Origin of the sequence: Halorubrum sp. AS12 (assembly GCF_051122765.1) — an archaeon.
In the GTDB taxonomy this organism is placed as follows: domain Archaea; phylum Halobacteriota; class Halobacteria; order Halobacteriales; family Haloferacaceae; genus Halorubrum; species Halorubrum trapanicum.
Genome location: NZ_CP185386.1, coordinates 57,672 through 171,872, shown reverse-complemented (window position 1 = coordinate 171,872; position 114,201 = coordinate 57,672). Strand labels below are relative to the sequence as shown.

Genomic DNA, 114,201 nt, shown 5'->3' with positions numbered 1-114,201 from the left:
CAGGGTCGAACCTACCGCGTGTATCCGAGTGATGACCTGCAGAACTAACAGACGTAGAAATTCATACTAACACTACCCATCATGTCACAAGCAACACTCGAAACTGATCGCATTAGCCGGGTTCTCAAGTCAAGCACGTGGCTCAATCTCCTCCTCGCCGCACAGTTGATCGCCGGGTTGGTGTACGCATATTTCACAGGAGATATGGGGAGCCGGTGGACCCATTTCGTCCTTCCATTTATTTGGTTCACCGCCTCAGTCTGGGTGATCTGGCACACTCGACCTGTAACGAAACGTCGAGTGTATCGTATTGGTGCCGCACTTGTCGTTGCTCTATATCTCATCGTGATGTTTTATTTTTCAGGATTACTTGGACCGAGCACCTCTCATTTCGGGCAGCTCACTGGACCAAGCGGCTTCGGAATAACGTGGGGTCGATCTTTGGGATGGAGTCCGGTCTTCGTCTATACAGGTGACCTGATCACGGTCTCGCTCATTCCTTACCAAGCGGTTGGCCTGTTCGCGCTGGCGTATCTCGTCTATGATGCGATTGCTTGATTTCTCGCAGTCGGCAGTCGGAGGAATAGTCGGGATTGTGGCGTGCCCTGCCTGCGTTAGCCCGTTGTTTGCCGTACTACTTGCAGGCGGACTGAGTGGTTCTTCAACGATGTTATTGCTTGGTGCGTATGGCTACGAAATTGCGACCGTTCTGTTCCTCATGACAATTGGAATCCTCTACCATCGTCAGGCACTCACGAGGCAGTATCACCAGTTCCGAGGGAACTGATCCATCTCGTTCGTGGTCAGCAATACCCGAGCCTCCCTCGCCGCCTGAACCGTGGTTATTGTCTGGATCGCCGCAATGAGGTGAACAGTCTCGACGGATCCCCTTTGCTCTCACCATTCCTCTGATCCTTTCGAATTCGGCAGGTATGAACGATCCCGTCAGTAGAAAACGTTTAGATGGCGTTATAGACGTTCTTGAACGCTCTCCTGTTTGAGTTCACTCCCACGAAGATAACTCCGAACCCACCGTATGACTACTTGAGGCGAAAAACAATGACCAACCGAAACCTCGGACGATGGCTGCTCGTGGTGCTCGCGATTGTCGGACTCGCGTTTGCCGCCCCGGTAGTTAGCGCACACGGTGACGAACCGATCCAGGGGAACGAGACGGCAGCTGAAGGGACGCCAGCCGATGGTAGTGCAGCAGACTGGGCGGCCTGGATGGAAGGTCACATGACCGACTACATGGGCCCGAATGCCGTTGACGAGATGGAAGCGCACATGGGCGTGACCGTCGACGAGATGGCCCAAGATATGGCGGACGACAATCACACCGCGACGGGGATGAACGGACAGGGGTACGGCTGCTAACGATCCCTGTTCGGATCCTCGTCTGACACGATAGATATTCGACTTACTGACTCAACGATCACAATGACACACTACACCAACACTCTCGGGCGGACGACTCGTCGAATCGCAATACTAGCGGTTCCGCTGTTGATTGTAGCAACGGGCACCGCAGCGGCTCACGGTGGTGGAGGCTACGGCGGCGGTATGATGGGTAGCGGCGGTTGGGGGGTCTTCAGCGGTGGAATGGGCCTCTGGAGCTTCCTTTGGATGGGGCTCCTAATCGTCGTCCCGCTCTATCTCGTCTACTCACTCCTCAACAGAGATTCTGAGAGGAGTGATAGTCGGCCGCTTTCGGTTCTTCGTGAGCGTTACGCTCGCGGTGAACTCTCCGATGAAGAGTTCGAACGTCGACGAAAGCAACTCGAGTAGTGCCCATGACCGAAATAGAAGGAGCATCGTCGAGAAAAAATTCTCGTCTGCCAGTTGGGGCGACGGGAGCTTAAGTGCGTAAACAGGATACAGTATTACATGAGTTACACAATACAAACCAAGATTGATGGAGAGTTCGACGATGTCGTCGACGCAACGAATGCCGCGCTCAAAGACGAGGGATTCGGTGTTCTCTGTGACATCGACATTCAGGCGACGCTCAAGGAGAAACTCGGTGAGGAGTTCCGCCAGTATCGCATCCTCGGTGCGTGCAATCCTCCGCTGGCATACGAAGGGTTGAGTGTAGAAACTGAACTCGGTGCGCTCTTGCCCTGTAACGTCATCGTCTACGAGAACGATGACGGCGTCATCGTGGTGAGTGCGGTCGACCCGGAACAGTTAGTCGGGATCGCTGATAACGACGCGCTTGACTCCGTCGCGACCGAGGTCAGCGAACGATTCGACCGCGTACTGGCAGCCGTAACTGACGAGTTCGGATCCGCATCGGAGGCCTGATCTCTGATGGCATCATCGGATCAACTGGATACGACGACGATACTGCTCATCGTCCTCGGAGCGTTCATCCTCCTTCCCTTGCTCACAATGGGTATGGGGTTCGGTGGGATGATGGGATACGGAGGAATGATGGGCCAGTACGGTACCACAGGTGGTTGGTGGCCCCTCATCGGGATGCTCGTCCCGGTCATCTTCCTCCTTGCGCTTCTGGGCGGTGGATATCTCATCTTCCGGCGGATGAGCGAGACACAGACGTCTCATAATCCCGCGATGGAAGAGTTACGTCTGGCGTACGCTCGTGGCGATCTCACGGACGAAGAGTTCGAAGCCCGACGAGAAAAGCTCGAACAATCAGAGTGACCACTACCCAAACCGCGTTTCACCCGTTTGAACACCTGCGGATCGACTCGAGGGTATCGAAACCAACCGTTCGGCAGCATCGTTCCGTTACATCGAAATGGTGTGCTCGATTCAGCATATGGTTATGAGTAGTAATGGGAACAAGCGACAAGTTCGGAGTGAGTCACGTCCGAAGTCTTCGCACCAGTATCGCGCGTAGCTACCCCCTGACGAATGATACAGACCACATGACACATCACAGCCGACGTCAATTCTTAGGCATTGTCGGTGCCAGCGCAGTCGCCAGCACCGGCTTTGCTCAGTCAGCGAACGCACAGGAGACGCCCATCGTGGAGATGGGAAACAATTACTTCGACCCAATCGGTCTACGTGTTGATCCCGGGACAACCGTTCAATGTCAACAACCCCACCCTACTTCGCTCACCCTGACGGGTTCGCTCGTTGAGGGAGGGGCTTGTCCGTGAACTCAGCCTCAAACCCGTCCGGGTGGGCGGTGAATCCGCCACTTGGCGTCACCGTTCCAGACTTTAGGGCGAGTTGACTGTCGCCCGTCCGCCGAGGCGACTGTTGGCCTCGACGGACATACCGCATCCCGATGTTCTTCGCCGCATTGTAATCCGCATTCGCTTCCGATTCGCACTTCACACACCGGAAGTCCGTGCGAGTTTGGCGATTCTCGTCTGCCGTGAATCCACACTCGGCGCACCGTTGCGACGTGTACGCCGACCCCACTTGCTTCACAGAGATGCCGACTGCTTCGGCTTTGTACTCCACTTGCTCGTACAGCGTTCGGAACGCCCACTTGTGCCCCCACGACGCATCCGTTCGGTCGCGGATGTCGGTCAAGTCCTCGAACGCGATCACGTCGCACTCGTATCGAAGTGCTTCATCCACAATCGCGTTCGACGCTTGGTGAACCACGTCACGAACGTATCGTAGTTCGCGTCCACTTGATTGTTCGAGCGTTCTGTGGGCGCTTCGCGTGCCTGTCTGTTGGAGTCCCGCACGGACTTTCTCGAACTCGCGGAGGTTGTGTGAGAGTTCGCGCCCATTGATGAATCGTGCTGTGCTGGTGACGGCGAGGTTTTCAATACCGAGGTCGACCCCGAGAACCGTTCCGTCCTCGGCGGTGTCTCGCTCAGTGTCGGTCTTGGGTCGGCGGAAGCCGATGTCAAAAAGTAGTCGCCGTCACGAGCGGTGAGTGTGCTTTCCGTGACGCTCCAGTGGTCGGCGTCGAGGTACTGCCGTTGGTAGCCATCCTCGGCTTCAGGGAGGGCAAGTTCACATCGGACGCGACTCTCCGTCGTGGAGAGTGACACTGTATCGTCATCGAACAGCGTCATCGTTCGAGTGTCGTACGTTACCGTGGGTGCGGTGAACGTGGGCTTGCTGACCTGCTTGCCGTTCGAGCGGCGTTCGAGACAGCCAGTGATGGCTTGGGCGGCTTGGTGGGTGGCGAGAATCGCGTGCTGACTACCGAGGTCGGTTTCCTCGCGCACGTCGTCGTAGGCGAGGGGTTGTACGTCGCTCTTGGCGTTACACTTCCCCCACGCCATGTCCGTGGCGAGTTGGCACCCACGCTTCCACTCGGAGATGGTTTCCTCAAGCAACTCGCGTTGCTCAGCGTCTACCGAGAGACGAGTGATTGCCGTCCGACGCACGTAGTCGTCTGCCACAGTTTCAATGTGTATGAGTGGCTATTTATAAGCTGGTGTTTGTGACAGATACGAACGCGCTCCTCCCCTCCCTACTCGCCTCCCTTCGGTCGCTCCTTGAGGAAGGGGACTCCGCGCTACCGCTTCAGTTGAACTCGCAGCGGGGGCACATTCCGCTACGGCGTACTCTGATCGTATTCCGGAGGGCGCTTCCGCCTTCGATAGTGGGACGATCTCAGACGGGAGCTTCGAATATACGTTCGAAACGCCAGGGACGTATGATTACTACTCGCATCCCGCACAAGTCGATTGGGATGGTCGGACGGATCGTAGTTGGCAGTCCTGGCGGACCGGCAGAGGAGGATTCAATCCCGGATGGAGAGGTCCCATCGAGTGAGGCGATTGTTGACCAGGGTACAGTCGCCTACGGCTCAAGCAGCGATGGAAGCGGGAATACTGGTGGTGGAATGATGGGACGAGGTGGTTCTGGAATGATGAGTGGCCGCAACGGAGGTGGAGTTGGAGGGCTACCAGCTGTTGGTGGCGTACTCGGAATGCTGGGCGTTCTCGGTGGCGGGCTCTACTGGCTTGGAAACCAAAAATCTCCTCAATCGACTACCGACGACTCAGCCAGAAAAACGCTCCAGAACCGCTATGCCAGGGGCGAAATTGACGAGGAGGAGTATAGACGTCGCCGTGAGCGATTAGATGCTACTGATGAGGACATCTCCAACTGATTGCCACCGTGAGAGGGTGAACTCACCGGGGTCAAGTGATTCGGGGATTAGAGAATACCGCCCTCACCGATACCTTTGATTTCAGAACGATCCCGTGACTTGTTTTGTTCCATTTATGACTGATTTCTCTTGTGATCAACTCGCCTGTGTGGCTCGGTAGTAAACACCAATTGCGAGCACGGCTACGAGGAGAAGATATCCAGTAGCCCACACCAACGAGAGAGCCGTATCTACGTCGGTTGTGAGTCCGGTATCGACCATTACACGGACTGGCCAATAGCCCGGAAAGAGTTTCATCCACCAATCAGGTTCAGATTGAATAAACAGCGGATCCTGAAACAGTCCGATATCGAGCATCGGGAGAATCAGCATCAGCCACATCCCGGCTAGGCGGTTGAAGACGGCCCCGACGAGCATCCCGATGAGACCATACGTGACCGAGACGACGAGCATCGCTGCGACGAACCACCAGAGATACTCGGGCTGGAAATCGACGAGCATCACACCAACTGAGACACCGGTGACGATGAGAGTAATTGCTGCGAGAACCCCAAACCGGGCAGCGATTACCTGCCATGCACGATAGCCAGCGACTGCCAGACGACCGTCCGTGTCTTTGGCTTCTCGCATCAGGAACAACCCGGCGAGTCCGGCGATGAGAGCACTCGTAATCGGCGTCATGATCACGCCGTGGACCTCAGGCATCCCCCGCATGACCGTCGCCGTCTCACCGTCGACGAGCGTCCGAACCGGCATCTCGACGTCCTGGGTGACTGCGAACGCCAACGTGATGAACGAGACCGGTAGGACGACCAGTAGAGCGACGAGGACGTAGTTACGCGCCTGTTCTTTGATGCCGATCGAGAACGCCGTTGTCGTACGGTTCATGCGGACCACCCACCACTGGTGCGCATCGTCACTCCGAACACTACGGTGACGAGCACGAGCAAGACGAGCAGGTATCCGGCAACGAAGCCGAGGTCGCCCGTCGTATATGTACCTTGGAACATCGCCTCCTGAAGGAGTTCCTTCGGATGATAGAGCGGGAAGTATTCCACGAACTCAGGAATGTCAGCAGCCAGCGGGCTGTCGCCACTGAGGAACGCGTCCATCATCGCGAGGAACACCACGACGAGCGAGCCTTCGAACAGTCGCGGAAGGAGCGCCCCGACGAGTGCGCCAAGAAACGCATAGACGAGGCCGGCGAGGACGAGGAATACGAACGTCAGGACAGGGGCTTCCGGTGAAATCGTCAGCCAGAGCACGCCGTAGTTCACGGCAGCCACGACGACCGTGACCCCTCCGAGCGTCGCTAATCGAGTCGCAAGCAGTGTTCGGGGTGGATAGCCTGTCTGAACGAGTCGTCGATCGGCTCCACGCGCACTAATCATCTGGGCGAGTCCCATCAGGCCGGCGATGATGGCGACACCGAATATCGCTCCGAGGAGGCGACCCAGATCGATCGGAATCGCCTCAACTGTCGGCATAGTTGGCAACCCCGCCATCGCTTGTCCCCAGCCTTCGATAACGACAACCGGAAGGAGGAGTGCTAAGACGACATTCAGGGGGGTCCTGAGGAAGGTGGAGACGTTCGTCCGGATCCCCGTTTGAATTCTATTCATCGGCCTTTCTCCTCCGTTCACCGGTCGTCGCTTCGGTCTCACTTTCCCGCTCAGTCACGTCGTAGACGTGTCCATCACGAACCTCGTAGATACGGTCGAGACGGCTCTGCTCCTCGATCAAGTGTGAAATCATTACGACAGCTGTTCCGTCGGCAGCAAGTTCGTCGGCGAGGTCCCAGAAGGTGAGATATGTCTCCCAGTCGAACCCGGTGTAGGGCTCGTCTAGCATGAGGACGTCCGGATCATACATTAGGGCGATACTGAGATTGATTTTTTGTCGGTTTCCACCGCTGAGTTGGTCGATTCGATAGTCAAGGTACTGCTCGAAATCGAGTTTCGATGCGAATCGGCGTTTGGCCTCGTCGATTTCTTCGGCGGTCATTCCGTATCCGGAACCGAACAGGCGGAACGTCTCTGTGACCGTCAGGCGGTCGTAAAGCAGTGGTTCTTGTGGACACCAGCCAACCGTCCCTGTTCGTTCAACTGCTCCGGAATCCTGCTTGAGGACGCCGACGAGGATGTTCATAAGCGTGGATTTCCCCGAACCGTTCCCCCGACGATTCCGACGATTTCTCCTGCTCGGATTTCCAGATAGGCACCGGTGAGGACGGGAACCGATCGTGTAAATGGGAGGTTTGACCCGTACGTTTTTTCAATCTCATCAGCACGGACGAGTACCTCGCTGGTGGTAGCCTCTGTCGTGGAGGTTGTGGGCGCTTCCATAGATGAATACACACGCTCCTCATTTACTGCGATTACTGTTTCAAATCTAAACTATCAGTAGCAACCCCGTGAATAATCAGAGATTCGCATACAGAGCTGACGCTGGACTCAACGTGTTAGATACCTCTTGATTTTCTGAATACTGTCTCCTATAAGCTGTTTCACAGTTTACACGGGAAAGCTTCTGAATTGGATCACCAACAAGCCAGAACGCGATACAAACCCGCTTCAAGACAGCTGTTGAAGTTTCGCGTTGAAAAAGATGAGACGCGCGAAGGTGTATCCGAACCCATAGAGAAGCCGTCTGAACATCAGTTCGCAGATCTTACGGCTCTGTTGAAATCCTCAGAGAGTTACATGTTCGGCCTGTAATTCGACGAGATGAAGGCCCTCCCGAAGTCGCAGATTCTCCGGTTTACTGAGAAGGCGATCCATCTGGCCCGCCGAGCCGTTTCTCGATACTCCTCGAAATTCTCTAAACACCGCTATACACTCCCGCAGCACGTTGTTCTGCTATGTCTCAAAGTTCGGAAAAACACGACTTATCGTGGCCTTCTTGACGAACTGATCGAGATGCCACGTATCCGTCGCGCTCTTGGATTAGCTGAACTTCCTACACCTTCAACGCTCTGTAAGGCGTTCAATCGGCTTGATATGGCTGTGTGGCGTGTCATACTGGGTCTCTCAACGGCGCTCCTTCCGACGAGTGGCGTCGTTGGAGTTGATGCGTCAGGGTTCGACCGCAGTCACGCCTCGAAACATTACACGAAACGCGCCGAACTCACGATTCAGCAGCTCAAAGTGACGCTGTTGGTCGATGCGAAGGTGAACGCAGTCATCGACCTACATGTGACCACGACACGAAAACACGACAGCCAGATCGCGCCCTCTTTGATTAAGCGCAATCCCGAGGAAATTGATGTTCTGCTCGGTGACAAAGGCTACGACGACCAGAAAATCAGGCGACTCGCCCATGAATACGAGGCTCGCCCTCTGATCAAGCACCGTGAGTTCACACCAATTCATAAGGCATGGAACGCGCGCTTAGATGCTGAACTCTACGGACAGCGGAGTCAATCCGAGACCGTCAACTCTACGCTCAAGCGGAAGTACGGTCGATTCGTCCGATCACGACGATGGTGGAAACAGTTCCGTGAACTCGCCATCGCCTGTCTCGTTCATAATCTCGACCGGTCGCTCTGAGCGGTCTATACAGGGTGTACAATTACCAACACCGCCACAGACTCAATTGAATTGTCTTATCAACCGGGTGTTTCAGGCAAGTACCTCTGTGAAGAAGGGAATTTCAACAGAGCCTCGAAGATGATTGGTTTTCGGAGACAGTCCATTTTGAGAGCGCTACGAGACTTTCTGTAAAACAAGTCAAATTCTTGGTTCAATCCAACCTCGGTTCACGATTTCGAATCTTCACTCCTGTCGTCCTCTACGTGTAACTCGGTCCAGTGGTTCGTTCCGTCGTATTCGACAAAATATAGACCAGAGATTGTCGTTTCGGATCCAGTATCTTCTGGTCTGAATTTCTCCTCGTCTGAAAAGTATTTTACAAGTTCATTAAAAGTATCTGGAATCGATTCATCTGGCAATATTTTGTACCCATGTTCATCCGAGATCGCCTCGGACACGATGCGCTCTTGAGCTTCCGGGAGGCTTGAAAGCTGGAATTCGTGTTCGCGTCGAATCTCTCCCCCGTATTCGCTCGCAGATTCGTGAACCGTGTGAGCACGATACGTATACTTGTTCATCGCTGTTTCAGACTGACTTTCGATAATAAACCGGCCCTGAATGCCGGACTCCCACACGATTACGGGGTAATCAGGCTCCGGAACCAACATGGAATCTGAGACTTCGTCTTCCAAGTAGACAAACGGAGCTCCTCCGACTTCGAACACGTCCGGGTCGTCCCACCCGTACTCTTCGAGGGCCTGTTTGTCAACGGGTGGGAGGTCATCGTATGCGATCGTCTCAGCGTCCGTGTCATCCACCTCTTCAAGAGTGATCCGAAAGACTACCGCAGGCTGGGAGTCAATGACCTCAGCTGTGAATTCATACAGTGTATCATCGTAGACGAACCGTCTATCGGGTGGGAATGGTTCGTCCGTTCCTCGGACTGTCTTCGAACCATTTTCGATGACCTCCGCCGCGAATTTCCGTTGTGGCTCATCGAGCGAGTACGTGAGCCTTCGGGCGATCTCTTTGTCCGTCACCGGAATCATCTCCAAACTCGCTATTGGTTCCACCCCCGGATCACCGTTAGAGCGCGGGTTGGGAGTTTCCTCAAACTGGATACACCCAGCGAGGGCAAGGACTAAACCGTTGCCAACGACGGCGATCGATGCCCTTCGATCCATACTTGAAAAAAGATGTTGTATCAAAAATACCTTTGGGAGGCTTAAACATCTGTTTTTGGTGCGTAGCGCGCCAATAGAGCCGTAGATTCATTTATGAATATCGAAAGCGCCAGCCACCGATCTGCCGCGTATCAGCCCCCGGTAGACAAAACGACACCGTCCGGTTACCAGATCAGGATAGACCCGAAAGATGTTATTATGAATTTGTAGCTCTGTTGAAATCCTATTATTCAGACATATTCTCGCCTGAAACAGCCGGTCGATGAAAACTGCGGACTAATCAGTGTGGCATCTCGCGTTATCAATTGGACACTCAGCGTTATGCGCGTAAAATGATGTTCTCTGGTCGTGTACTGCAGCTATGACACCGACACAGCCGTCTCGGTCCTCTGTATTGAAGCTATTCCACTCTCCATCTTCATGACGGGCCATGACTGTTAACGGTACATCTGGCCACACACACTCGATGATAACCCATTCCGGGTCTACCGTCAGCTCACGAGTCTCCGTATGAACTACTTCATCCGTATCAGTCCGCTCTATCCGTAACTCTACTGGCACCGTAGTAGACCCCGTGTTTACGAAACTGAGGTCTTGTATCGTCGCATATCCCTCACTGCCAGTAGAGGAACAACCCGCCAGAAGCCAGATTCCCCCACCCACAGCACCACGAAGAAGCTGCCGACGATTCATGACTAAATTCTCCCACAGCTCCGGTAAGTGTTTTCCCTGTACTGACCGCGACTGGGTGAGAATATATCACTTACTGAGGATTTCAACAGAGCCAGATCTACTGTATCTCTGAATCTATACCTCAGTGTACTCAGCTCCGGCTTTATCGCCGTCAATAGCGTATATGCTTAACGAGCCATCTTTCTCTCCACCCATCCCCGGTGTCCCAGATGGCATACCAGGGAGTGCAACTCCATCTATCGGTGGGTTTTCATCGAGAAGCCGGGCGATTACTTCGACCGGGACGTGTCCTTCTACGACGTAATCTGTGAGGACGAGTGTGTGACAGCTCTGGAGGTCTTCGGGGATCCCATATTCCTGCTTTACTGCTTGGATATCATCCGGTACGGTCTCTGAGAGGTCACCAGTGATATTCTCACGAAGATATGATCGATACTGCTCGCAACAGCTACATCCTGGTGAGTTAAATTGTTGTGCTGATGCCACTGCTACTGGGTCATCAATATCCCATGAGTTCGTGCTTGAGCCACCTAGACAGCCTGTAAGACCTAGTATTCCGATTGTACCACTATGTTGAAGCACCCGACGACGATTCCACGGTTGCGGCATTATTAGACGATACAACAGTAGTTCCCATACGCTTTACCCCTGTTACTAATAACCCGGAATGTGATCACAGTCGCCTTCGGTAGGATTGTCTATTCTAGGACACGCCGGTCCCACACTCCACTCTGTTTTCTTTCGAAACGGGAGTGATCCAGCAAGGCTACGCGCGGTGAACGCCTCAATCCACCATCCCAGATACCGTTCGGCCGGTTTCGATTCTTAACAGAAAGCGCGGTACATCGCCGAGGCCGTTGTTAGGCCCCCAGTAGCATCCGAAGTGACCCGCGAACGCCCATCGGGAGCCCGATCGCTCCGATGAAGAACGTCATAAGCCACCACCATGTGTGGTTCATCTCCTCTTTCGCATCAGCGAGATACCACACGATGCCGACAGTCACGACGAGTTTCAGCACGAACGTCGATCCGGCAAATCCAGTCGCCTGGTATACGAGATTCGTGACGACCAGCTTGGGGGAGTAGCCGAGAAACGTCACACCGATGAGGTTCTGTGCGAGCGTCCCACAGCTGGCCAAAGACGGCCAGCAGAATCAGCGGGTGTCGAAGGTGTGTGACATTGACGAAACTCGCTCCCCAGTAGTAGAGCGCGGTCGCCCCGAGAGCAATCCCCGTCGTTGCGACAGGAACCCACAGACGGAGCGGGGTCGACATCGAGAGGCCGTACCAAAGCACCCACCCGACAGCACCGACAGCCCACACCGACCCGATAAGCCCGACCGTTGACGGAATGGAACCGGTATTCCGATCACGCGCAAGTGCGCCGATGCCGAGCGCGAGGACGGTGACAGCGGTAACGACAAAGTAGATTGACGGCGTGATGAACCACACCGCGTAGTCCCCGAGTAGGCCGATGTCCTCGAGGGCGCGCATCGCTCCGCCGGCGATAATGATCGGGGCGAACCCGTAGGCCAGTCGTGCGTCAAACGTGACGTCGAGTTGATCGAGATACACTCGTAGTCCGGGGAGGCTGTACACGACCGCCGCGAGGTAGGTTACGGTGTTCACCGCGTTGTAGCCCCGAACAGCACGAATCCCCTCATGCGATGACTGGCTCACTGGCAGCGTCAGCGACGACTGGTCCCCAGAGGTACTGCCAAATGAACTGGTCGAAGACGAGGCCCGGGAACGCAAGGATTCCCGCACCGATGAGGACGGGCGGAGCAAGTAGGTACAGCGCCCACCACTCGCGTGAGCCTGTTTCCGGAAGGGCGGTTTCGACGCGTCGCGTGACAGTACTCACGACTCGTTCACCTCCAAGCGCCACGTCGTGCTCTTAGAGCGCCCCCACTGTTCGAGTGAGACGAGTGAGAGGTCGTCCTGAAGTTGGCTGAGGTATTGCGCGACAGCCTTCGGAGAGCCGTCAAGATCACCGGCGATCTCGTGAGCCCGGAGGTACGTCGGTTCGCTACTGGCTGTCTCGACGAGGTACCTCCGAACCGTTTGGCGGGAAATATTCGACATTGAGATAGAGGCGACGGTTAGCGAAGGAACCCGAAGAGCTTGTAGTCGTGATCGGGGGTGTACCGCCGGAACAACAGGCTGTTCGTCAGCACCGACACCGACGAGAACGCCATTGCTGCTCGCAGCGAGCACCGGCTGGAGCAGCCCGAGCGACGCGAGGGGAATCATCGCGGTATTGTATCCGAGCGCCCACACGAGGTTCTGCTTGATCTTCTGGAGTGTCGCGTCCGAGATTCGGATCGCCTTCACCACGTCGAGCGGGTCGTCGCGCATCAGCGTAAGGTCTGCAGCCTCGATGGCCACGTCCGTGCCGGAGCCGATGGCTGTCCCCACGTGCGCGACCGCGAGCGCGGGGGCGTCGTTAACGCCGTCTCCGACCATCATCGCCTGACGGCCCTCGTCTTGAATACTGTCGACCGCGTTAGACTTGTCTTCGGGAAGGACCCCTGCTCGGACATTCTCCGGGTCGATACCCACCTGTTTGGCGACCGCACGAGCAGTTCGCTCGTTGTCGCCCGTAATCATCATTACGTCGACGCCCCGCTCTTGGAGGGCTGTAACGGCCTGCTTGGAGCTCTCTTTGATTGTGTCGGCGTCAGCCACTACACCAACCAGTTTGCCCTCGGAAGCGACAAGCATCGCCGTCTTCCCCTCGTTTTCGAGGCGTTCCATCGTCTCCTCGGCGGGTGACGGGTCGATGTCGTTGTCTCGCAGCAACTTGCGGTTGCCGACCAGTACCTCGTTGTCACCAACAACCGCTTTGATCCCGTGACCAGGAACGTTCTCGAAGTCGTCGGGCTCAGTCACGTCCAGCCCGCGTTCTTCAGCCCCGTCGACGATTGCCCGCGCGAGCGGGTGTTCGCTTCCGCTTTCTGCTATCGCCGCCAGCCGCAGCACGTCGTCCTCGGAGAGGCGCTCACGAGTGCTGATCTGTCCACCATCTGGCGTCGGCTCGCCACCGTCAGTCACTCGCATTTCCATCGCTATCGAAGACGACCACATCGGTCAATTCCATTTCACCCTCCGTGAGGGTGCCCGTCTTGTCGAAGACGACCGTGTCGACGTCTTTTGCGCGTTCGAGGATGTCACCGCCCTTGAACAGGACGCCGTTCTGGGCACCAATCGTCGTCCCGACCATCGTGGCTGCGGGCGTCGCCAGCCCCAGCGCACAGGGACAGGCGATGAGGATCGAGGACGCGAAGACAATAATCGCGAACTCGAAGACGGAAACGGTCCCACCGACCGGGGCCGGGCCGCCAGCGACCTGACCCCACAGCGGGAGCCAGTCGACGAAGCCAGCCAGTACCTCCGGGAACAGGAACCAAACAATGCCCCAGAGGAGAGCGTTCGCGATGACCGCAGGCACGAAGTACGCGGAGATACGGTCCGCGAGGTTCTGGATGTCGGGCTGGCGCGACTGCGCCTCCTTGACAGTCTGAACGATCTGTTGAAGAGCCGTATCTTCTCCGACCTTTGTCGCCTCCACGACAAGGACGCCGTTCTCGTTAATCGTCGAGCCGACGACCTCATCGCCCTCTTCCTTCTCTACAGGGACGGATTCACCAGTGACCATCGACTCGTCGACGGCGGACTGACCGTCGACAACGACGCCGTCTGTGGGAACTTTCTCACCCGGACGGATTTTCATCCGGTCACCCGTTGTGACCTCTTCGAGCGGAACTTCTTCTTCACTGCCGTCCTCGCGGATAATGGTCGCCGTTTCGGCTTCCATTTCGAGGAGCTTCCGGAGGGCCTCGCCCGCTTGCCCCTTCGACCGAGCTTCGAGGTAGTTGCCGAGCGTAATGAACACGAGGATGAGCGCTGCCGTGTCGAAGTAGAGCCCACCTGCAATGAGTTCAGACAGGACTGCCACGGAGTAGAGATAGGCGGTTGTTGAACCGATTGCGATTAGCACGTCCATATTGGCGCGGCCGTTTTTCACGATCGCCTTGTACGAGTTCTTATAGAACGGCCAGCCGAGGATCGCCTGCACCGGTGTGGCGAGGAGGAACTCGAGCCACCCGATTTCAACGCCGAAGACGGCATCAGGGACGATCGCGCCACCGAGCAGAAACTTGTCGATGAGGAAGAAGAGCAACGGAGCCGACAACACTGCCCCAAAGAGGGTCAGTCTGAGTTGCTTTTGGGTCTCAGCCTGTCGTGCGGCATCTCGTGCGTCTTGACCCGACTCGTCGTCATCACCATCTTCGCGGACGGGCGAGTAGCCAGCGTCCTCAATAGCATCATACAGTGTATTGAGAGACACCTCTGCCGGATTGTAGGTGACCTGCGCTTCGTCAGTCGCGTAGTTGACTTCGGCGGTGACGACACCCGGTGTATTCTCGAGAGCGGTTTCGTTGGTCTCGGCGCAATTGGCACACGTCATATCGGAGATAGCAATAGAGACCGTCTCCGTGATTGCGCCGTAGCCTGCCTCGTCGATCGCCTCATAGATTTCCTGGAGTGATACCTCATCGGGATCGTAGGTTACGGATCCCTCGTCGGTGGCGAAGTTCGCATCCGCCTTCGATACCCCGTCAAGGGATTCGAGGGTGTCCTGGATCGTTCCCGAACAGTTGGCACAGGACATCCCCGTAATATCGAGATGGGTTGTTCGGCTTGTCATGTTCATCTTACTATACGGGGTCTATGTTTAGGCGGTTTACTGTTTCGAGAAGGTGGTTATCGACACCAAGAAAATTTGGAATCCAAAGACCGTTCTATACACCCTCTTCGAGCCGCTGATAGCGGTCTTCAAACCGTGCGAGACAAGATGGACAACAGAAGTGATAGATCTCGCCATCGATGCGCTTCGTCTCACCTTCATTGTCGACGGTATTGTTACATTCAGTGCAGGTGAGAGCAAATTCGACGCCGTCGATCGAAGGCGTCCATTCAGCTTCGTCGATCAAGGTGACTGAATATCCAGATATCCCAAGCCCATCAAACAGGCTGTCTACCCACTGACGGACGTTCTGTGCCTCAACGCGGGCATAGAACCAGAGATCGCCTTCTGAGGTCGTGAAGACGTGTTCGATGCCGTCCGATTCCCGGACTCGCGTACGGGCCTCTTCGAGCGATCCCGGTTCGATTTCTGTTTGAATGAATACTGGAACACCGGCCCGAAGGTGCGCCCGGTTTACATCAATCGTGAAGTTGTTAATAACATCTGCTTCCTGTAATCGTTGGACTCGATCGGAAACAGCTGGCCCGGACAGATCAACTTCTTCGCCGATGGCGCTGAATGGACGACGGGCGTTTTCGGCCAGTAACGAGAGAATCTCCAGATCTGTTTCGTCTAGGTTGCGCATACAACAGCGTCGCACCGCAGGATACATTATTTTTTCTCAAAATAGACCTTTGAGAGTGCGGTTTTGAACTCGGAATAACTTTGGGTTCCAAGCAGAAAAGCACATAGAATAGGGGGCCCTAATCATGTATGGATATGAGTCAGACCATCTCGGTCGAAGGAATGACCTGTGAACACTGTGAGCAAACTGTAGAGGAAGCACTCAAAGAAGTCGACGGAGTCACATCGGCGACTGCGGATCGGGACTCGGAATCCGCGACAGTCGAAGGAACAGCTGAATCAGATGACCTCGTGACTGTGGTCGAAGACGCCGGGTACGACGCCTCTACGTAAGCTATCACGTAACGATAGAAGGCGAGCGACGCCCCATCGTAGCGTATCTCGCCTTCACTGCTACGAACGTTGAGTTTGTGCCAAGTGGCTAAGTGCGTCTGAGATCGATTCAACGGGTGTCACGCGTAATCCCTCGATAGCTACATCTGAATCGGGATCGCTGGGAACAAGCAATTCGGTCGCTCCGAACGCCCGGGCACTCCGGGCCTTTGCTTTGATTCCGCCAACCGGGAGCAGCTTGCCATCGTCGGCAACGATTCCAGTGATGAGGGTCTCAGACGACAGCGACTGCTGGCGAAGACTGGCAATAAAAGCAACCGTAAGGCCGGCTTCCCAGCTTTTTCCACGGAGTGTAAGAGTGCCCGTCTCAGGTGAGACGAATGATACGTGCGTAGCCGTATCTCCAAGTGAACGACCAGTAAGACGGGTAGCGGTTTGTCTCGCCTCATCCAGTGCACGCTGGAGGTCGTGGCGGATCTCGATACCGTTCAGATTGACAAACAGCTCACCGTTGCCATCAGAAAACTCGAAATTGGTCGCGATAATGAGACCTGAGTTAGCTGCGTCCACTGCCGGAAGATGGAACTGTGTGTCCGGGAGAGAGGCCGCCCCGCCTGCCAGTGTCGCTAGTGACTGGAAATCGGTATCTGACCGCGTGAGAGCGACTGCTCCACCGGCACCGCCTATCGATCCGAGACCCAGTCCAGCAAGAAATTCTCTCCGCGAAAGGAGGTCTCGCTCGATGCGAGAGACGATGTCGTCACTTGAGTCAGACGTGGATGCGGACGTTGTCTCTCGTTCGGTAGGTGGCATACTCTGGGAGTGTTTCGTGGGTAGTGATGGTACTATGTCACTAGGTAACGCTTGTGAATATATAAGAATGGTGTCGGTCAGAAATTCGGCGCAAAAACGAGTATTCCCGTGTTAGATTCCACACGACTATCTTGACGCATCCCCAATTAGTCAGCCGTGTCCACCAGGTACCGCTCTCTCTTCGCACTTGTGGCGATCAGTGCTGTAGTGACAGGTGTCGGTGTCTGGATCGCGTATCAGGTTGAGCTTGTACTCCTACCGGCTACGACCTCTCGCATCGGAATGCTTCTTGTCGGTTTTATCGAGGAAGCGTTCGTCCGACTGCTTCCGTTGATCGTAGTCTTCTACTTCTGGAGTTACTGGCGAAGCCAGCTACTCTCGAAAACGGAGGGGATCTGGCGACCGCCGCATCCGGGATCACTGTTGGGGGGCTGGAACTAATCTTCAAACTCGAATACTTGTCCCGGCTTGAAGCCACCGCCAGATTCGATGCGATGGTTGTCCCGATACTACTCGTGCCATCTTCCATTCGCATTGGTAGCCGGTCGGTTTGTGTATGCCCTCGGTGAGCGTATTCACGGATCCGACACGATTGGCCTGCCATCACTGCCTCGAAGAACTCTTCTTTTCCTTCTGGGAGGGTATCTCACCCTCGCAATAGCACACGCTATGTATAACCTACTGGTATGACTGCTTAAACCGCGTCCGGCAGCGATAGAAAAGATGCCGGGAGCGTTCGTCAGCAGTTAGTGGTCATCGCCAAGTGCACTCGAAACCATTCCGTTCAGTTCGGTGAGCTTCTCTCGGACAGTATCTGGTTTCTCCTCGGGTGGCTCTTCAAGCGCGATCTGTTCATGTGGATCTGGGTCGCCGACGATGACGCTCCCGAGCATACCGACCGTCTCGTGGGGCGTACAGTAGTAGTGGTAGACGCCCTCGGTCTCGAAAGTGTGCTCGAACGTCGCTCCTTCCTCCGAGCGGAGACCACTATCCCATGCTGCAGCACCATCGGGAACGAGCTGGGGTTGGTCGTTGTCTGGATGGTAGGCCGTCGCGGAGTGACTGCCGCTCTCGTTAGTCCACGTTACCGTCCCACCGACATTGACGCGGACGACGTGCGGTTCGAAGTGATATCCTCCGTCTTCGGTGACCATCGCCACCTCAGCTGTATCGCTCGGTTCCCCGACGGCTTCATCGTGACCTCCCTCGTCGTCATGCCCCGATTCTCCTTCGCTACTGTTCTCTCCTTCGTCATGCCCCGACTCGCCTCCGTCTTCGGTAGATGTCGCAGTGCTTTCGGCCCCACTATCACTGCCGTCTGATTCCGATCCCGTACATCCTGCGAGTCCAATGACAGCTGTACCACCAGTCAACTGGAGCACTCGCCGCCGGGTGAGTCCTGAATTGGTTGTCATAGGGTAGGTCACCTCACAGGTGAGAATACGAGGGGGGGAAAATAGACGGGTGAGCTGTTTTGCGTGCGACGCAAAACTGGTCGTTACTTACGTTTCGGTAGGGCATTAATTTGTATTGCGAGGAACAGCTGTGTCCACGGATCATCGCGCTGACGAGTTATTAGACCTCCTCGGGGAGGAGCGGGTTCGTCAGATTCTGGCCGCGACGAGCCGGGACCCCCTCTCAGCGAAGGAGCTGAGTGAGGAATGCGACGTTGCCCTCTCAACGATTTACCGCCGGGTCGAAGATATGGTCGCTAATGACCTGCTCGTCGAACAAACACAGATTGAGACTGATGGGAGCCATCATAGCGTGTACGAAGCAAACGTTGACCACATCGATGTCGATATCGAAGATGGAACGATCGACATCAAGATGGACGTTCGTGAGGACGCCGCGCAGCGGTTCTCGCGTATTTGGACCGACATCCGAGACACCTAACCATGCACACCGCACTCGTCATTGCAAAGCTCATCGCAGTCGGACTAGGGCTGTCGATAACGTATCAAGCGTATCGTGGATACAGAGTCTACGGTAGCGAACCAATGCTGTACGTCGCTATCGGATTCCTATTCATCAGCGTCGGGTCCGTAATCGAAGGCATTCTTTTCGACGTCGTTGGGTTGTCCATCTTCGTTGCTGGGACCATTCAGACTACACTTGTCGCGGTAGGTATGCTCATTATCCTTTATTCGCTACACGGACAAATGTCCCAGCCGACACAGGGGGGCGAGGAATCGTGACTACTGGATGGGAAGTCACGCTAATTGGAGTCCGTGTCTTTCTCCTCTTCTTGGGTATTGCGACGACAGCGATCAGCTTTCGCGCGTATCGTCAGGAACGGACTCGATACCTACGTGACGCAACGATCGGCTTCGGGTTCATGACGCTCGGTGTCCTCATAGAAGGTTTTCTCTACCAGCTCACAGCATTAACGCTCACGCAGGTACATGTTGCCGAATCCGCTGCGTTGGCGTGTGGGTTTGCCGTCCTCCTCTGGTCTTTCATTCGGTGAGTTCCGAAATGCCGTCACAGTATTCAGGATCCCGATTCCCATTGGAATGGATTCGAAGGGAGATTAATATCGCTCCCGAGCACACATTTAGATACTATGACTGACACACTCCCGTTCGATGCCGTCCGCGAACTTGACGTCGACGGGACGACGTACAAGATGGCTGACCTTCGAGCACTCGAAGAACATGGACTCTGTGAACTCGACACGCTTCCGGTGAGTATCCGTATCCTCCTCGAATCGGTGCTCCGAAACGTCGACGGCAAAACTATCACCGCGTCAGATGTCAGGAATGCTGCTGGCTGGAAGCCAGACGTACCGGACGCAGAGGTTCCGTTCTCTCCATCACGAGTCGTCCTACAGGATCTCACCGGTGTACCCGCAGTCGTCGACCTGGCGGCCCTTCGATCCGAGGTCGACCGCAAAGACCGAGATCCCACCCTGGTCGAACCGGAGATTCCTATTGATCTCGTGATCGACCACAGCGTCCAAGTCGACTACTTCGACTCCGAGGACGCCTACGAGAAGAACGTCGAACTGGAGTACGAGCGAAACGCCGAACGGTATCGCGCGATCAAGTGGGCGCAGAACGCCTTCGAGAACTTCAACGTCGTCCCGCCGGGGACCGGTATCGTCCACCAGGTGAATCTCGAACATCTGGGTCGGGTCGTCCACGCCCGCGAGCAAGACGGCGAGAACTGGCTCCTGCCGGACACGCTCGTCGGCACGGACAGCCACACCCCGATGATCGGTGGCATCGGTGTGGTCGGTTGGGGCGTCGGCGGCATCGAAGCGGAAGCGGCGATGCTCGGTCAACCGGTCACGATGAAACTCCCCGAGGTCGTCGGCGTCCGTCTCGAAGGCGAATTACCCGAGGGCGCGACGGCTACGGATCTCGTGCTCCACATCACCGAACGACTCCGCGAGGTCGGCGTCGTCGACCGGTTCGTGGAATTCTTCGGTCCTGGTGTGGAGAACCTCACAGTCCCCGACCGGGCCACGATCGCCAATATGGCGCCCGAACAGGGTTCGACGATCAGTATGTTCCCGGTCGACGACCAGACGCTCGAGTATCTCGAACTCACCGGGCGTGATCCCGACCACATCGATCTCGTCCGCGAGTACCTCGAAGCGCAAGGGCTGTTCGGAGAACAGGAACCAGAATATACTGAGGTCGTCGAATTCGACCTCTCGACTGTCGAACCGAGTCTGGCCGGACACAAGCGGCCACAGGACCGGATTCCGATGGGGGACGTGAAACAGAGCTTCCGAAAACTTCTCCACGGAGAGTTCGAAGACGACCTCGGTGACGTCGACGAGGACGCCCTACAGCGGTGGCTCGGTGAGGGTGGCGCAGCTGGTGCGGAGACCGACGGTGGCGTTCAGGTCGAACCTGAAGCCGAACTGGCATCCGTTAACCAAACACGTTGAGGTCGACCTCGACGGTGAGACGGTCGAAATCGGACACGGAGACGTCCTCGTCAGCGCCATCACGAGCTGTACGAACACGTCGAACCCGTCGGTGATGATCGCTGCTGGACTGCTCGCCCAGAACGCCGTCGAGAAAGGCCTAGACGTCCCGCCGTACGTCAAGACGAGTCTCGCACCGGGTAGCCGTGTCGTCACGCAGTATCTCGAAGAATCGGGGCTGCTTCCGTATCTCGAAGAGCTCGGGTACGCCGTCGTCGGCTACGGCTGTACCACCTGTATCGGTAACGCTGGGCCGCTTCCCGATCCCATCGAGCAGGCAATCGACGACCACGACCTCTGGACGACGAGCGTTCTCTCCGGGAACCGGAACTTCGAGGCGCGTATCCACCCGAAGATCCGCGCGAACTACCTCGCGAGCCCGCCGCTCGTCGTCGCCTACGGGCTCGCAGGGCGGATGGACATCGATCTCGAACACGAGCCGCTGGGCACTGACGATGAGGGTAACCCAGTCTATCTGGCGGACATCTGGCCGGACGCAGCGGACGTGCCAGGCCGCAATCCACGAGAACGTCTCTCCGGAGATGTTCGAGGAGAAGTACGCCTCCGTGTTCGAGGGCGATGAGCGATGGGCTGCTCTCGACGCGCCCACGGGTGACGTCTACGAGTGGGATGAGGACTCGACATACATCCGTGAACCGCCGTTCTTCAAGGACTTCCCGGTAGAGAAACCCGGCGTCGCCGATATCGAGGACGCACGCTGTCTACTGACGCTCGGCGATACCGTTACGACCGACCACATCAGTCCAGCCGGCCCGTTCGGTCCCGACCTCCCCGCAGGTCAGTGGCTGCTCGATCACGGTGTCGAGCCACACGAGTTCAACACCTACGGCGCACGTCGGGGCAACCACGAGGTGATGATGCGGGGAACGTTCGCCAATGTCCGCATCGAGAACGAGATGCTCGACGATGTCGAGGGTGGCTATACGATCCACCACCCAACCGACGAGCAGACGACCGTGTTCGAAGCCAGCCAGCGCTACCGCGAGGAGGGAGTCCCGCTCGTCGTGATGGCGGGCGAAGAGTTCGGTACCGGCTCCAGCCGGGACTGGGCGGCGAAAGGAACGGACCTACTCGGTGTTCGCGCAACCATCGCCGAGAGTTACGAGCGCATCTACCGCGACAACCTCGTCGGCATGGGTGTGCTCCCCCTGCAGTTCGATGATGGCGACTCGTGGGAATCTCTCGGTCTGGATGGGTCGGAGATCTTCACGATCCACGGCCTCGATGACGGGCTCGACGTGATGGACGAACTGGCCGTTATCGCCGAGCGTGCGGACGGGTCGACTGTCGAGTTCCCGGTCACAGCACAGGTCGGCACGCCGGCCGCCGTGACCTATATCGAACACGGCGGCATCCTCCACTACGTCCTTAGACGGCTCCTCACGCAATAATCTCTCTCAACTGACTCTATTTCTGGAAGCACAAGCAACACGAATAACTTTGAGTCCAAATTAGCGTTTCAATCGTGCGTAGACTCTGTTCGGATGATGCCCGCTACGTTATCCATCTGAGCTGAAACGTGTGCGCTCTCACCAGCAACATGCGTAATTAAATCGTCCAGAGTGATCATCCCGATAACGCTCCCGTCTTCAACAACCGGGACGTGTCGAGCACCCGCTTCGTTCATTTGTCTCAGGACTTTTGGAATCTCAGCATCTGCTGGCACAGTAAGTGGGTCACGCGTCATCACGTCAGCAGCTCGTACGTCGTCTCCACTCGTCTCGGCTGTGAGCACACTTAACTCGCTTTCCTCGGTGAGCAGGTTAGCAATCAGGTCTCGATCGGTGATGATACCAGAGATCTGATCGGATTCTTCGACGACCACGTACCTGGCACACCGCGATTGGGAGATCATCGTGTGAGCGATCTCGGCAACCGTGGCGTCAGGCGTGACACGGGCGACCGACTCATCAGAAATACGACCAATGTCCATCCGGAGGTCAGTTGGTCTGGTACCCATGCTAATCAGTACGACTCATAACAGGAAATAGCTTAGCATCAGCTGGTCGTCATAGAAATCCTCCACTCTTCAACCCTGAGAGACGACAATCTCCAAACTTTGTGAAGTTACAAAAAGTGTTACCAGCTACGCCACTATCCAAGAGCGCTGGCTTTTATAATCTAGTCTCAATAAGTAAAGATAAATGTACGATACGGTTTTGCTCTCGACTGACGGGACAGTCGCTTCTGAGGAAGCTGAATCCCATGCTATCGCGCTAGCAGAGGCCCATAATGCCGATCTCCATGTTCTGTATGTAGTCGATGAGGACGTCGTAACAGCATACAGCGGTGACGAGTACGTTGATGAAGCCGAAGGCCCAGAACATGGCCTCGAAGAACTTGGAACGGAAACAATCGCAGACATCCAATATAAAGCGAAGGAGGTCGGTGTCAATGTTGTCAAAGCAATTGAGCACGGCCGACCGGCTGAGACGATTGTACGGTATGCTGATGCCGAAGATATGGATCTACTTGTACTTGGAACGAAACACCGGCCGGAAGAATACCGGGCCTTGCTCGGAAGCGTGACCGACCGCGTCCTTCGATTGACGACCCGCCCAGCGACCGTCGTGAAGACGGAAGTCGACGAATAGGGGAAGAACAGTCAGTAACGGCCGCCGTCAGGCGTGAGTCGGGCGCGCCGGCGTTCGAACTCCTCGTCGTCGATTTCGCCGCGAGCGTACCGTTCCTGGAGGACAGCGAGTGCGCTATCCTCGGTGGGGCCGTCCGATGGCGACCGCGTTGTCAGCCAGTAGACGATGTAGACGGGAAGGGCGATCAGAAGTGCCATCCACAGCAAACCGATCAACATCATCCCCCAGCTCCATATTCCCCACCCGGCCATGTGACCATCATTCCACATCCCGTCATGCCAGTCCCACATCACTGTATCTGGAACAGCAGCGTGCGTCAGAGTCATTCCAATGATGACGGCTAGCGTCAGTGCTCCGATGACGATGAGTCCCAGAGAACGAATCCCGCGTGCTTGAATTGGATTTTCCATTATTGTACTCCTGAAGAGAGTTCGGCGTGGTTAGCCGAGGATGTATTCGAGGGCAGGGTAGCGCTCAACGAGCGCTTCGCCGCCGATCTCGTACTGTTCGATGTACTGGTCGAGGCCCAGGATGCGGCCCGCAGCGAACGCGGCGACCGCGAGGAACACGAGCATGTACGCGAAGTCCCCGTTGATGAACCCGTGGCCCATGTCCCAGTTGCCGAAGTAGAACATGAGCATCATGAGCGCGCCGAAGAACGCCGCGAGGCGGACGAACGCGCCGACGAGCAGGCCGAGGCCGATGAACAGCTCGCCCCACGGGACGGCCACGTTCGCGAACTCGACGAACCACGGCGTACTCCCCATCCACGCGAACATCCCCGCGAGCGGGTTGCCGTTCGTCGCCGCGACGTTCGTGAGGTAACCGCCCGCGGCGAACTCGCCGGTGATCTTCGTGAACCCGGAGTACGCGAACGCGTAGCCCATCATGAGACGGAGCGCGAGCACGAACCACGCACTGAGACTGTGAACTTTCCCGCCGACGGTCAGACCGCCGACTCTGCTCTCGAGCTGATTCATGCCGGAGTCGAGTGTGGACATAGTTATTGCACCTTCAACTATCAGTACGGAGGCAGAGACGATATAACGGCGAGCCGGCGTTCTGAGTCAGAAAATCGGCGGGCTATATTACGCTCCTGTCGCGAGTAGAGACGTGTGACCGAGGAGTCCGACCCGTCGGAAATCTTCGCTACACTCGACGACGAGTACGCTCGCGACATCCTCGTGGCGACGAAGACCGACCGACTGTCTGCGAAGGAACTCAGCGAGGAATGTGACATGTCACGCCCGACCGTCTCGCGCCGTGTCACCCGCCTCGTCGAGCAGGGCCTCCTCGAAGAGTATACGCACGTCGACCCCGGAGGACGGCACTACAGCGAGTACGAGGCTCGTCTCGAACGTATTGAAGTCCTCCTCCAGGCAGAGGGCTTCGATGTCCAGATCGATGTCCGGGCGGACCCCGCCGACCGGATTACGACCATCTTCGAGGAGATGCGGGGAGACTGACTTATGGAACACACGCTATTCGTCATCGGCAAACTGTTCACGACCGCGTTAGCACTGGTCATCGCATATCAGGCCTATCGCGGGTACCAACGACATCACACGCAGTTACTCCTGTACGTCGCCGCCGGCTTCGCATTGGTCGGGCTTGGCGGCCTCCTTGAAGGCGTCCTCTTCGAACTCCTCCAGGTGTCGATCTTCGAAGCAGGATTCGTCGCAGCACTCGTCACCGCAGCCGGGATGCTGTCTATCCTCTACGCCCTGTATGCCCCGAATCCATAAGGATTCAGGACGCCCATTCGACAAGCGGCCTCTGCGCGTCGTGCCCGGTTCGAAGCCGCTACTGTTCGGACTCCCCTCGTTCTCGATAGTGTAGCGTCGCAGTGGGAGTTATATCCATATCGGTCGTACCATATCGTATGATTCGAACAATCGTCGGTGTCCTCGGCGCTATCTCAGCGCTGTTCCCGGACGAAATCGTCGAGCTCTTCGAGAAACTCGCGATTTCGAATCCAGACGAGGGAACAGTGAGAGGGTGGATACGTCCAGCAGTCCGGTCGGAGGGTGTTCTGATAGCTGCGCTTTCACTCTTTAACGGGCGAGCATACGCGTTGCTGATGAATCTTACCGGCGTGTTCGGCGCGATAGTCCTCTTATTTCCCGACCTGTATCAGAGATTTGCCACCGCGTTCCTGTACGAGCGTCCAGAGTCGATAGAATGGAACGAGCGATTCCGCTTGGGCATTCGGGCTATCGGCGCACTCTATGTCTTTTTAGCGGCGAAGACGTACAGGGAGCGTCACAACGATACTTGAGCCTTCTCGCTATTGACACCTGGCGCATCCGATGTCTAGTTCGTTACGGCCGCAGGTATCACTTTGAATCTAAAGTTTGAGCCCCACGATATCAGTATGTTCGAAGGGGAAATCCGCTAAAGAGAGGAGGCCGTGTGTATCCCTGTATGACGACGACGATCATCGTGGAAGGCATGACGTGCGGTCACTGTGAGCAGACGGTCGAAGAGGCCCTCGAAGAGGTATCCGGCGTGACTGACGTGACCGTCGACAGGGAGAGAGAACAGGCAAGCGTCGATGGTGAGGCAAATGTCACAACTCTCGTGGAGGCCGTCGAAGACGCCGGGTACACCGCTTACGCCTGAGAATCGCGCGGACCACTCCGAGACAACGGCCAACCGTTGTCTTTGAAGCTTCGCTACGCTGGTCCTGCTGTACAGTTTCAGTGGGAAAGATTCAGGGGGCCGGCGGATCCACCTCTACAGAGAATATGGGCAATGGACGACCACAAAGATACAAATGAGAATCCCCCTGGAGGGGAACACCAGCAGGACGACAGCAGTCACCAGCACGAACACGGCGAGCAGGATGAATCGGACGCCGAGTCGGACGAGCAGCGGGTAGAACAGGACCTACTGGAAGAAGAGGCACACCCTGCTGCGGAGAGTGAGACGGTGCTCGACGAGCAGCACGAGCACGCTGGACACGAGGGCGAAGGACACGACCACAGCACTCACGAGGGGCACGGTGAGGGTCATGGCGGGATCCACGAGGGCCACGAGCAGATGTTCCGCCGGCGCTTCTTCGTCTCGACGCTCCTGTCGATCCCCGTCCTCCTGTACAGCGAAATGTTACAGGAGTGGCTCGGGTTCTCCGTCCCAGCGTTCCCGGGCAGCGAGTGGATCAATCCCGTCTTCGCGGTCATCGTCTTTCGATACGGTGGGGTGCCGTTCCTCCAGATGGCGGTCCCGGAGCTGAAAGACCGGTCGCCGGGGATGATGACGCTGATCTCGATGGCGATCACCGTCGCATTCGTCTATAGTCTCGCGAGCGTGGTCTTCCCCACACAGTCGGCGTTCTTCTGGGAGCTTGTCACCCTGATCGACATCATGCTCCTGGGGCACTGGATCGAGATGCGGTCGGTGCGACGGGCCTCGAGCGCGGTGGACGAACTGGCGAAGCTGATGCCGGACACCGCCGAGCGGATCACCGACGGCGGCGACACCGAGGAAGTCCCAGTGAGCGAGCTCTCCGAGGGCGACCTCGTACTCGTCCGGCCGGGTGCGAGTGCCCTGCTGACGGCGTCGTCGAAGAGGGAGACTCCGACGTCAACGAGTCCATGATCACGGGCGAGTCAAAACCGGTCTCGAAAGACCCCGGCGACGAGGTCATCGGCGGGACCATCAACGGCGACGGGAGTCTTCGCGTGCGCGTCGGTGCGACGGGCGAGGAGACGACGCTCGCGGGAATCATGCGCCTCGTCGAGGAAGCCCAGCAGAGCAAATCCAAGACACAGGTACTGGCCGACAGAGCGGCAGGCTGGCTGTTCTACGTCGCCCTCGCGGCGGCAGTCGTGACAGCAATCGCGTGGACGCTCGCGGTCTCATTCGACGCAACGGTCATCGAGCGCGTCGTCACAGTGCTCGTCATCGCCTGCCCGCACGCACTCGGGCTCGCCATCCCCCTAGTGGTCGCAATCAACACGTCATTGGCGGCTCGCAACGGGATGCTGGTCCGGGACCGTATCGCGATGGAGGAGGCGCGGAACCTGGACGCCATCATCTTCGACAAGACGGGGACGCTCACCGAAGGCGAACACGGCGTCGTCGACATGGCGACCGTCGAGGGCGTGGAAGAGGACGACGCTCTCGCGCTAGCAGCAGCCGTCGAAAGCGACTCCGAACACATGATCGCGCGAGCCATCCGCGAGGCCGCCGACGAGCAGGACCTCACCGCACCTGACGCGACCGACTTCGAGGCGATCAAAGGCCGGGGCGTCCGTGCGAACGTCGACGGAAAAGAGGTGTACGTCGGTGGACCGAACCTGTTGACCCAGCTCGATAGCGAGATCCCCGACCATCTCCAGCGCTTCGCTGACGAGGCCGGACAGAACGCCCAGACAGTGGTGTATCTCGTTCGTGACGGAGAGCTAATCGCCGCCTTCGCGATGGCCGACGTGATCCGCGAGGAGAGTTTCCGCGTCGTCGACGCGCTCCACGATCTGGGTATCGAGGTGGCGATGCTGACAGGGGACTCCCAGGACGTCGCCAACGCCGTCGCCGACGAACTGGGCATCGACACGGTGTTCGCGGAAGTCCTCCCCGAAGACAAGGACGAGAAAGTCCAGGAACTCCAGGACCAGGGCAAGCTCGTGGGGATGGTCGGCGACGGTGTGAACGACGCGCCGGCGCTGACCCGGGCCGACGTCGGTATCGCGATCGGGAGCGGCACCGACGTCGCCGTCCAGTCGGCCGACGTCATCCTCGTCCAGAACAACCCGATGGACGTCGTTCGGCTCGTGAAACTCAGTAAGGCGAGCTACCGGAAGATGCAGGAGAACATCGTCTGGGCGGCCGGCTACAACGTGTTCGCGATTCCGCTCGCAGCGGGCGTCTTGGCACCGATCGGGATTCTGCTGTCGCCCGCTGTGGGTGCGCTCCTGATGTCGTTGAGTACAGTCATCGTTGCCATCAACGCTCAGCTGCTCCGCCGCGTGGACCTGTCCATCCCCGAGCTTCCAAGCGGGACACCAGCGACTGACGCACAACCTGCAGACTGAAACGCTCCCGATCGCTTCGGAGCTTCTTCCAATTGAGTTCGGTTAATGGACAGCAAATGGCGACACTGCGTGATTTCGGTGGGTATCGCTACGCGGTCACCGGTTCCACAGTTTTCCCGAAGGGTCCGATAGTTCGGTATACACAGACGCTCGTCTGATGGGCTACATTGCTGCGCCAGCACTAGGTTTATACCGTTAGACGGACTTCTTTCCAACATGAGCCTCGAAGAGACGGTTGACTACCTCGCCGAGGAACTCGACCTCGAGCGGAGTGAACACGTTCGCGAGGTCGGACAGTCGGTCGCCGAGCTTCGCGACTGATCAGAACATTTCTCTGAAGTCCCGTTCGACCAGTCCGTCCTCCAGATACGTGATGAACTCTTGTTTCGTTGGTCCTTGACGGTCAAGTAGATCGTCCCGTCCTGCTCGTTCGAGAACTGCCTGCGCGAAGTCCGTACAGTGAGATTCGTGCTGCCCAGCATACTCTGAGAGGGCTTCTCGCCAGTGGATATCCAGCTCGAACTCGGCTAATCGGATTTGGATCCCATCTTTCCGTTCGACGAGGTCGACGTCCAGCTCTTCGAGTTGCTTGAAACGGAGGTTGTTTCGGCGGACAGTAATGAGCCGCTTGGAATCGACGATATAGGGATCGACCCACTCTCGCCAGGAATCGTCGTCGACGTGCGTTCGTGGCATCTCAAAATCCGGGTCCACACTCTCAATACAGAACTGCAGCATCGCGATGCCAGTTCGATGATTCGCATTCGGGAGGGAATGTCGGAGGATCAAATTCGACATCACCTCTCCAGCGACGGTCGGAAGCGGTGCTCCCCAGGAGACGTGATCGAGTGCCTGCTGGATCTTTTGCGGTTCGAACTCCTTGTAGAGCCGGAACTCATCCTCATCTCGAACATCGACCGCGGCTTCGAGCAACTCCACTAATCGGAATGCGACAACCTGCCCAGCACGGGGGAGGTCACGAATACGGTCGCTCAGCCATTCCTGATCGAAGTCAATATCTTGAGCTGATTCGATCTCTGAATCGCCTTCATAGAGCACATAGACCGGAGCTTCGAAGGGGTACCCGATGAGCTTTGTCGACTCGTCGGATTGCTCTCGCTGAGACCGGATCTCTGCTACCGATGCCGAGCTATATTTGAGTGAGAAATTCTCGGCCTGTGGGTGATGATAGAAGACGAGCCGAGCCATCTCAATGCGTATTCGTGGGAAGTGGGTAAAGCAGTCCCGCTTTTATATTGAGTTCTACTCGCCTGGTTCTACGACGTAGTGGGTGCGTTCACGTCCTCTAAATACTGGCTTTCCCACTCACGTCGCGCCTCGATCTCCCGCACTCCGCGTTGTGTGACCGTGTACACGTTCGTCCGTTTGTCGAGTTCACCTTTCTCCAGGAGGCCTTTGCCGACGAGGTCGTCGAGGTTTGGATAGAGCCGCCCATGATTGATCTCTTGTTCGTAGTAGTCGTCGAGTTCGGCCTTTACTGCGAGCCCGTGTGGTTCCTCGTGCCCGGCGATCACATACAAGATATCTCGCTGGAACCCAGTTGGATCGTTGCATCCGTCTGTTCCCTATTTTTGAGGGGTGGCATATGTTCTCTCTGGTGCTCAAAGGCGAATTCGGCGTGACTGGCCAGGAAGACTACGTGAGAACTTCGAACCTTTATATGGTGGACAAGAGAAGTCCGCGATGGAATGTCTGACCTAATCGTCAAAGCAGCCGTGAAGGACGCACTTTCGGACCACAACGTCTCGGCAGATTTCTACGACGCCCTCAACGAAGAGGTCGCCGAACTGCTCGACGACGCCGCAGAGCGTGCCGAGGCCAACGACCGGAAGACGGTCCAGCCCCGCGACCTCTAATTCGGAAGGTACCACACCGACGCTCGAAGTCACTCCCTGTTTTAAGGGGGTTGTGACTGGAAAGTACTCCTATGAGTGTCACAGCCGAATCAATTCAAGTCGAGAATGTGGTTGCGTCGTCCGATATCGGTCAAGAACTCGATCTCGAAACACTTTCTGAGGATTTAGGAGCCACCGACTACGATCCCGATAACTTCCCTGGACTCGTGTATCGGATCGCACGATCCCAAAGCCGCAGCGCTCATTTTCCGCTCGGGAAAAGTCGTCTGTACGGGTGCGAAAAAGCGTCGACGATGTGACGACTGCGTTGGAATACGTCTTCGACGAACTCCGTGAATTGGGTGTCGATGTCGCTACCTCCCCAGATATCGAAATCCAGAATATTGTCTCAAGTGGAAACCTCAACCACACACTCAATTTGAATGCAATTGCGATCGGCCTAGGTCTCGAACACATTGAATACGAACCAGAGCAGTTCCCGGGGCTCGTCTACCGACTTGACGAGCCGGACGTCGTCGCACTCCTCTTCGGGAGTGGCAAGCTTGTCATCACGGGCGGAAAACAGCTTGACGATGCTGAGCAAGCGCTTACAGTGATCGAAAACCGGCTCACTGACCTTGGGTTACTAGAGTAATTCAACGACACAGAACAGTTGGCAGGGTACACTGGCAATAGTGGGTGCATTTTTGAATCTGCTCTCCCCGTGTTAAGTTAGTGCGATGGCTGATGCCGAACGGGAGGTAGATGATATCCTGTCCGGAAATGTTCTTTCAGTCGAAGAGCTGAACGACCGAATTGCATCGGTCGTCCAGGACACGCCTGCCCTCAACGGCGTCCGCTGTATTGGCGAGGTCACGGATCTCCACCAGAACAGTACCGCCCTCTATTTCACGCTGACCGACGGCGACGCCGAGCTTCCCTGTATGCTCTGGGCGAACCGCTATCGGAACATGGATGTCGACCTCGAGGACGGGACCGAGGTCATCCTCGAAGGCGATATCGACTACTGGACAGAGGGCGGGAAAATCGACCTCAAGCCGTGGGAAGTCATCGTCGTCGGCGACGGCGACCAGGCAGCTGCCGTCGAGCGACTACGAAGCGAACTCGAAGAGCGTGGCTGGTTCGACGATGAGCAGAAACAGCGCCCGCCGGCGTTCCCAGAGCGGGTCGGCGTCGTCACGTCCCTCCGTGGCGATGCCCGGTATGATATCCAGAACGCGATCCACGAACAGGACCCTACCGTCGAAATCCTGGTGAAGGACGCCACCGTCCAAGGATCGGAGGCGCCGACGTCCATCGCGAACGGCATTCACCATCTGGACCGCTCGGAGGACATCGACGCGATCATCGTCGGCCGTGGCGGCGGGAGTGATTCGAACCTCCAGGCGTTCAACACCGAGCGGGTCGCGGAAGCTATCTTCACCGCGAACACCCCGATCGTCACGGCGATTGGGCATACTGACGACCGGTTAATCGCCGATCAGGTCGCGGATGTCCCGACGATCACGCCGACGGCCGCTGGCGAGTATATCGTGAATTCCCGCGAGGAGTTCTTCGCGGGCGAGGTCAAGCCGCTGGCACAGCAACTCGACGCCGCGTACGAAACCTTCGAGCAGGAGCACGAACACGAGGCGGAACTGGCAGAGGCTGTCGAGGAGGTGACGGCACCAGAGGGTCTTCCGCCGGTCTACTACAAGGCCGCTATTGCCGTGCTTCTGGTGCTGTTGCTGCTCATCACTGCGCTCTGGCTGGGGGTGACCTAAGCGTGGCAAAAGATTCCGAAATCCACGACCGACTGAGCCGCGTCGAGGAGATTATTGAGCAACTCGACGCGGACGAGTGCGACCTCGATGAAGGCACAGCACTCCATGAGGAAGGTCAGGAGCTCTTGTCTGAGGTGCGAGAAATCCTTGACGAGGGAAGTGGAGAAGTTGTGGAGCTCGAGTAAGCGAGCTGTCGCTCATTCTTAACCAACAGTACCAAACTCATCCCCCGAATTTGTTGGTTAAGCCTTTTCTACGACATGAACCAGTAATTCGCTTATAATTTATCCAACAATATTACACCACTTGATAGCCAGAAAGCATTTAGGTATCATCCAGCTACCGCGCCAACATGTACCGGGACTCAGCCGGTGCATACCCATACCCACATGTATGATTACGAGGTCAGTCACCATCGAGGACATCGATAATCTGTACCTGATGTGGAACGACCACATCAACGCCTCCGCCCTCTATCGCCGCGCCCTCCGCGAGGAAATGGAAGTCCGCGGTGTCGACCCCGATGAACTCCGCGACCTCCTCGAACGGGCCCGCGAGCAGGGCTACACGCTCGAAGAGATTGCCGAGGACACAAACCGATTCGACGACCTCCAGTCGCTCGTCGAAGAGCAGCAGACCCAGCCACCGGCTGGAGACGCCACTGACGACTAATCCGCTATGTCACAGGATCAGACTCCCTCCGACGCTGAGCGTCGCACCGACACCGAGTCACTACTAACAGGCAGGATTCCCCGACAGGCCGCACTCACAATCGTCTTCCTTGGCCTGTTTGCCGTCGAACCAGTTGCCGCCCAGGACAACGCCGTCTGTAGCGCGGACAACCTCCCAAGTATGATTGAGGGGTTCTTCCAGCTGACCACCGCGCTGGGGATCGTCGGGCTCGCCATCGTCTGGCAGGCTGACTCCCTCATCGAGATGTTTACCCTCAATCCCGAGCAGAAGAAGGGGCTCAAGCGGCACAAGCGCTCCGCGATGAAGTCCGCGGTCGTCCTCGTCGTCCTCGGCCCGCTATACACCGTTGCCGGGTCGATGATGGGCCTGCCGCTGGCGACGTGCGTCGATCTCGTCCCCTGGTAATCTCCCCGCAGTCCCCGTTTCGAGCCCTATGAATCACCAAGAGCTCTCCGTGCTCATGGCCGGCTTGCTCGTGACGAGCCTAGTCACGGGTATCGTCGCAGCCGACCCGCCGCGACCGGGAACGGAGGGGAACGGGCTCTCCGAGAACGAATCCGCGACCCTCTGGTCTCGCGACGCAGACAACTATATCGGCCAAGAGGAGTACCGCCAGCGGTACGGCGAGGATCGTTCCGCTGTCCATCAAGTAGCAAACGGGACGGATATCACGTTCAAACAGCCGCCGGCGACTGCGGCGACGTGGACGCGGAACGACTTTGAGGACCTCGACGCCGGCGGGGCAGATACGTCCCTGCATCCGCCGCACGCAGACCTCGAGGATGGCGTCTTCATCGAAGATGCTCACGCAACGATCTTCGCGGTCCAGCCCTCTACTCGTGGCCACCTCGAGTCCGGTGAAACCCCACTCTACATCGCTCCGAATGGGACGATGCGCGGATTTGTTGATTACCGCGTTCGTGTGCCCAACGGGAGTTCCTCCGGCAACACGACTATCTCGTGGTCGCTCACGGAGCACGAGATCGAAGAAGTCCGGCTGAAGAAGGACGGCGAGACCATCGCCGAGCGTGACGGGTCCCATACGCCTGCCCTCGACTACCAAATCGAGGATGACTGGAGTGCGAATCTCACGCTGGAAGCGGAGATTAGCGTCCGGCTGAAAAAGACTGTCAGGACCGACCTTGGTGACCGAACGGATGTCGACGTCACCTATCGGACGGAAACACGGAACGTCTCCGATTCGATCGCCGTCGAGATCTACGACCTCTCGGCGTCCCCCTACTTCGCCGAGTATCCCAACGGCGACGCCGGCGTAGCCATCTTCCAGTCGCGGCCGTGGCAGGGGTACACGCTCACGGACGACGGTGAGACACGGGTCCGTGGCATCTGGCGGTTCTACACGGCTCGAAACACCAACTGGGACACGCTCGTCCGGTCGAATCGCACGGATAGTGCTACTGTTCAGTCGGACGCGATTCCGGTCTCCGTTCACGCGTATCCCTCGCGTATCGGCCCGCGTGCAGAACCGGTTCGAGACGGGCCGGAACTCATCGATACCTGGGGGACTGACAGGCCATCACCGGTCGGCACCATCGGTGAGAACATCAACATCGACATCGTCAACCAGTCGTATACGACGACGTACGGCCTCGCCGTTCGAGCCGAGAACGTCGACCGTGAGGCGCTTCAGGTAGCGGGCATAGTTCGCGGAGTGAATGCCTCAATTGCTGAGCCAGACAGGGGCTCTGATCGGCAGCTCCGCCGCAGCAATCTCACTGTCGGGGTCATCAAGCAGAACCAGTCGCAAGCGACGCTCAGAGTCGAACTTCGCGACAATCAAACCGGTGCGCCGATCACGCTCGACAATAGCCGTCAATATCCAATCGGCGGCACTACCCGGAACGGGTACATCACGGTCGCGGACCAGCGCGTCGAAACCAACGCCTCGGGGGTGGCGATTGTAACCATCGATGACCCGGGCATCTACACGGCTCGGTACCATCCGGGTTCGTGGCTTGGGCACGACCCGGCGTACGTGAGCGATTCCGCGACGGCCCGGTGGCATCCGCTTGGAACGATCGACGGCTGGTTTGCGCTGGTGTTCGAAGTTGGCTGGCAGCTCCTGCCGTTCTTCGTGATGTTCTACGCCGGAAAGCGCCTCCTGCGGATGCTCGGCCCAGCAGACATCTTCCAACGCAATTCATGACACGAGATACCCCACCCATCAGTAGGCGAACCGCCCTCCGAACAGTCGCCGGCGCCGCACTCACAACCATTGCTGGGTGTATGAATACAAATGGTAACTCCGGAACACCCAGTAATGGGTCTTCACCTCAGAATGACCAAGGTCCACTTCAGCGTGTTGCTGTAGATGGGACAACGCTCGTGGTGGAACTCTCGGAAGACACCGATGTCAGCCAAGTCAACCTCATCCAACCGAATGGAGAACTGTTCGGTCAACGTGATGTAGTGACAGGAGCACAGCAGGTTTCGTTTGAAATTGGAACGTCGTACGCTCCAGGCGAGTATCGCGTTCTCGCACTAGCGGGTGAAGAGACTGTGCAGGAGTCCGCTCTTTCCGTTCAGCCAAATCTTAGCATCGTGGATATGGGGATCGGGAAGAATCAGCCTGAAAAGATGTGGGATAGCTCGAGTGACAAAATCTCAAAAGAGGCCTTCGTATCTGTTGAAAACCAAGGTGATGGCCCGGATGCGATCACGCAGCTCCTGTTCATTGGAGATGTTCCATATCCCTCGGATGAGGAAGGGACGAACTATGATGAAAACGACGATGTCAGTGGCATATACGATCCAGAAGAAGATGCAGAAGTTGACGAGGTAGTCATAGAACCGGGAGAGCAGCTCACACTATACAGTTACCGTTCACCGTTTGCGTTTGTTCGAGGTGAGGGGACTTCGTGTGAGAGCAAAGAACAAACCGGGAGCTTCGAAGCCATTCTAGAAACACGAGTAGGGACTAACCGAGTTTCCAATACTTACAGCATCCACTACTCCGCGTCAGAGGAGTTCAATAATTGCGAGATCACGATTAGTGAGGACTAACCATGGTAGACCTGATTGATGTTGTCCTAGAGGGGTTCAAAGACGTCGTCGATTGGGTGATCTCCCTCTTCATGGAGGGATTGAACACTGGTTATGAAACCCTCACTGAGGAGATGTTCGGGACTCCAACGCCCGAAACGGAAGGTGCATTTGTCTTTGGTGCGCCAACAAACGGACCCTGGCCCGCAATTCAGGATGCGATTGGTCGGAGGTGAGATTATGCTTATCTCGCTGCTCCTTCTGGTGATGTGTGTTCAAGGACGACACACAGTTCGGATATTCAATATCGGAAGTGGATACGAAGCAAGACGGACAAAGAAGACTGCGTGGGTTGGCGCGTTTCTCATCATCAGCTGGTACTGGGTCAGTGTTCTCGGTCTCTACATCGTCGACGGGTTCACCATCGCGTTGATGCCGAGTCTGGAAACCCTGGGTGATGCGATGCTGAATTTCCTCAAAGAGTCTCTGACCAATCCGGGGCTTGCATTCGTGTTCGCAATTGTTGGCGGCCTCTCGATGTGGGCACTTGAGGCACTCTACTACATTCGTGAGGTGTTACTTTACGTGTATGTTTACGGAATGCCGATAGCGTTTGCTCTCGCATATGGTAATGTCCCAGTCCTCTCGGACATCGCGATGGGATTCTCAAAGCGGTTTGTTCCTTTGGCGGTTCTACCCCTTCCAGCAGCAGTCGTGTTCAAAGGATACGATCTGCTGTATTCGGAAGGGGCACTCACCCCAAATAGTGCGTTTCTGAAGTACCTAGTTGCCGCGTCACTGCCTCTTATTGCACTCTATCTCACGTGGAAGACGTTCAAATACGCGACCCCACTGACGGCGAAAGTCCTCGGTGGCGCAACCAAGGGAGCGGCCCTCATCGGCGGCGTGGCTGCCGGTGCGTACGTCGGCGGCGCCGGCGTCGCGACGACCGCCGCTCGGTGGGGGCCGAAAGCCGCCGCCGGCCATGCCGTTGCACACAAAGCTGCTGCTCGGGGCGGTCATGGAGAGGGTGGAGGTAGTACTCCATCGTACCGGCGGACCGAAAACGATCCCGGTGGATCCACAGCGGAGACAGCGGGTGACGACCGTGGAATGGACTTTGACCGAGGTATCCACTAACAATGTCTATCGATAAAGACGCAGCCGCACGGCGTATCATGGACCAGCTCGGTGAGGAGAGCCGCATCCCTTACCTCAACATCGAGGAGGGTGACGTGGGCGTCCTCATCGCCTTCCCGATCGTCGGCCTGTTCATCGCTGGGGTCACCGGTGTTGAATCACTCGCCCTGCCGTTCGTCGCGGGTGGCTTCGGGTTTGGCGTCGCGGTTGTCTACGTCTCGCCCGACCACCTCAACGCGTGGACGTGGACGAAAGACGTCTACCGCTACATCAAGCGCCCCCAGATCACATTCAGTGCCCCGGAGGAGGCCGACAGTAGCACCAACGAGACAGAGCGCAACGAGGGCGGGCTCGCGAACTACACACCGTTCAAGCCCGACGAGCGGACGCAGGACCTCACGAACATCGAACGGGCGTGGCCGGGGGCTGGCGCAATCCAACGCGCCGACGGCACGATGGAGGCGTTCATCGAGGTCGACCCCGGCAACATGGACTTCGCGATGTCCGACGACTGGGCACAGCTCCAAGACGCCGGCGAGGAGTTCGCCAACAAGGAACTGGACTCGAAGCTCAAACTCCACGCCACGACCCGCTCGTTCCCGGTCGAACAGATCACCGAGAACATCGAAGACCGCCTGAACGACGAGGACGTCACAGAGAACCCGATCTTCCGGGAACTCCTCGAGGAGTATCGGGAGACGCGGCCGAAGGAGATGCGCGAACGGGGCATCCAGCAGATGCGGTACTACATCGGCGTCGAGGTCACCCCGCTGGAGGTCTACGACCGCTTCCGGGATGAGGGCACACCGGCCGAGAAGCTGACGCAGTTCCCCGTCATCGGGTTCCTGTTCAACCCGTTCGTGACCCGCCGCGAGGACCTCACCGACGTCGAGCGCCGCGCCCAGATGTTCGAGAAGCTGGACAGCCGAGTCAACGACGTGCGGTCGGAGTTCATCCAGCAGGCGTCGGGCTGGTCCGCACGGCGGCTCAGCACGGTCGAACTCTTTGTGTTGAATATGGACTTCTGGAACGGCCGCGAACACGAGTACGACGACGCAGAGAGCGTCGTTCGCGAACAACCCATCATCGGCCACTCGCGCCGGGAGGATGACTACGATGCGTAACCTCGTCCTCCAGACGGGCAGCGGAGCCGTCGGCCAGCTCACAGAGTGGCTCACGAATCCGACCTCAGCTGAAGGGGCGGCCCTCTACATCCTGCTCGGGGTACTGGTCGGTATCGGCGGGAAACTCCTTTGGGACTGGTACACCGAAGACGACGAGGAAGAGGTCGAGTTCTCGGACCTGCTCGACGAGGAGACCATCGAACAGGGCGCGGCCGAACGCCAACTTCTCGACGACATCGCCGAGTCACACAAGACGGTGACGGCGCCGGCGGCGATCGAGTGGGAGACGCGCGCGGCACGGGTCGGCGAGCAGTGGACGACGACGCTGTACATCGCTGACTATCCGGACTACCCCAACGACGGCTACCTCTCCGAGCTCTTCGAGATGACGGACGTGCAGTTCGACCTGACGGCCCACATCACGCCGAAGAACCAGGAGCGGGCCCGGAACGAACTGCAGGATATCGCTGACGACCTCCAGGTGGATGCGAGACCTCGAACAGAGCGTCCGGAGTGCCTACCTACAGGAACGCGCCAACGAGGCCGCAGCGACGTACAAGGCCGTCGAGAACGGTGCGAACGTCTTCGACCAGGGGATGTTCATCACGGTTCGGGCCGACGAGAAGGAGGACCTCCGCGACGCCGTCCAGAAGGTCAAGAGCGCGCTCCGTGACGACCCGGCGAACCTCACACCGAAGACGGCGATCTGTCGGCAGGATCTTGCCCTCCAGTCCGCCGCACCCATCGGTGACAACGAGTTTGGGCGGACGTCGATCGCGCTCGGCGGCGCCGTTGGCGCGTTACTCTCCTCGCCGCACAACGCGACGATCCTCGAGGAAGGCGGCGTCGAATTCGGGATTCACAAGGACAACCAGAGCCCGGTCGTCATCGACCCGTTCGCGCGGGACAACGGCTACGCGATGTTCACCGTCGGCGACACCGGCTCCGGGAAGTCGTTCAGTTCCAAGCAGAACTTCATCCGCTCCATCGAGCAGAGCAAGGACCGTATCGGCATCATCCTCGAGCCGTTGAACAACTGGGCGGGGGTCTCAGAGGCGCTCGACGCCAAGCGAATCACCGTCGGCGGGACGCTCGGGCTGAACCCCTTGGAGATCCGCGAGACGCCCGAACACGTCCAGCGGGCGATGGGCGAGGACGCGAGCCCGTTCAACGAGAAGCTCGACGACGCGATGAGCTTCCTCACGAACTTCTTCGCGCTCCGGGGCATCTCACTGGGAGACCGGCGCACCACGCTCGAACTCGCCCTCAAACGTGCCTACCAGCGCAACGGCATCACCGACGACATCTCGACGCACAGCAATCCGAGCCCGACCATCCGCGACATGATGGACGTCTTCGAGGACATGGTCGACGACCCCGAGGAGTTCGTCGTTCGAATCCGACGAAGAGGCAGGGAAGATCAAGGAGGACGCGACGTGGCTGCTCGATCAGCTCCGCCCCTTCGAGGACGACGGTCGCCACGCCAACCTCGGTCAGGAGTCCGACTTCGACATTCGGGACGAGAAGGTCATCTACCTCGACCTCGCCCAGCAGGAGGGCAGCGTCGACAGCAGCACGGCGCTGACGATGCAGTTGCTGATCTCGCTGGTGTACGAGCGGGCGAAAGTCTCGGAGAAGGAGGTCGTGTTCTACATCGACGAGGCGCGCTACATCATGCAGGACGCCGCGAGCCTGGCGTTCCTCGAGACGGTGTTCCGCCACCACCGTCACCACGACCTCTCGATTCGGCTGGTCACGCAGACCGTCGACGAGTTCTTCGAGCACGCCGAATCCGAGGCGATCTTGGACCAGTGTGCAGTCAAACAGTTCCACCGCCTCGATGGGATGGACAAGGAGTGGGCCGACGAGTTCGGGCTGAACTACGCGCAGATGCGGTTCGTTCAGGACGCCGTTCCTGGCAACGAGGACGCCGGCTTCTCCGAGGCCCTAGTGGGCGTCGACGGCGAGTGGCGTGGGATCCAGGTCAAAGCGATGCCCAAGGAGAAGCAGGTCATCGACTTCGAGCCAACCGAGCAACGGCGAGACTCACTCCCCGGGACTGGTGAGAATGCTGTAGACGCGGACGCTGCAGGCGTTCCAAGACGATATTGAAAGTCGAGCGAGCGACAACGGACAACACACACCTGAGCGGACGCCAACAGAGACTGATGGCGGCGAAACGGGAGGTGACGACGATGCGTGAGTACCTTCGCGTGACGCCAACCTCCGAACGGCTCAATCCGGAGCGTCTGCCGCAGGCACTGGAGAGCCTCCACAAACTGACCTCAACGGACTCGACAGGGCTAGCTGACAAACTCAATCCGCTACATAGCGACACACCACTACGCTTCGAATTCCTCGCGCTCAGCGAGGGGGCAGATGACCCCGTCGAATTCTACTACGGTGCCGACGACCATCTGGATACCCTGGAGAAACGGCTCCGGTCGATCTATCCCGAGACGTTCGACATCGAGCGTACTGAGGTCGACATCGCATCCCGACTCGTACAGCCTGTCGAATTCGACCGCGAGACATTCGTCGAGCACTATGAGGCGGGCGACCTCCAGTACGAATTCGACCCTGACGAGCAATACGAACGTGGCACTGACGACAACAAACAATCGGGGCCAGGGGACGCCGAATCAGTCGCGGATGGAGGAACGGTCGGTGACCAGTCTTCCGACCACATCATCGAGATCGGCGATACTGCCCTCGAACTCGCCCCACCAGATGCGATTCCCGAGGATGAGCCACTCACGACGCTTGCCAAACCAACGGTAACGTCGGAGGGGACGATACTCGCCCGGCCAGCGACCGAATCCGTCTCCCCACTCGGCGTGCGGTGGCAGGGGTCTGCGACTCGGAAGCAAGACTGGATGACTTCACTCTCGCCATTTACTGCCGACGACGAAGCAGAACTCCCAGCCGTCGATCAGCCAGGGGGTGCGCTCGCGTCGCTCGTCGACCATCTGATGGAGGCGACAGCACCAGTAGCGTTCCAAGTCGTCTTCCAACGACGCGAGAGCTGGCAGTCCGATGCCGATCTTCGCAAAGAAGACGTCATCGACGGTCGAGACACACTCGCTCAGGAAATTATTGGCTCCCTTTTCGAACTCGACGATCAGTCGGAGAGCCGGGACAGAAACCAGCTGAGCGACGCCGTTGGAAAACGTGTCGCGGCAATCGAGGCGAAAAATCCGAAGCGGTCGTTCACCGCGAACATTCGAGCCATCGGGATTCCATCCGGTAGTGACGGTCACGATGATCTCGATGAGCGGATGCGATCACTGGTCCCGGTATTCGACCCGCTTGACGGACCGTACTACGAGGTTGCGGCCGAACGGGTACGCGACAGCGGCTTTCGGGCAGCCACGAAAGACCGGAACGCACGAGCGGCGCTGGCAGCGGCTCTTGGATCGTGAGATCACGACTGGCCGTGGAAAGACCCGACCGGAATTCGTCCTGAGCGGCCGAGAACTCGCGCACTTCGTACTCGTCCCCTCCTCGGAACAGCTTACTGTCGAGGGAGCACGTGGGACGCGTGCGGAACAGCAGAGTCGGAATCCGTTGCCCCGTCCGCATCAGGACCTCATGAGTGAGTTCCGAGACGGGATGGCAATCGGGTATGCCCTCGACGACACCGGCGAGGCCGAAGACGTGCCGACACACATTCCACCCGGACTGCTGCCCACTCATTACGGCCGGTTCGGAACAACCGGCTCTGGGAAATCGAAAGCCCTCATCAACGATATGCTGTCGCTGTACGACAACACCGAGGGTCCGACGATCCTCATCATCCCGAAGAACGACGATATGGCCCAGAATTACATGCGGGCTCACGCACGTCGGTTCGGAATGACCGACCTCGAAGAGAACGTCGTCCACTTCCCAATCCCGGACGTGCTCCCCGGGTTCTCGTTTTTCGATCTCGAACCGTCGATGGAGAGCGGACGGCGCCGCGAAGACGCCGTCCAACGGAAGGCCGACCACTACGAAGAGATTTTGAAGCTCGTGATGGGAACCGACCGCTACGAGCGGGCGACTGTGGCCCCGACTCTCATCAAGACACTCATCAAGGCACTGTTCGACGAGGAATACGGCCGTGAGAACGGGCTATACCGAGCGTCGACGGACTACTTCGCCCACCGACAGCTCGAACACGTCGTCGACCAGATTCTGGGAGGCCGGGCCACCGAACGAGAACATCGGCGACGCCCCACGGTCGAGCGACGAGGAAGTCACCCGGACGATTCGACGGCAACTCCAGTTAGATTCGAACACCTTCGCGAACGTGATGGGCGGTGTCGGAAACCGTCTCGCCTACATCTCACAGGATACGCACCTGCGGCAGATCTTCAACAATACCGAGAACCAGTTCGACTTTCGGGATGTCCTCGACGAGGATACGGTCATCCTCTTCGACCTCGGCGACCTCCGCGACGACGCCGCCCGGATTATGACCGGTGTGATCCTGACCAATCTCGATGCAGCCCTCAAGGACCGCAAACAGGCGCTCTCCCAGCACTCGGACGACTACGTCGTGAACTTGCTCGTCGACGAAGCAGCATCGGTCGTGGTCTCCGACATCATGAACGATCTCCTCGAGAAAGGGCGGGGCTTTCGCCTCTCTGTCGGCCTGTCGATGCAGTTCCCCGAACAGATGGAGGCTGAAGGTGGGCGGAAAATCTACCTGAACGCTCTGAACAACATCGGCAGTTCACTCATCGGGAAAATCAACGTCGACCGAGAACTGGCGCGAGCGATGGCCCACGAAGAGATGGACCCCACAGATTTCGCCAATCGGATCCGTTCGTTGCCGCGCGGAGAGTGGATCGCCAGCTTGCCAAGCCCGACGTTCGGTGAAACGGGGCCGTATCCGTTCAGTCTCGAACCACTCCCGATTCCACCGGGCCACCCCGAGAGCGAATCCCCGCTCACAGAGCGTGAAGAGGAGCAGTTCACTGAGACACTCTCCTCGATGCACGAGGACATCAATGACGAACACGGCGTGCCGGCCGCAACAGACGCCTCAACAACGAGAACACCGACCGACGGACACGGGGTGCTCGATATCGGGAGCGACGACCTGGACGTCGCGATTGCGAACGTGGTTCGGAGTCTGCAGCTTCGAGAGGGCTGCCGTGAGGAAAACGGCTGGGTGGCCGTCGAAGCAGTTGACGACGAACTCAGACGGCTCTTCGACGACGTCGACGCCGAGCCGCCATCGTATGATGCCCTCGCGGACATCCGAGAACGATCACGATACCTCGATACGACCGTCGATATCGACGCCGACGAGCTCCGCATCCGGCTCACTGAAGCCGGAGAGGATGTCTCGACACCCGATACTGGTGGCGTGCAGGCCGCTGGTGGGAGTGCCCACGACGCAGCACTCCTTCAGATCGAAGAAGAGCTCACCGCACTCGGCTTCACTGTCTCGATCCTCGCACAGGATGGCAGCGAGAAACCTGACGCGAGGGCGAGCCACCCCGACGTTGCCGACCGATTCGCCATCGAAGTCGAAACGACGACACCCGAGAATCCCGCAAAGGTGCTCACGAATCTCCGGAAAGCCCAAGAAGCAGGGGATATCCCGCTGTTTGTCGTTCGCCCAGGAAACGACGAAACTGAGTGGGCCGAGCGTGTCGACGGCATTCTCACACCACCCGTCCGTACCCTCCAGAATGGTGAGACACGGTTCTACACGACTGACTCGAATCTCACGTTCAACGGTGGAGCGACCGAAGAAGGTGGAGTGACGGCCGTGCGACCGGCGACCGACGACGAGAACGGGACCCAGAACATCTGGCAGCGTGATGGCGACGAGATCGTCCTTCGTGATGCCAGCGGGACGGAACACATCCGTCTCCCATCGCTTGGAAAACTCTCGAAAGATCGTGTTCCAGCCATCTACAGCTACGACCACGCTGCCGACGAGTACGTCGTTTATGAGCATGGTGAGCAACACATCTACGAGACGAAATCGGCGTTCGAGGATGACTGGGTGCGTATCAAGAAGCCATTCGTCCCCGAAGCCGGACTCCCCGTACCAGACTACACACGTTCGACGTACGGCATCGTCATCCTTCACGATGAGGCGAAATCGGTCGTGTATGAAGACGGTGGGAAGCGGCCACTCTCGGCAATCACTGACGGGGCATTCCGTCCCGCATCGCCTGAATCAGCGGCCGCTGACGAACCACCCAGTCAGAACGACCAGGCCGATGAGAAAGTCGAGGAAGACCAATCGCCACCGTCGTTCGAAGCGTTTGTCGACGAATATCTCGTCGAAGACGCGGATGAAGCCGTGCCGAAAGACGATGTATTCGGTCTCTACAACGACTGGGCAGAGGCACACGGCATCGACGATCCGCTGAATAAGAGTTGGTTCACCCGGAAGCTCAACACCCACATCAAGGTGGACTCCACGAAGAAGCGAATCGACGGGGAACCCGTCCCGCATTACACTGGTGTCCGCATCCGGTCTGAAGAGGACTTTCAGCCATGAAATGGACGTACACGGTCCAATTCCCGATATCATCGGGACTTCTTGAGACCTGTTCCACCCAAGCTGAATCATGACCTCATCCAATCAAACTCGAAGGTCGGAAATCACCCGACAGCGGTATGTTCCACCCAAATTCCCAATGGGTGGAACACCAACGAACCGAGCGAAATGGGTGGAACACGCTCACGTCCAGCGATTTTTAACCTGCTATAGCGGGTGTTCCACCCAACAACCAACTAAGATAGAACGGGGGGTCCCCGTTGGGACCAAGGGATTGGATCGCGACGTACAGCAGAGAGCGTTCTGTGCTGGCTCAGAGCCAGTGAGAGCCATGCGAGGTGCTACGTGAGGATGAGTGACCCTATCGTCAACGAGCCGGAGGCGATTCCGGAGACGTTACGCGAACGCGACCAGTGGGTGTGCTGGCGCGAGGAGGAGCGAGACGGCAAACCGACGAAGATTCCGGTGACGCCAGGGGCTGGGGGGTTCGCGTCAGCAACAGAGTCGGAGACCTGGGCGAGTTTCGAGGCAGCACTCGACTACAGCGAGACAGAGCACGCCGATGGTATTGGGTTCGTGTTTACTGACGACGATCCCATCGTCGGCGTCGATCTGGACGACTGCCGCGACCCGGAAACCGGCGACGTCGACGACGCAGCGCTGGACATCATTGAGCGACTCGACTCCTACACCGAGGTGTCACCGTCCGGTACCGGCTATCACGTCCTGATCACTGGCGCACTCCCCGAGGGGCGGAACCGGCGCGGGAGCGTCGAATTGTACGACACAGCACGCTTTTTCACCGTCACTGGCGACCACGTCGAGTGGACACCAACGCGCGTTGCAGCGCCGGCAGGACGCGCTCACAGCGATTCACCGCGAGTACGTCCAGGACACAGAGCGTGACACAGCCTCCGAGTCCGAACAGCGTGATGGCACTGACGCCCGGTCACCGACGACCGACGCAGCTGACGTCGACGTCGACCTCGAAGACGAGGACCTCCTCGAAAAAGCGCGAAACGCATCGAACGGCGAGAAGTTCGAGCGGCTCTGGAACGGGAATACGGTCGGCTACGACAGTCAGTCCGAGGCCGACATGGCTCTGTGCTGTTTGCTTGCATTCTGGACCGGCGGCGACCAGACGCAGATGGATCACCTGTTCCGCCAGTCGGGACTCCACCGCGAGAAATGGGACGAGGTTCACTACGCTGACGGGTCGACCTACGGCGAGAAGACCATCGAGCGAGCGATTGCGACCACATCGGAGTTCTACAACCCGGACGCCGGCGACGACGCCGCAGATCCCCACGGCACACCTGACGAGGTCACAGCTGGCGGGACACCTGACGAGGCAGACCGGAGTCGTGCATACCTGACGGAGAAAAACCGACTGTTGAGCGAGCGCGTCGACGAGCTCGAAGCAACACTCGAACAGAAGACGGAGCGGATCGAGACTCTCGAAGCAGAGGTCGAGCGGCTCACCGGCGAACTCGCAACCCGTGACCGGGAGACTGCGCAGTCTCACGAGGAAGACTCCGGTACTGCGAGAGAGACCGATGACGATTCAGAATCACCCTCTATGTTGAGTCGATTCTTCGGTGGCCAGTCCGAGTAGTAGCGCCGCATCACCTTCATCCGAGAAGCCCTCCCTCGAGAGTTCTGGTTCCGCGAGATAGAAGTATTAACCAACGTTCTCGCTATATTGCGCTGTTTGTTGGTTAATTACGCTCAATCTCGCCGCAAAATGGGGGCTATCGCAGGATACTGTTGTTCGGGAAACTATTCCTTGAAGTAAGAACTATATCCTTAGACCTGCAATTCTGAGTATGTCCGAGACAGACGCCGCCGATGGGCCACCTCCCTTTGAGGATGCGTTCGCCAGCGACGACGTCGAACAACGCATCTACGGCACCATCCTGCAGACCCGCGAGCCGACGACGGCAAGCGCGATCGCCGACAGCGCCGACTGTGACCCCAAGACCGCCCGAAAGTATCTGGGCTGGTTCGACGATCTCGGCATCGTTACCCGGCACGACGGCCACCCAGCCACCTACGAGCGTAATGACGCGTACTTCGAGTGGCGACGCATCAACCAGCTCGCAGCCGACCATTCTGTCGAGGAACTCCAGGACCGCGTTCGTGAGCTGACGACGCGCATCACCGAGTATGAGGAGGCGTACGACGCCGCGTCACCGGCCGTCGTCGACGCCGTCGCCGCCGCGGAAGCCAGCGACGAACGGACCATCGACGACGTGTACAGCGACCTCGCCGACTGGGCGACCGCCCGCGAGGAGCGTGACCGCTACGAACGCGCACGCCAGCAACGCACGGGTGGCGAGCGCGAACAGGCATCCGGGTAACCCGCTCGATGGTGCCACCGACAGGCGATGGCGGGAGCCCCGCCCCCATCGATCGCCCCATCCTCGAGTTCCTTCAGACACGGCTCCAAGCCACCGGACAAGTCTCCCGAGCGGCCATCACGGATGCAAGTGGCCATCTCGAGCTTCAGGTCGTCTTTGCATCATCGTACTACCCAGCGCCCGTTGACGAAGCAACCCTGACTATTCGCTGGTACACGAACGACGACTTCAAGATCCACTATCGAGAGACTCATTCGGAGCACACCTGGGAATGCCGATGGGATCGGCATCCGAACCCCCACAATACGCGCGACCACTTCCATCCCCCGCCCACCGCCCCGACGCCCGGTGACGATGACTCCTGGCCGACCGATCATCGTGATGTCCTGCGACTCGTCCTCGACGAGATTGAAGACCGGATCGCAGTACTGTGGAACGAATAAGCGACTGCCCCCGCAGTGGCGTTTATCGCGCCGACCAAGGGTGACGGCGCTCAGCGCGATGGGCACCACCAGGAGAGTCGTCGTGGTGTCCAGCCTGGAGTCAGCTGAGTGCAGTCACAGGTGAATCCATGTCTACGTTTAGTAACTCCGAGACAGCGAGTGGATCGCCGTCAGCAAACCACACGAGCCCACCCCGAGAGACCGAGGACACAGAGCCACAGAGATCCTGGCCAGACGATACGAGCAGCGAGGATGGAACACCAACGCTCAGGATGGACCAATGTCCGGAGTGTGGGAACCGTCGCTTCGTCTCAAAACTCCTCGTGTACGAGATCACAGGCTACGACGAGGGCGGCGAGCAAGAGTTCCGCCGCCAGCACGTCCGGGCAGAGTTCGAATACACCTGCAGCGAGTGCCAGACGACACTCCGGACGCTTCCCGCAGATCGCCGCGATTACTACGACGAAGTCGCGGTCCTCGAAACAGAACGGCGGGCAGCCCTCCGTGATCAACTCCGCCAGCTGGGGCAGCGGTGCTGGCGGCGTCTCGCAGCGCGAACGACGTGGCTGGCACTCGGACTCGTAATACTCGTGACCGGCCTCGTGATCGCACTCTAACAGTCCGAAAGAAGAGAGCCTCCCCGCTATCGACTCTTGCAATCCGCCGAAATACGCAGTGTGCCATCGACGGTGGAGAGCTAGCCCATCAGCAGCAGGAGAGGAACGGGTTCGGCGTACGTGCCCGGCAAGAGCAGGGCGCAAACGGCCGGGCGAGCTGGCCGCACGTGATCGTCGTTCGCGCCCGCAAAGGGGCGAGGCGCGCTCGAAGCGCGTCCAGTGAGAGCTTCCATGACTGGACCTGATATCCTCGACGATACGACAGACGACTACGAACGACTCGAAACCGAACTCGTTGCCCAGGACCGGGATGGGGCCCGGGTCTCGACGGCGGACGTCGACGAACGGAGTGCCCGCCGTCTCGTGGGTGATCTCATTGAAGACGATGTGGTGACGCCGGTCCCCGACCAGCGGGTCCTCGTTCACGGGCCGAGTGGCGAGGCCTTCGACTCGATCACCCAGCTCGCCGTGTTCCATCGCGGATGGAGAGCCGCCAGAGACGCGGAGGACAACTGATGCAACAGACGCTTTCCGGGTGTGCGTTCTGCGAGACGCTGCCAGGGTCAGAAATGGGCGAGGCGCATACGTGGGGGCAGGACGAACGGGTCACCCACCCAATCTGTGTCGACTGTGCCATCCAAGAACGGCCGGATCCCGAGGAGCACGATCACCACGCCTGCGACGGGTGTGGGCTCGTCGTTGACACGCTCGCAGCGCTCACCCGGTTCCGTGTGGAACTGGGGCACCTCGAAGGTCCGTTGCAACTGTGCGAGCACTGTAGTCCAGGGGGGCTCGCAACGTACTGGACGCGTGATCTCGAGGAGCATCTCGTAGCCGAGTGACGCTCGACCGAGTGACGCTCACATCGTACACACGAAAACGGCTAAGTGCGTTGGCTCACAATGTACACATTATGAGCACCGATAAGAAGCGCGTGCAGTTTCGGGCCCCCGATCGGCTCATCGACCGGGCCGACGCACTGGCCGCAGTCCTCGGGGAAGACCGAACAGACGTCCTCGTGACCGCGCTTCGAGAGTACCTCCAAGACGCCGCTCACGACGACGCACTCACCCAAGAGATCGCCGCCGCCTATTACGACGACGAGATCACCTTCGAGCAACTCAAGGCACTCGTCGGCGCCGAGGAGGCGGCAAACCTCCGAGTGTTGAAACAGCAGTTGGACGAGGACTTCATCGACGAGGTCGCCGACGCATAGATGTCGCGGCTTATCGCAGACGCCTCCGCCCTCGTGAGTCTCGGGATCGTTACTGACGACGACCCCGATCCACTCGCACTCTGTCTCTCCCGGTACGAGGTCGTCGTCCCAACGGCGGTCATCGATGAACTCCAAGAGATTCGCATCCTACGATGACGTCCATGGACACGCCGCGTCCGCCGTACTCGACCAAGCAGAGTCATTCACGACACAGTCAGTCGATCTCGACGCCGAGTTTCCGCTCGATGACGGTGAGAACGCGGCGGTCACGCTCGCGAACGATCTCGATGCTGCGCTCTTCCTCTGTGACGAGTTCAACCAACTTGGCTTGATCCACGCCTCACTCGCTGATACCCGACTCGTCACGACACCGACACTGCTCTCGGTTCTCGTTCGAACTGAACACCTATCGGCTGCCGATGCGCGGCTGCTCCTCGATGCGATCAGTGACGCCCGTAGCTGGGGCGCGAACAGTTACGTGCAGCGAGCTCGCTCGTTGCTCGAGGAGCCCTGACACCGTGGAGGATACTTCGAAGTGATTTGGAATGCCCGATAACGACGCTCTCTACGACGTTTGTGAACGAACGAAGAATCCCGAGCACGCATCAGTTGACGATGTAGTCGAACTCGTGCTCGAACGCGCACAGCATCCCCGGACGGAGCACCGGGACGCGCATCTCGACGAGATGATGGCTACTGTCGTCGACAGGTACGGCACCGATCCCATCCGCACCGTTATCCATCGCATCCTCGTCGACCACTACCCCTTTCGGACTGCCACGCATGACCTCGAGATGCGTAACGTCGACGGTGTTCGTATCGGGACAGCAGCCGGCCAGTTCCTTACAGAATTGAACGCGCAGCACGACGATTGAAATACAGTTTCTGAAAGCCCTCGGCCGCTCGGCATCCCGCGACCACCCGCTGCGCTCCTCGTGCCTGTGGTGCTTGCGGGGTCGGGGGACGACCGAGACGGCCTCGCCCTTTCTGAGTCCGCCAGGACGGTAGCTGGATCGCCGAGTGTCGCGGCCAGCTGGACAGGTGTGTACGTGACGGCCCGCCCCGCTCGCCGCTGCCGCCCTCCGCGTCGCTCGCGACCGACCATTCCGGGCGTGCGGGCGCTCTCCGCACCGCCCGCGCCCGTTCCGGGCTGAATCGCATGTGCCCTCGGCGCCAGCGGGTATCCCCGTCGGTTGCGCCCCTTGCGGGCTTTCGCGTTCCAGCGCTTGGTGCCGCCTGCGCTGTCGCGCGCCACACCGCGGCGCGCGTTCTCGGCGACAGTCGCTCTGGACACGAACCCGCACATCGGGCCGGACACGAGCGGGCATATCCCGCTGGCCGCTCGCTCCGGGCGGGTCGGCGCGCGGTGCTGGATGGTCGTCCGCCTCGGGCGCGCTCTCGCTCGCGCCCACAGGGCGCTCGCGAAGGCGCGAGCGAGAGCGCGCAGATGGTTCTGTCGGTCGTTGTCTCGAGGAATCCGCGATGTTGGAGCATCGCGGTGTCGGGCGCGTGAGCGCCTTCAGGAACCAGTGAGTTCCAATGTCAAGTAAGAACGTCTCCAGTGAAGTAGTTTCGGTCGATGAACAGGCTTTCGAGAAACACGATGAAGCCGAGGTCGACGAGGACGGATTCGAAGTCGTCGACGAGACCCCGGAGTTCCGGGCGACGGTCGACATGGAAGTGCAGGCGAAAGTCGATTCCAACCACCCAGATGCGCGGGTCGAGGAAGGCCCGGATCACATGTTCGGGAAGACTCTCGAACAGGAGGAGCGCATCGAGGCCCGGGAGGCCGAGCTGGAGCACATCAGTGCCCAGGCGGAACTCAGTCAGCAGGACGGTCGCGAGCAGCGCACGCGGGAGGTCGTCAGCGAGCAGTGTGGCCGTGACGAGCCGGCGCCGGCGGAGCGCACGGATCCCCGAGAGAAGCTGACGCAAGAGGAACTCGCGGCGGTGAACAAGCAGGCGATGCGGATCAGCGACGAAGTGCAGGGCGGCTGGTCGAGAGCAGTCGTCGCGAAGCAGCTGGCCGAGAAGGTGCAGCGCGGCCAGGACGTGACGAAGGCGGTGCTGGAAACCCTCGAAGAACTGAAGGCGGCGCCGGGGGCGATCGTGCCCATCGCGGACGTGCCGGACGTCCCGGTCGGTGAGGTGACGGTCGAAGGCACAGTGAGCGAACTCTGGGATCCCAGTTCCCCAGCAATCGCCCAAGTCGGACTCATCGAAGACGAAACCGGGCGTACGAAATTCACGATCTGGGAGAAGAGCAAGAAGACGGTGGTTCGAGAAGGGCAGACAGTCAGGTTCAGAGCGGTCAAGAAAAACTGGTACCAGGGACGGTGGAGTCTCGCCATCACGGGCTGGAGTCGGATTGAATTCCCAGAGCGCGGCCGCTGGTGGGAAGAGTAGGCGAGCGTAGCGCCGTTCTTTTTTTGGTGTGTGCCGGACCGACCCGGACCCCACCGCCCCACCCTCCGCTCCGTGCTCGCTTCGCTGCGCGCGCAGCCACGACCTTGATCATAAATGGATGGTTCATCGCCAATCCCCCGTCGATTGTCTTTCAGTCGAATTTGGAGTGAATGGCAGTGTTATCTATCTGCACGTGCAGTAGACACAGTGGTGCGGTCGGGCGTAGGTCTTTGTAGGTTAACCCGTATCAACATAGTAATGACAGATAGAGGGTACTTCAACCGGACAGAGTTCGGAAGTGACGGTGAGTGGCAGTCACCGGAAGAAGCAATTCGTGACCGCCACAACCCGGAAATCGCGTATCACCACATCGTGAAACTCGCTGGTTCAATCGACGCCGGACTGGACAATATCCCGGATGAGAAAAAAGCCGAAGCAATCACGTATGCGACGGTTGACCTATTCCGCGCGACCGTACAGTACGTCGAAGAGTTCGGGACGTATATGTACTCAGAAATCAAATCCGACGAGAACTTCATAGAACTCTTGATTCGAACCAGCGCCGGGAATTTAGAACCGTTCTTCGAAAATTGCCGGGCCGGGGAACTTGACGCATACCTCGCTGGGGAAGGCCACGGAGATACAGCTGCGATTCATCGATGAGGTGTTCGGGTATGAACCGATCCAGTCCGGTGACGTGACACTCCACGCAGAGTCCAAGAATGTGGAGACTCTAGACGATGAAACCCTTAACACGTTAATTCAGAATTCAGAAGCGTTCATCGAATCTGAACTTCAAGCGATAGCGACGTACTATTTGAACGTCCGGGAAGCGTATAACGCTGTGAAGCACGGGAACCGCGTCATGGTGAATGACACGTCCGTCTTCGCAATCGGCAGCCCGAGCACGGCAGCGACACGTCCACGTTCGACACAGCCAGTCTGAGGTCTGCCACTGGCAGTGACGATGGAAATAATGAGGGCAATGCCGAGTGTGGTAGTGCCAGTACGGTCGACACGGATCCAACGAGTAATTCAGAACATGACGGGGACGCTGACGGTGAGAGGGAAGATCCCGGAGAGAATGATTCGGCGATTGCGCCAGTAAACGTCTCCGTTGACGACCCGTACATCTCATTTCTCTGCAAAACCACCGGCGATGAAGGCGGTGACCCGTACATCCTCACCGTCCCAGCATCATTTCTAGAACGCTGGTCACTCGATATTGCCGATCGTGTCCACCGACTCTACCAGCACGTGTACGAATCAACAACTAGCAGCACTGGTGAAGGAACACCACCCGAGTTTTACAAGCATCCGGACGAGCAACGATCAAACGACGACGAGTACTACTTAATCCAGAACCCGGACAGTACCGTCATTATTCCGAGCGACGCGGTCCCAGACACGATCCGAGAGTTCGAATTAGAAGACGGAGCGACCGTCGAACTCGTGTGCTCAGTTTCCCACTCCAGTGGCACCGTAAAATTCGATTTCGCTCTCGCTGCAGAACCAACCGAGGATCACCCGATCCGTGTCACCGGGGAATTGGAAACAATCGACCGCGTATTCCGTGAGCTCGGGACCGGTCACTTCCACTTCAGCGTTGAACCGGAACTTCTGAGCGTCGGGCAGTACCTTGACTTACTCGAAATCCGCGAATCTGACGGGTTCACAGAAATCGAAGTTGATCCACCGGGGCCGGACAACGTGGAAACCGGAACAGTCGACACGCCGTTCGAAGGGATCCAAGTCCCTGAACCGACTGACCGAGAGTTCATCGAATACATTCATAGAATCGAAAAAGCCACGCAGACTCGTATCCCATTCCCCCCGTTGTACACAGACGAGCATTACCACCTCTACGAAGAGTACCAAGACGTGAATTTGGACAGGAACACAGCCGAGGAATTCTTAGCCGAATTACACGGTATCGGTGAAGAAACCGGGCACATGCAAGTTGTCGTGAGAAACTGGGCAGCACCGTTACAAAACATCAGAGGAAACGCTAACCGAGACCCGGAGCAAGAAGAACGGTTACTGCTCTCCGGAGCACGCCTCGAACTTGATGTGGACGGAGTCGAACAACGGCGAGGTGATGACGGTGAAACGTGGGAGTTCGCACCAGCCCCCTCCACGTTTACCGTGGATGAAGCAATCGAAGCAATCGAATCCGACGGGATTGACGGTGTTACCGAACTCCGCGATCCGGAATTAGATTCGAGTGAGGCTTCGTCGTGGATCGGTGTGAAAATTCAGTTCGGAGAACGAGAGCCGTGGGGGGCGTTCGACGGGATTAACGTCGGGTTCTTTACCGAACCACAGAACGGGTAACACTGCCAGTATGAGTCCGAAGACAGGTACGTTCTTCCAAGAGTGGTGACGCGTATATTTACAGCGATACAGGCCTCAGATCCGGTAGATACGTTGGATGTTCACCGACGCAATCGACGAGCGAACGATTGACATCGCCGAGCACGACTATTTCGACACGGTGCGCGTTGTCCTCACGGAAGACGGGCGTATAACCGGTGCAGTCACGGACACAGCCGGGGGAGAGCGTGGGATGGAGTTGTTCCTACAGCACCGAGCAGACGGGACAGACTTGGAAATCGGATGATCGAACCGGAACCGACCAACAGACCGGTGGCCGAATCGAAATCACGGATGGGTTCATCACACCAAATATCCCCGACCAGCACCACGAGCAGGATGATGAGATAGGATTCCGAGCCGGGACTGTTACGACGACGACCGCACCGGACGACGAAGCGATCGTTGGAAGTTCCGTGACAATCCGGTTCGATATGCTAAATTTCGATCCGCCGAGTCGGATATTTGCCGCGTAGTAACGACACTCCGCTACTCGAACGTGATAGGTTCGAAGTATACGGAGCTGAACTCCCGGATACTGAAGACCGGATCGGGAAAATTAAAGAATGGCATCGACAGCTCCGCACTGGGACGTTGACGATCACGCAGGAAGTCAACGGTTCGCCAGTACACCAAGTCAATCACGCGGCCTGTACAATCGAACCGATTGCGTGGTTACTCGGATTCACGCAAGGTACCATGCCAGCCCCAATCCGAGCAACTATTACAGCTATCGACGGCGAGGAACCAGCATGGCAATTCGAGAAATGGTTCTCAACGTGGCGGGCTGACATGGGCTCGGCATTCACTGGGCGGAATATTGTACGGGCGAACGATCCGTTCGTGTTCCTCGACCACGGATATGACCGGTTCGTAGGCCGCGTAGAAGAGTACAAGTACCGTGAGTGCCTGTCGTGGTACTTCGATGCGTTACTCCAGGAACGGACAGTAAATGCGAAGACCGCATCAATCGCGTCTGCTATCGAAACGCTCGCCCGGCGGTACGCTGCCTTCGACGAAGATGTTGAGGGTGACACTGATGCGGTGATTGCGAATCTAGCAGACGAGCTCGGTGTCCCGGTGGATGACCTCGCATCATTCTCAACCGGATTCGATGAGTCAACGGAGTGGAATAACGCGTATTTTTACGTCGGAACACGGAACGCTGTTGTGGATAATGACCGCGTGAACGTCCCGTTCGACGACCTGTTCACTGATTTCGAGGCAGCGCTCACGATGTTTCGGCGCCTCATTTTCCACGAATTCACACCGCCAGGTGAACGTGACCGTTACACTGAGTTGAACAACCTCGAACCGCGTGATAATAGGTTCGAGTAACAGTCTCAACTAGGATATTCGGAGCTAGTAGACGTGGGGGGTGTCACAGCACCTGAGGAATCGAATGGCTAAATGGCTATTTTTTGGATGATCTCGGATTCACCCTGAGTCGTTCTAATACTGTCCAAAAAATGTCGTATATAGTACGTGCAATTGATTGTAGAGAGACAAGGCGGTGCGATTCAATCAGCTCAACTCTCGGCGTAGATCCTTCGGCCTTGTGAGAGTCTATTATCCCCTCAATGGGTGAGGGGCTCGCTGTACTGGCGAGTATCCTGAACACGGTGAGAACGATGGCAATCAGAGACATCTACGAAACTGACTTCGACGAGGACGTCCAGACGGAGTCGAACCCTAACCAATGTCCCGAGTGCGACGGCCGGGTCACCACCAACACAGTCGAAACCGTCTGCGAGGACTGTGGCCTTGTCATCGACGAGCAGCGGATCGACCACGGGCCAGAGTGGCGGGCGTTCGACGACGAACGGGAGCGCACGGGCGCTCCGTTGACGGCGGCACGACACGATCGAGGGTTGTCGACGGAGATCGGCCGCGGGACCGATGCGAACGGGAACAGCCTCTCCGAGCAGAAGCGACGCCGACTGTTCCGGATGCGGCGTGAACAGACCCGTGGGCGGTTTCAGTCGAAAGCTGAACGCAACCTCGCACACGGGCTTAGTGAAGTCCGCCGGATCAGTAGTGCGCTCGAACTATCCGAGACGATCCGTGACCAGGCCTGCCAGCTATTCCGCAGCGCTCAGAACGAGGATCTCCTGCAGGGCCGCTCAATCGAGGCGATGGCCGCCGCGAGTGTCTACGGAGCGTGTCGGTGCAACGGGCGGCCGCGAACGCTCGACGACATCACCGAGTCGGCGCGCGTCGAGCAATCGCGGGTGACGAACGCATACACGACGCTGAATACGGAACTCGGCCTGCCAGCCCAGCCCGTGACGCCGAGTGCGTTCGTTCCGCAGTTGGCCTCGGAGCTCGACGTCTCCGATCAGATCCGGCAGCGGGCTCGGCAGTTGGCGGAAGCATCCGAATCGACCGGAGCAACAACGGGGGTTCGGCCATCCGGATTCGCTGGCAGCCTGTCTGTACAAGGCCGGACGCGAAGACGGAATGTGGCTCACCCAGTCAGACGTCGCTGACGTTGCGAACGTCTCGGTGGTCACCGTGCGGACCCACCGCGATGCGCTGGACGAACTGGCTGTCTAACGCCCACACTGCTGATTTTCGGTTGTATGTCTGTAGGCTGATTGATGTGAGAGCCATTATTTAAACCCGAAGACGAAGCATGATACGGCCAGATCACTCTATGACCGACCAGTACGCCGACTACGAAGCCCTCCGACCGCTCGGCGAAGCGACCCACGTTCCCGACGACCAACTCGCCAGTAGTAGTGGTGAGCTCCGGCGGCAACGCTCTGGTGGCGTCGACGCAGGCTATCCAGACGACCCGACAGCAGCTGCGACCGAGTGCGATTCCTGTGGAGCGTCGATCCCCGCTGGCCAGTCGAAGTGCCGGTTCTGTCTCACGAACCATCTCGAAGCAGCCGACGAGCAGGGCACGTCGAATGCCGAACGGACTCTCCTCCACGTCATCCAGCTGCTCGTTGAGGCGTCGACGTTCTACGGCGCCGTCGCGAAGGGATCTGCTGCGGCCACCCTCCTCGCGAGGGCAGATGATGACCCAGTAGTCGATGACTGCAAGCTAATCTATGATCTCGACGAAGAACCGGCCCCACAGCTTGTCGATCAGTGGCCCTCGCTCCCCTCGGCGACACGGGTCACGTCTGAATGTGGTAATCAGCTGCTCGCGGCTGCTCGTGAGCGGACGGCGTGGACAGAGACGACGCAGTCCTGTCACGACGGCGAGCACACGACGTTCCTCTACGAGGAAACCGGGAGTGGGGTTCACTCCGAAGATCGTCTTGCAAGCCTACGTGAGGACGCAGACGACGACCTCTGGCTGGTGCCGGCGATTGCGCTCCAGGAATCCGTTGGCAAGACCGATACCGAACAGCCACGACGCGAGCGCCCAAACAGAACTCACCTCGAGTGTCGGGAGTGTGATCGGGAGACTAAGCATCGATTTCGCGAATTCGAGGCTATCCCCGACGACGAGTGGACCGGGCAGCCCATGTGGGAGTGTCAGCGGTGCGGGACACCTCGCTATGGGCCCGAACCCGAAGCCGGTCAATAGAGACGGTGACAGTTTAACCAACTAATCCCGATATCGATTCGTCCTGTTGGTTAATTGGAGGCTAGTTCGAGATCACTCCCGGACCGCCCCGCTGACTGCCCGCCGGTGTTTTTTCGCGCCGTAAATTGGCGGAGGCGCACACATGGACCCACGAGACACCCCAGGCTATCGACTCCACCGCGCGCTTAGCAGCCTCTCCAGTATCGACGCCGACCAATTGGGGCCCGCTGATCGAGAGCGAATTAGCACCGCGACGACGCTCCTCGAGCAGGTGGATGTTCTCACCCAACCGAATACGACGAGGGACGGTGACGCTAAAGAAGAATCCTGACAGCACGACGCGTCGGCAACGCAGTATCCTGTGGCCGTCACAGCGTGAGCGGTTGTTCGCCCCCTTGAAGGGGTGCGGGCGCGAGACCGCTCCCGAGAACAACCCATGGCAACACTCCAAGCCGCAACGACATCGACCGGCGCGCTCGTATCGGATCCACAGGCAGTCCGCGAACTCTGTGAGAACCACTGCTTCGGGACGCTCAACTGGGAGGTGGACGACGACGGCGAACTGATCATCTGGGGCTACGACAGCTTCGACGTGTACGAGGCTCGTGAGAACGGGCTTCCTGACTACGACGGTGGCATCGTCACCCACGAGTTCCTCCGGTCGCTCGCAGAATATCTCGAACCGGACGAAGAATTCGACATCCAGACAGCCGGATTTACTAAGTGCCGCTTTCCCGTGCTGGCCAAACGGTACATCATCCGCGACGGTGAGGTCCTGTACGCGGACCTCAGTTTCCCCGACCCGATCGACGAGTAGCGTTGTTCGTCCCCCGGGAGGGGTGCGGGGCGATCCAGTCGTTGGTCGTCCTCCGAGGTGATTGTTCAATGGGCCACCGCGCACTCGTTGCGTACGAACGAACTGACGGACAGTACACGCTCCACTACTCTCATTGGGGTGCAGCGAATCTCAAGCTCAAGCACCGAATATCGGCTGAAACACCGTTCGGTGGCGACGACACCGACTCGAAGTGGGCGAAACAGCTGCTGGCGGAACTGGCCGATGGCCTCGAGGTAGATGCCGTCGATGGCTACCTCGCCGGTGAAGATCGCCCGTCGACGGTCGTCGAGCCGAAGCCCTGCGCCACCGGGCTTACCCTCGACGAGATCGTCGCGGACCATCTCGACTATCTCCACCACGAGGCGTTCTTCGTGGTGTCGACGACATTCGAGGTAGCCGCCTACCGGACACTATGGTTCGGCCTCCAGTACGACTCGGAGACAGTCGAACAGGGAGAGACGGTCGGGAACGGCGCGCTCGCGACGGTGCGCTGGTACGACGGCGAGCCGGTCGGCGACGGCCACCTGCAGGGACAGTTCGCGGCCCTCAAAGACGTCGTCGGCGATATGCTCGACAAGGGTGTGTTCACCCAGTCGACCGCTCGCCAGTACCTCACACAGAAGCTCGGCGAGTGGGTCGGCGAGCGCCAGGAACTGCGCATCCCTGGTGGTGAATCACCGTCGAAAACTGCGTCAGTCGACCGATTATAACGCCAATCCCTTTCTGAGTCCCCACGAACGTCTGGATATGTCAGATCGGGCTGATGACGAGGTGCGAGTATGGCTCGTCGAACGTACCTACTCCGATGATGAACAGAACCTAATCATCCTCACCTACGCGACACCCGACGGCAAACAGTATTATCGGAAAGAGCGGGCACTCACGTCCTTCACCGATATTCGAGATACGACAGCGGCAGTCGATGCGGGGCCCGGCAATCTCGGCACGGTTGATGACCCCGATCTCCAGGACCAATACGCGGCCGAAGCGCAGCGAATGCAGGAGGTCCACGACCCGAACGACGTGATCTCGATGCTCACCAGTAGACGTAGTCCCGTGCCATTGGTTATGTCGGAGGAGGCCGTAGACGGGGTATGCGCGAACTCGTCTTCGCCCTCGAATACGAGCCGGGGTGCAATAGGGTGGCGGATGCCCTTGCCGACTACCCCGACGCCCGTGTCCGCTCGCTTTCGTTGCACGCGACTGCCGACCAACTTTGGCGAGTCGACCATGCCACCGGCACTCCGGACGCACTCGACGCCATCGAGGACGCGTTTCGAAACAGCGACTACTACGCCGACTGTCTCGCCACCGAGGACTGCGGCGCCACCCAGACCACCCGCGTCCTTGACCGCACGGACGACACGCTCGTCCTCTACTCCGACTGGGAGCGAACCCCCACCTGCGCCTCGGTTCCCCACATCGCCCGCGACCATCTCGGGGACGGCGTGCTGTTCGAGACCCGTCATGAGGGCCGCCACTACACGTGGCGACTCATCCACTCGGGCGACGGCGACGTGGCGGCATTCTTCGACTCCCTCGAGGTTGCCGTCGAAGAATGCGCTCAGATGGAGATGCTCCGCACCGCGGACACGACGACAGCAGCTGGAGGAAGCGACGAAACACCGAGCGGATTACCCCCGGCGCAGGAAGCCGCCCTCCAAGCCGCCGTCGAACACGGCTACTACGAGTCGCCCCGCGAGGTCGATGTCGGCGAGTTGGCCGAGCATCTCGACGTGCCTCGGTCAACACTTACCTACCGGCTCCGTCGGGCGGAAGAACATTTGGCGAAGCAACACGTCGCCGGCGAGCGGGTAGCGGAAGAACGGCTGGCATCGCACTGACACCGCGGTTGGAATATTCCAACAAAGACATATCGAACTCCCGCTCCTACCGTGAGGTGATGACAGAGAATTCCGATGTGGATACAGCGGGACCACCGAACGGCGGCGGGCAGCGGGAGTTGACTGCCCGTCTCACGGTCCCCGAGATGGACTGTCCGTCGTGTGCGCAAAAAGTCGACAAGAGCCTCCAGCGCGTCGACGGCGTCGTTGAGGCCACGCTCCAGCCGACCACCGGGACAGCTACCATCAAGTACGATCCGGACCGGACTACCAAAGCCGACGTCGTCGCGGCGATCGAAGCCGCCGGCTATGACGTGATCGGCGGAGCAGACGACGAAACCGACGAGTCTGCCGACGGCGTCGATATCGCGCCACCTTCGGAGGTCTGGACGAGTTCTCGCGCGAAGAAGACGTGGCTCGGCGCAGCGTTCGTCATCCTTGGTCTAGTCTTCGAGTTCCTTCTCACCGGCCAGAACGTCGCGATAGCGAGCATCCTCGACTACCCGCTACACATCGCAGATGTCCTGTTCCTCGGTGCCGTCGCGGCCAGTGGCATCCCGGTCGTCCGCAGCGGGTACTACTCCGCGAAGAACCGAAGCCTCGACATCGACCTCCTGATGGGGACAGCGATCATCGCCGCAACCGGCATCGGCTACTTCGTCGAGGCCGCGACGCTGGCCGTCCTGTTCAGCATCGCCGAACTGCTCGAGGACTATGCGATGGACAGGGCACGGGATTCTCTGCGCGAGCTGATGGAACTCTCGCCCGACGAGGCGACCGTCCGTCGCGATGGTGAGGAAGTGACCGTTTCCGTCGAGGAGGTCGACGTTGGCGAGACCGTCGTCGTCCGCCCTGGCGACAAGATTCCGCTCGACGGGACGGTCATCGAAGGCGAGAGTGCAGTCGACCAGTCGCCGATCACGGGCGAGAGCGTCCCCGTCGACAAGACCACCGGCGACGAGGTGTACGCCGGCGCGATCAACGAAGAGGGGTACCTCGAGGTAGAGGTCACCTCGACCGCTGGCGATTCGACGCTCTCGCGTATTATCGAAATGGTACAGGGCGCACAGGCGAAGAAGACCGAGTCTGAGCAGTTCGTCGACAGCTTCTCCGGCTACTACACACCCCTCGTCGTCGTGCTGGCAATCCTGACCGCCGCTATCCCGCCGCTGGTTATCGCTGATCCGGTGGCGGTGGACCTAGCCGGTTACGGGTTCACCTTCGCGGGCGACTGGCAGACGTGGTTCATCCGTGGGCTCACGCTGCTGGTGATCGCCTGCCCGTGTGCGTTCGTCATCTCCACACCCGTCTCGGTGGTGTCGGGCATCACGAGCGCCGCGAAGAACGGCGTCCTGATCAAGGGCGGAAATTACCTGGAAGCGATGGGCGAGGTCGACGCCGTCGCCGTCGACAAGACCGGGACGCTCACCAAGGGCGAACTCGCCGTCACCGACGTCGTTCCGGTGGGTGACACTACGGAGGACGATCTGCTCCGTCGCGCCGCTGGGCTGGAGCAGCGCAGTGAGCATCCCATTGCTACGGCGATTCTCGCCCGTGCTGAGGAGGCGGGCGTGGGCAACCTGCCCGACCCGACGGGTTTCGAGAGCCTCACTGGGAAGGGCATCCGCGGCGAGATCGGCGGCGAGACGGACCATGCGGGCAAGCCCGCGCTCTTCGAGGAACTGGGCTTCGACCTCGCTCGGGCACGCCGCGAGACGGACGGCGGCGTTATGACGGAAGAGGCGACCGAGGGCGAGAACGGGGCGTTCGCCGAGGATGCCCTCTCCGCGCTGGAGCGGGAGGGCAAGACTGTCGTTATCGTCGGGACGGAGTCGAAACTGCTGGGTGCGATCGCCATCGCCGACGAGGTTCGCCCGGCCTCGAAGCGGGCCGTCGAACGCCTGCACGAGCTGGGCGTCGAGCGCGTGGTGATGCTCACCGGCGACAACGAGGGCACCGCCCGCGCAATCGCCGAGCAGGTCGGGGTCGACGAGTATCGCGCAGAACTCCTGCCCGACGAGAAGGTCGACGCTGTCGAGGAGTTACAGGCAGAGTACGGTGATGTCGCGATGGTCGGTGACGGCATCAACGACGCGCCCGCGCTCGCCACCGCGGAGGTCGGCATCGCGATGGGCGCGGCCGGCACCGACACCGCTCTCGAGACGGCCGATATTGCGTTGATGGGCGACGACGTCGGGAAACTCCCGTACCTGTACGACCTGTCGCATACGGCCAACGGGGTGATCCGGCAGAACATCTGGGCGAGTCTCGGCGTGAAGTTCCTGCTCGCGCTGGGCGTGCCACTGGGGCTGGTCAGCGTTGCGTTGGCGGTCGTTGTCGGTGATATGGGGATGAGCCTCGGTGTCACCGGGAACGCGATGCGGTTGTCGCGAATCGAGCCCGATTGGTTCTCCGACACCTGACTCTGCGGCGGGAAGTGCGGGCAGGACGCTCCTCTTTCGCGACTTTCCTGCGCTCTATCGAGACAATTTGCAGTTTGTCTGGGGCAGTAGAGACTGAGCCCCACCGCAGGCTCTGATTTGATGCCCGAGAATCCAGACGACGATCCACTCCACGATTGCGAGTTAAGTCCCGACGCAGTCCTCGGGACGCGCACCTTCCACGATGTCCTGTTCACTGACGATACCGAGACGCCGGTAAACGTGCTCACCGGCGAGACACCCGCACATTCGCAGGCGACCGTCGAGGAAGCGAAGGCGTTCGCTACGAGTATCGATACGGACACACCACAAATCGCGCTCCCGGCCTCTGTCGAGACGCAGATCGAAACCCAGAGCCAACCCTACACGGCGGCCGCGTTCTTCCACTTCAAGGCGACCGGGTCGCTCGAACTGCGACCGTGCCTACCACGCCGCCTACGACTCCGACGCGTTCAGCACCGACTTCGAGGCCGACTACGAGTCGGGCGACCTGACGATCACCGTCGAGCAGACTGCCGATTCCTGAACGCGGTCTCCCGAAGCGAGGTTTTTCGAGCGCCGGCGATGGGTGCCGGCGCACCGAGCAGACAGCGCCGAGCGGCGCCCGGTGAGTCGGCACTCCGAGGTGAACCAGATGCGATATGGCGATCTACGCGCTGGTGGAAGCACCGACACAGCACGACGCCCTGGTCGAGGGGAAAGCAGTCTTCGACCGTCTCGTCGGCGCGAATCCCCACGGCTGCGCCGTGTTTGATTACTACGTCACGTTCGATGAAGACGACACGACGGTCGCCGGGAAGGCCCGCTGGGTGACCTGCCGACGGCGGCCCCCATCAACTCAGAGGAGGGCGGTGAACTGCTCGACCGGGCTTGGAAGGCCACGAAAGAGGAGTTTCAGCGGAATCTCGACCGCGTGAAGGAGGCGCTCGACGAGCTCAGCGACGAGGCGATCATGCGCGACGAGGACCTCGCCCGCCACGCGTTCCACCAGGTCGGCGCGTACGAAGGGCCCTCAATCCCGATGTACGACCAGCACGCCCAGGGGATTCGGCATCGAGGCCAGCTCGACCGAGTCCTCGAGGAAGACGAGGACAGCCAGACGCTCTGGATCGTCCCCGCAGACGTTCATTTCTGACCAACGATGCCACGAATCACCAACTGGTCACGAGAGAGTCGCTCACCAACACTCGCGTATCGAAACACCGAGACTGGAGCGCGAGCTGTTCTACACCGGGCGCCGGATTCATACCGGTACAAGTGGCGCGGAGCGATCCTCGTCGACGGCTACCCGATCTGGTCGCGAGGCTTCGAGACGAAGGAGGCGACAACGTTCCGGGATGCGCTTCGGGAGCGGCCAGCGCCCGAACTGAACTGTCCGGAGTGTCCAAACGACGACGTCCTCGTCGGTGAGAAGACAGCTGATGGAGCGACGGTACAGCGCTGGTACGACTGTCCGGACTGTGGGTACGAAGCCCCCTCGCGCATCGTCTACGGCCCTGAACGCTGAGGACGTACACACGCAGGGTGTTTTTCGGCCGGGGCGGAGAGAGTGACCCGGTCGAACCGGGTCGGTCCAACAATGAGTCTCGAAGTACTCGACCGACACAGCGAGGCACTGTTCGAGTTCCTCTGGTGTCCCGTCTGCGGGCAGGAAGTGTTCACCCACATTCCCTTCGAGGGAGTGTTCTGCAAGAACTGTAACACGCAGGTCGTCCTCCAAGAGTCTCGAGAAGACCGTGGCTACGAGGAGGCTGTGCTCGCGTGCTTCGACACCGACTCAACGTGGAACCTTCACGTCGACGAGAAGCTCCGCCGCGACCTGCCTGACGGCTCGGCACGGGCAAAAATCCTCGGCTGGACCGGGTGCCTATGAGATCGACTGGTGGAGTCCAGCACCTGGGGAGGATTGGGAGCCGGTCGAGCGTGGTGAATTCGACGACGTGGAGGAACCAGACGAGGTGTCACATCTCGCGTAGCGGATTGCAATCCCGCTACGACTGTGTGGTGTTGTTTCAGCGCCGGCGATGGGTGCCGGCGCACACGCGCCGGCGAGTACCGATGTCGACACGGAGCCAACTCCGATTCGTCCAACGAGTCGAACAGACCGGTGAGACAGATGGCAGCGCCGACCGCGTCGCGCAGGTGTACCGGCATTCGGACGGGTATCCCGGGAGCGTCCTCCGGGATCTCGCACAACTGAAAGAGCTTCTCGATGCGACCCGCGCAGAGCGGGGACCGGGCTACACGGCGGCGACCTTCGTGTTCCTCGACAAGCTCTCGACGGTCGACCTCTACCTGGATGGCGACCCAGAGCGAACGATCGACGCGGCTCAGCCAGCGGATCTCCTCGAGCCGTCCAATATGGAGCACCTGGACCAGCCGCTGTTCCTGCTGGGCCACGGCGTCGAGAATCCGGCCGACGGCATCCACGGCGACGAGGAGTACCTCTACGTCGTCGAACTCCCGACGGAGAACCCGTTCGACGAGCCGACCGAGTGGACAGTCAAAGTGAGCGGTCATTCCGCATTCCCGCGCTGGGATGGGCCGACCGAGGAAGCCTTCGAGCGGGCTAGCTGGCAGTTCCACGGCCCGCTTGAGCACGCGCTCGAAGAGCTGGTCGCTGAGCCGGCGTGAACACCGAGGCCGCTTAGATGATGCCGCCGATGACGAGTAGTCCGACGATGAGCAGCAGCGTCGCGACCACGCTCCCCCCGGCCAGCCACTTGTTCTCCATCGCCTTTTCGTGAAGCGGCATTTCGGCGTACTCCTCGCGGAACGCCTCGAGATTCTCCTCGTCGTAGAAGTACTTCGTCTTCAGCGCGAACCGTTCCGTCACCGCACAGCCCGTACAGATTGACTCACCTTCCAGCCGCTCCGTTTTCGTGTGGCTGGTGCAGGCGATCGCCCCGCAGTTCGGACAGTACGTGTACGTTTCGTCGATGCCGCTCGTGTCACAGTGGACGCACCGATGGATGCCGTCCTCGGCGGTCATTCGTGAGGGGCCCGCCGCGTAGTACTCATAGGGATAGGTGTACTTCTGGTGGTCGGTGGTGTGCCGAACCTCGGGAAGGTACACCGGCTCGATTGACTGGACGGAGATGTCCGAGCGGTTCGGCTCGCAGGTCTTGTTGTAGGTGACGTTGTTGTCGCCGGTGTAGGTGACCGTTTTCGTGTGGTGCTGCTGGAGCCGCTCGACGGCCCACTCCTTGTACTCCGTCTGAGTCTGGCCGAACCGCCGCTCCTCGACGTCGTCGAACACCTCTCCGAACTGCTCGGCGTCGAGATTGACCGTCGCGTGGAGGTTCTCGGTGACCAGCGTCGCGACGTCCTCGTCGACGACCTGCGGCTGCCCGCGTTCGGCGTGGGCAACGAATCGCGTCCGATCGTTAATCCGGTGGATGACGCCCACCGACGTCTCGAAGACGACGTTCGTGTCCGCGGTGACCGCCACCACCGGCCGGAACGTCACCGATGAGTGTGGGTCTGGGAGGTCGGCGGCCTCGATGTTCTCGACGTCGCGGAACGCCTCTTCGACGGCCGCGTCGACGTCGGCGGCCGGGTCGTAGGGACGTAGCGTTTCGTCGCAGAGAATCTCGATGCGACCGTTGTAGAGGTCGAGGCCGATCTCGTCGGCGATCTCCCGGAGGTCCTCGCCATCGAGCAGCTCGATTGGATGGGGGTCGTCGTTCTGCTGGAGGCGGTCGGCGTACTCCTGAGCCGGGTTCGTGAACCGGCCGGTCGTGACGACCATCCCGCGTTTGGGGCCGTCGAAGTCGAAGGTCGCGATTGCTGAGTGGAGCTTCTGGACGACCGGCCGTCCGACCGTCCCCGTGTGCTCGGCACTTCGACGATGATCGCGCGCCGGGTGCCGTCGACGACCTCCTCCATAATAACGTCGCGACCCTCGTCGGCGGTTCGGTCGGCCTGACGGACGTTCTCGTAGCCGAGATTGCGGAAGACATCCTCGATTACGTCCTCGAACTCGAACCCTGAGAGGTCGTCCAGTACAGCCATTCCGATATACCTGGACAGTACGTTGCAACTGTCAAATACGTTGCCGAACGCTTCGCCGTCCTGTTTATGAACCCCCGAGAGGGGTGCGGGGGTGATCAAACGAGCCTCCCGCGAACCAACCTATGAGTGGAATCAGCGACCCACGCTCACACGTACAGTCACGGACCACGGCTGATCCCGACGTCATTTACGTCGGTTACCGTCGTCGAGGCCGCGCCATCGTCGAGAAGCAATCAGACCAACAACAGCTCACGCCAGAGCGGAGTCTCGAGCTGGCAAATCACAGTCCTTCGGGCTTCGAATGGGGATATGGTGGCAGCGGGCCGGCCCAACTCGCACTCGCCCTCCTGCTCGATTACACCGACGATGAGGAGGTAGCGCTTTCGGAGTACAAGGCGTTCAAGACCGAAGTAGTGAGCCAGCTAGAGTGTACAGGACCCGACGGCTGCTGGCGACTCACCGGACGCGAGATAGATGCTACCCTTCATGAGATAGTCGACGACCCAGTTGCACCGTCCGTCAACTAACGATCACAGAGCGCAATCAATGTCAGAACACACTCAGCAGCCTCGTGTGGACTCAGAATCGCAACAGAACCGTGAGCGTCAGGTGCCAACCGAGTACGTCGAGCGAAGCGATGTCGGCGTCTCACTCACCGTCAAACTCACTCGCGGTACTGGCACCCGCGATCAAGACAAGATCACGGCCAAAGTGAAGGGTAAGACGCTCGAAGACGCCCGCGAGGATATGGAAACCCTCCGCGAGTATATCCACGACCTCGCTGAGGACACTCGCCAGATCCAGCCAGCCGACCCACACGAATAGTACTTTTTTGACGATCGCACAGAATTGTGTAGCCGCAGGATGTACGAAGTGTGCGGTGAGAAGGAACTCAAGGTTATCCTCGCGCTTGATCCAGGCGATTCCATCTCAGGCGTCGCGCGGAAGATCGACGAGAACCGGGAGACGATCCGTCGCGTCGTGAATAGCCTCGAGGAGGCGGGATACGTCGCGTACGACGATGGGCTTCATCTCATCGATCAGACGCTCCGAGACGCCGGTCTCGAGTTCCTGACAGCGTCAGCGGACATCTCGCCGCCGTCAATCTCAGAAGCCTATGTCCTCCCGCAGTTCACGGGGATGGAGTATCGGATACACTGGCATCGATGCGGTCTACGTCTGGACTCGCGGTGGCTACCAGGTCGCTCGCGACCCAGAGGACTATCCGCTGTTCATCGCCGTCCACGAGTCTGACCTCGATGCCTGGACGGCGTTCTTCGATCGGTTCGAAATCCCGACTGCGGAAGAACGCCTGCCTGCTGCCGACCTCGATGGTTCGATACAGGCGGTACTCAAGCCGCGGCCACAGATCGAGGCCGAGATGGTCGACGGACGGCCTGTCATCCCACTCGAAGAAACTGTGGCGTTCGCAAACGAGCACTACGCGCACTTCCAGTCAGCGCTCGACATGCTCGGCCGTATGTACGACAGCGTCGACACTGACGCGAACTACCGCCAAACTGACGTGGAGTTCTGACAGGAGATTTCTTCGACTGGGAGGGGCCTGGCCGCTGTTTGTTGCCGCCTTGAGAGAGCGGAGGCGAACAAAAATGAGCGATTCGTCAGATCTATCCGTCGAATCAGACGCTCTCACACCGAAACAGCGTCTCGAACCGCCAAATACCCGTCTCATCAATGCTGGTATCGCGACGATTCATGACATGGAGACGCTGCGAGCCTGCGTCGCCTACGAGAATGCGAATCAGCAACGGATCCCGATTCTTCGCCGGCTCAAAGATCGGGCCAGCGAAATTCGCGCAGAAGACAATTGACGCAGCACTCGGGGATGTCTGTCGGAGCCTCGGTGGGTGGAGGCTCGAATGAGATGAGCGATCAAGCCGAGATCGAAATTCAACGACAGACCGCATTCGGCGACGATGGCCAACTCGAAGTAACTGAAACGAGCGTCGAGACCTCACTCGAGGACTTCGGTGCTGACGTGGATCATCGCGACCGGGATTCACGTCTTGATCGGCCCGAGGCCAGTGTGTTCGGCGTCGACGATCGACCCGCAGTTGAGCAATCAACCGAAGGAGATCAGTCAACACTCTTCGCTGATACGGACGAGGATCAGCAGACCCTCGCTGGCGACGATGCAGCCGCTCGCTGTCTATTCGAAGAATAAACAGTCCCTATTGATTAGTTATCTGTAGAAATGTTATAGTTTGAACTATAATAGTCTGAGTTCTAACTTTGAAGCGACGCTGAGGGGTTAATAGCCGGTGGTAGTTTTTCGACCCCCAGCAGGGTGCGGGGAATCCGAACGCCCGCATGGCAACCGATGGAGATGAATTCGACTACCGACCGACGAGCAGTCGTACAGGATGCGAGTGAGCGATGGCAGGCGAGTGGAGACTGCGTTGAGTACGTCGGAATGCGTGTCGACGGAACGCCAGTGGTCCTGAACCTCACCGCACACGAACGCCTCTCCCCAAATCGAAGTCTCGGTCTCGTGCGGCATAGCCCGGCGGAATTCGACTGGGGCTATACGGGAAGCGGACCGGCACAGCTCGCCTGTGTGCTCCTCCTCGATTACACCGACAACGAAACTGTCGCCCAGCAACACTACATCCAGTTCCGCAACGACGTGGTCAGTCAGCTGGTGTGTGATGGCCCGGCCGACTGCTGGCACCTCACCGGGGAGGATATCGAGGCGGCACTCGCCGAATTCGAAGAGTACCGAGCACTCACGCCAGATGGTGGGGCGCCGTCATCGTCACTGCCGGCGAATTGGAGTGCGGTGAGCCGGACAGATCGGACAGTCTTCCAACGTCGAGATATCGACCACTACGTCGTCCGCGCCAAAGGGAGCGAAGAGTGGTTGATCATACTTTGTGCGCAGGGGGACCGGGCGTATCCCGCCCCGCTTGACCATCGAACACTTCCGGTCGAAGAACGACCCTGTCTCTGCCGTTCAGGCACTCGTCGCTGAGAGTAACGACCTCGTCGAGCCAGAGGAGGCCAACTGATGGAGAAATTCCGACTTTCGCGAGCAACGTACCAGCTCATCGAACGCGCTGTCACGGCGCTGGAGTGGATCGGCCGAGAACTCAAGCGATACAACGACCGGCACGAGCGAATAGCTGGGAAAGACAGCAGACGAGACGAATCCCGGCGAATCATGACTGGCGAAGCGACGCTTGATGACTTCGAGAGCGAGACATCATCCGGAGAGTCCGGCTCGCTCTCACTGGAAGAGCGACTCCTCACCCCGATCTCGCCGTCAGTGGGACTTCGGCTGATTCCCGGTCGTGGTGATCCGCTCTATCTCCAGAACCGGGGCACTGAGCGGTATCTGTTCCGCGACGAGCACAACCGATGGTTCATCCTTCAACCCTCGGCGAAGGACTCAGAAGAGGCGTTCGTCCGCTGGGTGTATCTCCCAGCAGACCGGCCCGAACGGCTGGCACAGTCGGCGCTTCGTCGACGGACAGTGATCGGCTATGATTACGTTCAGCGGTCGGCCGCACCAGATCCAGTCAGATCGACGGTGACGGCGATGTTCGTCACGGAACCGTGGTCCGACACCGCCTACGAGTGTGGGTCGTGTGAGGCGCTGTTCGACACGGCACAAGAGCACGCCCTGCACTGCTGGGACGCACATCCGTGGGTGCCGAATCCTGAACAGGTGCGCCGTCGACGCCACGCCGACGAGTGAATTGAAGAGCCGAAGCCAGGTGTCGAGACCGTCCAGATGTTTAACCAACAGTACTGGATTCGTGGGCGGGGCGTTGGTTAAGAGTGGTTGTTTTTGCGCCCGTGAGAGGGGCGCAGGGCGCGTGATGAGAGCGCCGTCGCGAGCGACGAATTCGATTTCGAGGTGACTGCAATCGAAAGACCCAGAATCCAGAACCGTGTTCGCTGGCGTCGACGGACGAACCGATACAGAACTACCCGACTGGTACCGCCGGAAGAAAACGGTCGACGAACCGAAGTCCTTCGCCGAGACGATTCGTGACCTCCCGCAGGCCGTCGAGACGACAGTCGCATACCGGAATCCCTACTCCGACGAGTGGGTCGAAACGGAGCGCTTCAACGCCCTGGTCGAGCCGACAAGAGCGCGCGACCACGCGACAGACGGCGAGCCCGACGCAGACCCACTATTTCACGTCCCCACGGACAGTTACGCGATCATCAACCCGGTGGATGTGTACAGGCCCTTGGAAGAGGTCCTTCGCGAGGAGACCATCGACGGGTCGCCGCTCGGGAACGTGATGTTCGGCGAGATCCGGCGCTACCGGGGCGGCGGCGAGGTCCATATGGACGTGATGTTCGACGGCCTCGAAGTCCGGCTGCCCGGGCGGTCAGACCGATCACGATGGGCGTGACCTCCGGCTACGACTTCTTCGGTGAGCACGCCGTCTACGTCGAGGGATTCGCTCAGGACGGGTACTGCTCGAATTCGATGCGCTCGCTCACCGACAAGGAAGTCATCAAGCACGTCGGGGACGTTCGGGACTTCCGGACCTGGTGGGAGGAGATTCTCGCCCAGGTCGAACTCGTCGCCGACGACCTCTTCGAATTCATCCGAGATGCGCAGGAGATCGATCTCGAGTTCTCCGAGCTCCCGTTCACCGTCACCGAGTTTTACAGCCTGCTGGGATTCCCGGACTATCTCGCAGAGCGTGCTGCCGAGGATGCCGAGGCGAACGCTGCGTCGCCGTTCGAGATCGATATGCGGACGCTCGGACTCCGGCGCGACGTACGCGCTCACTCACTTCTTCCAGGGCAAGGAGGGTGCGTCGCTGGACGGCTACGTCCGCACGGCCAACGACATCCTGTTCAACCCCGAGGGTACCATCGAGCGCGTCGAGCGAGCCTACGAGGAGCAGCTCGAGGCGGACGGCGACGACGGGTCGCAGGCGTCGCTCGCCGGCGAGCGTGCGCTCGCGAGCATCGAGCGCGTCAGCGATGATCTACAGGAGAAGGTCGACCAGTTCGAGGAGCGTGAAGATGCGCTGCGTGAGCGGTTCCAAGAGGCGATGGGCTGATTGTCGGAGCGGCGTTCACTGAAACTGTCCTCAAACAGCCGTTTACGTGAGCGGTTCCGGTTCCTCGTTATATTCGACGACTAATTCGACATTATCAGGACCGAATTCATCGCGTTCCGCTTCCAGCGTATCAAGAGCGTCTTTAACCGGAAGAAATCCGGCTTCTCGAGTCGCATCTTCTGTGGCCCAAGCGTATCGAATCGTTTGCTCCGAATCGATGAGGAACACGGCACGCTGTGGAACGCGCTCGTGGTTCTCCCATTCGTCATAACAGACATCATATGACTCGGCAACCCGCCCGGAACTATCACTAAGTAACGGGAAATTGATGCCGTATTCCTCGGCGAATGCTCGGTGGGCGTAGACGCTGTCCCCAGAAATTGCCCAGACATCGAGCGCCGGCGTCAGCTGAAACCACTCTGCATCGCGGATCGCACACAGTTCGTTTGTACAAACAGGACTGAAATCAAATGGGTAAAAAACTAGCAACGCAGCCCGATCATCCGCAGTTGTCTCATCCAAGCTGTACTCGGTTTGTTCTCCGTCACGGAGACCTGGAAGAGTGAATGACGGTGCAGACGCTCCCTCGTTTATCATGCGTCACAGTAGCACACGAAGAAAGGATAGTCTTGGGGCTAACACCCCCACCTGAATGGAGTAGCCTCAAATGTGGGATGAAATTCACTGGAATCCGTACGTCAGGAGTTCGCCGTCGCCCACTCAAGAAGGGGTTCTGATCTCGAACGAATCTCATCCCCTTCGTCAGTTAGCGCGTATTCGACGCGTGGCGGAATTTCGTTGTACTGCGTCCGTGAGACGATCCCTGCCTCCTCGAATTCGTCGAGGCGTTTCGAGATTGTCGACGTGCTCGCTGTAGGGAGGTGCGCCTCGATCTCCGCGAACCGCAGCGAATCGTGTGCGCCGATGATACTGACGAGTTGCGATCGCGTATTTTCGGCTCAACGTGTCGATAACTCCTGTGAGCGGACAATAGCACGTCCCCTCAACATCGCACGTTGGCGCCGGTGAAGTAGTATCTGCCATAGCTTCGTGGCCTCCAACCTACTCTATAGCTTCGGACTCTGGAGTATAAGAACTTCCCGTCGTAAAGTTTCGGTATAGATGACTCACACATCCGACTATGATCTCGTGATTCTCGGCGGTGGCGCCGCAGCTTTCGCCGCGATCACTGAAGCGAGCCGACGGGACCTCTCGACGGCGATGGTGAACACCGGCTTGCCCATCGGCGGAACCTGCGTGAACGTCGGCTGTGTCCCGAGTAAGCATCTGCTTGCCGTCGCCGAGAGCGGCGCTGCGAGCGTCGGAGAATCCCTTCGACGCCGTCACATATCCCGAAGAGCCGACTGTCGACTGGGCCGACGCACTCGACGGCACCAACGAACTCGTCGAGCGGTTCCGGCAGGAGAACTACGTCGACGTCGCCGAGCACTTCGAGACCGACATCTACGAGGGCTACGGCCAGCTGGTGGACGACACGACCATTGAGGTCGTCGACGGCGCCGACGAGGGCGCGCACATTACTGGGAAGAAGGTGCTCGTCGCGACGGGCAGTTCACCGTGGGCGCCGCCCATCGACGGCCTCGACGACGTCGACTACTACACGAGCGAGACCATCCTCGAGGAGCGCGACCTCCCCGAGAACATCGTGATCCTTGGTGGCGGATACATCGCGCTGGAGTGGGGCCAGATCCTCCACCGTGTCGGCGTCGACGTAACCATCCTCCAGCGCTCCGGTCACGTGCTCTCAGATATGGAAGGTCAGCTCGGCCGGGAGATCGCAACGAGCCTTCAATGAGGAGGGAATCGATGTCGTGACCAGTAACGACTTCCAGCAGGTTCAGGATGTGGCTACCGACAGTGGTGCTGACCCTGGTCAGAAGGGCGTCGCTGTGGAGACTGTCATCGAGGGCGAGGAGCAAGCGTTCACCGCAGAGACGTTATTCGTCGCAACCGGCGTCCAGCCCAACAGTGAGAACATCGGCTTGGAAGCAGTCGGCGTCGAGACCGAATCCGATGGCGCGATTCGCGTCGACGAGCATTTCCAGACGACCAATTCCGACATCTACGCGGCGGGGGACGTGATCGGCGAGCCCGAACTGGAGACGGTCGCCGCCAAGGAGGGCAATCACGCCGTCAAGAACGCCTTCGGCAACGAGGGCGTCAGCATCGACTACGATGGAGTCCCCGCAGTCGTGTTCACCAGTCCCGAGGTAGCAGTCGTTGGGACAACTGAACGTGAATATATGGACGAACACGGTACCTGTTCCTGCCGGACGGTTCAGATGGAAGATGTCCCTCGGGCAAAGGCCGTCAAGAACACGGATGGACTCGTCCAGGTGGTGAAGCACCACGAGACCGACGGGATTGTTGGCGTCCACATGGTCGGCCCCCGCGCCGCCGACATGATCATGGAAGCCACGCTGGCGGTGAATTTCGGTCTCACCGTTGACGACATCATCAATACTGTCCACCCGTTCCCAACGTTCTCCGAGGCGTTCAAACACGCCTGTCAGGCGTTCCGTCGGAATACGTCCAAAATGAGCTGCTGTATCGAGTGAGCGTCAGTCCTCGGTCGAGAACACATCGTCGAGCGTGCCGCTCTCGCCTAATTCGATGAGGGCACGGTTCAGGAGTTCGCGAACCATGAACTCCTCGTAATGCTGGGTGTCGCAGTACTCGCAAGGCTTCATTTCGCGGGCAACCGCCTCAATCTCGGTACCGTGGTCCGCATACAACGTCTCGATGAGGGCAGTCAATTCTTCGGACGCGGTAGACTGCGCCTGCGCGAGGTTATTGTCGGCGCCTTCCGGAAGATCGTAGGAGAAGACTCGCGTGTTCGACTTGTAGTACTTCCGTGTCCCTCCACCAGCCTCTTCCAGACGAGCGATTTCCACCATCCCCGCATCCTTCAGGACGTTCACATGGTGACGCACTGTCGTCTCGGCCTTCTCCTCGCCGCGACGGTGCAACTCGTCGTGGATCTCCTCGATCGTCATTTCATCGGTCGCGAGCATATCGAGGATCTTCGCCCGAACGTCGTTCTCCAGTGCCTTCGCTTTCTCCGGATCCGTCGTCACGACTTCACGGATCGGCACGTCGGATTCGAGGAGCGCCATTCTTGTGACGACATAAGCGGACGACAATAGTAAGAGTAACGCCACTCTCCCGACAGCAGTATTAGTATCTCGAAACCGCTATAACGTTTGTCGTAATGGTTATCCGCGTCGCACGATAACCAACAGGCAAGATGGGAACGACACACGAACAATTCAACGTCGGGGGGATGTCCTGCTCGTTCTGTGCCGAGAGCATCAAGAAGGCCTACAGCCGGACCGACGGCGTCGAGGACGTCGACGTGAGTCTCGCTCACGAGGAAGTTCTCGTCGAATACGACGATGAGTGCCTGAGCGAGGTCGAGGTGAAGGACACGCTCCGGGATCTCGGGTACACCATCCGCGACCCGGACAAGGCGAAGCGATACGAGCAACAGCAGGCCGAGCTCGCCGACGGCAAGCGCCGCCTCCTGCTCGCCGGCGGCGCATCCATCGTCGTTGCTGTGCTGATGGGCTGGATGATCCTAGTGATGGGACGCTTCGAGTCGGCATCTCTCGTAGTGGATCTGGTGACGCTGGGGCTGGCGCTCGGGACGATGTTCGGGCCTGGCCGCTACATCAAACAGAAGGCGTTCCAGAGCCTCCGTCGGGGTATCCTCAACCAGCACGTCCTCCTGGAGGCAGGCGCGTTTGCAGGGCTCCTCGGTGGGTTGCTCGGTCTGTTCGTCTTCCCGAGCTTCCCGACCGTCCACTTCTTCGCCGTCTCCGTGTTCATCACCACCTACCACATCCTCTCGGAGTACACCAGCCTCATCGTCCGCACTCGGGCCTCGCAGGCCGTCCAGAGCCTCCTCGATCTCCAACCCGACACAGCACGCCGAGTCACCGACGACGACGATGTCGAGGAAGTCCCGGTCGAGGACCTCAACGTTGGCCATCGCGTCCGCGTCAAGCCCGGCGAGAACATCCCCGTCGACGGCACCGTCGTCGAGGGCGAATCGACGGTCGACGAGTCGGTCGCTACCGGCGAGTCCATCCCCGAGGAGAAGTCCGAAGGCGACGCGGTGATCGGCGGCAGCGTCAACGAGACCGGGACGCTGCTCATCGAGGTAACTGGCAACCGGCGAGGACGCGTTCCTGAACCAGGTGGCACGCGAAATTGAGGAAGCGCGGGCGATGAAGCCCGGCATCATCCAGCTCGCCGACCGCGTCCTCAAGTACTTCGTCCCAGGCGTCTTGACGATTGCTGCTTTCTCGTTCCTCTTCTGGGTGGTTGCACCGCTCGCGTGGGGGCAGCCCCCGACGTCCAGCGCGGGGCGTTCGCAGCGCTGGCGGTCCTCGTGCTCGGCTATCCGTGTGCGCTCGGGATGGCGACACCGCTCGCCCTCATCCGGGGCGGCGGAAAGGCGGCGAACCGCGGCATCCTGATGCGGTCGGGTGACGCGTTCCAGATCTTCCCCGATATCGACCACATCGTGTTGGACAAGACCGGCACCATCACCGTCGGCGAACCCGCTGTCAGTGAGGTCGTCGCGTTCGGTGCCGACGAGGTGGATGTACTCACGACTGCGGCCAGTACAGAGGCGTTCTCCGAGCATCCTCTCGCTGATGCGATCCTCGAGTTCGCCGACGAGCAAGACGTCGAATACGTGGACCCCGATGATTTCGACTCCGTGACCGGCAAGGGCGTTCGGGCAACCGTGGCCAGCGACGACGTGCTGGTCGGGAAACCGGGATGGCTCAGCGACGAGGGGATCGACCTGTCGAAGGGAGACGCCGATATTGAGCGACTCCAAGGCCGCGGCCTCACCGTTGCTGGAGTTGTTCGTGGCGGTGACCTCTTTGGCCTGATCGGCATCGGCGACGAGGTCAAGAGCGACGCCGCTGCGACTGTCCAGCGGATGAAGGAATACGATATTACGCCCGTGATGATCACTGGCGACAACGAGCGCACCGCGCAGGCGGTCGCCGAGGAGGTCGGTATCGACCGCGTTATGGCTGATGTCCTGCCCGACGAGAAACGCGAAGAGATCGGTCGCCTGCAGGAAGCTGGCCACCGTGTGGCGATGGTCGGCGACGGCATCAACGACGCGCCGGCACTCACACAGGCGGACATCGGCATCGCCATCGGCGCCGGGACCGACATCGCCATCGAATCGGCGGACATCGTCCTGATGGGCGACCGGCTTGGTGGCGTGATGGACGCCTACGAGATCGGGAAAGAGAGCTACCGGAAGACCCGCCAGAATCTCGTGACGGCCTTCGCGTTCAACGGCGTCGGCGTCGCCGCCGCGACCACGGGGCTCGTTCACCCCGTGTTCGCGATGCTTGCGATGGTGTTGTCTGTCTCGGCCGTCCTCGCCAACAGCTTCGCTGGTCAGCTCCTCTCGGGCGAGGGTGTCAACACCGAATTCGCCCTCGACGAACGCACCGACGGCGAGCGGGAAGACGGCCGAGCGGCGGCCGATTAGGCCTTGACGTCGTAGCCAGCCTGTTCGATTGCCGCGTTCACGTCGTCGTCTGCGACTCCATCCTCGAGAACCACGTCGACCGTGTCAGCTTCGTGGTCGGCCTCGACCCGACTCACACCGTCGAGGTTTCGCAGGGCGGTCTCCACGTTCTGTTCGCACCCGTTGCACGACATCCCGGTGACGGAGATCGTCTTTCGCTCCATACGGGCCTGTAAACACTCGCGGGGGATGACCATTACGGTAACTGTTGTATCGGTTTTATCTCTATTAGAGGTAGAGCGTTATCGTCCGGAGAGTTGTTTGTGTCGGCCCCAAAGGGGTGGAGGCTCTTCGAGATGGAGACTACTGACGACGAAGAGAGTAACGAATTCCCTCCAGAGAAGCGTCTGGAAGCACCGAACACACGCCTGATCAAGGCCGGTATCGCGACGATCCCGGATATGGAAACCCTCCAGGAGTGCGTTGCCTACGAGAACGCCCATCAGAATCGGACGCAGATTCTGCGCCGGCTCAAGTGGAAGGCTGAAGAGCTGCGTGAGGACGAAGAGTAAGCTCTGTTATTAACCAACAAGCTCCGCGTGGGTTTCCCCATTGTTGGTTAACAGACTGCACCTCGGTTTTTCAGGCCCCTGAAGGGGCGCGGGGCGGCCAACAGCGGCCTCGTGACTCCAATTATGTCCCTCGTGAGTACAGACTCCAGAACGGCTAGCGACATCGCTGCCGCCAGACAAGCCGACATCGTGGCGTTCCTCCATCGAGCCCCGTTCACTCTGGATGCCTATAAGCTCGGTTTCCTTCCCGGCTTTCGGGAGGACTGCGGGTATCAGGAGAACCAATATCAGAATCTCACCCTCCCCGTCGGGATGCTTGACAACGACTTTCGGAACCCCGATCTGGATCGGTTCGTCGATCGGTTCTTCGAGCACGAACCACAGGTCGGCGTCATCGGCGACATCTACGAACGCGGCGACGTCGATGACCACGTCGCTGCTGCTCGTGAGATTCAGGCCAGCTACCCCGAGGCCGAGCTCATCATCGTCCCAAAGTCCCAAGCGGTGATCGACGCAATTCCCAAGGATCTCGTTCTTGGCTATTCGCGTGGGTACGCCGACCGGTTGGCCCACGAGTTCTCTGATCCGGCCGACTGGCGCGGTCGGCGCGTCCATATCCTCGGCGGGAGTCCACCAAAACAACTCGAAGCCATCCGACAGCTGACCCGGCCGACACTCACCGACGAGCCACCAGCCGACATTGTGGGCGTCGACTGGAACGGGCTGCATCGTGGCGCGCAGTTCGGGGAATTCTGGACAGCTGATGGGTGGGATGATAGCGGTCGCGACGCCGATCACGTCACGGTTCGCAAGACGGTTCGTCACAGTCTCGCCCGCCTCAAGGCGTTCTGGCAGTCTCACGGCGTCTGGCCCGACTCAACGCCACATAGCGACATCCTCGAAATCGAGTACGAGGGCCCGTCACCAACCGATCTCGATAGTGCTGCGTGTACCGACTGCGGAGCGAACGTCTGGACGACCCGGCGCGGTCCCTTCGTCGCCGAATACGATACCGGCGCAATCTGTGGATACTCGGAGCTACGAGTGTTACTTCTCCCATCGCCATCGGAACAACCTCGAGGAGATCGTCGGCAAGCAGAGCGTCTACTTTCCGACGGCGTGACGCTACGAGTGGTTTGTCGCGCCCTCCAGAGAGGGCGAGGGCTCCCTATCGAGTCCTCCTTGCTGGTGATTTTCCGTGAGTCAACAACAAAGTCCGACCGACATCTCGGTCGATGCAATTCCAGTCGATGTAACGAACACGCAATCAGGCGAGGTCGATCCCGCTGGGGTCCCCGAGGAGATCGAGTCGATCACTCGTGGCCTCGCCGGTGAGCAGCCACCAACGAATCCGCTCGTCGTCCTGAAAGCAGCTCGGTGGTGGTATATCCACGGCAAAGGCGGAACCGATCCCGCGTTCCAGTGGGCCATCGAGTGGGTGCGACACCTCGCGACGGACACACCCAGCGACGTCGAACGGTTCGACGCGTTCCTCGCGTATCTCGTTGCGGTCGGCTTCGCTGACGAGAAAGCAGCGCTCCGATAACCAGATCCCCCATTCACACCGAGGGGGGCGAACGGACACGACCACACAAGCAGTGCCGACACCGAGTGCAGCAACCCGAGCGAAATCCACTTAGAACTGGTAGCAAGCGACATCCTCCCCTCCGCAGGTCGGACACGTCTCAGTATCTGCCGAGAGGGTCGTGCCACAGTGGCGGCACTCATACAGCGTGGCCGTGTCGGCCGTGCTGGGTCTGATGACCCCGCGAAGCACATCGACGAGCCCCATGCTCTCGATGGTATTCTCGCACCGATTGTTAATCCCAGCCTCCGATAGCGGCCCCGATATCCCTCTCAGGAGCACCGTCGTTTGTTGTGCGCCCCCGAGGGGTGCGGCGCGTCTGAACTGACGCACTCGCCGTGAACTCGATTCGGTGAATACAATGGTTACAGCCAGTGATCCGTCGGTCTCGTTCGAAGAGACCGACACCCGACACGACGAGATGCACAGTACCATCGAACAGTGGATCGACGACCTCGTCGCCGGCGTCGACGACGCGCAGGCCAGCGAAGAGTTCCAAGAGTGGCTCGACGTCCAGAGTCGCTTCCACGACTACTCCCATCGCAACACGCTGCTCATCAAGCTGGAGTGCCCCGAGGCGACGAAGGTCGCCGGCTACAACACCTGGCGGAACGACTTCGACCGGTACGTCCAGGAAGGCGAACAGGCGATCTGGATCTGGGCACCGATCATCACGAAGCAGTGCCCGGAGTGCGAGAACTCGCCCAGCTACCACGAGGACAGTGAGTGTGAATACGACGGACGGTACCCGACGAGTGGTCGAAAGGACTCGTCGGGTTCAAGCCGACTGCTGTCTTCGACGTCTCGCAGACCGACGGCGAGCCGCTTCCCGAACTGGAGACGGAGGCAACCGGGGATGCCGAGGACTTGGTTCCGACACTGACCGACGCAGCGTCGGACCTCGGCGTGACGGTTCGTATCGTCGAGGCCGACGACTGGGAGCATGGCAATGCGATGGGCGTCTGTGAGTCCCGGAGCCTGCATGACCTCCAGCCGGTCGTCAAGGCGAAAGCTCGCGAGAATCAGGCCGATCTCGCGGTCACCCTGATTCACGAGTACGCTCACGCGCTACTGCATTTCGACGTCGACGACGACACCGAGCGAGCGAAACGCGAAGTCGAAGCGGAAGCCGTCGCGTACATCGTTGGTCGGTTTCTCGGACTAGACACGAGCGGGTCAGCGTTCTACCTCGCCGCATGGGAGAACGACGATGCGGAGGTGATCCAGGATCGGCTCGGTCGAATCAGTTCGACCGCCCAGGAGATTATCGGGACGGTCGCCGAGAGCTGAACTCGTGGTCCGTGCCGATTAACCAACAGTCGGACGCCAATACGGGTCTTCGTTGGTTAAGTTTATCAGCGCCCGCCGAGGGGCGGAGGCGCAGTCCCGTCTCCATCGACCCATGACCGACCAGTACCTAACTACCGTTCTCGAGGAGGCGGAACGAGTCGCAGAACACCACGACCAGGTCGCCCAGTCTACCGACCATCCGGAACACGAGTATCTCCGGTACGCCGTTCTCCGGCTGCTCGAAGGTGAGGCTAACGAGCTGTCGGTGGACATGCCACAGATTGACGGCGTGACTGTCGGATACGGAGAGGACAACGCGATGTTCGACAGCTGGGGCGACGACGTCGAGTGGTGGGAGACCGTTCCGCTGCAGGAGGAGTGTACCCGCTTTCGAATATCTACCCCGACGAGTACGAGACCGTTCCGCGGATCATCGTCGACGTGATGGCCGCACTCGGCGCGTGGCGCGTCTGGACCGGCAGTGCTGCCGCCTATGGTTCCTACGACCATCGCGAACGTCGCGAAATCCAGTACCTGTGGCCAGAGGGTCATCCGGTCGAAGACCTCCTACAGAATCGGCTCCACGGTCCCGAGGCTGCGGTTGCCCCAGACGGCGGCCGCACCGGCGACGTGCGCGATCGGATGGTCGTCACGGAGCAGTCGACCCAGACCGACGGCCTCGAGCCGCGAACCAGACGCGCCGTCGACGAAGAGATGGCCGTCTCGCTGCTCGAAAAAGGCGGCCGGTACGAGGTCCGATCAGCATCGGGGAACCGATACGAAGTGGATGTGATCAGCGAGTCGTGTACCTGCCCAGATTGGCGGAAACGAACGCCCGAGGGCGGCTGTAAACACCTCCGGCGAGTCGATCACGAAATCAAACAGGGGCAGGTCCCACGACCTGATGGTCGACTCCCCTCGAACTCGTAGGATCACCCAGCGTTCGAGGATCCGGAGGGCTGTAACATCAGACGAAACTCCTTGATGGAGAGTTTCGAATAGTGTTACAGCTGCTGAAGGACCGTTGTAAGCGGTTGGTTACGGATTTAACCAACAAAACTATGCTCTTTGCGTTTGTGTTGGTTAACAGAGATCGGCCATGTCCTACGAGCCACCGACGCCCCCAGCGGACCTCCCCACCGACGTCATCGACACACTCAACGACTACTCGCCCAAGCTGCTCCGAGACGTGGCCCGCTATGCCGAGGACCTCGCCGAGTATCGCGAGCGCGAGGCCCGCCTTGTCGAAGCGGACGAGGAAGACGAGAGCGACGAGCGCCCCGACGATCTTCCCGATGACGTCCCCTCGAAAGCGACGATCACGATCAAGGAGATCAACGACAACCGCTACTACTACTGGCAGTGGAGAGAAGGAGATCGCATCAAATCAAAGTACAAATCCCCAGTGAATCCAGACGAGTAGACGAACTAGTACCCCAGTCGGATGGCCAGTTGTTCGGAGGACACCCCGTCTGCGAAGTGAAAGACGGAAGCTGTTAGCGCTCGGGTCGCGGAGCGGTCTCGTATCAGTTGATGTCGTCGGTCTTCTCCACTCGGTCGTAGATCTCTCGGAGCGTGTCTTGTGCCCGGAGGAGCTTGTGCTCTGCGAGGAACTGCCGACCACTCTCGCTGATCCCGTAGAACTTGAACGGCAGGTCGTTCTGCCGACGGTCCTCGGGCAGAAGCACTTCCTCAACGATGCCGGCGTCGACGAGCTGCTGGAGGTGCTGGCGAATCGTCGTCTGGCTCTTACTCGAGTTGACGTAGTCGAGTTCCTTCAGCGTCGGCAGTTCCGATGGATGCCCGAGGATATCCTAGAGGAGCGAGAACCGCGTCTCTTGGGCGACGACGTTGAGCCGCTCCCGCACTGACTCCAGGTCGCCTGGCGTGTGGTCGGAAGTACTCATTACCACAGAATTCGAATAATGTATAAAAAAGCGTTTGGCTCAAATACGCATCGGTTTGAAGCGAATTGACTGAATCGACTGGCTGTGTACGGTAGCATTGCTAATACAGGGGACCAGATATCGAGATCTCTGAACCCGATTGAGTATCTAGGGAGACGCACCCCTATCGACTTGTTCAACGAAACCACCTGCATGCGGAGGGTCACCTCTATCGATTTGTTCAGCGGGAAGTCATCCACGGAAGACCAGTATCGAACCAATAGAGAGAACATTCCAAAATTGAGCACGAAGTCGGCTCTATACGTGATCGGCTTCATCTATCGCGACCGTGTCGACAGGACCACACACCCACCCCTATCGATTTGTTCTGACGAGTAAGGGTGGGGAGGGGAGAGTTGATCACGAGAAACTCACGAGAAGATGGCACATCAGGATGAGGTCCTTCGACGGGATCGGTCTTTATTAGCTCGATTCTCACTGTATTCGGTAGATGGGATGGGTATTAGACAAATCGATAGGGGAGAGTGTAGAGTAGTTTGCCGGGAAACAGAGGGAATGACAAGACGTCCCGCCATAGTACCTATAAGATGTCCAAATCCGCTCTTTATCTCCTGATTTCTCAATCCATATTCATATACTAAACCAGGAGGGAAATGAAGGGGGTGGCGTGTAGTGAGAACAAGTCGATAGAGGTGCGTTCTACTAGCTAGCTAGTAACTAGAACTAGAAAGAAGAGAAAGAGAAGATGAAAGCAGCTCTCGATTCCGTGCTCATCGTGACGTAGATGGAGCATTAGTCCGTTCGGGAATTCTCTCACCCCACCCCTCCTTTGTGGTTGGAACAAATCGATAGAGGTGAGAGGGTGTTAGAGAGTCCTCTTGGATTGGTTGAGGCGAAGAGCTCCTAACAAATCGTCGGAGGTCGTGGGATACTCCGGTGTACCCCTCTAATACACCGGACCTGACCGTCGTACCGGTAGAAAAGAAATCGACAGGGGAATCTTTTAGTATCGTGGTAGAGTGAGGTCCGGTATGCCAACGGATTGTGGTCCCGAGGAAACCCCCGAGTCCACGGGTTCTATCAAAGATCTCATTCTCGAGCAGGAAGAAGCCGCGAGTCTCATCAAGAACCGTTATCTCCTTGAACCGAACGAAATCGTCGATGAAGAACGCATCGTCGGTCGTGACACCCAGCTCACCGATATCACTCAGCACCTTCGCGTCGCAATTAGTAACGAGCGGCCGCCGAACCTTCTCCTCTATGGCCCCTCCGGGACCGGGAAATCTCTCATCATCAACGCTGTCTGCCAGAACATCGTCGAACTCTGCGAAAGTCGTGATATCCGGTTCGGCGTCATCCAGATGAACTGCCAGAATGTGGGAACCCTCGGTGCAGCGGTCTACGAACTTGCGCGAAAGGTGGCGAGCGACATTGGAACGACTGTCGATGTCCCAGAACACGGCGTCCCAAACAAGAAAAAATGGCGTGAACTCTATCGTCTCATCAACGAACACTACGATACAGTCGTGTTCATCCTCGATGAACTCGACATGCTCGTCGGTCGTCGCGATAAGGATGAGCCAGCCTTCTCCCGTCTTCTCTATCAACTCTCTCGTGCTGGAAGCACCGATGATATCACCGCCCAGGTCTCCGTGACCGCCATTACTAATGACACGAAGATGATGGAGAGTGTGGGGAGTCGCGCTCTCAGTTCGTTTACCCCCGAAGACGTTCACTTCAGTGACTACGACGCCAACCAACTCCGGGAAATCCTCTGGGCCCGAGAAGACGCTTTCCATGAGGATGCGCTCAGTGACGACGTCATCCCGCTCGCAGCAGCATTCGCCGCGCAAACCAACGGGGACGCCCGAAAGGCGATAGACTTGATGCGAACAGCGGGATCGATCGCAGAAAAAACAGGTGCAGACAAAGTCCGTGAGGAGCACGTTCGAGAGGCTCAAGATAAGGTCGAGAAAAACCGCGTGTTAGAGGTAACTCGTGGAATTAGTACGCAGAAGAAGCTCTGTCTTTTCGCAACTGCAGCTGTGGCATGTGAAACCGGCACTGGTGCAGCGATAAGCCCGATTGGATACCGAGTATATCAATACCTGACGGGCACCTTGGATTCGGATCAGTACCACCAGGAAACGTACGTGAACAAGATGAAGGAACTAACGACGTATTCGCTAGTTGAGACAGAACGGAAGAGTCAGGGGCCACACTCGGGCAGCTACCTCGAGTTCACGTTTGGTGAGAACCCGGAAACCATCATCGAAACGCTCCGAGAAGATTCGCGGCTAGACGACGTCCACGATGACGAACTCCGTACCGTCGTGAACGCACAGCTCAATCAGTAGGTTGTTCCTCGAACAAATCGATAGGGGTGAGGGTGTTATCGATGATTCAGATCCATCGGTGACAGTAACAAGTCGATAAGGGTGGGTCTACAGATCATGGTGGTTGCTCACACAACAAATCGATAGAGGCGACCGCCCAGGAGATCGCGTCACCGATTTTCTGGAGGGTTCAGTGATGCCGCCATCGGATCTTGCGGACCCTACACACCGTTTTTCCTGAGTGGAGACCCTCCTGCCACGTCTATGTCTTTCGAGGCTTCTGATGGAAGGACATCGCGAAATATACACAGGAGCGGCAACATCGGCTCGGCAGCCTCCGTTCGATTCAGGAATCGACGATCAGCGGGGACCGCTCATCTCTCTTGTCAAGTGCTGCTCCCTAGCCGGTGTAGTTCATAGATGCCTGTTCCGCCTGCACGGGACGGAATCATTCCAAACGCTCAAGCGAGCCATAGAGCTCTTCGTTCTGAATGTGGGTACAGAACTGCGCGCACAGTCGGCAGCAATCTGCGGCATCGGTGAACGTCCGGACGCTGGCGTCCCAGCGCGCGTGGACTGCCCCGAGCATGGCGCTTCGAACCGATGGTTCGGTCGCGACCATCACCCGTCGCGTGCGCTCTGGTGGGGTCGCGTCAGTCGCCGGCCCCTGCATCCCGTCTGTCGACAGTAAATCCTCGAGGACGCTCCCGATCTCGATCCCGACGCCGAGATTATCGCCGACCTGTGGGGCGATGAAAATCGTCGCATTGCTGGCTTGCGCGAAGGCAATACTTTGTGTGGCGGCATCCATCTCATTGAGCGAGATCCCGACGTCAATCGCGAGGAAGGCATTGAAGCCACGGTCGCGAAGACAGTCTCGTGTCTCTTGGAGGAGGCGCAAGACCTCATCTTCAGCGTACTCGCCGCTGGCCTCGTCCCACGTCGCGAACGACGGGACGTCGGTTTCGACATCCGCGTCCGCCGGTAGCAGCGCGTCGACGTCGAACGTCCGGTACGGCCCCATCAGATAGACGAGAAACTGTTCGCGCCGGGCTGGAGTGAGGGCATCCGAATCTTCAGTGGCCCGGGAGAGATTGTCGATAATCCGTTGCCGCATTCGAGTCGTCGATTCGGAACAGTAGTATATAAATATCGGTGTTCTCAGGAATATTCTAGTAGAGAACGACTAAGTATGTGGCGTCCCAACTCTCGAACCGAGGCATCCCTCAATGTCCGAAACCGATCGCCAGCCAACAGAGGACGTTCGCCAGCCGGAGCCGCCGCTCCCTGAGGAGAGCGGGCTGACGCTCGAGGAGTATCTCACGATGCGAACAGGCGATCGGCCACCCGACGCGGTTTCGCATCCTGCGAACGCTCGTCGCAAACGACGAACTGAGTGCCGCTGACCTCAAGGCTGTGGTCGACGTCGAGCCGCACAATTTCCACTACCACCTCGACGAACTGGTTGATGTCGGCCTCGTCGACAAGCGCCAGCGACGGACCGCCGACAGCCAGGGCTTTTACACGTACTATCGGCCGACAGCAATGGGACGCGGGATCCTCGAGCATGGTGTCGAGGAGTTGATGCGGCGTGAACGTGAGTTCAACGACGCCTATTCGTAAGCTGTCGTAGGGTTCTTTGCCCCCTGTCAGCGATCCTGTTACCCTTCGATATCTTCGCTGCGATTACCGTACCTCATAGTATTAACCAACAACTACGGTTTGTTGAGTCGAGATGTTGGTTAACCCTCTTTCGACGTGACGTTTGCAGATCCCATGTGGCCGTACGAACAAGAACACATCTTCTCACGTTCAATCGCGGTAGAACGGTGGCTTCACCGCACTACCCGTCAATACAGGAGGTCGCTGTCTCGTGCCGTTTCCATGGAGTTAAGTTCTCTACCAGCCGAGTATTGGACCATCGAATGGTCAAAATTCCGGACTCGCTTCGCTCTGTTTTCAGCGCGACTGTTCACGAACGGGACGGGACATACGTTGTCGAGGTTCCGTCCGGGGAGCTCAATCATGACGCTGTCTCCCTCGGCGAAACGTATCGGATCGCTGTCTTCGACTCACCCACGACGGCGCAGGACGAGCACGAGCCCGCGTCCGCAGATCGTGCCCAATCTGACCGACAGCGTGGATCTTCTGGGCCGCCGGTTGAGGAGGGCGAAATTCGGGACGTGACAATTGAGACAACCGGCGACCAGGGTGATGGAATCGCGAAAGTTGACCGTGGATACGTTGTGATCGTTCCTGGTGGCCAACCCGGTGATGAGCCGACCGTCGAAATCGAGCAGGTTCAGGAGAACGTTGCCTTTGCCAGCGTCGTTGATATTGATCCGCGGGCTCTCTAAGCTGTTTCACCGCAGCTGTTCGACCTGATCAGACAGATACTGCTGGAGTGCCGTGACTGTCTCAACAGAGACAGCCGATGCCCCGAAATCACTCCGAGAGCCATGCTTGAGATCCTCGCCTCTAGTGACACCGAGATCGAGGTCGTCGTACATGCGGTCAAGCATCGCGAGCGCCGACTGGAACTGCGCGTAGTGCTCGCGCATGTACTCGATCGTGTCCTCGCGCGGTATAACCGGGTAGCCTTCGACGTCCTCGATTTCGAGTGACGTCTGTGGATCGAGGACGATCTGCAGTGGTCCATCGATCTCGTCGCTGGGCTGGCGCTCGAAGGTGGTTGGTAGCCCGAACGATTCGAAAAACGTCTCCCAGGCGTCGACGTCTTGCTCGCGAACAGCGATGAAATGCGGGTAGTCGTCGGGATCGCGGCTGACCTGGTAGCCGCCCTGTAGAGCGTGTCATAGAATCCAACTCATAGCATCTCACAGCCCGGTTCGTTTCCTCGCTCGTAGTTGGTGATTGCAATGACGAGTCGGAGACACAGTGCAAGGAACACTTCTGTTCGCGCATGGACGCGGCCTCGGGCGCGGACGTGCCCGAGGCCGCAGTCCTTGACTGCGTCGTTGGTTCGTTCCACTCCTGTCCGGTTGTTGTACGTCTCGTCTAAGATGGATTGTTTCAGCTGAACGTCCTCGCTGTGTTCCTCGATTCGGTCTTCGACCCTGTACTCGATATTTTTCGGGTCATCAGTGTTTCGCGGATTGTATGGAAGCGATTGGCACGACCCCTGCGGCCAGTAGGTGATCGTGCCAATCAAGGATGTCGTAGGCGCTATCTCCAAGCATCCAGATCGGAGTTTCGACGGCGAGCGCGTCACGTGTGACGCGCATCGCCGTCTCTTTGTCTGCTTGTTTGGCCTGTGTGAATTCCGCCGCAATCGGAATCTTTGACCCGGTTGAGACGATCGTACAGCCGAAGCCGTAGTAGTACTCCTCGGCAGTTGGATCATAGTTCCACGAGGCGGCGTCGTTGTATTGGATCGCCTCGATGTGTGTCGAATCGATAGAGTACGTGGAGTCGAGCAGGCCGCGGGCGGCGGCCTGCTCGATGAGCCTGTTGAAGATATCGTCGATAACGTGTTCGAGATCGGTGAGAAAGCGGTCAACCGTGTCCCTAGACGGCGGTTTGTCGAGTCCACAGTAGTACCAGACGAGGCCGTGCTGGAGTTCTCGTGCAACCGGACGTGTGCCGTAGATATCCTTGTAGTAGCAGTGTAGAAAGCCGCAAAAGAGGGCTGGTGGCTGGTGAACTCGGTGTTCGCCCCCGCTTCGAGGGGGCGAACACGTCGTACTCTCTCAGAAACTGGAATTCAAGGTATTCAAACAGCGGTACTGTCTCGGTAGCCGCCGCATTCAAGAAGTCGTCTACCGAAGCTACGTCTTGCAGGGTTGCGCTGGTGTTGGACACACTTTTCGCACCCTGCTGCTTCGTACGTGACGCTTTCTATGACACGCTCGCCCTGTATCCAGACGTAGATGGTGTCGATCCGCGTGAACGCGAACGGCCAGTCACCGAACTGCGGGATGATGTATGCCTCCTCGATGGAGGGTGGACTCACGCCGGCGCTTGCCGCGACCAGCTCGCACGCGGCTTCTCTCACGCGCTGGTCGACAACAGAGAGGCCTCGTCATAGTGGACGTAGGTCTGCGTCTTCGAGATGGTTGACGGCTTGTCTCACCGTCTCGTACGGTCTGTGGAGGTGCTGAGCGACACGCCGGATGGAGTCACCACTTTTGATGGCGAGGATGACCTGGGCTGCCGTGTCGTCGAGCACCTCGTACATCTGGTGGTTACCAATAATTCGGTAACAATTGAAAGCCTTACTAGATAGTTGGTTAGAGCGTATCTGGCTGAGTTCTACCACTCAGGTTTCTCCTCATGTACGGATGGACCATTCGTCTTTAGAGTTGGCAAGGATATGCTCACAAGTCTGTATATTGATGACGTCAAGGAACAGTTCGAAGCCAATTACGGAAGCGCATAGGTTCAGTTGTCGTACTGGATGCCCCATTCTTCAGCCATCTCGAAGACGTCATCGAGGTGTGCGAGGCCGTACACCATCGCGAACTCGCGAAGATCGGCCTTTGTGATGTTCGTGCCATAGCGGTCCTCGAACTCGGTTCGGGCCTTTCGGACAAGGTCGTCGACGTCCGGGTTGAGTTCGAGCGTGGTCCGGTCGCGTGCCGTCGACGTTCCATCTCGCCACGTCGCGTAGGGGACTGGCGGCGACTCGGAGTGATACTCCGGTTCGGATGAGTGCTCTCGCGAGCTGCTCGTTCGAGTGCCTGCGGCCGGATTTAAGGTCGCTAATGTAGTCGACTCCGGTCTCGGATTCTTGTCCGACACCGGCTTCACGTAAGTCGTCGCGCCTCGTATTACTCGACGCCTGTCCAGTGGTCTCGTTGGTCGATTTGTCGTCCTCGACAGGCTGCGTGTCTTCCATGTCCATCTCTACTGATTCGTCGGCTTGAGTGTCGTCGCCTTCGTCATTTGTGTCCTCGAACGGGTTCTCCATATCGCCGCCTGACTCGAAGCTCATTGTGACACCTCAGCGGCGTCGGGACCGCCAGTTGTCAGCTGAGAGAGGTCGACTTCTCCCCAGATGTCGTTCCCGTGGAATAGATCTTCTCGCGGCCACCCGCCGTTAGGGAGGTCTTGGCCCGCGCGATGGTAGATGTACGATGCGAGGGTGCGGAACTTCGGCATGATGTCCGCGTTGTAGTCACGGATGCGGCCGTCCTTCAGCTGAGAAAACACCGTCTCGTAGTTCTCCTCGGCCTTCTCGAACGCACCGAGGTTTTTGAAGTAGACTGGAGCCGGATACTGCTCGTGAATCTTAGTGAGGTACTCTTTGTGAATCTTCTTTCCGGCGTCGACTTTCGATGGAACGACACCGCTTAGTGTGATGTTGATATCCATCTCTTCGGCGAAGTTGCGGGCGCTGTCTTCGACGCCGGCGATGCTCTCGATGCCGCCGCGCGTGGGTTCGGCAGGGATGAGGATGTTGCGGGTGGCGTAGAGGGCGAGATAGTAGCCTTCGTCGGCTTTCGCGTTCGGATCGACGAGCATGACGTCGTACTCGTCCTGAATGTCGTTGTCTTGGAGGACTTGGAAAAAGCGTTTGTATCGGGGATACTCCCACTCGGGGGGTTTGGACGCTTCGAGGTAGTCGGCGTGTTGGTCGAGGCGTTGGTCGACGCGGTTGAAGCGTTTGTGTGAGGGAATGACGTCGATGCCGTCGTCGGCCGTGCGAATGAGATCGCGGAACGGCCCTTTGCCCTGGTCAATGAGGTGGAGCGTTAGGTCGTCGGCGTCGGGGTTGTGTTTGTCTTCGTCGACGCCAAGATAGTTCGAGACGCTCCCATTTTGCGCGTCGAAATCCGCGATGAGGACGTTGAGACCGAGTTCGGCGTAGGCGGCGGCGAGATCTCTGGTGATCGTGGATTTGGATTGGCCACCACTCTGGTTATAGACGGTTATTGGTAGCATGTGCGCACCATCATCCGCATCGATAATAAGAGTTGCTCAGACACACACCACATTACTCACTGTAGCAACTACAGACCACACCTTATGACCATACTGTACGTTCATAATGACCGTTCACAATGGACGTTCATAACGGACTGCCACAACTGATGTATGTGGGTGAGTAAAGCAAAATTCGCCGGACGTCGGCACGCTAGGTAGAACAAGGTCGGGCCGTCGACCATTCTTCTCCCTCGATACGGAGAGAATCATTCAGCTACATCAGCTACCGACGCTCTGCATATAATCTCGTACCGTGATCGACGGGGCTCAGATGATCTCCCAGCCAAGAGTCCCCAGCCCCGTAATCAGTCGTGAAGATGTCAAGCAAGCCCATCCGCTATCTCTCTTGGACGGTTGATCCCCTGAGTTCGCCGAAGAAGACTACACTCTCGCGGCGTTGTGGGGCGGCAGAAAGTGAGATTTCGCCAATGTGGTCAATACAACCGTGGCGTGATTTCGCCAGAAATAGATGACACGATTGGGAAGGACAACCGACTCAGCCCCAGTATTTCCCGATTTAGCTTCGACAATCAATCCACCTTCATAACTTCGGAGGATAGATCTCATGCGTGCCTTTGTTTTCTCACAAAAAGCTTGATTAAAACCTCGCTAAATCAATAACAGTCCGTCATTCGAGTACCGCTCCAGCAGGCGCTTGTTTCACTGTGAACCGTTCGCGTGAACTTCGTCGAACAAGTCTGTAACCCGCTGTTCGATATCGTTTCGGATCTCACGGACCTGATCGAGATCTTGGCCGTCAGGATCTGTTAGCGCCCAGTCGCGAACATCTATCTCTTCAGCATCGAGTTCGAGTGTCGAACAGCCCATTGTGGCGACGACGTCACATGATTCGAGCTCAGTTGTTGAGACTTCTCGAGGGACTCGATCCGAGAGATCGATCTCGTGGTCTTCCGATGACCGCCACGACCTCGTCATGGACGCTATCGGCGGGGTGAGTGCCACCGGTAATGATCTCAACACTGTCTCCGAGTCCACGACGGTCACGCTCGCGTTCGGCGAACGCTGTTGCCATCTGACTGCGACCAGCATTTTGTACACAAACGAATCCTAGAGTAACCGGCAAATCATCACTCATAAACAACAGAATCGATGCCGTCGACTTGAGAACTTCTATGTGGTATATATACGTCTCATTAGCTCAACACGGCTCTGAGAGTACTTCTCAGATAGCCTATCAAGAGCCGCTGTGCCTGAAGTAACAGCTATACCGATCCCACTCGCTTGTGGAGGTGTGACTGAATCCGATGAGCGGACGGACCACCAGATCGCGTTCGTGTGCGTCCAAAACGCAGGACGGAGCCAAATGGCGGCGGCGTTCGCTGAGCGCGAGCGCGACCGTCGCGGTGTGGGCGATCAGATTACGATCGTTACCGGTGGCACACAGCCCGCAGACCACGTCCACGAGATTGTCGTCGAAGCAATGAGAGAGCGGGACATCGATCTCAGCGACCGAACGCCGCGAGAGGTGACGCCAGACGAGCTACAGGCGGTCGATATCGTCGTCACGATGGGGTGTTCGGCATCGGACGTGTGCCCAGCGACGTGGAACGGCGAGAATCGCGATTGGGGGCTTGACGACCCCCACGAGCGTCCGATCGAGCAGGTTCGGGAAATCCGTGACGAGATCGAAGAACGTATCGTCTCGCTGTTCGATGAACTCCTGTCGCAAACTCCGTCCGCGGAGTGACAATTGGCAGGGCCGTCAGCCGGAACCGCCCCTGTGACCTCCGCTAACAGCAGCCGTCGTCGTCGGCGCCGCAGACGCTCCCGTAGTCGACACCAGTCTCGTCGCCGATCGCTTCGTTACACTGCATCACCATCGTGGTGAACGCGAACTCCGAGGAGGACTCTTTCGCCGCCGCAAGCTCTTCGCCGAGCGACTCGGCGGCCGCGACGACCTCGTCGTCGGTGACTCCGTCCTCGCTGGCGTCCTGACCGGAAGCGCTCAACAGCACCCACCTCCGGTGGACCGCGCGAACTCCTCGCCGATTTCGTCGCTAATGGCGTCGTTCGTTCGCTTGAGCAGTTCTATCAGATCGGCCTGTGCGGCCTGCTGACGCTGGATCGTCTCGTTGTTCGACATTTCGGTCTGGAGCTGCTTCAGCTCGGCCATCACCGACTCGTCGAAACCGCCGCGTTCGCATCTGCTGTTGCTTTCGCTGGTACTCGCGGAGCAGCGCCATCGCGTCGTCATCGTCCTGTAACGCCTCGTCGGCCGCGACGAACCGCTGATACGTCTCAGACTCGTCGAGCGTGTCGAGGAACTCGTGGAGCGCCGCCTCAATGTTGGCTTCTACGTCTTCTTCATTCGACATGCCCACGCTGTCCTCGGCCGCACCTTCCACGTCCTGTGCGTCGCTCACGAGGGCGTCACCTCCGGTGCGTCCGCTTCGACAACGTCTGCGAGTCCGGTAATCTCCTCACCGAAGGCGCTGAGTTCGTCGAGCCCAATCGGTTCGTCCTGCCGGAGCGGCGCCAACATCAACGGCGCGTCGAACCGGTCACGGATCTCGTCGAGATACTGCGCCTGCTGAGCGCGCCGATTCGCGAAGAAGGCGTTGTCGCCGTACTCCTCGGGGAGGAGGTAGTTGGCGACGACCAGCGAGGTCTCGATGCCGACCTGATCTTTGAGGTCGGCGGCGGCCCGGTAGGCTTCCATCATAGGCGTGTACTCGGGGTACATCACGAACGCGAACGTGCTCCGTTCGGGGTCTTTCATCGTCTCGATGACCTCGTCGTACTGGTCGCCTTTGGCGGGGGCAGCCCCCTTCGTCAGCGAGCCGAGGTCCATGAACCCCTTCCAGTCGGAGGGAAGTTCGAGCAAGCGAAGGGTGTGGCCTGTCGGCGCCGTGTCGAAGACGACCACGTCGTAGCCGTCCTCGTCGAAGTAGCTCACGAACTTTTCGAGCGCGGCCATCTCCTCGGCACAGGGCGATTCCAATTCCTCTTCGACGTTCGCGATCGCGGCGTCGACGTCGATCTGCGTGTCCTCTTTGTCCTCGTACATCTCGGTGACATGGTCGAGGACTTGCTCGCGGTACTCCGCAAGCGCTTTTTCTTGGTCGATTCGCGCCGCGTCGAGGTTCTCCTGGCCGACCGAGGTGGGTTCGTGGCCCACGGGCTCACCGAAGATGTCCTCTAAGTGCGCGGCCGGATCGGTCGTGACGACAAGCGTCTCGTGGCCCGCCTCAGCGAGTTTCGTCGCTGCCGTCGAGGCGACCGTGCTCTTGCCGACGCCGCCCTTCCCGGTGAAAAAGAGGTACTCCGTCTCCTCGCCCGGCGTGAGCTGGTCGACAACCGCGTCGGCGTCCGCCATCGAATCGAACTCGACCGCACCGTCAGCGTCCACGTCGGTCGCGGTCCCGACGTCGACGGTCGCCTCCGTGCCGTCGTAGAGGACACCGCCCACGTCAGCGAGCAGGTCGAGCCCGGCTATCTCGCCGGGCTGGAGCGGGTATGTCGCCGTCGCGTCCGCGTCGAACTCCTCGCGGGCGCGCTCGATAACGGCCTGCTCGTCCGCGCGTTTCCCCTCGAAGAAGGGGTCCTCGCACACCGACTCTGGGAGGTAGCCGTTGAGGATCAACAGCTGCGACTCGATCCCGAGGTCGCCGAGGTCGCTCGCGCTGCGTTCGATCTCGTCGATCGAGGAGTCCTCCGGCTTGCCGACGAAGGCGAAGGAAGTGCGCTCGTCGTCCTGGAGCGTGTCGATCGCGCGCTCGTAATCCTGTTTCTTGTCCTCCATCGAGGCCGCCGGCCCGATACAGGTCGAGCCGCCCTTCTCGAGTTCGGCGTTCCAGTCGGAGGGGAGCTCCATCAGCCGGATGGTGTGGCCCGTCGGTGCGGTGTCGAAGACGACGACGTCGTACTCCGGGCTGTCCATGAAGTCGACGAAGTTGTCGAAGGCGGCGATCTCCTCGACGCAGGGGCTGTTGAGCTGCTCTTCGACCGTCTGGATCTCCTCTTCACCGAGCAGTTCGCGCATCGGCTCGATCGTCTCCTGGCGGTACTCCTCGGCGGCGGTGTCCGGGTCGATCTCGATCGCCGAGAGGTTCTCGATCCCGTCGATCGCGGTGACCTCATGGCCGATCGACTGCCCGAAGATGTCCGAGAGATTCGGGGCGGGGTCGGTGGTCACCAGCAGCGTCTCGTAGTCGTTGTCGGCGAGCCACGTCGCGGTCGCACAGCTCACCGTGCTCTTGCCGACGCCGCCCTTCCCGCTGAAGAAAACGAACTCGGTTTCGTCGCTACTCGGTTCGACGACCTCACGCGCGCTCGTCGCTGTCGACTGTGATTGTGCCATTTATTAGGCCTCCTGTGGCGCGGCGTTGCCGTCGATGGCCGCGGTCAGTTCGTCGTACGAGAGGTACTCGCCCTCGGCGACGATCTCGTCGTCGACGACCGTGATAGGGAGAATCGACGGTCCGTCCTCCTGAACGCGGTCGTAGATCCGCTGCGTTTCGAGGAACTGATCGATGTTGTGCTGCATGTTCGCCCGGTTGACTTCGAGCTCGTCGAACGCGTCTTCGAGCTGGTCAAGCGCCGCGCTGACCTCAACGAGTTCGTCGTCGGGGTCGGGACCGCAGACGCCGGTGGAGCAACACATCGCTTCTTCGTACAGGGTAAGTTCGGTCATGATTGAGTCGGATCGCGGTCGTACGTCTGACGTATCGTTCACAGCAGGACACGTTTGTTTGTCCTCTCTGTGGCCGATTCATTTGAACAAACTCTCATACAATTATAAGCTCTTCGGTCGGATATCTCCACATCGGTCGCACAGTCATTTCATCTTGAACGGCCAGACCCCCCGATCACCCGATAAATCCGTTGGTGGCCCACGATCCTGGGTCGTCGACACACGTCGTGGTTCGACACTTCGACGCCGGGGCACTCACGAGGACGAGCGCACTTTCGACATCACCGTTCTGGATCTGCCGCGCCGCAGTCGGCGGAATCCAAACCGCGTCGCCGGCTTCGAGTTCGACGGATTCGTCGTCGATAACGACGGTAGCTTCACCCTCTAAGAGGACGTATATCTCCTCGTGATCCTCCGCGGCGTGGTCATGCGACTTATTCCGCCATCCGGGTTCACAGCGCGCGATTGACACGCCGACCTGCTCGCTATCGAGCGAGTCAGTAAGCGGCCGCATCGCGCCCGAGGTGGTCTCGATGTCGGTGTAATTGACCCGTTTGTAGGAACCGGTCACGGCGAACACCCTGTAGCGGCGCATTCGGTCGTATCGTTGCTCGAGCCTGCCGAGATGGTCGTTGTCGACCGCCAGACACCTGCCACAAGTCTCGTCTCTTTCACACGAGACAATATTTGAGAGATTACTATATTGTTTTCGCTGTCCAGCTATCAGTTGAGACGGCGCTCCGCAACGTTTAATCCCAGCTTGGTTCAATTGTTTGTATGTCATCTACCGAGCGTTTACAGCGGTACGTCGCCGACGAATGTGGCTCCTGTACAGATGAAGATCTCGCCGACCGGTTAGCGGAGCTAGAAGAACTGAACGAGAGCGTCGGCGGGTCGGACCTGGAGACCGATATCGAGCTACTGTCGGCGCTCGGCAACGAGACCCGATACAAGATCGTTCGGATGCTTCACGCGGCTGATGACGAGGAGCTATGCGTGTGTGAGCTCTCGCCGCTCTTGGACGTGAGCGACAGCGCAATCAGCCACGCCCTCTCGCAGCTCACTGATGCTGGCCTCGTCACGCGCCGGAAGGAAGGGAAGTGGCGGATGTATCGCGCCACGCCGCGTGCGAACGCGGTCCTCGTCGCTCTCGACGGGTCGCGGTCGCTGTAAGAAGGTTCCCGGCTCAGAGTAGCCCGGCGAAGACGGTGTTGAACAGCACACCGACGGTGATCCCGATCGTCACGACCGTCGTCGCGTAGATCGCGAGCAGCCGGCGTTCGAACAGCTTGTTCAGGAGGATCAGGTTCGGGATGCTGATCCCCGCCCCGCCGATGACGAACGCAATCACCGTTCCGATCGGGATCCCCGCCTCAGTGAGCGAGTGCGCGATCGGCAGCATTCCGCTGATGCTCACGTAGATCGGCGCACCGGCGAGTGCGGCGATCGGGGTCGCGAGCGGGTTCCCCGGCCCGGCGATCCGCTGGAGGAGCTCCGCCGGTACGGCGCCGTGGATCAGCGCGCCGATCGCGATCCCGACCGCGATGTACGGGAGTGTGTCGCGGAAGAAGGAGAGCGCGCCCTCCCCCGCGGCAGTCACGCGTTCCTTGTGGGTTCTGTTCGTCGCCGTCGTCCCGCACTCGCTACATCCGCCAGCGTCGGCTGCCCCCGACGTGTCCGAGGGAGTCGCTCCGCCGTCGGTCGCGATTTCACGACCGCCCGCGGTGATCCGGACGTCCTTGATATACCCGTCGAGTTCGAACGTCCCGATGATGAGTCCCGCGACGATCGCCGCGAGCAGCGCCGTCGTCACGTACGCGACGGTCACGCCGGTCCCGAACAGCCCGAACAGCAGGAACACGGCGATCCAGTTGACGATCGGGGAGGCGAGCAGAAACGAGAACGCCATGCCCGTGGGGGCGCCGGCCCCCAACAGGCCCGCCAAGACCGGGACGGTCGAACACGAGCAGAACGGCGTCACCGCGCCGAGGCCCGCCGCGAGGACGTTCCCGCTGCCGTGGTCGCGTGCGCGAAGCATCTCTTCGACGCGCTCGGGCGGGAGGTACTCCTGTGCGAGCCCGACGAGGAACGACGCACCGATGAACAGCGGCGTGAGGACCATCGCGAGGTGGAGGAAGTAGTCCCACGAGTCGAGCAGCGCCGCTTCGGTCCCCGGCGGGATCATCGGTCCTCACCTAACGCCGCGGCCAGATCGAGCAGCTGGAGGCTCGCTGTGTCCGCGATCCGGTAGTACGTCCACTTTCCCTCCTTGCGCGTGGCGACGATGCCGGCGTCGCGGAGCTTCCTGAGGTGTGACGCGACCGTCGACTGGGGCGCGTCGAGTACGGTCTCCAACTCGCAGGCGCAGAGCTCGCCTTCTCGAAGCGCGTGAACGACCGCGAGTCGCTTCTCGTTGGCCAGCGCCTTGAACGCCGACAGCTCCGCCTCGACGACCGCGTCGTCCGCCCGTCGAGTCTCCGGGAACGGCCCGTCACAGCAGACGCCTTCCTCCATCCGTCGGAGCGTTCCGCTCGCGGATTCGGAGCCCGCTTGAGCCGCCGCGTTCTGTTCCTGCGACATTATGAATCAGTCCTCCGTACGGTCGGCGCGCTCGTCCGGCGCGTCCGCCTCGTTTTCGTCCGAGTCCACCTCCTCGATTTGCATGTCACAGCAGCTCTCATCGTCGTTTGACTCGCCACCGAGCAGTCGGTCGAGTATCGACATACATATCGATATAATCCGATTTGACTTAACTCATTTGGTCAGGTGTTCAGCTGACTCGAGAGAGCACTCGACTCGGATCTATATTCAGATGTGTTTGTTTGACGCAGTTCTTCCACCGAACTATATACACACAAGATAGTGTGGAAAACCGGATTATTCAAGCATCATACTGTGCTTTACCGGTATTAATCTATTACAGATTATATTAGTACCGAGTAGATTACCTCGATCTCAACACAGTAGAACCGAAAGGACCTTTAACATATGAGGGAATACTAAATTGTATGTCGCAGCAGATAGCGGCTCAAGACGATCGGACGGACCGTGAAAACAAAATATCGATTAACGAGTCGCTGAGCGAGGAGAGCAAACGTCAGCGCGACAGTATCGACAACGTCGGCGCATTCGGCATGCGAACCGGTGAGTCGGATCTGATCTTCTTCCAAGGTATTCTCCCGGAGATCAACGGGACGATAAGAGGATCGGAGCCAATAGACGAGCAGATAGAGATGTGCTTGGATCGGCTCGAACTCATGTTACAAAACCGTAACGCGTCGCTCTCGGATATCATGAAGGTCGAGATTCAGCTCGCAGACGCAGGTGCGGCGGCGGCCGTGGACAGCGCGTACGAGTCGCGATTCGATGACGTGGCGTTCCCACCGCGCAGCGTCGTCGGTGTATGCTCGTTGCCTGGCGGTGCGGACGTCCAGCTCGACGTGATTGCCGCCGAAGAGTAACCGTAGCTGTCCGTGTAGTTCGATAATAGAAGCATTTCGCTCGTATTTGCCGTTTTGAAGCCCGACAGAACAATTATTCCGGTCGCAGCGAATACGTCAGTTATGCCCGACTCCTCTTCAGACCCGCTTCCTGGCACGGATCTCGACGCACTGATCGACGACGCGACGACGACCGCCGACGTGAAAGCGCTGTCGGCGTTCGGATATGAGACGCGATATCGACTCGTCCGCCTGTTGGTCGACGCGGATGGCGCGGTCAGGTTCGACGAGATCACGCCCTACGTGTCCATAAGCGACAGCGCTGTCAGTCACGCGTTGACGCTTCTGTGTGATGCCGGACTCGTAAAAAAGCAAAAAGATGGACGCTCGCGCAGTTATTCGACCACGGAACGGGCGGAGGCGCTCGTGGAGGCACTTGATCGGACGCGATAAATCAGTAATTGTACGTTCTCTAGCAGGTCAGACAGAGGTTAACTCTAGCAATGGAATCACCGTTGAGCGGAACCGAGACGGGGTGGATGAATCTGGTTGCGTGAAAGTTTGAGTTACTGTGAGTCCTCTCTCGACGTTATCCATCTCGAAATGAGCCACAGAAAATGCTACCAAACTCCTTTACTGTAGCACATTTGATTTAGTTATTATTCATACGTATTGGTGTCCAAACTGTATATTGTGGAAAATACACTTGTCTAATTGGTCTTTATCGACCGTATATTCCACATTAAATAAAAATCTTCGGTGTAAGGGATCCAATTCACTTTAATAGATGAATAGATATAAATCTATTGGAGTAGCAGAATCCATCCATACATTGCCGAGGTCATCGGAACAGCGATCCTCATCATATTCGGCGGGGGGCGTCGTCGCCAACGTCGTGCTCAACGAGACGAAAGGGAACGGCGGCGGCTGGATCGTCATCACGTGGGGATGGGCCATCGGAGTGTTCATGGGCGTGTTCACCGTCAGTCAGGTCAGCGGCGGTCACATCAATCCCGCCGTGACGGTCGGCCTCGCTGCCGCCGGGCTGTTCGATTGGGCGCAGGTTCCGGCGTACGTCGCCGCACAGACGGTCGGCGGATTCCTGGGCGGCGTAGTGGTGTGGCTGGCGTACAAAGACCACTTCGCCGCGACCGAAGACGAGGAGGTGAAGCTGGCGATCTTCTCGACCAGCCCTGAGATCCGAAACTATTCGGCTAATCTGCTGACCGAAATCATCGGCACCTTCGTCTTGGTATTCGGCGTCCTCTACCTGAATTCTGCCGGATTCTTCGACGCTCAGTCGGGTGAGGTGCTTCAGTCGATTACCATCGACGGCCAAGCGGTGGGCTTCGGTCTAGGGGCACTGTCGGCGCTTCCGATCGCGCTTGTCGTGCTCGGTATCGGACTCTCGTTAGGTGGCCCCACCGGATACGCGATCAATCCCGCACGCGACCTCGGACCGCGCATCGCCCACGCAATTCTCCCGTTTTCGCACAAGGGACCGTCGGACTGGGCATACTCCTGGGTGCCCATCGTGGGACCGCTCCTCGGGGCGCTTCTCGCGGCCGGACTGTACCGTCTGCTGTGATGTCGTCGGGGCACCACGAGTCTGGACCCCCCGCTCCGCACCCCGAAGCCGGACTCCGATCACAGTTTCCGACTTGCTCCAAAGAGTTTTAATATATGAACAACTGTTCATCTATTATGGGGCAGCAGACAACCGAGGTCGAACCGGAATCGGAGCAGCGTACCGAGATGGATATCGATCCCACACTAAGTAAGGAGAGCAAGCGCCAGCGCGAAGGGACGGACAACATCGGTGCGTTCGGAAAGCGAACGGGCTCGTCCGACCTACGTTTTTTCGAGGGGATACTCCCTCAGATCGACGGAGAAATATTAAGTGAGCACTCAATCGAAGAGCAGTTCTCGACCGCGCTCGACAACCTCGAAGCCGCACTCGCCGACAACCGAAACGCGACGTTCGGCGACGTGATGAAGCTTGAAATTCAGCTCACGGATCCGAGCGCCGCGGAGGCGATCGACCACGTGTACGAGTCCCGGTTCGACGACGTCGAACTTCCCCGCGGACCGTCGTCGGCGTCTGCTCGCTCCCGGGCGGCGCAGACGTCCAGCTCGACGTGATCGCGGCCGAAGAGTAACCACTGCTGCCGACACACCAATTATGAACAACTATCCGCCTACGCACCGGTATCGCTCTACGGCCGACTCACCCAACACGACGGGGGTGACGGTGGCGTGAGCGGCGCCGCTCACGAGCACGGCCCGAACTGCGACTGTGAGTCCTGCGGGATCCCCGGTCGATGGACTTCCTCGATAAGTACCTCACCGTCTGGATCTTCGGCGCGATGGGGATCGGGATCAGCCTCGGCTACGTTGCGCCGTCGGTGACCGGTCCGATTCAGGACCTCCACCTCGTGGAGATCGGCCTCGTGTTAATGATGTACCCACCACTCGCGAAGGTCAACTACGGGCAACTCCCCGCTGTCTTCAAGAACGTGAAGGTACTCGGGCTGAGCCTCGTCCAGAACTGGCTCATCGGCCCCACACTGATGTTCGGGTTGGCGGTCATTTTCTTCAGCGGTCTCGTCCCTGGACTGCCTGCCCGACCTGAGTTCTTCCTCGGACTGGTGTTCATCGGGATGGCCCGCTGTATCGCGATGGTACTGGTCTGGAACGAGCTCGCCGAGGGTTCGAACGAGTACGCCGCGGGGATCGTCGCGTTCAATAGCGTCTTCCAGATCGTTACGTACGGCGTGTACATCTGGTTCTTCGCTCTATTTCTCCCCCGATTCTGGGCATGGAATCGCTCGTTGCCGGCATTTCCGCATTCAATATTACACCGATACAGGTTTTCGAGGCGATCGCGATCTTCCTCGGAATTCCCTTTGCCGCCGGCATCCTCTCCCGATTCGTCGGCACGCGGGTGAAAGGTGTTGAATGGTACGAAGAGACGTTTGAACCCACGATCAGCCCGCTCACGCTGATCGCGCTGCTCTTTACAGTGATCGTGATGTTCGCGATGCAGGGTGAGCGCATCGTCGCGCAGCCAAGTGACGTCCTACTCATCGCGGTGCCGCTGACGATCTATTTCGTTGTGATGTTCTTCGTCAGCTTCGGCATGGGCCGTGGAATCGGTGCCGACTACTCAACGACGACGGCTATCGGCTTCACCGCCGCCTCAAACAACTTCGAGCTCGCGATCGCCGTCGCCGTCGCGGTGTTCGGTGTCGGCTCCGGTGTCGCGTTTGCCACCGTTATCGGCCCGCTTATCGAGGTACCGGTGCTGCTCGCCTTGGTGAAGGTCGCGTTGTATCTCCAAGACCGGTACGACTGGCGGGGATACACAACCGGGCGGCTAGACGACACGACTGAAGATGGATCCTCAAGCTCCACGGCTGATGACTGACAGTTAACTACCCATTCACCACACGCTTACAATTCATTTGACGATGAAGAGAATATGTTTGTAGTCATGTCGGTGTGGTAACTTTGCTATCGACCTCACCATTTTCTAAATGAGTGGTTCCGGCAGTCCTCCTTCCAAAGATGAACCCCGTCTGGAGTCTCTGTGCGAAGCGTACCAGCTCGGGATTACCATCCGGGACAAACTCAAAGAAACCGATCTTATCACCGTGTTCGAGGATTTCGATCACACGATAGACGCGATCGACGACGGTTATCCAGCATGGCATCCTGCGCCACTCTCGTTTCGCGCGATGGTGCTCTCGTTCGTGTTCATGGAGATAACGGGTGACTCATACGCCAACTTCACTCGACGACTCACCCGACAACCGGAAGTAGCGACTATCCTCGGCTTCAGTCGAGTGCCCGACGAATCAGCATTCTCTCGTGCGTGGCGAAATCGATTCGACGACGCGACCCACGAATACATCCAAGCTGCCGCCCACTTCGTTGTCAAAGAAGTCCATGATCGCAGCATCTCAGCGCCGGAGGTGCGGCCTAAGGCAGAGATCGTCGACGATACGCAAGAAGACGCAGACCCAGCCGAAGACAAATCCTTCTCACAGGACGAGATTGTCCAGACAACGCGCCTCGCGCGTGATCACGCCTATGGACACTTCGACTCTGGTCGGGCGTCGAACGCCTCGTACGAGGACACGCAATTTTTCGAGTTACAGACGTTCATGGGGATGGTCCGCTGTGGCACCTCGCAGGGAGCGACTCGCTTCCAATATCGGCGCGGGAAAGAGTACGGACCGCATGGTGATACCCACCTCCGCGCAGTCAAACAATTTGGCCCCGAAGAACTCGTGAGGGGATTCAACAAAACGACGGATCGCTTACTCTCGGTGATCGCCTCTAAAGCATCGTTCCGGCGTCCAGTCACAGCCGCGATCGACATCACGACTATTCCCTACTACGGAGAGGTCGAAGAGATGCCGATGGTCAGCGGGACCAAGGACAGAGACGGTCGAGCGTTCAAATTCGCAACACTCTCGATCATTGGACAGAATATCCCGCTCGTTCTCGCCGTGGAACCGGTTCGAGAGAGCTCTGAGTGGGATGAGAACCCGTCGAATCAGATCCATCGTACTGTGCGACGGCTCGTTCGACGAGCAAAAGAGCACGTTCCAATCGAGACAGTGCTGTGTGATCGAGAGTTTGACTCGATACAAGTGTTCCAGACGCTCTCAAACCTCGATGTGAACTACCTCATTCCGAAGCGGGTCTCCAGCTCCGAACGGGAGGTGCTTGACCAAATGGACAAAGACGACCAGGAAGTCGCTGTGGAGTCGGCCTCTGTCCACGTGGAATCTGGATCGCATCCAATGCGACTCCTGTACGTGCCGTCGACGAGTGGGGAGGGAACGGCCGTCTTCGCGACGAATCTACGAGTCGGTCCCGAGGAAGCTGAGACATTCTGTCAGCGCTACAGCCGCCGGTGGCAGATCGAGAGTGAGTACAAATCGATCAAAGGTGATTTTCTCGCGAAGACCTCCTCAAAAGACTACCGCGTTCGCTTGTTCTATTTCGTGTTCGCGGTCCTCTTGTACAATATCTGGCGGCTCACCGACTTCCTGCTGAAAGCGGACATCGACGGCGAGATGGACTACTCACCTGTGATTACTGCGGGCGAGTGTGTTGAGCTCGTTGCCTCGGCGTTGATCCCGCACGACTAATCGGCTGAGCTCTCGCTGGGTCCGCCGCTCAAGAGTGACAACCGTATTCAGCAGCGCCAAAATCCACGCAATTTCGTACGCTCGTCCGGTAGCTCGAGAGTAAGGATTCAAAATCGATCCTCGACCGCTGACAATCACCACGAATTGATGGAGATTTGATCCAAAACTAACCTATCCTCCGAAACTGTGGCACCTTCCGGTTCCGATTTTGGTATAGCGGCATACGATTTATTATCAACTCAGATTCGATGATTGGTGAGTAGAACCCTTATATCGTAGGAATATCGGAGATGAGACTTCTTTCCCTATTGGTCGTGATTATACCAGTAATCACGACCAGTTTGAAGTACCCCGCCGCCGTCGGTGAAGCACGAATGCTGCAACCGCCTCACGACGGCGCTTCCCCCGGGTAGAACTGCCAAGAACGGGGTTTGAGATTTCTCTGACTCTCCTCAGCCGAGGTCGAGGCGATGGCGAAGAAACGCATTCGATATAGAACTAATGACCTCAACCTATATTAAGATAAAGCGCGAACGGTGTTGTATGTCCGAAGACGAATCGAACTCCGAGGGCCTGATGGAACGCCAGACCACGGGTGAAGACCGCGTGAGGATGACCGCCCGGCAGCTTTCGGAGCCTCAGACGGCGAACTGGATCGCCTCGGAAGCGGGCTGGTCACACGAGCCGACCAAACGCGTCCTCGATCGGCTCGTCGACGATGGCATCCTCCACCGTGACGAAAGCGGGACTCACACCACGTATTACCCTGATTACCGCCGCCAAGCAATGCAGGAGGCGATGCGGCTTCGAGACAGCGGGCACACTGTCGAGGAACTCACGGACCGTCTCGCCGATATGAAGACGCAGATTCGCGACTGGGAGAATGAATTCGAGGTCGAGTCACCGAACCAGCTTCGCGGGACGCTCGCTGACGAGTCTCTTGACGCTGAGGAGGAAGATCGTCGCCGTGAGATTGCCCGCGAGTGGGAGCACCTTCAGCGGCGTATCCAGATCGTTGGCTTCGCCATCCGCGAATGGGACTTCCTCGCTCCGACGACAGAGCCCGCTGAGGCCAGCAGCTAACGAATGTCGGTCCCGCATCCAGGTGGTGATCCGAACGCGAACCTCTACACCCAATTGAAGCGGGACGTCCTCGACCGTGTTCCCCAGATCACGGCCGTCGAGTACGTTCCTGACGATATCGAGGCCAAGCAGCTGCGGGCGATTTTCGATCCGGCCCGTCTGGATCCCCCGACAGGCCCTGATTCGCCGGAGCTGACCGTCAAGTGGTATCGGCAGGACCCTCACGATTGGTTCCGTATCAACTACACCGACCCGAACACGGGCTTTCACGCCGGCTGGCACCAGGACGAGGACCATCCCGATCTCGGACGGGCGCATTTCCAGTACTCAGTCGCCGATACGGAGGATCGCTGGGAGATTACATTCGAACACGAGACCCCTTCCCTGGTTCTCTGGGAAATCGTCGAAGAGCTCCTCGAGGACGTCCGTCCGACCTACCAGTACGCGAACGAGGAACCATGACACCCCGAGAACGCGCCGATCAGTCACTCAAGAATTTCTTCGAGCGCTACCTCCAGGATAAGGGGAAAGGCCGCGGTGGCGACGGCGGGAACTACCGACGTAACGCTGCAGCGCGAGCTCGAGCGGTTCGCCGAGTGGGCCGCCGGCGACCGCGGCGCCGACGACTGGACCGGGATCGTATCCGACGACGTCGACCAGGAGCCCACCTTCGAAGACCTCGATGAACGCGTCTTCCGGGAGTACGCCCGGCATCTCGCCGGCGATCGCGGGCTCAAACAGAATACCGTACAAACCTATTATCGCTATATCTCCGCGTGGTGCGGGTGGTGCGTCAACGAGGGATATCTCGAAGCCCATTACGCGCAGCGGGCGAGTGCGATGGCGCCGCTGCCGGAGGACGACGGTCGCAAGCCCGGTGATCAGCAGGCCTGGACGTCCGAGCAGCGCCACGCCCTGACCCGGTACGTCGACGAGCGAGCCCGTGACGCCATCGAGACGTTCACCACACTCCCGGGGGATACTGACCCTCTTGACAGACAGCGAGCGCGCTACGCGGCGCTGAAGGCGGCTCGTGACCGGGCGCTGGTGTTCGTTCTCGCGTACACCGCTGTCCGCGTCGGGGAACTGCTCCGGGATCCGAACGACCCACGCCGGCGCGGCGTCCGGTGGGAGGAAATTTCGCTCGACGACGGTAGTATGGATGTCTACCGGAAGAAGCAGCAATGGGACGCCGCCAGTCTCCCCGACCCAGTAATCTCTCCACTGCGGAGCTATCGAAGGCTGATGGACCCACCGACGGAACGCTGGCCGGTGTTCCCGACGTTCGACCAACGGACGCTCGCAGGACTCATCCAGGATGAGCTAGCCGAACGAGGGGAACTCCCGGAAGCAATTACTGAGCGCCGTGAAGAATACGCTCGCGATCTACTGCTGGCGCTCGATGAGGACATTCGGCCGCCGTCGATTACGACGGACGGCGCACGGACGATTCTCCAACGGCTCTCGGAGGCCGCAGAGGTCGATATCGACCACCCGAAACACGATTATCTCGCGCCCCACGGTGGTCGACGTGGAATGGGCGAGGTACTTGTCCGCGCGTTTGGGTACACGGTGGCGGCCCGGTATCTCGATAACTCCGAAGAGATGGTTCGAGAACGGTATTCACATATCGAGGCAGGGGAGTTAGGTGATGTTGCTACAGAAGCTCTGGAAGAGGTCGATTCGACTGAGCGCTAACTATACTAATCACTTTTCGATGAGATGCCTAAACGCGGAGAGTGTATTTTTCCCCTCCTCGGTAAGATCTACGTCCGTCCTTCGCCCCACGTCTTTGGTTTCAACGAAGCCCTTCTCGGTTATCATTCAGTGGATCACAGTCTCGTCGACCGCAACGTGATCCGGATTTACCCCATCGAGCGACTGGAGATCTGTCTTCAGTACCCAGTTGTGGATGGTTGACGGACAACGGTTGACCTCACCGTATGTTGTATAAAAACAATTTCCTATATTCACTTAAGCTAAATAGGGCACATACCGAGCTTCATCGCAGGTTTGGGTATTGCCTCGCGCTCCAGAAAATCTAACTCGAAGCAGTCGCTATCTCCTCGAGGCGTGCGATTTCGAGGAACCCGTAATCTCGGCAGGTTCATCATGGAAGACAGGGCTAACCAGCTGGATGAGAAACGTCGGTGCGAGGAACGTCGAAAGGAGTACTGTCACGTCTACAGCTCTGTTCGCGACGATCACCACGCGCAGTATTAGGAGGATCCACTCAGGGGCAACCCCGGAGCTCTCCTGTGCTTTCTCAAGTGTCTTTCGGACATCCACTCTTCGTATCACTTTCCGGAATTTCACTGCCAATTCTTTGGTGGACAGTGTCCGACCGACCGTCTACATAACCCTGCGATAGGCGCATCGTGGAAGTATAGATTCAGTCCTTTCAAAAGACCCCGAGGATGAACCCGATCCCCATCACGATGAGGATCGCTGCCGTAAATGTAGGGAGGTACTCGACATATCCTTCGAGCCGCTCTTCGTACCGCTCATAGCCGGCCACAAGCAGGAGAGTCACTCCGACGAGGGAGACGATGACGGCGAGCGAGTAGAGAAGCATCAACTCGAGACAGTATGCCGAGCCGGTACAGATGGCAATAATGTCAAACTCTTCGTTGTGTGTGAAGCCAAGCGCAAACGCGAGTGCAACCATCCCGTAGAGGCCACGCTCGGGCGTTTCGTCGACGCGACCGTGCGAGTGGTCGTGGCTGGACTCACCGACGAATGGGAGGGCGCGTCGAATGCGAGCCCCCCACGTGGACGTCTCTTCAGTGCGATGTGTGTGCTCGTGGTCGTCCGCGTGATCATGGGCGTGCTTATCTTCCTCTTCTTCTCCGTCGTGATTAAATCCAGTACCGTGGTCATGCCCGTTGAAATACTGCCAGATTCCGAGCCCGATAAGTAGCGCGCCCGCCACGTAATTCATCCAGCTGAGTTGTGTGAGCCCGAAGTACGAAAGCGCCCAGAAGTAGACCACCACCATCGCTATACTACTGATGAGGTGGCCGATCCCGAGGATGAGACTCGATGCAGCGCCGTAGAACCACTTGTTCGGTTTGTCGAGTGCATAGCTCGCCGCGATTGCCCACCCGTGGCCCGGGGCGAGCCCGTGAGAGAGCCCGAGCACACTCGCCCCGAGTGCAAGACCAAGTACTCCAGTCACCATATAGAAGAATACGAGACTGACGGACTGATAGGGGTTGTTATGGCCGATTCGGGGATCCCGTAATAATGAGTTTCATAGGCGTCCCCGGCTAACATTCCCTTAATGCGAACCAGCCTGAATATTCCCGGAGAAATTCTCGAGTCGTTCGACGAAACGTGGCAAGACGAAGGACTCGAATCGCGCTCGCGTGCTGTTCGGGAGGCGATCCAAGAGTATATAGAGCGTCATACCACCCTCGAAGGGCTTGACGGGACCGCAGTCGCTGCGCTCGCCTTCGACTACGAGCACACGCTCGTCATCGGGGATCTCCACACTGTCCAACACGAGTTTGATGATATCATCGGGACGACTCAGCATATCGCATCATGGCGAGTGGTGTCTCGAAACAATCTTCTGTGAGGGGTCAGCTGGACGGATTCGCGAACTCGTCTACCAGCTTCGCGATTTCGACGCTGTGGGGAGAGTCAACGTAATGTTCCTTCAGCCGGACCACGATAATCAGACGGCCGACTGATTACACACCAGGAGTGTGGCGTATCTCTGTATTCGTGCGTTGGTCGTGGAGCTGGTCTCCGGATCCGTCAGACTCGACGGGTGAGCCGTCCTCGTCGGCGTCCTTCCACTCGTCCGTTCCTGCCGGATCAAGATGGACGTGTGCGTCGCCGACGGCGGGGAGATCTCGAAGCCTGTCGATAAGCACTGTTTCGATTTCGTGGGCAGTGCGAAGTGTGTAGTCTCCGGGAACCTCGACGTGGAGTTCAACTTCGAGATTAGCCCCCATATAGTAGACGGCAGTGTCGTGGACACCTTCGACGGCAGGGTGTTCACGAACGCAGTCTTCGACGCACTGTTGGACGCCGGCTGGCGGGGCTGCGCCAGACAGATACGTGACGTTCGCCCAGCAGATGACGGTCGTGTTAACTTAGACAGGCTGTGTTGAATCGCTGTAAGGCGTAGTGATTCACTGTTTAACGAAGCGCTTGATGTTATAGACGACACACATCAGAGCGATTTCTCGGAACTCACGAAACTACGTCTGCGCTCGCACGGCGAAGCCGAGCGAGCGCTTCACAGCCGAGTTCACGGTTTCGGTCATAGAGCGCTGATTGTAGCTGTTATCGTCAATTCTGGCGTTGTGTGCGTGGTCGTACGGAGCGAAGATACGGTGCTTGATCAGCGGTCTGATCCCGAGGTCGCGTAATCCTTCACGAAGCGATTGCTTGTCATAGCCTTTATCGGCCGCAAGAGACCGCAGATCGCCCGCGTTCCGGCGGGCGATCTGCTCAGCAAGGTCTGCGTCGCTTCCTTCCCGGTTCGTTGAGCAGTGAACGTCAAGGACGGCTTAAGACGCTGTATCGACTAATTTCGTGACTTTGAGCTTTTGAACGCGGTAGCTAATTCGCTGGCAGTAGTGGCGGCTCGCTGCTGAGCGTTCGTAGAACGTGGCGTCGATCGCGGCGTGTTCAGAGAGATCGTGCAGCTGCGCCGACTGGCGCAGCAGCACTCGACACACGCTCATACTGATCCGGTCGAACGCCTTACACAACGTGGACGGCGCTGGGAGATCGGCCGCGTTGAGGCCGATCTCTCCGGTTATTTGTGGCATTTCTTTGAGCAGGTCGATCGTAATGCGGTACGATGAATCGAGGTAAATCCGCAGACAGTGAAGGGAAACGAGTCCGATAGTCGGCGAATCCGCCGCCGCCTTCCGGGGCGGCAGATTCGCCTCCATCGCCAGTAACTCTTTGAGCAACCGGCACAACTTCCCCGATGAAGCGGGAGATTTGTGTCACAGGCAACCGGATCTTCCCGCTTCAACTCCTTTGATTTAGTGGCCTACCCCGCTGCTGTATGGTGATTCAACACAGTCAAATACGGTGACTCCGCCGCTGTCCTCAGAAGAGGTAGAACAGCGGGAAGATGAACACCCAGACGATGTCGACGAAGTGCCAGTAGAGGCCGAAGTACTCGATCGGCCGCTCGTCCTCTAAGTAGTGCCCCTGATACGCCCTGACGAACAGGAAGATGGCGATCACGAGGCCGATAACTACGTGGATCCCGTGGAGCCCCGTCGTCACGTAATAGATCGACGCCTGGATTGGGTCACCGTGGGCGTTCGCCGAAATCGTCACGCCCCGCTCGAAGATCTCTTTGTTCCACTCCCAGAGCTTGATACCCAGGAATGTGAACCCAAGCACTATCGTTGCGCCGAGTGACGCAAGCAGGCCCTGCCGGCTCTTCCGGCGAGCAGCGACCAGCGCCAAGATCACGGTGAACGATGAGGTGAGCAGCACGAACGTGTTGATCAGTCCCGGTAGTGGTTCGGCCAGTGGCTCCCACGTCATCCAGCCGGCGTTGTACCGGACGAAGATGGCCGCGGAGAGGAACGCGCCAAAGACGATCACGTCCGACGCGATGAAGAACCACATCCCCAGCTTGACTTTCTCGACACCTTCGAACGGCCACCGTTCGGCGAACTCGGTCGGTGGGGCATAGAAGTCCTCGAGGCTCCACTTCACCCCGGTCCAGACGAGTCCGACCAATCCGACAACGATGAGTATCGGGTATACCGGATTCGAGATCGTCACGCTCGTCGATGCGAGCGACTCGCCGACCTCGAAGACAACGTTATCGCGGAATCCGGTAAGCCCGAGGAACAACACACCAACTGCAAACGAGAGTGTGAGCGGCCATATGCTTGCGTGGCTCGGGTGCTTGTCCCAGTACGGGTACTCCTTGATGTGCTCGGAGTGGGTGTCACCACCGTCAGTCGCCCCGTTCCCGTTGGCGTCGGTCTTCACTGCCGGACCTCTGTCGGGCACATAATCCTTCACGAATTCGAGCTTGCCGGACGCGTAGGACGGCCGGTTTGGCCAGTTCTGGAGCGGCGGCGGTGAAGAGATGGCCCACTCGGCAGTCCGCGAGTAGTCCCACGGGTTGTCGCCGGCGGGCTCGCCGGAAACGTACGACTTCGCGAAGTTGTAGAACATGATGAAGAAGGAGAATCCGAGTACGAATTCGACCGATCGTCCCGAACTGGTGATAGATCTGGAGTTCGGGGTTGTACTCGAAGACACGGCGCGGCGTCTCCCAGCCGAGGAACATCGAGAAGTAGACGGCGTTAAACCCGATGAAGAACAGCACGAAATGGATCTTCCCGAGGAGTTCATCGTACATCTTCCCGGTTATTTTCGGGAACCAGTAGTACGCAGCGCCGATCAGGGCTGTCGCCCCCCCGAACATCACGTAGTGGAAGTGCGCGACCACCCAGTAGGTGCCACGGAACTCGTAGTCGAGGACGATGGCGCCGAGGAACACTCCGGTGATGCCGCCGAGGATGAACAATAGTAGCGCCCCGAACGCGAAGAGGAACGGTGTCGTGAACTGTATTCGTCCCTTGATGAGCGTGTAGATCAGCGAGAACACGATCAGGTCGAAGGGTAAGGAGATCCCGATAGTGGTCGCCATCATCAGCGTCTTGATCTCCAGGTTGATCGTCGTCAGGAACATGTGATCGATCCATACGAGGAACGACTGGACGGAGACAAGACAGATGGCGATGATCACCCACTTCCGTCCGACGAGCCGGCGCCCTGAGAACGTCTGGAACAGCTCCAACATCGCACCGAGAGCCGGGAAGAAGACGATGTACACCTCCGGATGGCCGAAGAACCAGAACAGGTGGCCCCATAGCAGGGACCCGCCCTCTGTTGCGGAGAAGTACACCGACCCAAGCACGCGGTCGGACGCGAGGATGAGTCCCGCAGCGAGCAATGCGAGCGAACGCGAACAGCATCATCCACACGGTCGCGAGGATGGTCCAGGTAAACATCGGCATATCCATGATCCCCATTCCTTCGGCACGCGAGTGATGAATAGACACGAGGAAATTCACCGACGAGGCGGTGACTCCGATGGTGAACATCGCGAGTGCCAGTATCGCTCCCGTTGAGCCGATACTCGGTGTGTACGCGGGTATGTTGAGCGGAGCGTATATCGTCCAGCCAGCGCTCAGCGTGCCGCCCTGGAAGAAGCTGATTGACAACAGTACGCCGGAGAACAGGTACATCCAATAGGAGAGCGCGTTAAGCCGTGGGAACGCAAGGTCGTCGGCACCGATCTGGAGCGGCACGAAGTAGTTTGCAAAGCCGAAGGCAAACGGGGAGAGGAACCAGAACACCATTATCAGTCCGTGGGCCGTGACGGCCTCGTTGTACGCGAGCCCAGACAGGATCTGATTCATCGGGTCCCAGAGCTGGACACGGATCAGCAGCGCAAGGACACCGCCGAACAGTAGGAAGAACAGGGCAGTAATCGTGTATAGGATGCCGATGTCCTTGTGGTTGGTCGTGACGAGCCATCGTTTGACGGAAGTCGTTGGCGGGAGTTCGCTCATGCGGGGGCACCTCGAATGACTGCGTTGTCAACGCTGGAGGCATTTCCGGCGCCAGCGCTGTCGACACTAGAAGTGTTTTCACCTTGGGTTCCAGCATACCATTCTTCCCACTCGTCTTGCGGGAGCACCGTGATTTGACCAGTCATCGCAGAGTGGCCCGCGCCGCAGAGTTCGAAGCACTCGACTCGGTAAGTTGCTTCGCCACCCTGTGCTTCAACGTCCTCGGAACTCACGGAGAACCAGGTACTACTGTACTCTCCGGGGATGGCGTCGGATTTTATCCGTAACTCCGACGAGCCGAAGTTGTGCCACACGTCGCGTGAAGTCACGTTGAGGTCGATCCGCTGATCGGCCGGAACGATCATCTCGCCCCTCGTGGAGTAACCGTTCGGATAGATGTACTCCCAACCGAACTGGTACCCCTCGACGGTGATTTCGATATTCCCCGCGTCGCTCGTGTCTGGACCCTCTTCGACGTAGAGGAGGAGTCCGTACGCGTACACGACAAGGCTGATGACGACGATCGCGCTCAATCCGAACGACAGGAAGAGCTTCTTCGCTTTCGGACCGCCCTGTCCGGTCGGGAGTTCACCGACGATCGGCGCGTCAAAGTCCTCCTTCGGTTCACTGCCGTCGTCGCGATATTTGAACACGTTCCACAGCGTGTACGCGACGACGATTGTGCCGACGAGCGTACCGAGCGCGAGGAAGACGAAGAAGATCTCGTCGAAGACCTCCGCCTGCGCGCGCCAGTCGCTCCCCTGTTGCAGGATAATTGGATCTATCATGTTTGCCTTTCGACTCTTGCGCGCCCCTTCACGAGGGTACACTTATTATTTTGTATCGTCCGGCTAGAATGGCCGCACCGAACTCTCGGACGAGACGTTACGGCGACGCCGACAGAGCAAGATTGTAACAGACGATTTGCGCAATCAGACACGCATCCGAAACCGAGACAGATACCCTTCCGTCGCGCGTTCGATATGACTGTATTCCAGCTCATGAACGACGTTCCAACTGTATCAACGACCACCATTTCGACGCGGTCGCCATCGACGAGAGCCTCCACGTGTCTCCTTCTCTCCCCCTCGGTTTTGCGCTCGTGGGATCTTCTCCAGTTGAGACTAATTCACTCGCTACATATGGACCAGAAATGGCCAGTGACTGTCTCACGTTGTCACAAAATTGTCTATTGTATTCCCAATCTATCTCTTTAGTGTCATTACAATAAGCAACATCCTTAGGATGGCTCCCGACACAGACGCAACAGAATGG

Annotated in this window: 98 protein-coding genes and 42 pseudogenes (2 of these 140 running past the window's edge); 94 read left to right on the top strand and 46 right to left on the bottom strand. The window is 58.7% G+C overall.

Going from position 1 to position 114,201, the window contains the following annotated elements:
- The 7 genes from ACODNG_RS15735 to ACODNG_RS15705 all read left to right on the top strand — a co-directional run.
- Positions 1-48: the end of a helix-turn-helix transcriptional regulator gene (locus tag ACODNG_RS15735; RefSeq protein ID WP_004048657.1), read on the top strand. 534 nt of this gene lie to the left of the window's left edge; only the last 48 of its 582 coding nucleotides appear in the window; its start codon lies beyond the left edge, outside the window; its stop codon occupies positions 46-48.
- A 33-nt stretch (positions 49-81) separates the two neighbouring features.
- Positions 82-558, top strand: a complete 477-nt coding sequence (locus ACODNG_RS15730; RefSeq protein ID WP_434523287.1) for a DUF7546 family protein — start codon at positions 82-84, stop codon at positions 556-558.
- Entirely contained in the window at positions 542-787 is a 246-nt protein-coding gene (locus ACODNG_RS15725) for a DUF7546 family protein (protein WP_434523286.1), read from the top strand. Before ACODNG_RS15730 ends, ACODNG_RS15725 begins: the two co-directional genes overlap by 17 nt.
- A gap of 272 nt (positions 788-1,059) precedes the next feature.
- Positions 1,060-1,377 carry a hypothetical protein gene (locus ACODNG_RS15720; protein ID WP_004048656.1) on the top strand — a complete coding sequence of 106 codons (318 nt, stop codon included), beginning with the start codon at positions 1,060-1,062 and terminating at the stop codon, positions 1,375-1,377.
- A gap of 63 nt (positions 1,378-1,440) precedes the next feature.
- On the top strand, positions 1,441-1,788 hold the full coding sequence (locus ACODNG_RS15715) for an SHOCT domain-containing protein (protein ID WP_049986201.1): 348 nt from the start codon (positions 1,441-1,443) through the stop codon (positions 1,786-1,788).
- A 99-nt stretch (positions 1,789-1,887) separates the two neighbouring features.
- Positions 1,888-2,304 carry a DUF302 domain-containing protein gene (locus tag ACODNG_RS15710; RefSeq protein WP_004048654.1) on the top strand — a complete coding sequence of 139 codons (417 nt, stop codon included), beginning with the start codon at positions 1,888-1,890 and terminating at the stop codon, positions 2,302-2,304.
- 6 nt (positions 2,305-2,310) lie between these two features.
- Positions 2,311-2,664: an SHOCT domain-containing protein gene (locus ACODNG_RS15705; RefSeq protein WP_049983674.1), complete on the top strand. Its 354-nt coding sequence runs from the start codon at positions 2,311-2,313 to the stop codon at positions 2,662-2,664.
- A gap of 420 nt (positions 2,665-3,084) precedes the next feature.
- On the opposite strand, the pseudogene ACODNG_RS15700 reads toward ACODNG_RS15705, so the two are convergent.
- Positions 3,085-4,340 (bottom strand): annotated as a pseudogene (locus ACODNG_RS15700) (RNA-guided endonuclease InsQ/TnpB family protein).
- Between the two features lie 257 nt (positions 4,341-4,597).
- Between ACODNG_RS15700 and ACODNG_RS15695 the strand changes: the two are divergent.
- The gene (locus tag ACODNG_RS15695; protein WP_434523285.1) at positions 4,598-5,056 is read left to right on the top strand and encodes an SHOCT domain-containing protein; all 459 of its coding nucleotides are present in this window, start codon (positions 4,598-4,600) and stop codon (positions 5,054-5,056) included.
- 135 nt (positions 5,057-5,191) lie between these two features.
- Here the strand turns inward: ACODNG_RS15695 and ACODNG_RS15690 are convergent, their stop codons facing one another.
- The 3 genes from ACODNG_RS15690 to ACODNG_RS15680 are packed head-to-tail and all read right to left on the bottom strand — an operon-like array spanning position 5,192 to position 7,204.
- Positions 5,192-5,944, bottom strand: coding sequence for an ABC transporter permease (locus tag ACODNG_RS15690; protein ID WP_049909288.1), 753 nt, complete (start codon positions 5,942-5,944; stop codon positions 5,192-5,194).
- Positions 5,941-6,678, bottom strand: a complete 738-nt coding sequence (locus tag ACODNG_RS15685) for an ABC transporter permease (protein ID WP_434523284.1) — start codon at positions 6,676-6,678, stop codon at positions 5,941-5,943. Before ACODNG_RS15685 ends, ACODNG_RS15690 begins: the two co-directional genes overlap by 4 nt.
- Entirely contained in the window at positions 6,671-7,204 is a 534-nt protein-coding gene (locus ACODNG_RS15680) for an ATP-binding cassette domain-containing protein (RefSeq protein ID WP_434523283.1), read from the bottom strand. The genes ACODNG_RS15685 and ACODNG_RS15680 overlap by 8 nt, the downstream gene beginning before the upstream one ends.
- Positions 7,205-7,782: 578 nt before the next feature.
- On the opposite strand from ACODNG_RS15680, the gene ACODNG_RS15675 reads away from it, so the two are divergent.
- Positions 7,783-8,604, top strand: coding sequence for an IS5 family transposase (locus tag ACODNG_RS15675; RefSeq protein ID WP_434523282.1), 822 nt, complete (start codon positions 7,783-7,785; stop codon positions 8,602-8,604).
- Between the two features lie 209 nt (positions 8,605-8,813).
- On the opposite strand, the gene ACODNG_RS15670 is transcribed toward ACODNG_RS15675, so the two are convergent.
- From ACODNG_RS15670 to ACODNG_RS15640, 7 genes and pseudogenes are all read right to left on the bottom strand, one after another.
- Positions 8,814-9,770: a hypothetical protein gene (locus tag ACODNG_RS15670; protein ID WP_379771222.1), complete on the bottom strand. Its 957-nt coding sequence runs from the start codon at positions 9,768-9,770 to the stop codon at positions 8,814-8,816.
- Between the two features lie 807 nt (positions 9,771-10,577).
- Positions 10,578-10,949 (bottom strand): DUF411 domain-containing protein, encoded by a 372-nt coding sequence (locus tag ACODNG_RS15665; RefSeq protein ID WP_434523281.1) that lies wholly within the window; start codon positions 10,947-10,949, stop codon positions 10,578-10,580.
- A 374-nt stretch (positions 10,950-11,323) separates the two neighbouring features.
- Positions 11,324-11,602: a DUF63 family protein gene (locus ACODNG_RS15660; RefSeq protein WP_434523280.1), complete on the bottom strand. Its 279-nt coding sequence runs from the start codon at positions 11,600-11,602 to the stop codon at positions 11,324-11,326.
- A gap of 37 nt (positions 11,603-11,639) precedes the next feature.
- Positions 11,640-12,062 (bottom strand): annotated as a pseudogene (locus ACODNG_RS15655) (DUF63 family protein); the annotation flags it as partial.
- A 61-nt stretch (positions 12,063-12,123) separates the two neighbouring features.
- Complete coding sequence (locus tag ACODNG_RS15650; protein WP_434523279.1) at positions 12,124-12,327, bottom strand: hypothetical protein; 204 nt, start codon at positions 12,325-12,327, stop codon at positions 12,124-12,126.
- A 238-nt stretch (positions 12,328-12,565) separates the two neighbouring features.
- A pseudogene (locus ACODNG_RS15645) lies at positions 12,566-15,174 on the bottom strand (heavy metal translocating P-type ATPase).
- 94 nt (positions 15,175-15,268) lie between these two features.
- Complete coding sequence (locus tag ACODNG_RS15640) at positions 15,269-15,859, bottom strand: AsnC family transcriptional regulator (RefSeq protein WP_271904109.1); 591 nt, start codon at positions 15,857-15,859, stop codon at positions 15,269-15,271.
- Between the two features lie 134 nt (positions 15,860-15,993).
- Here ACODNG_RS15640 and ACODNG_RS15635 point away from each other — a divergent pair, with 134 nt between their 5' ends.
- Positions 15,994-16,191 carry a heavy-metal-associated domain-containing protein gene (locus ACODNG_RS15635; protein ID WP_080505595.1) on the top strand — a complete coding sequence of 66 codons (198 nt, stop codon included), beginning with the start codon at positions 15,994-15,996 and terminating at the stop codon, positions 16,189-16,191.
- A 60-nt stretch (positions 16,192-16,251) separates the two neighbouring features.
- Here ACODNG_RS15635 and ACODNG_RS15630 read toward each other — a convergent pair whose 3' ends face one another.
- Positions 16,252-16,761, bottom strand: a complete 510-nt coding sequence (locus ACODNG_RS15630; protein WP_379771229.1) for a S16 family serine protease — start codon at positions 16,759-16,761, stop codon at positions 16,252-16,254.
- 989 nt (positions 16,762-17,750) lie between these two features.
- Positions 17,751-18,419, bottom strand: coding sequence for a cupredoxin domain-containing protein (locus ACODNG_RS15625; protein ID WP_303649191.1), 669 nt, complete (start codon positions 18,417-18,419; stop codon positions 17,751-17,753).
- A 130-nt stretch (positions 18,420-18,549) separates the two neighbouring features.
- Here ACODNG_RS15625 and ACODNG_RS15620 point away from each other — a divergent pair, with 130 nt between their 5' ends.
- From ACODNG_RS15620 to acnA, 4 genes and pseudogenes are all read left to right on the top strand, one after another.
- Positions 18,550-18,900 (top strand): ArsR/SmtB family transcription factor, encoded by a 351-nt coding sequence (locus tag ACODNG_RS15620; RefSeq protein WP_379771234.1) that lies wholly within the window; start codon positions 18,550-18,552, stop codon positions 18,898-18,900.
- Between the two features lie 2 nt (positions 18,901-18,902).
- Complete coding sequence (locus ACODNG_RS15615) at positions 18,903-19,202, top strand: DUF7521 family protein (RefSeq protein ID WP_379771236.1); 300 nt, start codon at positions 18,903-18,905, stop codon at positions 19,200-19,202.
- A complete protein-coding gene (locus ACODNG_RS15610) occupies positions 19,199-19,474 on the top strand; it encodes a DUF7521 family protein (protein WP_434523278.1) in 276 nt (91 codons plus the stop codon). Before ACODNG_RS15615 ends, ACODNG_RS15610 begins: the two co-directional genes overlap by 4 nt.
- A 96-nt stretch (positions 19,475-19,570) precedes the next feature.
- Positions 19,571-22,356, top strand: a pseudogene (acnA, locus tag ACODNG_RS15605) (aconitate hydratase AcnA).
- Between the two features lie 68 nt (positions 22,357-22,424).
- On the opposite strand, the gene ACODNG_RS15600 reads toward acnA, so the two are convergent.
- Positions 22,425-22,925, bottom strand: coding sequence for a CBS domain-containing protein (locus tag ACODNG_RS15600; RefSeq protein WP_379771240.1), 501 nt, complete (start codon positions 22,923-22,925; stop codon positions 22,425-22,427).
- A gap of 184 nt (positions 22,926-23,109) precedes the next feature.
- Between ACODNG_RS15600 and ACODNG_RS15595 the strand changes: the two genes are divergently transcribed.
- Complete coding sequence (locus ACODNG_RS15595) at positions 23,110-23,559, top strand: universal stress protein (RefSeq protein WP_092817280.1); 450 nt, start codon at positions 23,110-23,112, stop codon at positions 23,557-23,559.
- 11 nt (positions 23,560-23,570) lie between these two features.
- Here the strand turns inward: ACODNG_RS15595 and ACODNG_RS15590 are convergent, their stop codons facing one another.
- Positions 23,571-23,969 (bottom strand): SHOCT domain-containing protein, encoded by a 399-nt coding sequence (locus tag ACODNG_RS15590; protein WP_434523277.1) that lies wholly within the window; start codon positions 23,967-23,969, stop codon positions 23,571-23,573.
- A gap of 30 nt (positions 23,970-23,999) precedes the next feature.
- Positions 24,000-24,560: a DoxX family protein gene (locus ACODNG_RS15585; RefSeq protein WP_379771243.1), complete on the bottom strand. Its 561-nt coding sequence runs from the start codon at positions 24,558-24,560 to the stop codon at positions 24,000-24,002.
- A 114-nt stretch (positions 24,561-24,674) separates the two neighbouring features.
- On the opposite strand from ACODNG_RS15585, the gene ACODNG_RS15580 reads away from it, so the two are divergent.
- From ACODNG_RS15580 to ACODNG_RS15560, 5 genes and pseudogenes are all read left to right on the top strand, one after another.
- Positions 24,675-25,025, top strand: coding sequence for an ArsR/SmtB family transcription factor (locus ACODNG_RS15580; protein ID WP_188980764.1), 351 nt, complete (start codon positions 24,675-24,677; stop codon positions 25,023-25,025).
- Between the two features lie 3 nt (positions 25,026-25,028).
- Complete coding sequence (locus ACODNG_RS15575) at positions 25,029-25,304, top strand: DUF7521 family protein (RefSeq protein WP_004515576.1); 276 nt, start codon at positions 25,029-25,031, stop codon at positions 25,302-25,304.
- Between the two features lie 137 nt (positions 25,305-25,441).
- The gene (locus ACODNG_RS15570) at positions 25,442-25,837 is read left to right on the top strand and encodes a hypothetical protein (RefSeq protein ID WP_092664124.1); all 396 of its coding nucleotides are present in this window, start codon (positions 25,442-25,444) and stop codon (positions 25,835-25,837) included.
- Positions 25,838-25,983: 146 nt separating this feature from the next.
- Positions 25,984-26,181, top strand: coding sequence for a heavy-metal-associated domain-containing protein (locus ACODNG_RS15565; RefSeq protein ID WP_379771245.1), 198 nt, complete (start codon positions 25,984-25,986; stop codon positions 26,179-26,181).
- A gap of 132 nt (positions 26,182-26,313) precedes the next feature.
- A pseudogene (locus ACODNG_RS15560) lies at positions 26,314-28,595 on the top strand (copper-translocating P-type ATPase).
- 321 nt (positions 28,596-28,916) lie between these two features.
- Here the strand turns inward: ACODNG_RS15560 and ACODNG_RS15555 are convergent.
- Positions 28,917-29,804: a hypothetical protein gene (locus ACODNG_RS15555; protein ID WP_434523276.1), complete on the bottom strand. Its 888-nt coding sequence runs from the start codon at positions 29,802-29,804 to the stop codon at positions 28,917-28,919.
- A 68-nt stretch (positions 29,805-29,872) separates the two neighbouring features.
- Positions 29,873-30,139 (bottom strand): helix-turn-helix transcriptional regulator, encoded by a 267-nt coding sequence (locus tag ACODNG_RS15550; protein WP_434523295.1) that lies wholly within the window; start codon positions 30,137-30,139, stop codon positions 29,873-29,875.
- Between the two features lie 165 nt (positions 30,140-30,304).
- Between ACODNG_RS15550 and ACODNG_RS15545 the strand changes: the two genes are divergently transcribed.
- The 41 genes and pseudogenes from ACODNG_RS15545 (at position 30,305) to ACODNG_RS15345 (ending at position 65,419) form a co-directional block, all read left to right on the top strand.
- Positions 30,305-30,472, top strand: coding sequence for a DNA-binding protein (locus ACODNG_RS15545; protein WP_004048632.1), 168 nt, complete (start codon positions 30,305-30,307; stop codon positions 30,470-30,472).
- A gap of 71 nt (positions 30,473-30,543) precedes the next feature.
- Positions 30,544-30,699, top strand: a pseudogene (locus ACODNG_RS15540) (TATA-box-binding protein); the annotation flags it as partial.
- On the top strand, positions 30,656-30,808 hold the full coding sequence (locus tag ACODNG_RS15535; protein ID WP_434523294.1) for a hypothetical protein: 153 nt from the start codon (positions 30,656-30,658) through the stop codon (positions 30,806-30,808). The pseudogene ACODNG_RS15540 and the gene ACODNG_RS15535, both read left to right, overlap by 44 nt.
- Positions 30,747-31,106, top strand: coding sequence for a hypothetical protein (locus ACODNG_RS15530; protein WP_434523275.1), 360 nt, complete (start codon positions 30,747-30,749; stop codon positions 31,104-31,106). The genes ACODNG_RS15535 and ACODNG_RS15530 overlap by 62 nt, the downstream gene beginning before the upstream one ends.
- An 85-nt stretch (positions 31,107-31,191) precedes the next feature.
- A complete protein-coding gene (gene xseA, locus ACODNG_RS15525; protein ID WP_379771253.1) occupies positions 31,192-32,235 on the top strand; it encodes an exodeoxyribonuclease VII large subunit in 1,044 nt (347 codons plus the stop codon).
- 2 nt (positions 32,236-32,237) lie between these two features.
- On the top strand, positions 32,238-32,420 hold the full coding sequence (gene xseB, locus ACODNG_RS15520; protein ID WP_285254089.1) for an exodeoxyribonuclease VII small subunit: 183 nt from the start codon (positions 32,238-32,240) through the stop codon (positions 32,418-32,420).
- 208 nt (positions 32,421-32,628) lie between these two features.
- Positions 32,629-32,907: a hypothetical protein gene (locus ACODNG_RS15515; protein ID WP_379771255.1), complete on the top strand. Its 279-nt coding sequence runs from the start codon at positions 32,629-32,631 to the stop codon at positions 32,905-32,907.
- A gap of 6 nt (positions 32,908-32,913) precedes the next feature.
- Positions 32,914-33,333, top strand: a complete 420-nt coding sequence (locus ACODNG_RS15510) for a hypothetical protein (RefSeq protein ID WP_379771258.1) — start codon at positions 32,914-32,916, stop codon at positions 33,331-33,333.
- A gap of 28 nt (positions 33,334-33,361) precedes the next feature.
- Positions 33,362-35,095, top strand: coding sequence for a hypothetical protein (locus ACODNG_RS15505; protein ID WP_379771260.1), 1,734 nt, complete (start codon positions 33,362-33,364; stop codon positions 35,093-35,095).
- Positions 35,092-35,952, top strand: coding sequence for a hypothetical protein (locus ACODNG_RS15500; protein ID WP_379771262.1), 861 nt, complete (start codon positions 35,092-35,094; stop codon positions 35,950-35,952). Before ACODNG_RS15505 ends, ACODNG_RS15500 begins: the two co-directional genes overlap by 4 nt.
- A 2-nt stretch (positions 35,953-35,954) precedes the next feature.
- Positions 35,955-37,071, top strand: a pseudogene (locus ACODNG_RS15495) (hypothetical protein).
- Between the two features lie 2 nt (positions 37,072-37,073).
- Positions 37,074-38,195 carry a hypothetical protein gene (locus ACODNG_RS15490; protein ID WP_379771267.1) on the top strand — a complete coding sequence of 374 codons (1,122 nt, stop codon included), beginning with the start codon at positions 37,074-37,076 and terminating at the stop codon, positions 38,193-38,195.
- A pseudogene (locus tag ACODNG_RS15485) lies at positions 38,179-40,398 on the top strand (VirB4 family type IV secretion system protein). The gene ACODNG_RS15490 and the pseudogene ACODNG_RS15485 overlap by 17 nt, the downstream one beginning before the upstream one ends.
- Positions 40,391-44,703 (top strand): annotated as a pseudogene (locus ACODNG_RS15480) (primase-like DNA-binding domain-containing protein). Before ACODNG_RS15485 ends, ACODNG_RS15480 begins: the two co-directional pseudogenes overlap by 8 nt.
- Positions 44,704-45,054: 351 nt before the next feature.
- A pseudogene (locus ACODNG_RS15475) lies at positions 45,055-46,318 on the top strand (phage NrS-1 polymerase family protein).
- A 211-nt stretch (positions 46,319-46,529) separates the two neighbouring features.
- Positions 46,530-47,063, top strand: coding sequence for a DUF7342 family protein (locus tag ACODNG_RS15470; RefSeq protein ID WP_210113842.1), 534 nt, complete (start codon positions 46,530-46,532; stop codon positions 47,061-47,063).
- Between the two features lie 8 nt (positions 47,064-47,071).
- Positions 47,072-47,506, top strand: coding sequence for a hypothetical protein (locus ACODNG_RS15465; RefSeq protein ID WP_343771684.1), 435 nt, complete (start codon positions 47,072-47,074; stop codon positions 47,504-47,506).
- Positions 47,507-47,778: 272 nt separating this feature from the next.
- Positions 47,779-48,123, top strand: coding sequence for a hypothetical protein (locus ACODNG_RS15460; protein WP_006184783.1), 345 nt, complete (start codon positions 47,779-47,781; stop codon positions 48,121-48,123).
- 231 nt (positions 48,124-48,354) lie between these two features.
- A complete protein-coding gene (locus tag ACODNG_RS15455; RefSeq protein ID WP_122106709.1) occupies positions 48,355-48,639 on the top strand; it encodes a hypothetical protein in 285 nt (94 codons plus the stop codon).
- The gene (locus tag ACODNG_RS15450) at positions 48,639-48,965 is read left to right on the top strand and encodes a DUF7558 family protein (protein ID WP_379771274.1); all 327 of its coding nucleotides are present in this window, start codon (positions 48,639-48,641) and stop codon (positions 48,963-48,965) included. The genes ACODNG_RS15455 and ACODNG_RS15450 overlap by 1 nt, the downstream gene beginning before the upstream one ends.
- Positions 48,966-49,036: 71 nt before the next feature.
- Positions 49,037-49,339: a hypothetical protein gene (locus ACODNG_RS15445; protein ID WP_092893815.1), complete on the top strand. Its 303-nt coding sequence runs from the start codon at positions 49,037-49,039 to the stop codon at positions 49,337-49,339.
- A pseudogene (locus ACODNG_RS15440) lies at positions 49,340-49,853 on the top strand (hypothetical protein). It begins immediately after the preceding gene.
- 31 nt (positions 49,854-49,884) lie between these two features.
- Positions 49,885-50,214 carry a hypothetical protein gene (locus ACODNG_RS15435; RefSeq protein ID WP_233340858.1) on the top strand — a complete coding sequence of 110 codons (330 nt, stop codon included), beginning with the start codon at positions 49,885-49,887 and terminating at the stop codon, positions 50,212-50,214.
- A 664-nt stretch (positions 50,215-50,878) separates the two neighbouring features.
- On the top strand, positions 50,879-51,745 hold the full coding sequence (locus ACODNG_RS15430) for a DNA-binding protein (RefSeq protein ID WP_434523274.1): 867 nt from the start codon (positions 50,879-50,881) through the stop codon (positions 51,743-51,745).
- A gap of 258 nt (positions 51,746-52,003) precedes the next feature.
- Positions 52,004-52,408: a hypothetical protein gene (locus ACODNG_RS15425; RefSeq protein WP_434523273.1), complete on the top strand. Its 405-nt coding sequence runs from the start codon at positions 52,004-52,006 to the stop codon at positions 52,406-52,408.
- A 594-nt stretch (positions 52,409-53,002) separates the two neighbouring features.
- Entirely contained in the window at positions 53,003-54,079 is a 1,077-nt protein-coding gene (locus tag ACODNG_RS15420) for a hypothetical protein (RefSeq protein ID WP_434523272.1), read from the top strand.
- Positions 54,080-54,176: 97 nt separating this feature from the next.
- Positions 54,177-54,365 carry a hypothetical protein gene (locus ACODNG_RS15415; protein ID WP_434523271.1) on the top strand — a complete coding sequence of 63 codons (189 nt, stop codon included), beginning with the start codon at positions 54,177-54,179 and terminating at the stop codon, positions 54,363-54,365.
- A 452-nt stretch (positions 54,366-54,817) separates the two neighbouring features.
- Positions 54,818-55,456, top strand: a complete 639-nt coding sequence (locus ACODNG_RS15410; RefSeq protein ID WP_434523270.1) for a hypothetical protein — start codon at positions 54,818-54,820, stop codon at positions 55,454-55,456.
- 293 nt (positions 55,457-55,749) lie between these two features.
- Positions 55,750-56,674 (top strand): annotated as a pseudogene (locus tag ACODNG_RS15405) (transcription initiation factor IIB).
- Positions 56,675-56,774: 100 nt separating this feature from the next.
- Complete coding sequence (locus ACODNG_RS15400; protein ID WP_210113834.1) at positions 56,775-57,662, top strand: hypothetical protein; 888 nt, start codon at positions 56,775-56,777, stop codon at positions 57,660-57,662.
- Between the two features lie 142 nt (positions 57,663-57,804).
- Positions 57,805-57,993 (top strand): hypothetical protein, encoded by a 189-nt coding sequence (locus ACODNG_RS15395; protein WP_233340876.1) that lies wholly within the window; start codon positions 57,805-57,807, stop codon positions 57,991-57,993.
- Positions 57,994-58,098: 105 nt separating this feature from the next.
- Entirely contained in the window at positions 58,099-58,479 is a 381-nt protein-coding gene (locus tag ACODNG_RS15390) for a hypothetical protein (RefSeq protein ID WP_210113833.1), read from the top strand.
- A gap of 68 nt (positions 58,480-58,547) precedes the next feature.
- Complete coding sequence (locus ACODNG_RS15385; protein ID WP_210113832.1) at positions 58,548-59,210, top strand: DUF6735 family protein; 663 nt, start codon at positions 58,548-58,550, stop codon at positions 59,208-59,210.
- A 37-nt stretch (positions 59,211-59,247) separates the two neighbouring features.
- Positions 59,248-59,529 (top strand): annotated as a pseudogene (locus ACODNG_RS15380) (hypothetical protein); the annotation flags it as partial.
- 65 nt (positions 59,530-59,594) lie between these two features.
- Positions 59,595-60,344, top strand: a complete 750-nt coding sequence (locus ACODNG_RS15375; protein WP_004594502.1) for a helix-turn-helix domain-containing protein — start codon at positions 59,595-59,597, stop codon at positions 60,342-60,344.
- 59 nt (positions 60,345-60,403) lie between these two features.
- Entirely contained in the window at positions 60,404-62,767 is a 2,364-nt protein-coding gene (locus ACODNG_RS15370) for a heavy metal translocating P-type ATPase (protein WP_434523269.1), read from the top strand.
- Positions 62,768-62,887: 120 nt separating this feature from the next.
- A pseudogene (locus tag ACODNG_RS15365) lies at positions 62,888-63,311 on the top strand (hypothetical protein).
- A gap of 115 nt (positions 63,312-63,426) precedes the next feature.
- Positions 63,427-63,920: pseudogene (locus tag ACODNG_RS15360) on the top strand (hypothetical protein).
- A gap of 6 nt (positions 63,921-63,926) precedes the next feature.
- The gene (locus ACODNG_RS15355) at positions 63,927-64,292 is read left to right on the top strand and encodes a DUF7568 family protein (RefSeq protein WP_011222454.1); all 366 of its coding nucleotides are present in this window, start codon (positions 63,927-63,929) and stop codon (positions 64,290-64,292) included.
- A 72-nt stretch (positions 64,293-64,364) separates the two neighbouring features.
- Positions 64,365-64,761, top strand: a pseudogene (locus ACODNG_RS15350) (DUF7567 family protein).
- An 82-nt stretch (positions 64,762-64,843) separates the two neighbouring features.
- Positions 64,844-65,419, top strand: a complete 576-nt coding sequence (locus ACODNG_RS15345) for a hypothetical protein (RefSeq protein ID WP_128904646.1) — start codon at positions 64,844-64,846, stop codon at positions 65,417-65,419.
- Between the two features lie 13 nt (positions 65,420-65,432).
- Here the strand turns inward: ACODNG_RS15345 and ACODNG_RS15340 are convergent.
- Positions 65,433-66,799 (bottom strand): annotated as a pseudogene (locus ACODNG_RS15340) (restriction endonuclease).
- 122 nt (positions 66,800-66,921) lie between these two features.
- Here ACODNG_RS15340 and ACODNG_RS15335 point away from each other — a divergent pair.
- The 8 genes and pseudogenes from ACODNG_RS15335 to ACODNG_RS15300 all read left to right on the top strand — a co-directional run bounded on the left by ACODNG_RS15335 (position 66,922) and on the right by ACODNG_RS15300 (position 71,850).
- Positions 66,922-67,326: a DUF6166 domain-containing protein gene (locus tag ACODNG_RS15335; protein WP_128904648.1), complete on the top strand. Its 405-nt coding sequence runs from the start codon at positions 66,922-66,924 to the stop codon at positions 67,324-67,326.
- A gap of 19 nt (positions 67,327-67,345) precedes the next feature.
- Positions 67,346-67,624, top strand: coding sequence for a DUF7389 domain-containing protein (locus tag ACODNG_RS15330; protein WP_128904649.1), 279 nt, complete (start codon positions 67,346-67,348; stop codon positions 67,622-67,624).
- A 39-nt stretch (positions 67,625-67,663) separates the two neighbouring features.
- Positions 67,664-68,336 (top strand): annotated as a pseudogene (locus ACODNG_RS15325) (RNA polymerase subunit sigma-70).
- 73 nt (positions 68,337-68,409) lie between these two features.
- Positions 68,410-68,631, top strand: a complete 222-nt coding sequence (locus ACODNG_RS15320) for a hypothetical protein (protein WP_128904651.1) — start codon at positions 68,410-68,412, stop codon at positions 68,629-68,631.
- Positions 68,632-68,684: 53 nt separating this feature from the next.
- Positions 68,685-68,984, top strand: coding sequence for a hypothetical protein (locus tag ACODNG_RS15315; RefSeq protein ID WP_128904652.1), 300 nt, complete (start codon positions 68,685-68,687; stop codon positions 68,982-68,984).
- Positions 68,985-69,140: 156 nt separating this feature from the next.
- Positions 69,141-69,828 (top strand): annotated as a pseudogene (locus ACODNG_RS15310) (DUF6166 domain-containing protein).
- A 152-nt stretch (positions 69,829-69,980) separates the two neighbouring features.
- The gene (locus tag ACODNG_RS15305) at positions 69,981-70,517 is read left to right on the top strand and encodes a hypothetical protein (RefSeq protein ID WP_128904653.1); all 537 of its coding nucleotides are present in this window, start codon (positions 69,981-69,983) and stop codon (positions 70,515-70,517) included.
- A gap of 166 nt (positions 70,518-70,683) precedes the next feature.
- Positions 70,684-71,850: pseudogene (locus ACODNG_RS15300) on the top strand (hypothetical protein).
- Positions 71,851-71,892: 42 nt separating this feature from the next.
- Here ACODNG_RS15300 and ACODNG_RS15295 read toward each other — a convergent pair.
- A complete protein-coding gene (locus ACODNG_RS15295) occupies positions 71,893-72,447 on the bottom strand; it encodes a redoxin domain-containing protein (protein WP_434523268.1) in 555 nt (184 codons plus the stop codon).
- Between the two features lie 101 nt (positions 72,448-72,548).
- Positions 72,549-72,894, bottom strand: a pseudogene (locus ACODNG_RS15290) (winged helix-turn-helix transcriptional regulator).
- Between the two features lie 78 nt (positions 72,895-72,972).
- Here ACODNG_RS15290 and merA point away from each other — a divergent pair.
- Positions 72,973-74,429 (top strand): annotated as a pseudogene (gene merA, locus ACODNG_RS15285) (mercury(II) reductase).
- Between the two features lie 3 nt (positions 74,430-74,432).
- On the opposite strand, the gene ACODNG_RS15280 reads toward merA, so the two are convergent.
- Positions 74,433-74,987, bottom strand: a complete 555-nt coding sequence (locus ACODNG_RS15280) for an ArsR/SmtB family transcription factor (protein WP_123115218.1) — start codon at positions 74,985-74,987, stop codon at positions 74,433-74,435.
- Between the two features lie 131 nt (positions 74,988-75,118).
- Between ACODNG_RS15280 and ACODNG_RS15275 the strand changes: the two are divergent.
- Positions 75,119-77,395: pseudogene (locus ACODNG_RS15275) on the top strand (heavy metal translocating P-type ATPase).
- Here the strand turns inward: ACODNG_RS15275 and ACODNG_RS15270 are convergent.
- A complete protein-coding gene (locus ACODNG_RS15270; protein ID WP_137783042.1) occupies positions 77,392-77,598 on the bottom strand; it encodes a heavy-metal-associated domain-containing protein in 207 nt (68 codons plus the stop codon). The pseudogene ACODNG_RS15275 and the gene ACODNG_RS15270 sit on opposite strands and share 4 nt — an antisense overlap.
- Positions 77,599-77,730: 132 nt before the next feature.
- On the opposite strand from ACODNG_RS15270, the gene ACODNG_RS15265 reads away from it, so the two are divergent.
- The 6 genes and pseudogenes from ACODNG_RS15265 to ACODNG_RS15240 all read left to right on the top strand — a co-directional run bounded on the left by ACODNG_RS15265 (position 77,731) and on the right by ACODNG_RS15240 (position 82,244).
- Positions 77,731-77,946 (top strand): hypothetical protein, encoded by a 216-nt coding sequence (locus ACODNG_RS15265; RefSeq protein WP_144928047.1) that lies wholly within the window; start codon positions 77,731-77,733, stop codon positions 77,944-77,946.
- A gap of 123 nt (positions 77,947-78,069) precedes the next feature.
- A pseudogene (locus tag ACODNG_RS15260) lies at positions 78,070-79,069 on the top strand (DUF6610 family protein).
- Positions 79,070-79,144: 75 nt separating this feature from the next.
- Positions 79,145-79,492 carry a hypothetical protein gene (locus tag ACODNG_RS15255; protein ID WP_144928041.1) on the top strand — a complete coding sequence of 116 codons (348 nt, stop codon included), beginning with the start codon at positions 79,145-79,147 and terminating at the stop codon, positions 79,490-79,492.
- 400 nt (positions 79,493-79,892) lie between these two features.
- Positions 79,893-80,821 (top strand): annotated as a pseudogene (locus ACODNG_RS15250) (DUF955 domain-containing protein).
- A gap of 112 nt (positions 80,822-80,933) precedes the next feature.
- A pseudogene (locus ACODNG_RS15245) lies at positions 80,934-81,751 on the top strand (hypothetical protein).
- Between the two features lie 169 nt (positions 81,752-81,920).
- Positions 81,921-82,244, top strand: coding sequence for a hypothetical protein (locus tag ACODNG_RS15240; RefSeq protein WP_144928029.1), 324 nt, complete (start codon positions 81,921-81,923; stop codon positions 82,242-82,244).
- A gap of 103 nt (positions 82,245-82,347) precedes the next feature.
- On the opposite strand, the pseudogene ACODNG_RS15235 reads toward ACODNG_RS15240, so the two are convergent.
- Positions 82,348-82,728: pseudogene (locus ACODNG_RS15235) on the bottom strand (helix-turn-helix domain-containing protein).
- Between the two features lie 1,031 nt (positions 82,729-83,759).
- Between ACODNG_RS15235 and ACODNG_RS15230 the strand changes: the two are divergent.
- Positions 83,760-85,085, top strand: coding sequence for an orc1/cdc6 family replication initiation protein (locus ACODNG_RS15230; RefSeq protein ID WP_434523267.1), 1,326 nt, complete (start codon positions 83,760-83,762; stop codon positions 85,083-85,085).
- A 427-nt stretch (positions 85,086-85,512) separates the two neighbouring features.
- On the opposite strand, the gene ACODNG_RS15225 is transcribed toward ACODNG_RS15230, so the two are convergent.
- The gene (locus ACODNG_RS15225; protein WP_144928021.1) at positions 85,513-86,181 is read right to left on the bottom strand and encodes a DUF7509 family protein; all 669 of its coding nucleotides are present in this window, start codon (positions 86,179-86,181) and stop codon (positions 85,513-85,515) included.
- A 112-nt stretch (positions 86,182-86,293) separates the two neighbouring features.
- Between ACODNG_RS15225 and ACODNG_RS15220 the strand changes: the two are divergent.
- Positions 86,294-86,687 (top strand): annotated as a pseudogene (locus tag ACODNG_RS15220) (winged helix-turn-helix domain-containing protein).
- A 302-nt stretch (positions 86,688-86,989) separates the two neighbouring features.
- Positions 86,990-87,421 carry a TRAM domain-containing protein gene (locus tag ACODNG_RS15215; RefSeq protein WP_144928015.1) on the top strand — a complete coding sequence of 144 codons (432 nt, stop codon included), beginning with the start codon at positions 86,990-86,992 and terminating at the stop codon, positions 87,419-87,421.
- A 114-nt stretch (positions 87,422-87,535) separates the two neighbouring features.
- Here the strand turns inward: ACODNG_RS15215 and ACODNG_RS15210 are convergent.
- Positions 87,536-87,868 (bottom strand): annotated as a pseudogene (locus ACODNG_RS15210) (RNA polymerase subunit sigma-70); the annotation flags it as partial.
- A gap of 23 nt (positions 87,869-87,891) precedes the next feature.
- Positions 87,892-88,459 (bottom strand): annotated as a pseudogene (locus tag ACODNG_RS15205) (transposase).
- On the opposite strand from ACODNG_RS15205, the gene ACODNG_RS15200 reads away from it, so the two are divergent.
- Positions 88,454-88,696, top strand: a complete 243-nt coding sequence (locus ACODNG_RS15200; RefSeq protein WP_434523266.1) for a hypothetical protein — start codon at positions 88,454-88,456, stop codon at positions 88,694-88,696. The pseudogene ACODNG_RS15205 and the gene ACODNG_RS15200 sit on opposite strands and share 6 nt — an antisense overlap.
- A 239-nt stretch (positions 88,697-88,935) precedes the next feature.
- Here ACODNG_RS15200 and ACODNG_RS15195 read toward each other — a convergent pair.
- The 4 genes and pseudogenes from ACODNG_RS15195 to ACODNG_RS15180 all read right to left on the bottom strand — a co-directional run.
- A pseudogene (locus ACODNG_RS15195) lies at positions 88,936-89,262 on the bottom strand (helix-turn-helix domain-containing protein); the annotation flags it as partial.
- Positions 89,263-89,465: 203 nt separating this feature from the next.
- Entirely contained in the window at positions 89,466-89,834 is a 369-nt protein-coding gene (locus ACODNG_RS15190) for a hypothetical protein (RefSeq protein WP_434523265.1), read from the bottom strand.
- Between the two features lie 180 nt (positions 89,835-90,014).
- Positions 90,015-90,968, bottom strand: coding sequence for a ParA family protein (locus ACODNG_RS15185; RefSeq protein ID WP_058365046.1), 954 nt, complete (start codon positions 90,966-90,968; stop codon positions 90,015-90,017).
- A gap of 702 nt (positions 90,969-91,670) precedes the next feature.
- Positions 91,671-92,106: pseudogene (locus tag ACODNG_RS15180) on the bottom strand (low molecular weight phosphatase family protein).
- A 228-nt stretch (positions 92,107-92,334) separates the two neighbouring features.
- Here ACODNG_RS15180 and ACODNG_RS15175 point away from each other — a divergent pair.
- Complete coding sequence (locus tag ACODNG_RS15175; RefSeq protein ID WP_241686265.1) at positions 92,335-92,718, top strand: low molecular weight phosphatase family protein; 384 nt, start codon at positions 92,335-92,337, stop codon at positions 92,716-92,718.
- 43 nt (positions 92,719-92,761) lie between these two features.
- On the opposite strand, the gene hcsS is transcribed toward ACODNG_RS15175, so the two are convergent.
- The 5 genes and pseudogenes from hcsS to ACODNG_RS15150 form a co-directional block, all read right to left on the bottom strand.
- Positions 92,762-92,986, bottom strand: coding sequence for a halo-CC-star protein HcsS (gene hcsS, locus ACODNG_RS15170; RefSeq protein WP_112077628.1), 225 nt, complete (start codon positions 92,984-92,986; stop codon positions 92,762-92,764).
- Positions 92,977-93,394: pseudogene (gene hcsL / locus ACODNG_RS15165) on the bottom strand (halo-CC-star protein HcsL). The gene hcsS and the pseudogene hcsL overlap by 10 nt, the downstream one beginning before the upstream one ends.
- Positions 93,391-95,331 (bottom strand): arsenical pump-driving ATPase, encoded by a 1,941-nt coding sequence (gene arsA / locus ACODNG_RS15160; protein ID WP_004595749.1) that lies wholly within the window; start codon positions 95,329-95,331, stop codon positions 93,391-93,393. Before arsA ends, hcsL begins: the two are co-directional and overlap by 4 nt.
- A gap of 3 nt (positions 95,332-95,334) precedes the next feature.
- Positions 95,335-95,664, bottom strand: a complete 330-nt coding sequence (gene arsD, locus ACODNG_RS15155; protein ID WP_094519407.1) for an arsenite efflux transporter metallochaperone ArsD — start codon at positions 95,662-95,664, stop codon at positions 95,335-95,337.
- 175 nt (positions 95,665-95,839) lie between these two features.
- Complete coding sequence (locus ACODNG_RS15150; RefSeq protein WP_004595751.1) at positions 95,840-96,259, bottom strand: cupin domain-containing protein; 420 nt, start codon at positions 96,257-96,259, stop codon at positions 95,840-95,842.
- Positions 96,260-96,441: 182 nt separating this feature from the next.
- Between ACODNG_RS15150 and ACODNG_RS15145 the strand changes: the two genes are divergently transcribed.
- Positions 96,442-96,837, top strand: coding sequence for an ArsR/SmtB family transcription factor (locus ACODNG_RS15145; protein ID WP_004595752.1), 396 nt, complete (start codon positions 96,442-96,444; stop codon positions 96,835-96,837).
- A gap of 13 nt (positions 96,838-96,850) precedes the next feature.
- Here ACODNG_RS15145 and ACODNG_RS15140 read toward each other — a convergent pair whose 3' ends face one another.
- The 3 genes from ACODNG_RS15140 to ACODNG_RS15130 are packed head-to-tail and all read right to left on the bottom strand — an operon-like array spanning position 96,851 to position 98,388.
- Positions 96,851-97,849, bottom strand: a complete 999-nt coding sequence (locus ACODNG_RS15140; RefSeq protein WP_004595753.1) for a permease — start codon at positions 97,847-97,849, stop codon at positions 96,851-96,853.
- Positions 97,846-98,244 carry an ArsR/SmtB family transcription factor gene (locus ACODNG_RS15135; RefSeq protein ID WP_004595754.1) on the bottom strand — a complete coding sequence of 133 codons (399 nt, stop codon included), beginning with the start codon at positions 98,242-98,244 and terminating at the stop codon, positions 97,846-97,848. The genes ACODNG_RS15140 and ACODNG_RS15135 overlap by 4 nt, the downstream gene beginning before the upstream one ends.
- A gap of 6 nt (positions 98,245-98,250) precedes the next feature.
- A complete protein-coding gene (locus ACODNG_RS15130) occupies positions 98,251-98,388 on the bottom strand; it encodes a hypothetical protein (RefSeq protein ID WP_158295129.1) in 138 nt (45 codons plus the stop codon).
- Between the two features lie 284 nt (positions 98,389-98,672).
- Between ACODNG_RS15130 and ACODNG_RS15125 the strand changes: the two genes are divergently transcribed.
- The 9 genes and pseudogenes from ACODNG_RS15125 to ACODNG_RS15085 all read left to right on the top strand — a co-directional run bounded on the left by ACODNG_RS15125 (position 98,673) and on the right by ACODNG_RS15085 (position 107,047).
- Positions 98,673-99,125, top strand: coding sequence for a RidA family protein (locus ACODNG_RS15125; RefSeq protein ID WP_434523264.1), 453 nt, complete (start codon positions 98,673-98,675; stop codon positions 99,123-99,125).
- 102 nt (positions 99,126-99,227) lie between these two features.
- The gene (locus ACODNG_RS15120) at positions 99,228-99,557 is read left to right on the top strand and encodes an ArsR/SmtB family transcription factor (RefSeq protein WP_128906801.1); all 330 of its coding nucleotides are present in this window, start codon (positions 99,228-99,230) and stop codon (positions 99,555-99,557) included.
- Between the two features lie 366 nt (positions 99,558-99,923).
- A pseudogene (locus tag ACODNG_RS15115) lies at positions 99,924-100,692 on the top strand (MIP/aquaporin family protein).
- A 116-nt stretch (positions 100,693-100,808) separates the two neighbouring features.
- Positions 100,809-101,263 (top strand): annotated as a pseudogene (locus tag ACODNG_RS15110) (RidA family protein).
- Positions 101,264-101,360: 97 nt separating this feature from the next.
- Positions 101,361-102,531: pseudogene (arsB, locus tag ACODNG_RS15105) on the top strand (ACR3 family arsenite efflux transporter).
- Between the two features lie 109 nt (positions 102,532-102,640).
- Positions 102,641-104,266, top strand: a complete 1,626-nt coding sequence (locus tag ACODNG_RS15100) for a transposase (protein WP_434523263.1) — start codon at positions 102,641-102,643, stop codon at positions 104,264-104,266.
- Positions 104,267-104,767: 501 nt separating this feature from the next.
- Positions 104,768-105,349 (top strand): DUF7342 family protein, encoded by a 582-nt coding sequence (locus ACODNG_RS15095; protein WP_058365912.1) that lies wholly within the window; start codon positions 104,768-104,770, stop codon positions 105,347-105,349.
- A gap of 3 nt (positions 105,350-105,352) precedes the next feature.
- Entirely contained in the window at positions 105,353-105,811 is a 459-nt protein-coding gene (locus ACODNG_RS15090; RefSeq protein WP_058365911.1) for a hypothetical protein, read from the top strand.
- Positions 105,808-107,047: pseudogene (locus tag ACODNG_RS15085) on the top strand (phage integrase SAM-like domain-containing protein). Before ACODNG_RS15090 ends, ACODNG_RS15085 begins: the two are co-directional and overlap by 4 nt.
- Before the next feature lie 9 nt (positions 107,048-107,056).
- Here the strand turns inward: ACODNG_RS15085 and ACODNG_RS15080 are convergent.
- The 3 genes and pseudogenes from ACODNG_RS15080 to ACODNG_RS15070 all read right to left on the bottom strand — a co-directional run bounded on the left by ACODNG_RS15080 (position 107,057) and on the right by ACODNG_RS15070 (position 108,530).
- Positions 107,057-107,173: a DUF6293 family protein gene (locus ACODNG_RS15080; protein WP_379765143.1), complete on the bottom strand. Its 117-nt coding sequence runs from the start codon at positions 107,171-107,173 to the stop codon at positions 107,057-107,059.
- A gap of 6 nt (positions 107,174-107,179) precedes the next feature.
- A pseudogene (locus ACODNG_RS15075) lies at positions 107,180-107,460 on the bottom strand (IS6 family transposase); the annotation flags it as partial.
- Positions 107,461-107,750: 290 nt separating this feature from the next.
- A complete protein-coding gene (locus ACODNG_RS15070; RefSeq protein ID WP_058365910.1) occupies positions 107,751-108,530 on the bottom strand; it encodes a hypothetical protein in 780 nt (259 codons plus the stop codon).
- 102 nt (positions 108,531-108,632) lie between these two features.
- Between ACODNG_RS15070 and ACODNG_RS15065 the strand changes: the two are divergent.
- Positions 108,633-109,044, top strand: a pseudogene (locus ACODNG_RS15065) (CopG family ribbon-helix-helix protein).
- On the opposite strand, the pseudogene ACODNG_RS15060 reads toward ACODNG_RS15065, so the two are convergent.
- From ACODNG_RS15060 to coxB, 4 genes and pseudogenes are all read right to left on the bottom strand, one after another.
- A pseudogene (locus tag ACODNG_RS15060) lies at positions 109,045-109,425 on the bottom strand (cation transporter dimerization domain-containing protein); the annotation flags it as partial. It lies immediately after the preceding pseudogene.
- A gap of 66 nt (positions 109,426-109,491) precedes the next feature.
- Positions 109,492-110,323: pseudogene (locus ACODNG_RS15055) on the bottom strand (IS5 family transposase).
- A 102-nt stretch (positions 110,324-110,425) separates the two neighbouring features.
- Positions 110,426-112,926 (bottom strand): annotated as a pseudogene (locus ACODNG_RS15050) (cbb3-type cytochrome c oxidase subunit I).
- Positions 112,923-113,714, bottom strand: coding sequence for a cytochrome c oxidase subunit II (gene coxB, locus ACODNG_RS15045; RefSeq protein ID WP_058365907.1), 792 nt, complete (start codon positions 113,712-113,714; stop codon positions 112,923-112,925). The pseudogene ACODNG_RS15050 and the gene coxB overlap by 4 nt, the downstream one beginning before the upstream one ends.
- Before the next feature lie 483 nt (positions 113,715-114,197).
- Here coxB and ACODNG_RS15040 point away from each other — a divergent pair, with 483 nt between their 5' ends.
- Positions 114,198-114,201, top strand: partial view of an arsenic resistance protein gene (locus ACODNG_RS15040; protein ID WP_144800187.1) — the 5' portion only. 992 nt of this gene lie beyond the right edge of the window; 4 of the gene's 996 nt are visible here — the first part of the coding sequence; its start codon is at positions 114,198-114,200; its stop codon lies beyond the right edge, outside the window.

What these genes read in the sequence shown, in the direction of transcription:
- coxB (WP_058365907.1), bottom strand. Translation starts at nt 113,714, where the DNA reads ATGATAGATCCAATTATCCTGCAACAGGGGAGCGACTGGCGCGCGCAG.
- ACODNG_RS15175 (WP_241686265.1), top strand. Translation starts at nt 92,335, where the DNA reads ATGGCGGCGGCGTTCGCTGAGCGCGAGCGCGACCGTCGCGGTGTGGGC.
- ACODNG_RS15615 (WP_379771236.1), top strand. Translation starts at nt 18,903, where the DNA reads ATGCACACCGCACTCGTCATTGCAAAGCTCATCGCAGTCGGACTAGGG.
- ACODNG_RS15225 (WP_144928021.1), bottom strand. Translation starts at nt 86,181, where the DNA reads ATGCGGCAACGGATTATCGACAATCTCTCCCGGGCCACTGAAGATTCG.
- ACODNG_RS15385 (WP_210113832.1), top strand. Translation starts at nt 58,548, where the DNA reads ATGGGCCACCGCGCACTCGTTGCGTACGAACGAACTGACGGACAGTAC.
- ACODNG_RS15555 (WP_434523276.1), bottom strand. Translation starts at nt 29,804, where the DNA reads ATGGCTCGGCTCGTCTTCTATCATCACCCACAGGCCGAGAATTTCTCA.
- ACODNG_RS15460 (WP_006184783.1), top strand. Translation starts at nt 47,779, where the DNA reads ATGGACCAATGTCCGGAGTGTGGGAACCGTCGCTTCGTCTCAAAACTC.
- ACODNG_RS15635 (WP_080505595.1), top strand. Translation starts at nt 15,994, where the DNA reads ATGAGTCAGACCATCTCGGTCGAAGGAATGACCTGTGAACACTGTGAG.
- ACODNG_RS15335 (WP_128904648.1), top strand. Translation starts at nt 66,922, where the DNA reads ATGAGTGGAATCAGCGACCCACGCTCACACGTACAGTCACGGACCACG.
- ACODNG_RS15280 (WP_123115218.1), bottom strand. Translation starts at nt 74,987, where the DNA reads ATGGCGCTCCTCGAATCCGACGTGCCGATCCGTGAAGTCGTGACGACG.
- ACODNG_RS15710 (WP_004048654.1), top strand. Translation starts at nt 1,888, where the DNA reads ATGAGTTACACAATACAAACCAAGATTGATGGAGAGTTCGACGATGTC.
- ACODNG_RS15725 (WP_434523286.1), top strand. Translation starts at nt 542, where the DNA reads ATGATGCGATTGCTTGATTTCTCGCAGTCGGCAGTCGGAGGAATAGTC.
- ACODNG_RS15565 (WP_379771245.1), top strand. Translation starts at nt 25,984, where the DNA reads ATGACGACGACGATCATCGTGGAAGGCATGACGTGCGGTCACTGTGAG.
- ACODNG_RS15415 (WP_434523271.1), top strand. Translation starts at nt 54,177, where the DNA reads ATGTTCACCGACGCAATCGACGAGCGAACGATTGACATCGCCGAGCAC.
- ACODNG_RS15695 (WP_434523285.1), top strand. Translation starts at nt 4,598, where the DNA reads ATGATTACTACTCGCATCCCGCACAAGTCGATTGGGATGGTCGGACGG.
- ACODNG_RS15510 (WP_379771258.1), top strand. Translation starts at nt 32,914, where the DNA reads ATGTCACAGGATCAGACTCCCTCCGACGCTGAGCGTCGCACCGACACC.
- ACODNG_RS15395 (WP_233340876.1), top strand. Translation starts at nt 57,805, where the DNA reads ATGGACCCACGAGACACCCCAGGCTATCGACTCCACCGCGCGCTTAGC.
- ACODNG_RS15435 (WP_233340858.1), top strand. Translation starts at nt 49,885, where the DNA reads ATGCCCGATAACGACGCTCTCTACGACGTTTGTGAACGAACGAAGAAT.
- ACODNG_RS15720 (WP_004048656.1), top strand. Translation starts at nt 1,060, where the DNA reads ATGACCAACCGAAACCTCGGACGATGGCTGCTCGTGGTGCTCGCGATT.
- ACODNG_RS15640 (WP_271904109.1), bottom strand. Translation starts at nt 15,859, where the DNA reads ATGCGCAACCTAGACGAAACAGATCTGGAGATTCTCTCGTTACTGGCC.
- ACODNG_RS15295 (WP_434523268.1), bottom strand. Translation starts at nt 72,447, where the DNA reads ATGATAAACGAGGGAGCGTCTGCACCGTCATTCACTCTTCCAGGTCTC.
- ACODNG_RS15465 (WP_343771684.1), top strand. Translation starts at nt 47,072, where the DNA reads ATGGTGCCACCGACAGGCGATGGCGGGAGCCCCGCCCCCATCGATCGC.
- ACODNG_RS15445 (WP_092893815.1), top strand. Translation starts at nt 49,037, where the DNA reads ATGAGCACCGATAAGAAGCGCGTGCAGTTTCGGGCCCCCGATCGGCTC.
- ACODNG_RS15470 (WP_210113842.1), top strand. Translation starts at nt 46,530, where the DNA reads ATGTCCGAGACAGACGCCGCCGATGGGCCACCTCCCTTTGAGGATGCG.
- ACODNG_RS15590 (WP_434523277.1), bottom strand. Translation starts at nt 23,969, where the DNA reads ATGGAAAATCCAATTCAAGCACGCGGGATTCGTTCTCTGGGACTCATC.
- xseA (WP_379771253.1), top strand. Translation starts at nt 31,192, where the DNA reads ATGGCTGATGCCGAACGGGAGGTAGATGATATCCTGTCCGGAAATGTT.
- ACODNG_RS15390 (WP_210113833.1), top strand. Translation starts at nt 58,099, where the DNA reads ATGGCAACACTCCAAGCCGCAACGACATCGACCGGCGCGCTCGTATCG.
- ACODNG_RS15690 (WP_049909288.1), bottom strand. Translation starts at nt 5,944, where the DNA reads ATGAACCGTACGACAACGGCGTTCTCGATCGGCATCAAAGAACAGGCG.
- ACODNG_RS15680 (WP_434523283.1), bottom strand. Translation starts at nt 7,204, where the DNA reads ATGAACATCCTCGTCGGCGTCCTCAAGCAGGATTCCGGAGCAGTTGAA.
- ACODNG_RS15625 (WP_303649191.1), bottom strand. Translation starts at nt 18,419, where the DNA reads ATGACAACCAATTCAGGACTCACCCGGCGGCGAGTGCTCCAGTTGACT.
- ACODNG_RS15130 (WP_158295129.1), bottom strand. Translation starts at nt 98,388, where the DNA reads ATGTCGATACTCGACCGACTGCTCGGTGGCGAGTCAAACGACGATGAG.
- ACODNG_RS15230 (WP_434523267.1), top strand. Translation starts at nt 83,760, where the DNA reads ATGCCAACGGATTGTGGTCCCGAGGAAACCCCCGAGTCCACGGGTTCT.
- ACODNG_RS15320 (WP_128904651.1), top strand. Translation starts at nt 68,410, where the DNA reads ATGAGCGATTCGTCAGATCTATCCGTCGAATCAGACGCTCTCACACCG.
- ACODNG_RS15730 (WP_434523287.1), top strand. Translation starts at nt 82, where the DNA reads ATGTCACAAGCAACACTCGAAACTGATCGCATTAGCCGGGTTCTCAAG.
- ACODNG_RS15270 (WP_137783042.1), bottom strand. Translation starts at nt 77,598, where the DNA reads ATGGAGCGAAAGACGATCTCCGTCACCGGGATGTCGTGCAACGGGTGC.
- ACODNG_RS15500 (WP_379771262.1), top strand. Translation starts at nt 35,092, where the DNA reads ATGACACGAGATACCCCACCCATCAGTAGGCGAACCGCCCTCCGAACA.
- ACODNG_RS15670 (WP_379771222.1), bottom strand. Translation starts at nt 9,770, where the DNA reads ATGGATCGAAGGGCATCGATCGCCGTCGTTGGCAACGGTTTAGTCCTT.
- ACODNG_RS15090 (WP_058365911.1), top strand. Translation starts at nt 105,353, where the DNA reads ATGTCGGTCCCGCATCCAGGTGGTGATCCGAACGCGAACCTCTACACC.
- ACODNG_RS15215 (WP_144928015.1), top strand. Translation starts at nt 86,990, where the DNA reads ATGGTCAAAATTCCGGACTCGCTTCGCTCTGTTTTCAGCGCGACTGTT.
- ACODNG_RS15305 (WP_128904653.1), top strand. Translation starts at nt 69,981, where the DNA reads ATGACTGGCGAAGCGACGCTTGATGACTTCGAGAGCGAGACATCATCC.
- ACODNG_RS15375 (WP_004594502.1), top strand. Translation starts at nt 59,595, where the DNA reads ATGCGCGAACTCGTCTTCGCCCTCGAATACGAGCCGGGGTGCAATAGG.
- ACODNG_RS15600 (WP_379771240.1), bottom strand. Translation starts at nt 22,925, where the DNA reads ATGGGTACCAGACCAACTGACCTCCGGATGGACATTGGTCGTATTTCT.
- ACODNG_RS15095 (WP_058365912.1), top strand. Translation starts at nt 104,768, where the DNA reads ATGACCTCAACCTATATTAAGATAAAGCGCGAACGGTGTTGTATGTCC.
- ACODNG_RS15345 (WP_128904646.1), top strand. Translation starts at nt 64,844, where the DNA reads ATGTCGACACGGAGCCAACTCCGATTCGTCCAACGAGTCGAACAGACC.
- ACODNG_RS15715 (WP_049986201.1), top strand. Translation starts at nt 1,441, where the DNA reads ATGACACACTACACCAACACTCTCGGGCGGACGACTCGTCGAATCGCA.
- ACODNG_RS15455 (WP_122106709.1), top strand. Translation starts at nt 48,355, where the DNA reads ATGACTGGACCTGATATCCTCGACGATACGACAGACGACTACGAACGA.
- ACODNG_RS15100 (WP_434523263.1), top strand. Translation starts at nt 102,641, where the DNA reads ATGAGTGGTTCCGGCAGTCCTCCTTCCAAAGATGAACCCCGTCTGGAG.
- ACODNG_RS15315 (WP_128904652.1), top strand. Translation starts at nt 68,685, where the DNA reads ATGAGCGATCAAGCCGAGATCGAAATTCAACGACAGACCGCATTCGGC.
- ACODNG_RS15370 (WP_434523269.1), top strand. Translation starts at nt 60,404, where the DNA reads ATGACAGAGAATTCCGATGTGGATACAGCGGGACCACCGAACGGCGGC.
- ACODNG_RS15585 (WP_379771243.1), bottom strand. Translation starts at nt 24,560, where the DNA reads ATGTCCACACTCGACTCCGGCATGAATCAGCTCGAGAGCAGAGTCGGC.
- ACODNG_RS15430 (WP_434523274.1), top strand. Translation starts at nt 50,879, where the DNA reads ATGTCAAGTAAGAACGTCTCCAGTGAAGTAGTTTCGGTCGATGAACAG.
- ACODNG_RS15265 (WP_144928047.1), top strand. Translation starts at nt 77,731, where the DNA reads ATGGAGACTACTGACGACGAAGAGAGTAACGAATTCCCTCCAGAGAAG.
- ACODNG_RS15545 (WP_004048632.1), top strand. Translation starts at nt 30,305, where the DNA reads ATGTCTGACCTAATCGTCAAAGCAGCCGTGAAGGACGCACTTTCGGAC.
- ACODNG_RS15595 (WP_092817280.1), top strand. Translation starts at nt 23,110, where the DNA reads ATGTACGATACGGTTTTGCTCTCGACTGACGGGACAGTCGCTTCTGAG.
- ACODNG_RS15570 (WP_092664124.1), top strand. Translation starts at nt 25,442, where the DNA reads ATGATTCGAACAATCGTCGGTGTCCTCGGCGCTATCTCAGCGCTGTTC.
- ACODNG_RS15355 (WP_011222454.1), top strand. Translation starts at nt 63,927, where the DNA reads ATGCCACGAATCACCAACTGGTCACGAGAGAGTCGCTCACCAACACTC.
- ACODNG_RS15505 (WP_379771260.1), top strand. Translation starts at nt 33,362, where the DNA reads ATGAATCACCAAGAGCTCTCCGTGCTCATGGCCGGCTTGCTCGTGACG.
- ACODNG_RS15425 (WP_434523273.1), top strand. Translation starts at nt 52,004, where the DNA reads ATGACAGATAGAGGGTACTTCAACCGGACAGAGTTCGGAAGTGACGGT.
- ACODNG_RS15400 (WP_210113834.1), top strand. Translation starts at nt 56,775, where the DNA reads ATGACCGACCAGTACGCCGACTACGAAGCCCTCCGACCGCTCGGCGAA.
- ACODNG_RS15080 (WP_379765143.1), bottom strand. Translation starts at nt 107,173, where the DNA reads ATGATAACCGAGAAGGGCTTCGTTGAAACCAAAGACGTGGGGCGAAGG.
- ACODNG_RS15575 (WP_004515576.1), top strand. Translation starts at nt 25,029, where the DNA reads ATGGAACACACGCTATTCGTCATCGGCAAACTGTTCACGACCGCGTTA.
- ACODNG_RS15450 (WP_379771274.1), top strand. Translation starts at nt 48,639, where the DNA reads ATGCAACAGACGCTTTCCGGGTGTGCGTTCTGCGAGACGCTGCCAGGG.
- ACODNG_RS15240 (WP_144928029.1), top strand. Translation starts at nt 81,921, where the DNA reads ATGTCCTACGAGCCACCGACGCCCCCAGCGGACCTCCCCACCGACGTC.
- ACODNG_RS15150 (WP_004595751.1), bottom strand. Translation starts at nt 96,259, where the DNA reads ATGCGCCGCTACAGGGTGTTCGCCGTGACCGGTTCCTACAAACGGGTC.
- ACODNG_RS15490 (WP_379771267.1), top strand. Translation starts at nt 37,074, where the DNA reads ATGTCTATCGATAAAGACGCAGCCGCACGGCGTATCATGGACCAGCTC.
- ACODNG_RS15330 (WP_128904649.1), top strand. Translation starts at nt 67,346, where the DNA reads ATGTCAGAACACACTCAGCAGCCTCGTGTGGACTCAGAATCGCAACAG.
- ACODNG_RS15120 (WP_128906801.1), top strand. Translation starts at nt 99,228, where the DNA reads ATGCCCGACTCCTCTTCAGACCCGCTTCCTGGCACGGATCTCGACGCA.
- arsA (WP_004595749.1), bottom strand. Translation starts at nt 95,331, where the DNA reads ATGGCACAATCACAGTCGACAGCGACGAGCGCGCGTGAGGTCGTCGAA.
- ACODNG_RS15185 (WP_058365046.1), bottom strand. Translation starts at nt 90,968, where the DNA reads ATGCTACCAATAACCGTCTATAACCAGAGTGGTGGCCAATCCAAATCC.
- ACODNG_RS15410 (WP_434523270.1), top strand. Translation starts at nt 54,818, where the DNA reads ATGCCAGCCCCAATCCGAGCAACTATTACAGCTATCGACGGCGAGGAA.
- ACODNG_RS15675 (WP_434523282.1), top strand. Translation starts at nt 7,783, where the DNA reads ATGAAGGCCCTCCCGAAGTCGCAGATTCTCCGGTTTACTGAGAAGGCG.
- ACODNG_RS15515 (WP_379771255.1), top strand. Translation starts at nt 32,629, where the DNA reads ATGATTACGAGGTCAGTCACCATCGAGGACATCGATAATCTGTACCTG.
- ACODNG_RS15135 (WP_004595754.1), bottom strand. Translation starts at nt 98,244, where the DNA reads ATGTCGCAGGAACAGAACGCGGCGGCTCAAGCGGGCTCCGAATCCGCG.
- ACODNG_RS15145 (WP_004595752.1), top strand. Translation starts at nt 96,442, where the DNA reads ATGTCATCTACCGAGCGTTTACAGCGGTACGTCGCCGACGAATGTGGC.
- ACODNG_RS15685 (WP_434523284.1), bottom strand. Translation starts at nt 6,678, where the DNA reads ATGAATAGAATTCAAACGGGGATCCGGACGAACGTCTCCACCTTCCTC.
- ACODNG_RS15705 (WP_049983674.1), top strand. Translation starts at nt 2,311, where the DNA reads ATGGCATCATCGGATCAACTGGATACGACGACGATACTGCTCATCGTC.
- arsD (WP_094519407.1), bottom strand. Translation starts at nt 95,664, where the DNA reads ATGACCGAACTTACCCTGTACGAAGAAGCGATGTGTTGCTCCACCGGC.
- ACODNG_RS15140 (WP_004595753.1), bottom strand. Translation starts at nt 97,849, where the DNA reads ATGATCCCGCCGGGGACCGAAGCGGCGCTGCTCGACTCGTGGGACTAC.
- ACODNG_RS15125 (WP_434523264.1), top strand. Translation starts at nt 98,673, where the DNA reads ATGTCGCAGCAGATAGCGGCTCAAGACGATCGGACGGACCGTGAAAAC.
- ACODNG_RS15070 (WP_058365910.1), bottom strand. Translation starts at nt 108,530, where the DNA reads ATGGTGACTGGAGTACTTGGTCTTGCACTCGGGGCGAGTGTGCTCGGG.